Source organism: Cyanobium sp. LEGE 06113, assembly GCF_015207615.1.
In genome coordinates, this window is record NZ_JADEWM010000001.1 from 160,389 (window position 1) to 271,175 (window position 110,787).

At 70.6% G+C, this 110,787-nt stretch carries 97 protein-coding genes, 2 tRNA genes, 15 pseudogenes and 1 riboswitch (1 of these 115 cut by a window edge); of the genes and pseudogenes, 50 read left to right on the plus strand and 64 right to left on the minus strand.

The window, feature by feature from the left end:
• Window positions 1–44 precede the first annotated feature (44 nt).
• Window positions 45–608 carry a hypothetical protein gene (locus tag IQ220_RS00930; protein WP_370566296.1) on the minus strand — a complete coding sequence of 188 codons (564 nt, stop codon included), beginning with the start codon at window positions 606–608 and terminating at the stop codon, window positions 45–47.
• Window positions 609–676: 68 nt separating this feature from the next.
• On the opposite strand from IQ220_RS00930, the gene ispD reads away from it, so the two are divergent.
• Window positions 677–1,387 carry a 2-C-methyl-D-erythritol 4-phosphate cytidylyltransferase gene (ispD, locus tag IQ220_RS00935; protein ID WP_193912873.1) on the plus strand — a complete coding sequence of 237 codons (711 nt, stop codon included), beginning with the start codon at window positions 677–679 and terminating at the stop codon, window positions 1,385–1,387.
• Here ispD and IQ220_RS00940 read toward each other — a convergent pair.
• The 3 genes from IQ220_RS00940 to IQ220_RS00950 form a co-directional block, all read right to left on the minus strand.
• Complete coding sequence (locus IQ220_RS00940; protein ID WP_193912875.1) at window positions 1,384–1,926, minus strand: hypothetical protein; 543 nt, start codon at window positions 1,924–1,926, stop codon at window positions 1,384–1,386. The genes ispD and IQ220_RS00940 overlap by 4 nt on opposite strands.
• A 96-nt stretch (window positions 1,927–2,022) precedes the next feature.
• A complete protein-coding gene (locus IQ220_RS00945) occupies window positions 2,023–2,943 on the minus strand; it encodes an LD-carboxypeptidase (RefSeq protein WP_370566297.1) in 921 nt (306 codons plus the stop codon).
• Window positions 2,940–3,890 carry a 4-hydroxybenzoate polyprenyltransferase gene (locus IQ220_RS00950; RefSeq protein ID WP_193912879.1) on the minus strand — a complete coding sequence of 317 codons (951 nt, stop codon included), beginning with the start codon at window positions 3,888–3,890 and terminating at the stop codon, window positions 2,940–2,942. The genes IQ220_RS00945 and IQ220_RS00950 overlap by 4 nt, the downstream gene beginning before the upstream one ends.
• A gap of 108 nt (window positions 3,891–3,998) precedes the next feature.
• Between IQ220_RS00950 and IQ220_RS00955 the strand changes: the two genes are divergently transcribed.
• Window positions 3,999–5,612, plus strand: coding sequence for a Ppx/GppA phosphatase family protein (locus IQ220_RS00955; RefSeq protein WP_186697029.1), 1,614 nt, complete (start codon window positions 3,999–4,001; stop codon window positions 5,610–5,612).
• On the opposite strand, the gene IQ220_RS00960 is transcribed toward IQ220_RS00955, so the two are convergent.
• On the minus strand, window positions 5,593–6,399 hold the full coding sequence (locus tag IQ220_RS00960) for a helix-turn-helix domain-containing protein (protein ID WP_193912881.1): 807 nt from the start codon (window positions 6,397–6,399) through the stop codon (window positions 5,593–5,595). The two genes, IQ220_RS00955 and IQ220_RS00960, sit on opposite strands and share 20 nt — an antisense overlap.
• Window positions 6,400–6,582: 183 nt before the next feature.
• Window positions 6,583–6,654: transfer RNA gene (locus IQ220_RS00965), tRNA-Val, on the minus strand.
• A gap of 112 nt (window positions 6,655–6,766) precedes the next feature.
• Between IQ220_RS00965 and IQ220_RS00970 the strand changes: the two genes are divergently transcribed.
• Window positions 6,767–8,302, plus strand: coding sequence for an FAD-dependent oxidoreductase (locus IQ220_RS00970; protein ID WP_193912882.1), 1,536 nt, complete (start codon window positions 6,767–6,769; stop codon window positions 8,300–8,302).
• On the opposite strand, the gene cobM is transcribed toward IQ220_RS00970, so the two are convergent.
• The 4 genes and pseudogenes from cobM to petC form a co-directional block, all read right to left on the minus strand.
• The gene (gene cobM, locus IQ220_RS00975) at window positions 8,264–9,025 is read right to left on the minus strand and encodes a precorrin-4 C(11)-methyltransferase (protein WP_186697026.1); all 762 of its coding nucleotides are present in this window, start codon (window positions 9,023–9,025) and stop codon (window positions 8,264–8,266) included. The two genes, IQ220_RS00970 and cobM, sit on opposite strands and share 39 nt — an antisense overlap.
• Window positions 9,026–9,032: 7 nt before the next feature.
• Window positions 9,033–9,877: pseudogene (gene lgt, locus IQ220_RS00980) on the minus strand (prolipoprotein diacylglyceryl transferase); the annotation flags it as partial.
• Window positions 9,878–9,908: 31 nt separating this feature from the next.
• A complete protein-coding gene (gene petA / locus IQ220_RS00985) occupies window positions 9,909–10,844 on the minus strand; it encodes a cytochrome f (protein WP_186697024.1) in 936 nt (311 codons plus the stop codon).
• Window positions 10,845–10,881: 37 nt separating this feature from the next.
• Window positions 10,882–11,429, minus strand: a pseudogene (gene petC, locus IQ220_RS00990) (cytochrome b6-f complex iron-sulfur subunit).
• Between the two features lie 168 nt (window positions 11,430–11,597).
• Here petC and IQ220_RS00995 point away from each other — a divergent pair.
• On the plus strand, window positions 11,598–11,927 hold the full coding sequence (locus tag IQ220_RS00995) for a DUF3067 family protein (RefSeq protein ID WP_370561503.1): 330 nt from the start codon (window positions 11,598–11,600) through the stop codon (window positions 11,925–11,927).
• Window positions 11,928–11,929: 2 nt separating this feature from the next.
• On the opposite strand, the pseudogene tatC reads toward IQ220_RS00995, so the two are convergent.
• Both tatC and IQ220_RS01005 read right to left on the minus strand, forming a co-directional pair.
• Window positions 11,930–12,662: pseudogene (gene tatC, locus IQ220_RS01000) on the minus strand (twin-arginine translocase subunit TatC).
• Window positions 12,663–12,802: 140 nt separating this feature from the next.
• Complete coding sequence (locus IQ220_RS01005; protein WP_228008788.1) at window positions 12,803–14,482, minus strand: NFACT RNA binding domain-containing protein; 1,680 nt, start codon at window positions 14,480–14,482, stop codon at window positions 12,803–12,805.
• Between the two features lie 61 nt (window positions 14,483–14,543).
• Here IQ220_RS01005 and gmk point away from each other — a divergent pair, with 61 nt between their 5' ends.
• Window positions 14,544–15,167, plus strand: coding sequence for a guanylate kinase (gene gmk / locus IQ220_RS01010; RefSeq protein ID WP_193815444.1), 624 nt, complete (start codon window positions 14,544–14,546; stop codon window positions 15,165–15,167).
• A gap of 66 nt (window positions 15,168–15,233) precedes the next feature.
• Here gmk and IQ220_RS01015 read toward each other — a convergent pair whose 3' ends face one another.
• Window positions 15,234–15,350, minus strand: coding sequence for a Photosystem I reaction center subunit IX (locus IQ220_RS01015; protein ID WP_193815443.1), 117 nt, complete (start codon window positions 15,348–15,350; stop codon window positions 15,234–15,236).
• Between the two features lie 11 nt (window positions 15,351–15,361).
• Window positions 15,362–15,859, minus strand: coding sequence for a Photosystem I reaction center subunit III (locus tag IQ220_RS01020; protein WP_193815442.1), 498 nt, complete (start codon window positions 15,857–15,859; stop codon window positions 15,362–15,364).
• A gap of 108 nt (window positions 15,860–15,967) precedes the next feature.
• On the opposite strand from IQ220_RS01020, the gene tsaD reads away from it, so the two are divergent.
• Together tsaD and IQ220_RS01030 are read left to right on the plus strand one after the other, a co-directional pair.
• Window positions 15,968–17,023 carry a tRNA (adenosine(37)-N6)-threonylcarbamoyltransferase complex transferase subunit TsaD gene (gene tsaD / locus IQ220_RS01025; protein ID WP_186697017.1) on the plus strand — a complete coding sequence of 352 codons (1,056 nt, stop codon included), beginning with the start codon at window positions 15,968–15,970 and terminating at the stop codon, window positions 17,021–17,023.
• A gap of 165 nt (window positions 17,024–17,188) precedes the next feature.
• Complete coding sequence (locus IQ220_RS01030; RefSeq protein WP_186700653.1) at window positions 17,189–17,353, plus strand: high light inducible protein; 165 nt, start codon at window positions 17,189–17,191, stop codon at window positions 17,351–17,353.
• 33 nt (window positions 17,354–17,386) lie between these two features.
• Here IQ220_RS01030 and IQ220_RS15445 read toward each other — a convergent pair.
• A pseudogene (locus IQ220_RS15445) lies at window positions 17,387–17,726 on the minus strand (ATPase, T2SS/T4P/T4SS family); the annotation flags it as partial.
• Between the two features lie 57 nt (window positions 17,727–17,783).
• On the opposite strand from IQ220_RS15445, the gene wecB reads away from it, so the two are divergent.
• Window positions 17,784–18,902, plus strand: a complete 1,119-nt coding sequence (gene wecB, locus IQ220_RS01035) for a non-hydrolyzing UDP-N-acetylglucosamine 2-epimerase (protein WP_193912886.1) — start codon at window positions 17,784–17,786, stop codon at window positions 18,900–18,902.
• Between the two features lie 19 nt (window positions 18,903–18,921).
• Here the strand turns inward: wecB and IQ220_RS01040 are convergent, their stop codons facing one another.
• Window positions 18,922–19,983: an efflux RND transporter periplasmic adaptor subunit gene (locus IQ220_RS01040; RefSeq protein ID WP_370566298.1), complete on the minus strand. Its 1,062-nt coding sequence runs from the start codon at window positions 19,981–19,983 to the stop codon at window positions 18,922–18,924.
• A gap of 219 nt (window positions 19,984–20,202) precedes the next feature.
• Here IQ220_RS01040 and ychF point away from each other — a divergent pair, with 219 nt between their 5' ends.
• Together ychF and IQ220_RS01050 are read left to right on the plus strand one after the other, a co-directional pair.
• Window positions 20,203–21,294 carry a redox-regulated ATPase YchF gene (gene ychF / locus IQ220_RS01045; RefSeq protein WP_193912888.1) on the plus strand — a complete coding sequence of 364 codons (1,092 nt, stop codon included), beginning with the start codon at window positions 20,203–20,205 and terminating at the stop codon, window positions 21,292–21,294.
• Window positions 21,295–21,380: 86 nt separating this feature from the next.
• Window positions 21,381–21,602, plus strand: a complete 222-nt coding sequence (locus tag IQ220_RS01050; RefSeq protein ID WP_186700887.1) for a hypothetical protein — start codon at window positions 21,381–21,383, stop codon at window positions 21,600–21,602.
• On the opposite strand, the gene IQ220_RS01055 is transcribed toward IQ220_RS01050, so the two are convergent.
• Window positions 21,574–22,824, minus strand: a complete 1,251-nt coding sequence (locus IQ220_RS01055) for an MFS transporter (RefSeq protein ID WP_228008789.1) — start codon at window positions 22,822–22,824, stop codon at window positions 21,574–21,576. The genes IQ220_RS01050 and IQ220_RS01055 overlap by 29 nt on opposite strands.
• A 23-nt stretch (window positions 22,825–22,847) precedes the next feature.
• Between IQ220_RS01055 and IQ220_RS01060 the strand changes: the two genes are divergently transcribed.
• Window positions 22,848–24,449 (plus strand): alpha/beta fold hydrolase, encoded by a 1,602-nt coding sequence (locus IQ220_RS01060; protein WP_228008790.1) that lies wholly within the window; start codon window positions 22,848–22,850, stop codon window positions 24,447–24,449.
• Window positions 24,450–24,459: 10 nt separating this feature from the next.
• Here IQ220_RS01060 and IQ220_RS01065 read toward each other — a convergent pair whose 3' ends face one another.
• The 14 genes from IQ220_RS01065 to IQ220_RS01130 form a co-directional block, all read right to left on the minus strand.
• On the minus strand, window positions 24,460–25,491 hold the full coding sequence (locus IQ220_RS01065) for an ABC transporter permease (protein ID WP_186697014.1): 1,032 nt from the start codon (window positions 25,489–25,491) through the stop codon (window positions 24,460–24,462).
• Window positions 25,488–27,116 (minus strand): ABC transporter substrate-binding protein, encoded by a 1,629-nt coding sequence (locus IQ220_RS01070; protein ID WP_193912890.1) that lies wholly within the window; start codon window positions 27,114–27,116, stop codon window positions 25,488–25,490. Before IQ220_RS01070 ends, IQ220_RS01065 begins: the two co-directional genes overlap by 4 nt.
• 100 nt (window positions 27,117–27,216) lie before the next feature.
• Window positions 27,217–27,429: a hypothetical protein gene (locus IQ220_RS01075; RefSeq protein WP_186697012.1), complete on the minus strand. Its 213-nt coding sequence runs from the start codon at window positions 27,427–27,429 to the stop codon at window positions 27,217–27,219.
• A 282-nt stretch (window positions 27,430–27,711) separates the two neighbouring features.
• Entirely contained in the window at window positions 27,712–29,055 is a 1,344-nt protein-coding gene (locus IQ220_RS01080) for a homoserine dehydrogenase (protein WP_193912891.1), read from the minus strand.
• Window positions 29,056–29,104: 49 nt separating this feature from the next.
• Window positions 29,105–29,539, minus strand: coding sequence for a SufE family protein (locus IQ220_RS01085; RefSeq protein WP_193912893.1), 435 nt, complete (start codon window positions 29,537–29,539; stop codon window positions 29,105–29,107).
• 4 nt (window positions 29,540–29,543) lie between these two features.
• On the minus strand, window positions 29,544–30,080 hold the full coding sequence (locus tag IQ220_RS01090; RefSeq protein WP_193912895.1) for a hypothetical protein: 537 nt from the start codon (window positions 30,078–30,080) through the stop codon (window positions 29,544–29,546).
• A gap of 42 nt (window positions 30,081–30,122) precedes the next feature.
• Window positions 30,123–30,290, minus strand: a complete 168-nt coding sequence (locus IQ220_RS01095) for a hypothetical protein (protein ID WP_193912897.1) — start codon at window positions 30,288–30,290, stop codon at window positions 30,123–30,125.
• Window positions 30,291–30,373: 83 nt separating this feature from the next.
• Window positions 30,374–31,030, minus strand: coding sequence for a 5-formyltetrahydrofolate cyclo-ligase (locus IQ220_RS01100; protein WP_186697007.1), 657 nt, complete (start codon window positions 31,028–31,030; stop codon window positions 30,374–30,376).
• A 12-nt stretch (window positions 31,031–31,042) separates the two neighbouring features.
• Window positions 31,043–31,525 (minus strand): crossover junction endodeoxyribonuclease RuvC, encoded by a 483-nt coding sequence (ruvC, locus tag IQ220_RS01105; protein ID WP_186697006.1) that lies wholly within the window; start codon window positions 31,523–31,525, stop codon window positions 31,043–31,045.
• A 12-nt stretch (window positions 31,526–31,537) separates the two neighbouring features.
• The gene (bchI, locus tag IQ220_RS01110) at window positions 31,538–32,626 is read right to left on the minus strand and encodes a magnesium chelatase ATPase subunit I (RefSeq protein ID WP_186697005.1); all 1,089 of its coding nucleotides are present in this window, start codon (window positions 32,624–32,626) and stop codon (window positions 31,538–31,540) included.
• Window positions 32,623–34,068, minus strand: coding sequence for a DUF3370 domain-containing protein (locus IQ220_RS01115; protein ID WP_193912898.1), 1,446 nt, complete (start codon window positions 34,066–34,068; stop codon window positions 32,623–32,625). Before IQ220_RS01115 ends, bchI begins: the two co-directional genes overlap by 4 nt.
• A gap of 2 nt (window positions 34,069–34,070) precedes the next feature.
• Window positions 34,071–35,099: a serine hydrolase gene (locus IQ220_RS01120; RefSeq protein ID WP_370566313.1), complete on the minus strand. Its 1,029-nt coding sequence runs from the start codon at window positions 35,097–35,099 to the stop codon at window positions 34,071–34,073.
• A 104-nt stretch (window positions 35,100–35,203) separates the two neighbouring features.
• Window positions 35,204–35,995, minus strand: coding sequence for an RNA methyltransferase (locus IQ220_RS01125; RefSeq protein ID WP_370566300.1), 792 nt, complete (start codon window positions 35,993–35,995; stop codon window positions 35,204–35,206).
• Entirely contained in the window at window positions 35,992–36,369 is a 378-nt protein-coding gene (locus tag IQ220_RS01130) for a cytochrome c (RefSeq protein ID WP_193912900.1), read from the minus strand. Before IQ220_RS01130 ends, IQ220_RS01125 begins: the two co-directional genes overlap by 4 nt.
• Before the next feature lie 135 nt (window positions 36,370–36,504).
• On the opposite strand from IQ220_RS01130, the gene petG reads away from it, so the two are divergent.
• Entirely contained in the window at window positions 36,505–36,618 is a 114-nt protein-coding gene (gene petG, locus IQ220_RS01135) for a cytochrome b6-f complex subunit V (RefSeq protein WP_186700639.1), read from the plus strand.
• Window positions 36,619–36,696: 78 nt separating this feature from the next.
• Here petG and IQ220_RS01140 read toward each other — a convergent pair.
• From IQ220_RS01140 to IQ220_RS01170, 7 genes and pseudogenes are all read right to left on the minus strand, one after another.
• Window positions 36,697–37,233: pseudogene (locus IQ220_RS01140) on the minus strand (RsmD family RNA methyltransferase); the annotation flags it as partial.
• A pseudogene (gene hisH / locus IQ220_RS01145) lies at window positions 37,194–37,837 on the minus strand (imidazole glycerol phosphate synthase subunit HisH). The pseudogenes hisH and IQ220_RS01140, both read right to left, overlap by 40 nt.
• Entirely contained in the window at window positions 37,834–38,907 is a 1,074-nt protein-coding gene (locus IQ220_RS01150; protein WP_193912902.1) for an LOG family protein, read from the minus strand. Before IQ220_RS01150 ends, hisH begins: the two are co-directional and overlap by 4 nt.
• A gap of 55 nt (window positions 38,908–38,962) precedes the next feature.
• The gene (gene trxA / locus IQ220_RS01155) at window positions 38,963–39,286 is read right to left on the minus strand and encodes a thioredoxin (RefSeq protein WP_186697001.1); all 324 of its coding nucleotides are present in this window, start codon (window positions 39,284–39,286) and stop codon (window positions 38,963–38,965) included.
• A 165-nt stretch (window positions 39,287–39,451) separates the two neighbouring features.
• On the minus strand, window positions 39,452–40,615 hold the full coding sequence (locus IQ220_RS01160) for a GuaB3 family IMP dehydrogenase-related protein (RefSeq protein ID WP_193913155.1): 1,164 nt from the start codon (window positions 40,613–40,615) through the stop codon (window positions 39,452–39,454).
• A 68-nt stretch (window positions 40,616–40,683) separates the two neighbouring features.
• A complete protein-coding gene (locus IQ220_RS01165) occupies window positions 40,684–41,253 on the minus strand; it encodes a CAAD domain-containing protein (protein ID WP_193912904.1) in 570 nt (189 codons plus the stop codon).
• Between the two features lie 70 nt (window positions 41,254–41,323).
• Window positions 41,324–42,478 (minus strand): homocysteine biosynthesis protein, encoded by a 1,155-nt coding sequence (locus IQ220_RS01170; protein ID WP_193912906.1) that lies wholly within the window; start codon window positions 42,476–42,478, stop codon window positions 41,324–41,326.
• Window positions 42,479–42,584: 106 nt separating this feature from the next.
• Between IQ220_RS01170 and gyrA the strand changes: the two are divergent.
• Window positions 42,585–45,265, plus strand: a pseudogene (gyrA, locus tag IQ220_RS01175) (DNA gyrase subunit A).
• An 11-nt stretch (window positions 45,266–45,276) separates the two neighbouring features.
• A pseudogene (gene crtL / locus IQ220_RS01180) lies at window positions 45,277–46,613 on the plus strand (lycopene beta cyclase).
• Window positions 46,614–46,641: 28 nt separating this feature from the next.
• On the opposite strand, the gene IQ220_RS01185 reads toward crtL, so the two are convergent.
• The gene (locus IQ220_RS01185; RefSeq protein ID WP_193912908.1) at window positions 46,642–48,210 is read right to left on the minus strand and encodes a glycoside hydrolase family 57 protein; all 1,569 of its coding nucleotides are present in this window, start codon (window positions 48,208–48,210) and stop codon (window positions 46,642–46,644) included.
• Window positions 48,211–48,282: 72 nt separating this feature from the next.
• On the opposite strand from IQ220_RS01185, the gene IQ220_RS01190 reads away from it, so the two are divergent.
• The 3 genes from IQ220_RS01190 to IQ220_RS01200 all read left to right on the plus strand — a co-directional run bounded on the left by IQ220_RS01190 (window position 48,283) and on the right by IQ220_RS01200 (window position 51,463).
• Complete coding sequence (locus IQ220_RS01190) at window positions 48,283–48,900, plus strand: NYN domain-containing protein (protein ID WP_193912911.1); 618 nt, start codon at window positions 48,283–48,285, stop codon at window positions 48,898–48,900.
• Between the two features lie 67 nt (window positions 48,901–48,967).
• Window positions 48,968–50,611: a 2-isopropylmalate synthase gene (locus IQ220_RS01195; RefSeq protein ID WP_193912913.1), complete on the plus strand. Its 1,644-nt coding sequence runs from the start codon at window positions 48,968–48,970 to the stop codon at window positions 50,609–50,611.
• A gap of 3 nt (window positions 50,612–50,614) precedes the next feature.
• Entirely contained in the window at window positions 50,615–51,463 is an 849-nt protein-coding gene (locus tag IQ220_RS01200) for a carbohydrate ABC transporter permease (RefSeq protein ID WP_186696992.1), read from the plus strand.
• A gap of 18 nt (window positions 51,464–51,481) precedes the next feature.
• Here IQ220_RS01200 and IQ220_RS01205 read toward each other — a convergent pair whose 3' ends face one another.
• Complete coding sequence (locus IQ220_RS01205) at window positions 51,482–51,922, minus strand: hypothetical protein (protein ID WP_193912915.1); 441 nt, start codon at window positions 51,920–51,922, stop codon at window positions 51,482–51,484.
• 148 nt (window positions 51,923–52,070) lie between these two features.
• Between IQ220_RS01205 and galE the strand changes: the two genes are divergently transcribed.
• Window positions 52,071–53,096, plus strand: coding sequence for a UDP-glucose 4-epimerase GalE (gene galE / locus IQ220_RS01210; RefSeq protein WP_193912917.1), 1,026 nt, complete (start codon window positions 52,071–52,073; stop codon window positions 53,094–53,096).
• Between the two features lie 3 nt (window positions 53,097–53,099).
• Here the strand turns inward: galE and IQ220_RS01215 are convergent, their stop codons facing one another.
• Both IQ220_RS01215 and IQ220_RS01220 read right to left on the minus strand, forming a co-directional pair.
• Window positions 53,100–54,629 carry a peptide ligase PGM1-related protein gene (locus tag IQ220_RS01215; RefSeq protein ID WP_193912918.1) on the minus strand — a complete coding sequence of 510 codons (1,530 nt, stop codon included), beginning with the start codon at window positions 54,627–54,629 and terminating at the stop codon, window positions 53,100–53,102.
• A 12-nt stretch (window positions 54,630–54,641) separates the two neighbouring features.
• Window positions 54,642–56,722, minus strand: a pseudogene (locus IQ220_RS01220) (HDIG domain-containing metalloprotein).
• A gap of 70 nt (window positions 56,723–56,792) precedes the next feature.
• Here IQ220_RS01220 and folD point away from each other — a divergent pair.
• Window positions 56,793–57,674, plus strand: a complete 882-nt coding sequence (folD, locus tag IQ220_RS01225; protein ID WP_193912920.1) for a bifunctional methylenetetrahydrofolate dehydrogenase/methenyltetrahydrofolate cyclohydrolase FolD — start codon at window positions 56,793–56,795, stop codon at window positions 57,672–57,674.
• Between the two features lie 5 nt (window positions 57,675–57,679).
• Here the strand turns inward: folD and IQ220_RS01230 are convergent, their stop codons facing one another.
• Window positions 57,680–59,056, minus strand: coding sequence for a hypothetical protein (locus tag IQ220_RS01230; RefSeq protein ID WP_193912922.1), 1,377 nt, complete (start codon window positions 59,054–59,056; stop codon window positions 57,680–57,682).
• A 146-nt stretch (window positions 59,057–59,202) separates the two neighbouring features.
• Here IQ220_RS01230 and crtE point away from each other — a divergent pair, with 146 nt between their 5' ends.
• Genes crtE through IQ220_RS01245 form a run of 3 tightly spaced genes read left to right on the plus strand, consistent with a single transcriptional unit; the run spans window position 59,203 to window position 62,233 of the window.
• Window positions 59,203–60,159 carry a geranylgeranyl diphosphate synthase CrtE gene (gene crtE / locus IQ220_RS01235; RefSeq protein WP_193912924.1) on the plus strand — a complete coding sequence of 319 codons (957 nt, stop codon included), beginning with the start codon at window positions 59,203–59,205 and terminating at the stop codon, window positions 60,157–60,159.
• Entirely contained in the window at window positions 60,159–60,731 is a 573-nt protein-coding gene (locus tag IQ220_RS01240; RefSeq protein ID WP_370566301.1) for a divergent PAP2 family protein, read from the plus strand. Before crtE ends, IQ220_RS01240 begins: the two co-directional genes overlap by 1 nt.
• Window positions 60,728–62,233 (plus strand): ATP-dependent RecD-like DNA helicase, encoded by a 1,506-nt coding sequence (locus IQ220_RS01245; protein ID WP_228008793.1) that lies wholly within the window; start codon window positions 60,728–60,730, stop codon window positions 62,231–62,233. The genes IQ220_RS01240 and IQ220_RS01245 overlap by 4 nt, the downstream gene beginning before the upstream one ends.
• Here the strand turns inward: IQ220_RS01245 and IQ220_RS01250 are convergent.
• The 6 genes and pseudogenes from IQ220_RS01250 to IQ220_RS01275 form a co-directional block, all read right to left on the minus strand.
• On the minus strand, window positions 62,230–62,904 hold the full coding sequence (locus IQ220_RS01250; protein ID WP_228008794.1) for a GAP family protein: 675 nt from the start codon (window positions 62,902–62,904) through the stop codon (window positions 62,230–62,232). The two genes, IQ220_RS01245 and IQ220_RS01250, sit on opposite strands and share 4 nt — an antisense overlap.
• A gap of 20 nt (window positions 62,905–62,924) precedes the next feature.
• Window positions 62,925–63,173 carry an acylphosphatase gene (locus IQ220_RS01255; RefSeq protein WP_370566302.1) on the minus strand — a complete coding sequence of 83 codons (249 nt, stop codon included), beginning with the start codon at window positions 63,171–63,173 and terminating at the stop codon, window positions 62,925–62,927.
• 2 nt (window positions 63,174–63,175) lie between these two features.
• Window positions 63,176–64,645: a cobyrinate a,c-diamide synthase gene (locus IQ220_RS01260; protein ID WP_193912926.1), complete on the minus strand. Its 1,470-nt coding sequence runs from the start codon at window positions 64,643–64,645 to the stop codon at window positions 63,176–63,178.
• Between the two features lies 1 nt (window position 64,646).
• Complete coding sequence (locus IQ220_RS01265; RefSeq protein WP_186696927.1) at window positions 64,647–65,960, minus strand: glucose-6-phosphate dehydrogenase assembly protein OpcA; 1,314 nt, start codon at window positions 65,958–65,960, stop codon at window positions 64,647–64,649.
• Between the two features lie 69 nt (window positions 65,961–66,029).
• Window positions 66,030–67,552, minus strand: a pseudogene (gene zwf / locus IQ220_RS01270) (glucose-6-phosphate dehydrogenase).
• A gap of 121 nt (window positions 67,553–67,673) precedes the next feature.
• Window positions 67,674–68,849: an FAD-binding oxidoreductase gene (locus IQ220_RS01275; RefSeq protein WP_193912928.1), complete on the minus strand. Its 1,176-nt coding sequence runs from the start codon at window positions 68,847–68,849 to the stop codon at window positions 67,674–67,676.
• A gap of 174 nt (window positions 68,850–69,023) precedes the next feature.
• Here IQ220_RS01275 and IQ220_RS01280 point away from each other — a divergent pair, with 174 nt between their 5' ends.
• Window positions 69,024–69,584, plus strand: a complete 561-nt coding sequence (locus IQ220_RS01280) for an SRPBCC family protein (protein ID WP_193912930.1) — start codon at window positions 69,024–69,026, stop codon at window positions 69,582–69,584.
• Between the two features lie 250 nt (window positions 69,585–69,834).
• Here IQ220_RS01280 and IQ220_RS01285 read toward each other — a convergent pair.
• Both IQ220_RS01285 and IQ220_RS01290 read right to left on the minus strand, forming a co-directional pair.
• Window positions 69,835–69,907: transfer RNA gene (locus tag IQ220_RS01285), tRNA-Glu, on the minus strand.
• A 61-nt stretch (window positions 69,908–69,968) separates the two neighbouring features.
• Window positions 69,969–71,086, minus strand: a pseudogene (locus tag IQ220_RS01290) (histidine kinase).
• A 240-nt stretch (window positions 71,087–71,326) separates the two neighbouring features.
• Between IQ220_RS01290 and IQ220_RS01295 the strand changes: the two are divergent.
• From IQ220_RS01295 to pepN, 3 genes are all read left to right on the plus strand, one after another.
• Entirely contained in the window at window positions 71,327–71,869 is a 543-nt protein-coding gene (locus IQ220_RS01295) for a hypothetical protein (RefSeq protein ID WP_193912932.1), read from the plus strand.
• A gap of 65 nt (window positions 71,870–71,934) precedes the next feature.
• On the plus strand, window positions 71,935–72,393 hold the full coding sequence (locus IQ220_RS01300; protein ID WP_193912934.1) for a cAMP phosphodiesterase: 459 nt from the start codon (window positions 71,935–71,937) through the stop codon (window positions 72,391–72,393).
• Window positions 72,394–72,434: 41 nt separating this feature from the next.
• Window positions 72,435–75,131, plus strand: coding sequence for an aminopeptidase N (gene pepN / locus IQ220_RS01305; RefSeq protein ID WP_193912935.1), 2,697 nt, complete (start codon window positions 72,435–72,437; stop codon window positions 75,129–75,131).
• 35 nt (window positions 75,132–75,166) lie between these two features.
• Here the strand turns inward: pepN and IQ220_RS01310 are convergent, their stop codons facing one another.
• The 3 genes and pseudogenes from IQ220_RS01310 to IQ220_RS01320 form a co-directional block, all read right to left on the minus strand.
• Window positions 75,167–76,384, minus strand: a complete 1,218-nt coding sequence (locus IQ220_RS01310) for a family 10 glycosylhydrolase (RefSeq protein WP_193912937.1) — start codon at window positions 76,382–76,384, stop codon at window positions 75,167–75,169.
• A gap of 11 nt (window positions 76,385–76,395) precedes the next feature.
• A pseudogene (locus tag IQ220_RS01315) lies at window positions 76,396–77,402 on the minus strand (ribose-phosphate pyrophosphokinase).
• A gap of 353 nt (window positions 77,403–77,755) precedes the next feature.
• Window positions 77,756–77,959, minus strand: coding sequence for a hypothetical protein (locus IQ220_RS01320; protein ID WP_193912939.1), 204 nt, complete (start codon window positions 77,957–77,959; stop codon window positions 77,756–77,758).
• A 24-nt stretch (window positions 77,960–77,983) separates the two neighbouring features.
• On the opposite strand from IQ220_RS01320, the gene IQ220_RS01325 reads away from it, so the two are divergent.
• Window positions 77,984–78,163 (plus strand): hypothetical protein, encoded by a 180-nt coding sequence (locus IQ220_RS01325; RefSeq protein ID WP_193912941.1) that lies wholly within the window; start codon window positions 77,984–77,986, stop codon window positions 78,161–78,163.
• A gap of 4 nt (window positions 78,164–78,167) precedes the next feature.
• Here IQ220_RS01325 and IQ220_RS01330 read toward each other — a convergent pair whose 3' ends face one another.
• On the minus strand, window positions 78,168–79,220 hold the full coding sequence (locus IQ220_RS01330) for an LCP family protein (protein ID WP_193912943.1): 1,053 nt from the start codon (window positions 79,218–79,220) through the stop codon (window positions 78,168–78,170).
• Window positions 79,221–79,354: 134 nt separating this feature from the next.
• Here IQ220_RS01330 and IQ220_RS01335 point away from each other — a divergent pair.
• Both IQ220_RS01335 and malQ read left to right on the plus strand, forming a co-directional pair.
• A pseudogene (locus IQ220_RS01335) lies at window positions 79,355–80,541 on the plus strand (Coenzyme F420 hydrogenase/dehydrogenase, beta subunit C-terminal domain).
• A complete protein-coding gene (gene malQ, locus IQ220_RS01340) occupies window positions 80,538–82,073 on the plus strand; it encodes a 4-alpha-glucanotransferase (protein ID WP_186696917.1) in 1,536 nt (511 codons plus the stop codon). Before IQ220_RS01335 ends, malQ begins: the two are co-directional and overlap by 4 nt.
• Here malQ and IQ220_RS01345 read toward each other — a convergent pair.
• Together IQ220_RS01345 and IQ220_RS01350 are read right to left on the minus strand one after the other, a co-directional pair.
• Window positions 82,061–82,951: a helix-turn-helix transcriptional regulator gene (locus IQ220_RS01345; protein WP_193912945.1), complete on the minus strand. Its 891-nt coding sequence runs from the start codon at window positions 82,949–82,951 to the stop codon at window positions 82,061–82,063. The genes malQ and IQ220_RS01345 overlap by 13 nt on opposite strands.
• A 53-nt stretch (window positions 82,952–83,004) precedes the next feature.
• A pseudogene (locus IQ220_RS01350) lies at window positions 83,005–83,732 on the minus strand (pseudouridine synthase).
• A gap of 72 nt (window positions 83,733–83,804) precedes the next feature.
• On the opposite strand from IQ220_RS01350, the gene IQ220_RS01355 reads away from it, so the two are divergent.
• The 5 genes and pseudogenes from IQ220_RS01355 to IQ220_RS01375 all read left to right on the plus strand — a co-directional run bounded on the left by IQ220_RS01355 (window position 83,805) and on the right by IQ220_RS01375 (window position 89,574).
• Window positions 83,805–84,809 carry an RpoD/SigA family RNA polymerase sigma factor gene (locus IQ220_RS01355; protein WP_193814340.1) on the plus strand — a complete coding sequence of 335 codons (1,005 nt, stop codon included), beginning with the start codon at window positions 83,805–83,807 and terminating at the stop codon, window positions 84,807–84,809.
• A gap of 81 nt (window positions 84,810–84,890) precedes the next feature.
• The gene (locus IQ220_RS01360) at window positions 84,891–86,243 is read left to right on the plus strand and encodes an NDP-hexose 2,3-dehydratase family protein (protein ID WP_193912947.1); all 1,353 of its coding nucleotides are present in this window, start codon (window positions 84,891–84,893) and stop codon (window positions 86,241–86,243) included.
• On the plus strand, window positions 86,240–87,316 hold the full coding sequence (locus IQ220_RS01365; protein WP_193912949.1) for a glycosyltransferase family 2 protein: 1,077 nt from the start codon (window positions 86,240–86,242) through the stop codon (window positions 87,314–87,316). The genes IQ220_RS01360 and IQ220_RS01365 overlap by 4 nt, the downstream gene beginning before the upstream one ends.
• A gap of 13 nt (window positions 87,317–87,329) precedes the next feature.
• Window positions 87,330–88,517, plus strand: a complete 1,188-nt coding sequence (gene mutT, locus IQ220_RS01370; RefSeq protein WP_193912951.1) for an 8-oxo-dGTP diphosphatase MutT — start codon at window positions 87,330–87,332, stop codon at window positions 88,515–88,517.
• 47 nt (window positions 88,518–88,564) lie between these two features.
• Window positions 88,565–89,574: pseudogene (locus IQ220_RS01375) on the plus strand (carbohydrate kinase).
• A 25-nt stretch (window positions 89,575–89,599) separates the two neighbouring features.
• On the opposite strand, the gene tsaE reads toward IQ220_RS01375, so the two are convergent.
• Window positions 89,600–90,112 carry a tRNA (adenosine(37)-N6)-threonylcarbamoyltransferase complex ATPase subunit type 1 TsaE gene (gene tsaE / locus IQ220_RS01380; protein ID WP_370566303.1) on the minus strand — a complete coding sequence of 171 codons (513 nt, stop codon included), beginning with the start codon at window positions 90,110–90,112 and terminating at the stop codon, window positions 89,600–89,602.
• A gap of 123 nt (window positions 90,113–90,235) precedes the next feature.
• Here tsaE and ahcY point away from each other — a divergent pair, with 123 nt between their 5' ends.
• Window positions 90,236–91,663 (plus strand): adenosylhomocysteinase, encoded by a 1,428-nt coding sequence (ahcY, locus tag IQ220_RS01385; RefSeq protein WP_193912953.1) that lies wholly within the window; start codon window positions 90,236–90,238, stop codon window positions 91,661–91,663.
• A gap of 59 nt (window positions 91,664–91,722) precedes the next feature.
• Here ahcY and IQ220_RS01390 read toward each other — a convergent pair whose 3' ends face one another.
• Complete coding sequence (locus tag IQ220_RS01390; protein ID WP_193815533.1) at window positions 91,723–92,133, minus strand: single-stranded DNA-binding protein; 411 nt, start codon at window positions 92,131–92,133, stop codon at window positions 91,723–91,725.
• Window positions 92,134–92,271: 138 nt separating this feature from the next.
• Here IQ220_RS01390 and IQ220_RS01395 point away from each other — a divergent pair, with 138 nt between their 5' ends.
• From IQ220_RS01395 to IQ220_RS01425, 7 genes are all read left to right on the plus strand, one after another.
• Window positions 92,272–93,318 carry a rod shape-determining protein gene (locus IQ220_RS01395; protein ID WP_304523750.1) on the plus strand — a complete coding sequence of 349 codons (1,047 nt, stop codon included), beginning with the start codon at window positions 92,272–92,274 and terminating at the stop codon, window positions 93,316–93,318.
• 5 nt (window positions 93,319–93,323) lie between these two features.
• Window positions 93,324–94,064 carry a rod shape-determining protein MreC gene (gene mreC, locus IQ220_RS01400; protein WP_186698032.1) on the plus strand — a complete coding sequence of 247 codons (741 nt, stop codon included), beginning with the start codon at window positions 93,324–93,326 and terminating at the stop codon, window positions 94,062–94,064.
• Window positions 94,065–94,089: 25 nt separating this feature from the next.
• Window positions 94,090–94,620, plus strand: coding sequence for a rod shape-determining protein MreD (mreD, locus tag IQ220_RS01405; protein ID WP_186698033.1), 531 nt, complete (start codon window positions 94,090–94,092; stop codon window positions 94,618–94,620).
• Window positions 94,611–95,942 (plus strand): sugar ABC transporter substrate-binding protein, encoded by a 1,332-nt coding sequence (locus IQ220_RS01410; protein WP_193912956.1) that lies wholly within the window; start codon window positions 94,611–94,613, stop codon window positions 95,940–95,942. The genes mreD and IQ220_RS01410 overlap by 10 nt, the downstream gene beginning before the upstream one ends.
• A 148-nt stretch (window positions 95,943–96,090) precedes the next feature.
• A complete protein-coding gene (gene rpaB, locus IQ220_RS01415) occupies window positions 96,091–96,870 on the plus strand; it encodes a response regulator transcription factor RpaB (protein WP_228008795.1) in 780 nt (259 codons plus the stop codon).
• Between the two features lie 60 nt (window positions 96,871–96,930).
• Window positions 96,931–98,439 carry a lysine--tRNA ligase gene (gene lysS, locus IQ220_RS01420; protein ID WP_193912958.1) on the plus strand — a complete coding sequence of 503 codons (1,509 nt, stop codon included), beginning with the start codon at window positions 96,931–96,933 and terminating at the stop codon, window positions 98,437–98,439.
• A gap of 64 nt (window positions 98,440–98,503) precedes the next feature.
• Window positions 98,504–98,767: a hypothetical protein gene (locus tag IQ220_RS01425; protein ID WP_186698038.1), complete on the plus strand. Its 264-nt coding sequence runs from the start codon at window positions 98,504–98,506 to the stop codon at window positions 98,765–98,767.
• 27 nt (window positions 98,768–98,794) lie between these two features.
• On the opposite strand, the gene IQ220_RS01430 is transcribed toward IQ220_RS01425, so the two are convergent.
• From IQ220_RS01430 to egtB, 4 genes are all read right to left on the minus strand, one after another.
• Entirely contained in the window at window positions 98,795–99,277 is a 483-nt protein-coding gene (locus IQ220_RS01430; RefSeq protein WP_193912960.1) for a hercynine metabolism protein, read from the minus strand.
• Window positions 99,274–99,525, minus strand: coding sequence for a hercynine metabolism small protein (locus IQ220_RS01435; RefSeq protein WP_186698042.1), 252 nt, complete (start codon window positions 99,523–99,525; stop codon window positions 99,274–99,276). The genes IQ220_RS01430 and IQ220_RS01435 overlap by 4 nt, the downstream gene beginning before the upstream one ends.
• A gap of 2 nt (window positions 99,526–99,527) precedes the next feature.
• Complete coding sequence (gene egtD / locus IQ220_RS01440; RefSeq protein ID WP_193913177.1) at window positions 99,528–100,505, minus strand: L-histidine N(alpha)-methyltransferase; 978 nt, start codon at window positions 100,503–100,505, stop codon at window positions 99,528–99,530.
• Window positions 100,506–100,582: 77 nt separating this feature from the next.
• The gene (egtB, locus tag IQ220_RS01445; protein ID WP_193912962.1) at window positions 100,583–101,887 is read right to left on the minus strand and encodes an ergothioneine biosynthesis protein EgtB; all 1,305 of its coding nucleotides are present in this window, start codon (window positions 101,885–101,887) and stop codon (window positions 100,583–100,585) included.
• A gap of 67 nt (window positions 101,888–101,954) precedes the next feature.
• Here egtB and IQ220_RS01450 point away from each other — a divergent pair, with 67 nt between their 5' ends.
• Both IQ220_RS01450 and IQ220_RS01455 read left to right on the plus strand, forming a co-directional pair.
• Window positions 101,955–102,956 (plus strand): cysteine synthase A, encoded by a 1,002-nt coding sequence (locus tag IQ220_RS01450; protein ID WP_193912964.1) that lies wholly within the window; start codon window positions 101,955–101,957, stop codon window positions 102,954–102,956.
• Complete coding sequence (locus tag IQ220_RS01455; protein WP_193912966.1) at window positions 102,956–105,040, plus strand: serine/threonine protein kinase; 2,085 nt, start codon at window positions 102,956–102,958, stop codon at window positions 105,038–105,040. The genes IQ220_RS01450 and IQ220_RS01455 overlap by 1 nt, the downstream gene beginning before the upstream one ends.
• On the opposite strand, the gene smpB is transcribed toward IQ220_RS01455, so the two are convergent.
• A complete protein-coding gene (gene smpB, locus IQ220_RS01460; protein ID WP_193913186.1) occupies window positions 105,037–105,537 on the minus strand; it encodes an SsrA-binding protein SmpB in 501 nt (166 codons plus the stop codon). The genes IQ220_RS01455 and smpB overlap by 4 nt on opposite strands.
• A gap of 101 nt (window positions 105,538–105,638) precedes the next feature.
• Here smpB and ruvB point away from each other — a divergent pair, with 101 nt between their 5' ends.
• The 6 genes from ruvB to thiC all read left to right on the plus strand — a co-directional run.
• Complete coding sequence (gene ruvB, locus IQ220_RS01465) at window positions 105,639–106,730, plus strand: Holliday junction branch migration DNA helicase RuvB (RefSeq protein WP_193912968.1); 1,092 nt, start codon at window positions 105,639–105,641, stop codon at window positions 106,728–106,730.
• Complete coding sequence (locus tag IQ220_RS01470; RefSeq protein ID WP_193912970.1) at window positions 106,727–107,539, plus strand: tetratricopeptide repeat protein; 813 nt, start codon at window positions 106,727–106,729, stop codon at window positions 107,537–107,539. Before ruvB ends, IQ220_RS01470 begins: the two co-directional genes overlap by 4 nt.
• Window positions 107,540–107,566: 27 nt before the next feature.
• The gene (locus IQ220_RS01475; RefSeq protein WP_228008796.1) at window positions 107,567–108,850 is read left to right on the plus strand and encodes an amidohydrolase; all 1,284 of its coding nucleotides are present in this window, start codon (window positions 107,567–107,569) and stop codon (window positions 108,848–108,850) included.
• The gene (locus IQ220_RS01480; RefSeq protein ID WP_193814958.1) at window positions 108,847–109,098 is read left to right on the plus strand and encodes a DUF3188 domain-containing protein; all 252 of its coding nucleotides are present in this window, start codon (window positions 108,847–108,849) and stop codon (window positions 109,096–109,098) included. The genes IQ220_RS01475 and IQ220_RS01480 overlap by 4 nt, the downstream gene beginning before the upstream one ends.
• An 88-nt stretch (window positions 109,099–109,186) precedes the next feature.
• A complete protein-coding gene (locus IQ220_RS01485) occupies window positions 109,187–109,744 on the plus strand; it encodes a HEAT repeat domain-containing protein (RefSeq protein WP_193912971.1) in 558 nt (185 codons plus the stop codon).
• A gap of 42 nt (window positions 109,745–109,786) precedes the next feature.
• Window positions 109,787–109,904: riboswitch (TPP riboswitch) on the plus strand.
• Window positions 109,905–109,999: 95 nt separating this feature from the next.
• On the plus strand, window positions 110,000–110,787 hold the 5' portion of the coding sequence (gene thiC, locus IQ220_RS01490) for a phosphomethylpyrimidine synthase ThiC (RefSeq protein WP_193912973.1). It continues 601 nt past the right edge of the window; 788 of the gene's 1,389 nt are visible here — the first part of the coding sequence; it begins with the start codon at window positions 110,000–110,002; its stop codon lies off the right edge, out of view.

Below are 110,787 nucleotides of genomic sequence, written 5' to 3' on the forward strand. Positions count from 1 at the left end.
CTCTCCGGCGCTGGCGCTGCGCAGCCCGGGCAGCTGGGCGGCGATCAGGGCGGGCAGCTCCTGCCAGCATTCCGGTGGCCAGTCGCCAACGCCCCCCGCCGGGGCCTGCAGCAGCAGGGGCCCATCGCCGGCGGGCAGGGCGGCGGCGGCGGCCTGGAGATCGGCCGGGGGGATCGGCAGGCGGAAGCCTCGGCGTTCAGGCTCAGTCCCAGGGGGCGCAGCCAGGTTTCCCAGGCCTGGGAAGGCCAGCCCCCTGCAGGCTCCTGCACCAGCGCGGTGGCCGAGAAGCCCTGGCTGGCCACCCGGGTGGGGATGTGGCTCATGGACAGCATCAGGTCCATGGCCCGACTGGGAGCGCGGTTGATGCAGAGCTGGAAATCGGGCTCCCGCACCGAGCCCAGCAGATTGGCCCAGTCGGCGAGGGTGGCGTTGGCGAAGCTGAAGGGCAGGGCGCGGCTGACGCCGGGGTGCAGGCGCCAGAGACCAACCGCTTCAGCGGGGCAGACCACCTGCACCACCGCCTTGAGCTGGTCCGCCACCGCGGCCACGGCAGGGAAGGCCTGGAGCTGCCGGCTGCTGTCGCCGGGCAGCAGGAACAGGGCGCGCATCGAGGGGCAGTCACGGCGGACTGATTGTATGGAGCGGTTCCGGACGCGCCTGGCCGCGGGAGACGCCTGTGCATCTGTTGATCGCCGCCGCCGGCAGTGGCCGCCGCATGGGCGCCGCCGGCAACAAGCTGCTGCTGCAGGTGGCCGGGCGCCCTGCGTTGGCCTGGACCCTCGAGGCCGCCCTGGCCTGCGCGGCCATCCGCTGGATCGGCATCGTGGGCCAGGCGGTGGATGCCGAAGCGGTGGCGGCGATCATCGAGGCCGCCAGGCCGGATCGCCCGGTGCAGTGGATCCTGGGCGGCGACAGCCGCCAGGAGTCGGTGAGCCGCGGCCTGGAGGCCCTGCCTGCCGAGGCCACAGGCGTGCTGATCCACGATGGCGCCCGCTGCCTGGTGCAGCCGGAGTTGCTGGCGCGCTGCGCCGCGGCGGTGGCCGCCGGGCGGTCGGTGATTGCCGCCACCCCCGTCACCGACACGATCAAGCAGGTGGACGCCGCCGGGGCGATCCTGGCCACCCCCGATCGGGCCGGACTCTGGGCGGCTCAGACCCCCCAGGGGTTCCCGGTGGACCAGTTGCGCTCGGCCCATGCCCGCGCCCGGCGCGAAGGCTGGAGCGTCACCGATGACGCTGCCCTGTTCGAGCGGCTCGGCCTGCCGGTGCAGGTGTTGGAGGCTCCCGCCTCCAACATCAAGCTCACCACCCCCTTTGACCTCACGGTGGCGGCGGCGGTGCTGGCGGCCAGGGCCGGGACTGGCCGCGGTGAACCCAGCCGGCCCTAAACGCAGATCCTTGGGTTGCTGAGCGGGCATTTGGATCGTGCACCAGCTGAATTGGGCAAGGTGAAGCGTTTCAACCGGGGCAGGGTTTCCAGCACATCCATCTTGTCGACTTCAGACTGGGGAACACCGAGGTTCTCCATGTAGACGCCCATGAGGTTCTTGGCGCCTCGGATCGATAACAGCGGCGAGACATCAAAGACATCGGTTTGGGTTAAGACCAATTTGTGCTGCTTGTTCATGAGGAAGACTTCCATATCCTGGCAGCTGCCGGAAAACCCTTCATCAATGATGCTATCGATTATTGTTAAAACGGTGTACTGCTCTTCTTCGGTAATCCCTGGAACTTGATTAAGGCACCACTGCGAAAAGCTGTAGTGGTGTTTCGGGTCCTTGAGGTAGTTCGTGGTCACGGGCCGCCTCGGCTCTGAGCCCGCACGGTTGCCGTTCTGCAGCGGCTGAGCAGGGGCAGCAGGGGCCAGAGACGTGCAGAGCGCCAGTGCAGCAGCCCCAGTCCAGAACCAACGCAGGCGCACGGCCATCAGCTGCACAGGGAGAAAGGGCACTCTTCACCCTAAAGACGGCCCTGGTTTCGCTCCAGAGCAGCAAAGGCAGTGGTACTGCCGGGCGGTAATGCCTTACCCCACCAGCCTCAGCAACCCCGCCTCAGCGTCGAGTCGGGCCCGGGCGCCCAGGGGCAGGGCCCCATTGCCGGCCTCATGGCCCACCGGCAGACCGGCAAGCACCGGAACGCCCAGATCCCCCGTGCGCTCCCGCAGCACCTGCTCGAGGCTGAAGCGGGCCGGGTTGGCAACGCTGGGCCCATCGCCAGCGGGATCGTCGCAGCCGCTGAACTGGCCCAGGCCGATGCCCCCCAGCTGACCCAGGGCACCGCTCAGCCGCCAGTGGGTGAGCATGCGATCGATCCGGTAGGGAGCTTCGCCCACCTCTTCGAGCACCAGGATGGCGCCGCGCAGGTTGGGCAGGTGGGGAGTACCGAACAGGTGGGTGGCCACGGTGAGATTGGCCACCAGCAGGGGCCCCTCGGCCACACCGCCCCGCCAGGCGGTGCCCGCCAGGTCGGCCACCGGTTCACCGAACAGCAGGGCCCGCAGCCGCTCCTGGCTCCAGGCGGGTTCCGCCGCCAGGGTGGTGAGCAGCGGGCCGTGGATGGCGCCGCCGTGGCCCTGGGCCAGCTGGGCCCAGAGCAGGGAGGTGACATCGGAGAACCCCAGCAGCCAGCGTGGAGGAAGAGCAAGCGGTTGCTCCAGCAGCCGGGCCGCCCCCCAGCCCCCCCGCAGGCAGGCCAGCAGCTCGGCCCCCACCCCTTCAGCCCGCAGCAGATCATCGCGGCGCTCGGCGTCGCGGCCGGCCAGATAGCCCCAGCGCCGCTCATGCAGGGCGCGGCGCTCCACCTCCAAGCCCCAGCTCTCGAGCACGGCGATGCCGGCTTCCAGGCGCTCCAGGTGATCGCTGGCCGCCAGCGCGGAGCTGGCCGCCACCAGGGCCACCCGGGCTCCTGGACGCAGGGGAGGAGGTTGCCTGGGCGGGAGGGTCACGCCAGTCGCCCCAGCACCAGGGCCAGCCACCACAGCCCGCCCAGCCATACCTGCTGGCGGAAATGGCGCCCGAAGGCCCCCCGCGACTGACCCGGCCGTTGCAGCAGAACCCCGGCACGCACCATGCCGAGGCTCGCCCCTGCGGCCAGCCCCCAGCCGAGCAGGTTGAGGCCCTCCCCCGCGGCCGTCAGGGTTAAGGCGGCCGCGGCCAGGCAGAGGGATGCTGCCAGGTAGCAGAGGGTCACCACCTGCGGCGCCCGGCGCCCCAGGCTGAGGGCGCTGCTGCGCACCCCGATGGCCCGGTCGTCGTCTCGGTCGGCCATGGCATAAACCGTATCGAAGCCAAAGGTCCACAGCAGCGTGGCCAGCCAGACCAGGGCGAGCGGCCAGCCCCCGGCCAGGCTGCCCGTGGCGGCGGCCCAGGGGATCAGCACGGCGAAACCCCAGCAGAGGGCCAGCACCAGCTGGGGATAGCCGAACCAACGCTTGGCCGAGGGGTAGAGCAGCACCAGGGGAAGGGTGGCGAGAGCCAGCAGCAGGCAGAGGCCCCGGCTGCCGGCGGGCAGGCCCCACAGCACCACCCCCAGGGCCAGGCCCAGGCAGACCGTGAGCAGCGCCAGGGCCGTGCCCACGCCCACCCGGCCGCAGGCCAGCGGCCGCCGCCGGGTGCGTTCCACCTGGGGATCGATGCGGCGATCCCAGAGGTCGTTGGCGATGCAGCCGGCCCCACTCACGGCCAGGCCTCCCAGCGCCAGGGCCAGCAGCAGCGAGGCCGGCGGCGGGGTTGTCGGCAGCAACCACAGGCTCCAGCCCGCCGGAATCAGCAGGATCAGGCGGCCGCTCGGCTTGTCCCAGCGCAGCAGCTGCAGCCAGGCGCCCAGGTCGGCGCCGAACCCTGCGGGGCCTGCCGCCGCGTTGCTCTCCTTGCCCACCGCCGAGCCTGCCATGCGCCTCCCCTGACGATGCAACCGTGTTGAGAGAGGAACGCTAGGCGTCTGGGGCCAGGGGCCCCGGGGTCAGTGGCAAACTGGCTGCGCCCTGGCTGCCCCGGTTCGATGGCCCAGAGCCCTCCCTCCCAGCGCCCCGATCGACGCCGGGTCGCGGCCATCGACATCGGCACCAACTCGATCCATCTGCTGATCGCCGAGGTGGATGAGGAGCTGCGCAGCTTCTCGGTGCTACTGGCCGAAAAGGCCACCACCCGCCTGGGCGAGCGCGACCCCGACTCCGGTGATCTCAGCCCTGCCTCGATCGAGCGGGCCTTCCGCACCCTGCGTCACGACAAGGAGCTGGCCGAGAGCCACCAGGTGGAGCAGATCGTCACGGCGGCCACCAGCGCCGTGCGCGAAGCGCCCAATGGCCGCGACTTCGTGCAGGCCCTCTACGACCAGCTGGGCCTGTCGGTGGATCTGGTGAGCGGCCCGGAGGAGGCCCGTCTGATCTACCTGGGGGTGCTCTCGGGGATGGGCTTCGGCGAGCAGCCCCACATGATCCTCGACATCGGCGGTGGCTCCACCGAACTGGTGCTCGGTGACGGCCGCGACGCCCGGGTGCTCACCAGCACCCGCATCGGCGCTGTGCGGCTGCAGCGGGAGTTCTGCCAGCAGGAGCCCCTTCCCCTGGAGCGGCAGCGCTTCCTGAAGGCCTACATCCAGGGGGCGCTGGACCCGGCCGTGTCCGAATTGAAGCGGGCCCTGCAGCCTGGCGAGCAGCCCCGGCTGGTGGGCACCAGTGGCACGGCGATGGCCCTGGCCTCCCTGGCGGCAGCGGCAGAAGCCAAGCCACCTCTCAAGCTGCAGGGCTACCGGTTGCCCAAGCAGCGCATCGATGAGCTCGTTGAGGCCCTGGTGGCGATGACCCCGGAGCAGCGCCGTGAGCTCTCGGCCATCAACGAGCGCCGCGCCGAGATCATCGTGCCCGGCTCCCTGATCCTGCAGACCGCCATGGAGATGGTCGGTGCTCCCGAGCTGGTGGTGTGCGACCGGGCCCTGCGGGAGGGCTTGATCGTGGACTGGATGCTGCGCAACCAGATCCTGGGCGATCGCTTCAGCTTCCAGAGCACGATCCGCGAGCGCACCGTGCTGCACCTGGCCCAGAGCTATGGCATCGACCGGGAGCGGGCCGATCGGGTGGCGGGCCACGCCCTCAGCCTCTACGACCAGGGCAAGGGCCTGCTCCATCACGACAGCGGCGCTGGGCGTGAACTGCTCTGGGCCGCGGCCCAGCTGCACACCTGCGGCAAGAGCATCAACATCTCCGCCTATCACAAGCACACCTGGTATCTGATCCGCCACGGCGAACTGCTGGGCTTCTCCCAGGCGGAGCACCTGATGGTGGCGGCCATGGCCCGCTATCACCGCCGCAGCCTGCCGAAGAAACGCCATGAGTCGTGGCAGCTGATCGAGGAGCGCGATCAGCGCAGCATGGTGTTCTCCATGGCCCTGTTGCTGAGGCTGGCCGCTGCCCTCGATCGCCGGCCCGCGGCGGGCATCGCTGCCATCCGCGTGCATCCGGCCGCGGCTGGGGTGCTCGACCTGGAGCTGGTGCCCCATGCTCCCGAGCCTCGAGAGCCGGCGATCGATCTGAGCCTGGAGCGCTGGAGCCTGCGCTCCTGCAGTGAGGTGGTGGCGGAAGCCTGCGGGCTTGAACTCAGGGTGAGGGAGCCCTGAAGCGCTGCCAGCGCACCTGCTCGATCGTGCCCAGCAGGCGTCTGGGCTGGCCTGGGGGCACCACTTCCACCAGGTCCGGCCGGCCGGCCAGCACCTGCAGGTCCGCCTCAAGCGGGAAGGACTGCTCCCCCTCCAGAGTGCCGCGGAAGAGGGTGGTTCCGTCGGCGCTGCGCACTTCCAGCCAGCTCGGTTGCTCGGCCCGCAGCAGCAGTTGGCCGGAGCCGGCACCGCTGGCGCCTGAGGGTTCCAGCGCCTGTGCTGGGCCGCCGACAGCGCTTTCTGGGGCCGAGGCGGCAGCTGGTTGCGGCGTGCCGGCTGGGGCCAGGGCGGTGCTGCCGCTGCCGCCGTCAGGCGCCACCAGCCTCTGGTACCCGACCAGCCCAACGCCGCCGAGCGCGACCAGCAGCCCTGCGGCGGCCAGGGGCAGGGGCCATCGGGCTGCCTGGCTGGACCGGCTGGGGGCTGAAGTCATCGCCTGCGGTTGGGCTGGGGTGCTGGACGCTTCGGCCGGCTGCGGAGCGGGTTTTCGGCCCTGAAGGCTGACGCGCAGCGCCTGGATCTCAGGGTCGATCGACACGCCGAGGGTTGAGGCCACCCGCCTGGCCTGGGCGATCACGAACACCGGTTCGGGCAGGCTGTCGGAATCGGCATTCTCCAGGCTCTGTAGTTGCTCACGGCCCATGTGCAGGCGGTCGGCCAGATCTTCGAGGCTCAGCCCCTGGCTCAGCCTGGCCTGCTGCAGGCATGAGGCCAGCCGTTGCAGATCGGACATGGGGTCTGCGCTCATGTCAGCGAGGGATCCAGGTAGGGCGGCGGGCAGGGGCGCCGATTCACCCCGGAACCAGAATGGTGGAGATTCTGCAGGGAATGGCTGCCAACTGTCACCACTGGTGCCCCAGTGATGCACCGGTGGTGACGGCAGCCCACGGAGCCTTCCCGTCCTAAGCCCCCGCTTGGGGGCTCGCTGACATGGGCGATACTGGACTCGAACCAGTGACCCCTTCCGTGTGAAGGAAGTGCGCTACCGCTGTGCTAATCGCCCGTTGATTCGGCCCTGACCCTGCGGATCCGGTGCCGTCCTGGGAGCTTAAAACACCGCCGGAACCTGTCTCTGCCGGCATCGGCCAATCCTGTGCCTGCTGGCATCAGCCAAAATGGTGGGCCGTTCCGATGTGCCTGTGAGCAGCGCCCCTCAGTTCCCGCCCACTGCCGCAGGCCCGGCAGCTGAGCAGGCTCCCCGCTCCAGTGACGCCAGCGTGGACGTGCTGATCGTGGGCGGAGGAGTGTGCGGCACGGCCCTGCTGTTCGAGCTCGCCCGCTACACCGACCTGGGCCGGGTGGCCCTGGTGGAGCGCTACGACGCCCTGGCCAGCGTCAACTCCCGCGCCACCAACAACAGCCAGACGATCCACTGCGGCGACATCGAGACCAACTACACGCTGGAGAAGGCCCTGAAGGTGAAGCGCACCGCCGAGATGATCGTGCGCTACGCCGAGCTGCTCGATCCAGCCAGCCGGGAGCGCTGCGTGTTCCGCACACCCAAGATGGTGCTCGGGGTGGGGAGCGAGGAGTGCGCCCTGTTGCGGGAGCGCTTCCAGCGCTTCTCGCCCCATTTCCCGGCCATGGAGCTGCTGGATGCCGAAGCGATCGCGGCCTGGGAGCCCCGGGTCGCCCTGCTGAACGGCCAGCCGCGCCCTGAAGAGCTGGCGGCGATCGGCATTCGCGGCAGCTACACCGCTGTCGACTACGAGGCCCTCTCGGCCTCCTTCGTGGCCGAAGCTCGCGCTGCGGTAGCGGGCAGCGAACGCCAGCTGGAGCTCCAACTGGGTACCACCGTGGCGGCGATCACGCCCGAGGGGGAGGGCTTCCGGGTGCTGCTCACCCCCACCCCGGGCTGCTCTGCGGCGGCAGACCAGGCGGAACGGCAGCTGTGGGCCCGCCATGTGGTGGTGAACGCCGGGGCCCACAGCCTGCTGATGGCTCAGCAGATGGGCTACGGCCTGGAGTACTCCTGCCTGCCGGTGGCCGGCAGCTTTTACTTCACCCCAGATCTGCTCAACGGCAAGGTCTACACCGTTCAGAACGACAAACTTCCCTTCGCGGCCATCCACGGCGATCCGGATGTGCGGGCTCCGGGCAAGACCCGTTTCGGCCCCACGGCCCTGCCGCTGCCGCTGCTGGAGCGCTACCGCCTGGCCTCCTTCTGGGAGTTCCTCAAGGTGCTGCGCCTGGACTGGGCCGTGCTGGCGGTGGCCTGGCAGCTGCTGCGGGTGGGCGACATCCGCCGCTACATCCTCAGGAATCTGTTGTTCGAGGTGCCCTGGCTGCGGCGGCGCCTGTTCCTGGCCGATGCCCGCAAGATCGTGCCGGGCATGCAGCTCGAGGACCTGCGCTTTGCCGAGGGCTACGGCGGGGTGCGTCCCCAGCTGATCGACAAGCGCCAGCGCCGCCTGCTGCTCGGGGAGGCCAGCATCCCCGCCCGCCCCGGGCTGGTGTTCAACGTGACGCCCTCCCCCGGCGGCAGCTGCTGCCTGGGCAATGCCGCCCGCGACCTGGAGCAGATCGTGGCGCGGCTGGGCTGCGGCTTCGATCGGGCCAGGCTGGAGCGGGAGCTGCACGGCACGGCCGAGGCTTCAGGCCCCGCCGCAGCCTCAGGCTCCGCCGCGGAAGAGGTGGTGGTGGCTGGCTGAGTACAGCTTGGAGCGGGCCTCGGCACTGGCAGCCAGGGCCGGACTCACCACGTAGAGCGTGGTGCGGATCAGGCCCCGCTCCTCACTGGCCTGGGCCATGGCCGTGAGCGGCACCACCTGCAGCCACTGGTCCGGCCAGCTCACCCTGTAGCCGATCGCCACGGGGGTGTCCGGGGGGTAGTGCTGCAGCAGCTCCTGCTGCACCTCCTGAACGTGGCGGGCACTGAGGTAGAGGCAGAGGGAGGCCCCGAGGGCCGCCAGCCGGCCCAGGGATTCCTTCTCGGGAACGCCGGTGCGCCCGCCGGCGCGCCCGAGCACGATCGTCTGTACCAGGCCGGGAATGGTGAGCTCCTGCTGCAGGGCTGCGGCTGTGGCCTGATAGGCGCTGAGGCCGGGCACCACCTCCACGGCCAGCTCAGCATCGGCCAGGCGGCAGATCTGCTCGTGCAGGGCGCCATAGAGGCAGGGATCGCCATCGTGCAGGCGCACCACCTGCTTGCCTGCTGCGGCCCGCTCCTGCACCAGCGCCATCACCTGCTCCAGGGTGAGGGTGCTGGTGCGGATGCGTTCGCAGCCTTCGGGGGCCAGGGCCGCGATCTCGGGGCTCACCAGCGAGTCGGTCCACACCAGCACCTCGGCCTGCTCGATGGCCCGTAACGCCCTGAGGGTGAGCAGGTCCACGGCGCCGGGGCCGGCCCCCACGATCGAGACGCGTGGCGTCACTGCACCACCCGCTGGGGTCAGGCAGGCGGCGCTGGCGGCCGTAGAGCCACCAGAGGCCCAGGCCACCCAGCACGATCAGCAGCAGGCTCACCACCTGGGCCATGCGCAGACCGCCCTCGCAGAAGGGCGGTTGGGAGAACAGACAGAGCGGGTCGATGCGCAGGCCCTCGATCCACACCCTGCCGGCGCTGTAGGCCATCAGGTAGATGCAGCTGAGGCTGCGGCCGGCAGGGAGATGCGGCCCTTCTGGCCCTGGCGGAACAGCACCAGCAGCAGCACACACACGCCCACGTTCCAGAGCGATTCGTAGAGGAAGGTGGGATGGAAATCCACCTGATCCAGGAATTCCGTGGGCCGGTTGGCGAGGGGGATCTGCAGCTTCCAGGGCAGGTCGGTGGGCAGGCCGAAGGCCTCGGAATTGAAGAAGTTGCCCCAGCGACCGATCGCCTGGCCCAGGGCCACGGCCGGCATCAGCACGTCGAGCAGGGGCCAGAAGGGCTGGCGACGCCAGCGGCAATAGAGCACGGTGGTGAGGCCGCCGCCGATCAGGGCGCCGTGGATGGCGATGCCGCCCCGCCAGATCGCCAGGGCCTCAACCCAGTTGTCCTCGTACTGGCGCCATTCGAGCAGCACGTAATAGATCCTGGCGCCGATCACGGCTCCCAGCACCAGCAGGGGCAGCAGGTCGGCGATCAGGGTGGGCTCAATGCCGCGCAGCCGGCCCAGCCGGGTGGCCAGGGTGAGGCCCGCCAGCACCGCCAGGGCGATCAGCAGGCCGTACCAGCGCACGGAAAGGGGGCCCAGCTGGAACACCAGGGGCCCCGGGGAGGTGAACACAAGAAGCACGTTCAAGGGCCTGAGAGAGAGCTCGGGGCCGACCAGCTCAGACAATGCCTTCGGCGGCCTGCACTCGCTCCACCTGGCGCTTCTTCAGCACCAGGAAGATCTGGGCCACGGCAATGGCCGCGAAGAACGCCAGCAGGCCGTAGATCCGCACGGGATCCTGCAGCACCACCTCGGTGTCGATCTGGCCGAAGCCCCCCACGTTGGGGTCGTTGGTGAGCGGTGCGCCGGCCGCCACGGTCTCACCGACGGCGGCGGTCACGGTCGGACCGGCCGGGATGGTTTCGCTGATCACGGAGCCGTCTGCCGTGGTGATCTCCACCACGGTGGCGCCGCCATCGGCGGGAGTCACAGCGGAGACGGTACCGGCGGCCGTGGCGTTGAAGATCGTGTTGTTCGACTTCTCACCGGTGGGATACACCTGGCCGCGGCCACGGTTGCCACCCACGTGCAGCTGGTATTTGCCGAAGTGGATGCTGCTGTCCTGGGCCGGATCGGGGGAGAGCAGGGGGAAGACGATCTCCTGGTGCTGGTCGCCAGGCAGAGGACCCACGAGCAGGATGTTGGGCTGGTCGTCGGAGTACTGGGTGTAGTAGATGCCCGCCGTTTCCTCCTTGAGCTCCTCACTGAGGCGATCCTGGGGGGCCAGGGTGAAACCATCGGGCAGCATCACCACGGCGCCCACATTGAGGCCGGTGCCGCTGCCATCGCCGGAGAGCTGTTGCACCGAGGTGTCGTAGGGAATCTCCACCACGGCCTTGAACACCGTGTCCGGGAAGACGGCCTGGGGAAGTTCGATGCGGGTGGCCTTCTTGGCCAGGTGGCAGTTGGCGCAGACCAGCTTGCCCGTGGCTTCACGGGGGCTGTCGTAGTTCTGTTGAGCCCAGAAGGGGTAGGCCCAGCTGGGGGAAGCGGCACCGAGCAGCACGGTGACGCTGAGAAGGCAACCGAGCAGCAGGGAGAGGGAGCGGCGCATCAGGGGTGGGGCGACAGGGGCGAACGGGGAAAGCGGATCAGGCCCACCAGGGCTTGTCGCCGTTTCGGAAGTCGGTTTCGGTCCACTGGCTGAGGAACACGTTGTCGTCTTCGACGGACACATGGGCCAGGGCCAGGGAGAGGGGAGCCGGTCCTCGCACCACCATGCCGGTGGCGTCGTACTGGGAGCCGTGGCAGGGGCAGATGAACTTGTTCTGGCCGCCGTTCCAGGGCACCACGCAGCCAGGTGGGTGCAGATGGCATTGATGCCATAGCTGCCGATGGCGTCGTCGCCCTCCACGATCAGGTAGGTGGGATCGCCCTTGAGACCCTGCACCAGGCTGCGGTCCCCTTCCTTGTGGGAGCTGAGCCAGCCGCTGCCGGTGACGGGATTGCCGAGCTCGTCCTTGGCGGAGGTGCCCCCACCACCGCCGGCGGCCTTGGGCGGAATGAAGTAGTTGACCACCGGGTAGAGCGCTCCGAGGGCCACGCCCGTGAGGGAGCCGAAGGTCAGCAGGTTCATGAACTGCCGACGGCCCATGCCGGGCACATCACCGCTCGAAGCACTCGCTGGCATCTGGGTCATACAGGGCGGCCTGGAAGCCACAGCAACGTGGCGGCCACCCTAAGACCTGACTCCACCTGAGCCGGGCTGCCCATGGGCCCTGGCGGGGGCTCTGCAACAACCCGTTGCGGATTTCTGGCTCGGCCCGGATTCCCTGGTACTGGCATAGGGGCCTGAGCGTCTGTGGTTGTGGATCCTTCGTCTCCCCTCAGCGCCGAGGAGCTGCTCGGCCTGCTGCGCCGGCGCTGGCAGGCCAGCTACGACCTGCAGCTGGTGCAGCGCCGCGGCCGCCTCTATCTCCAGGTGATGTGGGCCTATCTGGAACAGCAGTCGTTCCCGCTCTCCGCCGAGGCCTACGCGGCCAAGCTGGAGGAGCTCACGGGGCTGCTGAATGGGCTGGGCGTGGCGGGCCAGGTGAGGGCCTGGCTGGAGACCACCTCCGATAAGCCCAGACTGGGTCGGGCCCTGGGCCTGGCCCTGGAGTTGCCGCCAGAGCGGGCCAGTGAGTTCTTTCTCTGAGCTCAGGCCTCCTCCGAGCCAAGGGGCTGGGCCCCGGCCGGCCAGGCCCGAAGCCGCTCGCTGAAGGCCACCAGGCCCACGCCCACCAGATACAGGGCGCTGATGGCGCCGGTGAGCAGCAGCATCGTGACCGGATCGGTGGAGGGGGTGAGCACCGCTCCAGCCAGGGCCGCCAGCAGCACCACCCAGCGCCAGCCCGAGAGCATGGCGCCGGAGCGCACCAGCCCAAGGGCGCCCAGCAGCAGCTGCAGCACCGGCAGCTGGAAGGCCAGGCCGGTGGCCACCATCAGCAGCAGCACGAAGTCGAGGTAGCGCTCGATCGACCAGCTCGGCTCCACCACATCGGCGCCATAGCTCACCAGAAAGCGCAGGGCGGCCGGCACCAGAGCCCACCAGGCAAAGGCCAGCCCGGCGGCGAACAGCACCGCCGAGCCCGCCACCGCCGGCGCCACCAGCCGCCGTTCCCGCCGGTTCAGACCCGGCAGCACGAAGGCCAGACCCTCGTAGACACGTAGGGGAGGGCCAGGGTGAGCCCGGCGTAGCCGCCACCTTCAGAGACACGAACAGAAACTCGCCCGGCGCCAGCTGCAGGAAGCGGATGCCCTCGGCCGGCATCTCCAGGAGCCGCACCAGCGGTTTGACGAACACCAGACACAGGGCCGCCCCCGCCAGCAGGGCCAGCAGGGCCCGCAGCACCCGGCGCCGCAGCTCCTCGATGTGGTCCACCAGGCTCATCTCCACTTCGCCTGGGAACTCCTCGCCAGCAAGGGCGCCGCCGGGGGTGGCGGGACGGGGTTCCCGCTCACCCCGACCGACCTCGATCCGGATCGGCGGCGGTGGCCCGGCACGGCCGGGATCCTGGGGGGAGGTGTCCGTCATGGTTGCCGTGCTGCCAGCAGGCTAAGAGCCCGCTCCGGTTCCCCCCAGAGCAGGCTGCCGCCGCGATGCCGCACCGTGCCGGGGGCGGCGCCCGGAATCCGCTGCAGCTCTGCCGTGGGCACCATCAGCACAGGCACGCGGCGGTTGCCCCGCCCGCGGCTGAAGTGGGCTGCCAGATCGGCCGCAGCCTGCAGATCGTCCTCCCCTGCCGCTGCCGCCGAACTGCGCAGCACCACGTGGCTGCCCGGTAGCTCCTGGGCATGGAACCAGAGGTCGCCGCGCCGGGCCTGGCGAAAGGCGATCCACTCGTTCTGGCGGTGGTTGCGGCCCACCTGGAGCGTGAGCCCCCCCGGGCTGATCAGCTCGAGGGGCTGGCCCTCCCGACCCTGGCCGCTGCCCCGCCGGGACTGCCGGGCTGGCCTGCCGCCGGGGTGGAGGTGTTCCTCCAGATCCCGGCCCAGGCCCTGGAGCGCCTCGAGATCCTCTGCCTGGTCGAGGTAGGTGAGGCTGGCCTCCAGCCAGGCCAGGCGCTGCCCGTGCCAGGCCAGCCGCTCCTGAATGGCCGCCACGGAGCGGCGTCGCCTGCGGGCCTGGCGGTAGAGCTTCTGGGCGGTGTCGATGCAGCTGCGGCTGGGCTGGAACTGGCTCAGCAGGGCATCGGCCTGCAGCTGCAGGGCGTCGCTCTCCGGTACGGCATCGAGCAGGGCCTGCTGGCTGCCGGCCTGCTGCTGCTCGCGCCGCAGCAGCCGCTCCAGCTGCTGCTGCAGCTGCCGGCGCTGCTGGCTCAGGCTCTGCTGGGCCAGGGCGCGGCCATAGAACGCAGCCAGGCCGCGGTTGATCGGCATCGCGGCGCTGGCTGGTGGCTGCGCATGGGGCTCGGCGCTCCAGCAGCGGTAGCCCTCGGCGTCGCCCTGCCAGCAGAAGCGCTCGGCCTCCACCGCCGCCAGCCAGAGCTGCCAGCGCTGCCAGAGCAGCTCCCACTGGTGACTCTGCAGCTCGGTCACAGGTTGCTGCAGCCACTGCGGCGGGGCGAGCTGGCGGGCCAGGGCCGGGCTGATGCCCTGGTAGGCGCTGCGCAGGGCCTGCTCCAGCGGCAGGGGCAGCAGGGCCACGCGCTGGCGCCAGCGCTCGAAGCTCTCGGCGCGGCTGGGCGGGGCCCCGTCCAGGGGCGGGGGTGGCTGGTAGGGATCACCGGTGCCGATCGGCCGCAGCCGCGACTGGGCTGTCTTCACCTGGCGCCCCAGAGCCACCACCTGGCGGCCGTCGCCATCGGGCTCCAGCAGCAGCAGGTTGCTGTGCCGGCCCATCAGCTCAGCCACCAGCCAGCGCTGCGGAGCCTCACCGGGGCGGCGGGCGAAGCCCAGCTCCAGCACCCGCTCCCAGCCGACCTGCTGAAGGCTCACCAGGGCCAGTCCACCGAGCCCGTGCTGCAGCTGCTGGGCCAGGGTGCTGCCCTCACCCTGGCGCGGCGGGGGGGCGATGGCGTGCACCCGGGCCGCCTCGGCCTGCCAGCTCAGCTCCAGCCACTGCATCCCCTGCAGGTGGCGCAGCCCCAGCTGGATGGTGCCCGGGCCGGCCTGCTGGGCTTTTTCCAGGCGGCTGGGCAGCAGCAGGCGCCGCCATTCGGCCAGCACCGCCTTGAGGCTGGTCACGTCCTGGGCCTGGAGGCTCGCCATGGCTGCGCTCCAGCCCTTCCGCGTGTGGCTTCTACTCTGCAGCCCTGCCTGCGCGCGTTCCATGGCCCGACTCACCGTGATCACCGGTCCGAGCGGGGTGGGCAAGGGCACGCTGGTGGCCGAGCTGTTGCGGCGCCATCCCGAACTCTGGCTGTCGGTGTCGGCCACCACCCGGCCCCCCAGGCCCGGCGAACAGGAGGGCAGCAGCTACTTCTTCCTCAGCCGCGAGCGCTTCGAGCAGCTGGTGCAGGAGGGGGGATTTCTGGAGTGGGCCGAGTTTGCCGGCAACCGCTACGGAACGCCGCGGCGGCCGGTGGAGGAGCATCTGGAGGCAGGCTGCTCCGTGCTCCTGGAGATTGAACTGGAGGGGGCCCGCCAGGTGCGGCAGACCTTCCAGGCTGGCTATCAGTTGTTCATCAAGCCCCCCTCCCTGGAGGAGCTGGAGCGCCGCATCCGTGGGCGGGGCACCGACAGCGAGGAGGCGATCCGCCGCCGGCTGCAGCGGGCCACGGTGGAACTGGCCGCTGAGGAGGAGTTCGATGGGGTGCTGGTCAACGGCGACCTTGAAGCGGCCGTGGCTGAGCTGGAGGCGGCCCTTGGCCTGGCCCCGGCTGATGCGGCGGTGGTGCTTGCACCCCAGGGGACAACACGCCAACGGCCCGGCACCCAACGAGCGCCGTCATGAAAAAACGGCCCCGGAGGGCCGTTAAAGGATCTGAAGGTCAGACCATGAGGGGCTGAAGGTTCGCTTTCAGAGCGGATGAAGGATCAGGTCGGGGAAGGCGCGAAAGATCTCAATGGTGAGGCCGGCCGTGAAGGTAAACCAGATCGCGGCCACGACAGGGGCGGTGGTGAGGAATTTTTTCATGGTTCCAGGAATCAGCGGGGGGAAACGGTCACTTTGGAATCGGCTTCAATCATCTTCCCGCCGGCGAACTCACTGAAGGCAGCGAGAGGCCAGACAGCGGCGGCGAGGGTGGATTTGAACGCCAGTGGCATGTCGATCTGGATCTCACGCATGGTGGCGTCCTTGCTGCCGCGGATCGCGATCAGATAGGAGCGGCCGGCCCAGCCGATCGTGCCGGCGATGTAGAGGAAGAGCAGGCCTGGGATGAGGAAATCACCGGCGTGGCTGAAGCGGCCATCCACGATCAGGCGGGGCAGGCCGTCATCGCCGCAGAGGGCCTGGCTGTACACGTTGAACCGGGACTTGGCCTGGTCGGTGCTGGCAGCCGAGGCCCGCTGCTGGAAGCGGGGGCTCTCGGCACAGGGGGTCAGGCCGGCCACCGATTCCGCGGCCGAAGCCACGGGGGCAAGGCCGATGAGCAGAAAGGCCGAGAGCAGAACCGCACACAGGCGGGGGAGAAGACGTCGCATGGAAAGCCTGGGTAGAAGCCGGGAAGAGTGCCCTGCGGAGCCCTGCATCGGCGTGGGGCCGCAGGGCAGGATGTCACTCGCGGACAGTAGGGGAGCTCCCCGGGCGCCATGCCAACGGTTCTGGCCCTCGAAACAAGTTGTGACGAGTCAGCGGCTGCGATTGTGCGCGATCGCACGGTGCTGGCCAGCGCCGTGGCCTCCCAGGTGGAGGAGCATGCCCGCTGGGGCGGCGTGGTGCCCGAAATTGCCTCGCGGCGCCATGTGGAGGCCCTCCCCGCCCTGATCGATCGGGTCTGCCGCCAGGCCGGCCTTGGCCCCGCCGCCATGGATGCCATCGCCGCCACCGCCACACCTGGGCTGCTGGGGGCCCTGCTGGTGGCCTCGCTCACCGGTCGTACCCTGGCCCGGCTCCATGGCCGGCCCTTCCTGGGCATCCATCACCTGGAGGGTCATCTCTGCTCGGTGCAGCTCGGCGATCCGCTGCCGCCAGGTCCCTACCTGGTGCTGCTGGTCAGCGGCGGGCACACGGAGCTGATCCAGGTGAGCGGCCCAGGGCTCTACCGGCGGCTGGGGCGCAGCCACGACGACGCGGCCGGCGAGGCCTTCGACAAGGTGGCCCGCCTGCTGGAGCTGGGCTATCCCGGTGGACCTGCCATTCAGGCCGTCTCGGGCGCGGGGGATCCCCATCGCTTCGCTCTGCCCAAGGGCAGGGTGTCGAGGCCTGAGGGCGGCTACCACCCCTACGACTTCAGCTTCAGCGGGCTCAAGACGGCGATGTTGCGGCTGGTGCGGTCGCTGCAGCAGAGCGGAGAGCCGCTGCCGCTGGCCGACCTGGCCGCCAGCTTCGAGCAGGTGGTGGCGGAGGTGCTGGTGGAGCGCAGTTGCCGCTGTGCCCGCGACCTGGGCCTCGGCACCCTGGTGCTGGTGGGCGGCGTGGCCGCCAACCGGCGGCTGCGGGCCCTGCTGCAGGAGCGGGCCAGCCGCGATGGCCTCCAGTGGCGGGTGGCTCCCCTGCCGTTCTGCACCGACAACGCCGCCATGATCGGGGTGGCGGCCTGTCAGCGCCTGGACCTGGGCCAGACCAGCTGCGCCAACCTCGGTGTGTCGGCCCGTTGGCCCCTCGAGCAGGCGGACAGGCTCTATGAAGCTGCGGCCTGTTTCTGAGCAGAGTGGAGCCTGGAGGCTGCGAGACAGGGCGTCAACACAACAGCCCTATTCTGAACAGCAACCGGTGGATTTCCAATGCCCCCCGCAGACGCTGAAATGGACAGCGAGCCAGGGGCCGTGGTGGGCACGGAAGTCGAGGCCGCCGTTCAGGACGGCCATGCGCTGAAGCCGAGCGAGCCCGACCATGAGCCGGTGAGCCCCACCGAGCTGAACGCCTGGCGGCGTGGCTTTACCCCCCAGGCCGAAATCTGGAACGGACGTCTGGCCATGCTCGGCCTGTCTGTGGGGCTGACGGTGCTGCTGCTGGCCAGGCTGGCCATGGGCTGAGCCGGAGTCAGGTTCTACCCCTGAAGGCCCCTCCTCCACCCTGCCGGCGTTCACCAGATCCAGCAGCGACTGGTTGATGGTCTGCATGCCGCCGAAGCGGCTACGCCTCATGATCTCCTCAATCGCATCGAGTTCGCCGCGCTGGATGTCATCCCTGCAGGCATCAGTGTTCAGCAGGATGTCCAGGTAGGCGGTGTGTTGCCCCTCCCTGGTCTTGATCAGGCTCTGGGATACCACAGCCAGCAGCGCTTGCGACTGCCGAACACCAACTGGCCCGTGTGGGAGGCCTCGATGGCGGTGGAGAGGGTCTCGCGGTCGCGGATCTCGCCGATCAGGTCACGTCGGGGTCTTCGTGCATCGAGGCCCGCAGGGCGGTTTGACTGGCCGCTGGAGGGCCCCTTCCTAGGATCCCGCCGTCCGCAGACCCGCCTTGACCAAGCCCCTCGTGAGCATCGTGCTGGGCACCAGGCCAGAGGCGATCAAGCTGGCCCCGGTGATCCTGGCGTTCCAGCAGGCCCACGACTTCCGCACCCGGGTGGTGCTCACCGGCCAGCACCGCGAAATGGTGAGTCAGGTGATGGAGCTGTTCGCCCTCACGGCCGACTGCGACCTGGCCCTGATGGCACCGCAGCAGACCCTCACCCACATCACCTGCGCCGCCCTCGAGGGTCTCCAACGGGAGTTCGCCGAGCACCCTCCCGATCTGGTGCTGGTTCAGGGCGACACCACCACCGCCTTCGCCTCGGCCCTGGCCGCTTTTTACGGCCAGATCCCCGTGGGGCACGTGGAGGCCGGCCTGCGCACCGACAACATCCTTGATCCCTTCCCGGAGGAGGCCAACCGGCGGCTGATTTCCCAGCTGGCCCAGCTCCACTTCGCCCCCACCGAGCAAGCGGCCGCCAACTGCCGGGCCTCGGGGGTGGTGGGCCGCATCTTCACCACGGGCAACACCGTGATCGATGCCCTGCTGCAGATGGCCGAGCGGGCCCCGGCCTATGGGCTCGACGGCCTCGACTGGCAAGGGCAGCGGGTGATCCTGGCCACGGTGCACCGGCGCGAAAACTGGGGTGAACGCCTGCGCGAGATCGGCCAGGGATTCCTGGCGCTGCTGGAACGCTTCCCCGACACGGCCCTGCTGCTGCCCCTGCACCGCAACCCCACGGTGCGGGAGCCGCTGCAGGAGCTGCTGGGTACTCACCCGCGGGCCTTCCTCACCGAACCGCTCGACTACGACGAGCTGGTGGCGGCGATGCGGGGCTGCACTCTGGTGCTCAGCGATTCCGGCGGGCTGCAGGAGGAGGCGCCCGCCCTGGGCAAGCCGGTGCTGGTGCTGCGCCGCACCACCGAACGGCCCGAGGCGATCCAGGCCGGCACCGCCAAGCTGATCGGTACCGCCAGCAGCGACATCCTGGCAGAGGCCTCAGCCCTGCTGAGCGATGCGGCGGCCTATGAGGCGATGGCCCGGGCCCACAACCCCTTCGGCGACGGGCAGGCCAGCGGCCGGATCGTGGCGGCGGCGCGGCAATTCCTGACCGGCCAGGACGCCTGAGCCCACGCGGGCCGCGCCCTCAGCGCTGCTTGTTCGACCAGGGGGGCAGGTCGATGAACACCCTGGTGCCGGCTTCCAGGCCGGAGAGAATCTGGGTGTCCTTGCCGCCGCTGATGCCCAGTTCCACCGGCTGGAACAGCGGCTGTCGATCCTTGTCCACCAGCAGCACGCCGGGCCGGCCGTCCTCGGTCACGATCGCCACGGTGGGCACGAGGGTCTCGGCCTGCACCTGGCCGGTCCTGAAGTCCACGTCGGCGGTCATGCCGATGCGCAGATCGGGCTGGGGCTCGAGGAAGCGCAGCACCACGTCGAAGGAGGTCACGTTGTTCAGCTTCACCGCCCGGGGGGTGATCCGCTTCACCACCACCTCGAAGCGGCGGTCCGGGAAGGCATCCACCCGCACGCTGGCCTGCTGGGCGAGCCGGATGCGGCCGATGTCGCTCTCGGGCACCTTGGCCACCACCTCGAGGCCCTGGGCCAGCTCCACGATCGAGGAGCTGGTGGCGCCTGCTGTGGCCGAGGCGGCGGTGGTGGGGGTCACGAAGGAGCCTGGATCGGCGAAGCGCTGGGTGATCACGCCGGCGAACGGGGCGCGCACGATCAGGTCGGCCTGCTCCACCTTGCGGGCCGCCAGGCGCTGACGGGCGGCTTCAGCGGCAGCCTCATCCACCAGGAAGGTGCTGCGCACGGTGTTGTAGTCGCTGAGGCTGATGGCGTTTTCCTCGAACAGCTTTTCGTTGCGCTCCAGTTCGCTGCGGCTGCGCATCAGCTGGGCCTGGGCCGACTGCAACTGGGCCCTGAGCTCATTGAGGCGGTCGGCGAGATCGCCGCTGTCCATGCGGGCCAGGGCCTGGCCGGCCTGCACCTGGTCGCCCTCCTCCACGAACAGTTCCTGGAGCACGCCCTGGCGCTTGGGACTCACGTTCACCCGCTTGACGGCCTCCAGCTCCCCGGAGGCGCTCACCACGCCGGGCAGGTCACCGGACTGGGCCAGCACGGTGTAGGGCTCAAGGTTGGCCGACGCCGCGTTGCGCTGGCGCTGCCATACCACCCCCGCCGCCAGCACGAGCACGATGGCCACGCCGGCCACAGCCCAGAGGCGCCGCCGTTGCCACCATCTGGATGCCGGGGCAGGGGCGCCTGAATCGCCGTTCTGAGCTGGTTCTGGAGCGTCGGTGGAGGGATTGGAGTCGGCCGGAGTCCTGGGCCGGCGGGGGGTAAGGATCGGAATCGGCCTGGCCAGCATCTGCCCCCAGTCTCGCGGCCGAGGGGGCCGGGCTGCGGCCCGTAGATTTCCCCCATGCTCAAAGCCGGAATCGTCGGGCTGCCCAACGTGGGCAAGTCCACCCTGTTCAACGCCCTGGTGGCCAACGCCCAGGCGGAGGCGGCCAACTATCCGTTCTGCACGATCGAGCCCAACAGCGGCGTGGTGTCAGTGCCTGACCCACGCCTCGATCAGCTGGCCCAGCTGAGCCGCAGCAAGGAGATCGTGCCCACGCGGGTGGAGTTCGTGGACATCGCCGGCCTGGTGGCGGGGGCCAGCCAGGGGGAGGGGCTCGGCAACAAGTTCCTGGCCAACATCCGCGAGGTGGACGCCATCGTGCACGTGGTGCGCTGCTTCGAGGACGACGACGTGATTCACGTGTCGGGCTCGGTGGGGCCGGAGCGGGATGCGGAGGTGATCAATCTCGAGCTGGGGCTGGCGGATCTCAGCCAGGTGGAGAAGCGCCGGGAACGGCTCAGGAAGCAGGTGCGCACCAGCAAGGAGGCCCAACAGGAAGATGCCGTGCTGGCGCGCATCCAGGCGGAGCTGGAGGCCGGAGGGGCCGCCCGCAACCTCGACCTGAGCGCTGAGGAGCTGGCCCTGGTCAAACCGCTCGGTCTGCTCAGTGCCAAGCCGATCATCTACGCCACCAATGTGAGCGAGAACGATCTCGCCGGCGGCAATGTCCATGGGGAGGCCGTGGTGGCCCTGGCCGCCCGGGAGCGCGCCGAAACCGTGCGCATCTCCGCCCAGGTGGAAGCCGAGCTGATCGAGCTGCCCCTGGAGGATCGCGCCGAATTCCTCGAGGGCCTCGGGGTGAGCGAGGGGGGCCTGCAGAGCCTGATCCGCGCCACTTACTCGCTGCTCGGCCTGCGCACCTACTTCACCAGCGGCGAGAAGGAGACCCGCGCCTGGACGATCACCGCCGGCATGACCGCCCCCCAGGCGGCCGGAGTGATTCACACCGATTTCGAGCGGGGGTTCATCCGCGCCCAGACCATCGGCTGCGGCCAGCTGCTGGAGGCCGGCTCCCTGGCGGAGGCCCGCACCCGGGGCTGGCTGCGCAGTGAGGGCAAGGACTATGTGGTGGTCGAGGGCGACGTGATGGAGTTCCTGTTCAATGTCTGAGCTGATGCACACCCCCAGGCAGCCTCCATGGCGGGGGGCCTAGGGCCTGGCATCGGTCAGAATCAAGACCCCCAACGGAGGACACCATGAGCCAGACATCAGGTCCGGGCGAGGCGGCCCCCGAGAAGGCCCAACCTGCCGGCCCTACTCCAGATCTCCCCGCCGACCACCCCCATAACTTCGACGCCCAGAAGGAGCTGCACCGCAAGATCCGCAACGATCCCGACTACGACGACTGGGAGTACGGCACCGAACCGCTGCCCCATGAGGCCTGGGCCCTCAGGCAGCCACCAGAGACCTCGGCCTGATCCTCTGCACCAGTAGCTGGCCCCCCAGACACAGGGCTGCCGCCGTGAACCACACCCCCACGCCGTGACCCTGGCGATCCAGGGCCAGACCCGCCAGCAGCGGAGCGGTGAGGGCGCTGAGGGCAAAGCACTGGGAGAACAGGGCCATGGCCAGGCCCCTGTGCTGGGGCGGGGTGATCTCCACCACGGCCTCGCTGGCCACCGGCAGAAAGGCGGCCTCGCCGAAGGCCAGCGGGATCTGGGCCAGCAGCACCAACACCAGGCCGGCCCCGCTGAGGGCTGAGGCCCCCAGCAGGGCCGTGCCCAGGGCAAAGGCCGCCAGGCTCAGCCCCAGCCCCACCCGCACGGGGCGCCGGGCCAGGGCCTGACCCACCGGCCACTGGATCAGCAGCAGCAGACCCAGCTTCAGGCCGATCAACAGGGCCCCCACGCTCTCGGGCAGCGCCTGGCGCTCCAGGCCGCCCCGCACCAGGTCCAGGGGCAGGGCGCTCTGCATCAGGGCGGGCAGGGCGGTGGCCAGCAGGGCCACGGCCAGCACCGGCAGCAGTGGCCGCCACCAGCCGCTGCCGAGTTCCAGGCCACTGCCCACGGCGCGCCGCTTCGGGTTGGGCAGCGGTCGCAGCACCAGCAGCAGCGCCATGGCCGCCAGGCAGACCATGTCCACCCCATAGATCCAGCGCAACTGGCCGGCTGCGGCCAGTCCAGCCCCCAGCAGTGCCCCGGTGGCGATGCCGGCGGCGTCGGCGCTCCGCACCAGGGCATAGCCACGGGCCGAGGGGATGGTGTGAGCCCCCTGCTGGCAGCTCAGGGGAACGGCCAGCTCAATCGCCGGCCAGTACAGGCCCATGGACACGCCCATCAGCAGCTGGCCCTGCAGGTAGGCCGGCAGGTCGAGGGCTCCCAGCAGGCGCACATCGGCCAGCAGGGCGGTGAGGGCCGCCAGCAGCACGGGGACTGAGCAGTTGAGGCCGCGATCCAGCAGCCAGCCGCTCAGAAAACGCCCCCCCGTGCCCGCCAGGGCTGCCAGGGCGACCCCCTGGGTGACGCTGGCGGCGCTGAAGGCCTGCTGGTGAAACACCATCGGTGTGAGATAGAGCACGCCACCGGCCCCGATCGATCCCACCAGCCGCACCCAGGCCACTTCGCGCAGCGGCGCGGGAAACTGGAACCACCAGCCCCGACGCCGCGGCGTCCCCTCCGTTGCCCCCTCGGCCTCTGCCATCACCTGCTCGTTGCCTGCCGCGGTTGCTGGCCAGTCTGCTGCTGCTCCCCCCCCTCCTGGTGCCTGCCCTCGCCCCCCAGCCGGTGCGCGCCTCCGGGGAGGTGGTGGTGGAACTGGATGGGCTGAGGCTGCCGATCGATCTCGATGAGCTGGCGGCCTGGACCCTGCAGCCGGATGGCCAGAGCGGCAGCCTCGGTCTCTGGCTCAATCTGCTCGATGCCGAGTCGAGACAGGGGCTGATCAGGCTGTTGCGGGCCCCTCTGCTGCGGGACCGTGGTTTCGGCCTCCAGCTGCTGAGCAGCTGGACCGGGGAGCCGATGCTGCGCGAGGTGGGGGGCCTGATCACCACCGCCGCCGGCGAGAACACCGGCGTGCTGCTGCTGGAGACCCTGCAGCAGCTGCTGGAGCGCCAGAGCACGATCACCACCCTCGACCTGCTGCAGGCCCTGCCTCCAGAGAGGCTGAATCTGCGCATCGATGGCCTGCTGGACCTGGCAGCTGACTGGCGTCGCCAGCTCCAGGGCCAGGAGCTGGCGATCCAGCGGCTGCGGCAGCTGCCGCTGCCCAGGCGCAGCTCCCGCAGCCTGCTGATCGGCCGCCAGCAGCTCGGGGCCCCCCAGCAGATTCAGCTCACCGTGGCCCACCGCTCCGAGCCCCTGCCGCTGGAGCTCTGGCCGGCTCGCCGGGCCAAGCGGGGCCCCTGGCTGCTGCTGATGCCCGGGCTGGGCGGCAACACCGAGCAGCTCAGCTGGCTGGCGGCGGCCCTGGCGGAGCGGGGCTGGCCGGTGCTGGTGATCGAACATCCCGGCAGCGACGAGCAGGCGGTGCAGGCTTCCCTGAGGGGGGAGGGCCCACCACCGGGAGCGGAGTCGCTGCCCGACCGGCTGGCGGATCTGCAGGCCGTGCTGACGGCACGCCGCGAGGGCAGCCTGCCGTCGTTCGGTCCCCAGCCCTCAGGGGAGGACGGCCTGGTGCTGATCGGCCACTCCCTCGGTGGCCTGGCGGCCCTGATGGCGGCGGGCCTGGTGCCCGAGCAGGGGCTGCGGCAGCGCTGTCAGCAGGCCCTCTCCTCCCTGCCGGTGACGAACCTCTCGCGCCTCCTGCAGTGCCAGCTCCCGGACATCACCGGCGATGGCGCCAGCAGTTCCTTTCCGGTGAGTGGTTCGTCGCTGCCGGACGCCATCCCCCTGCGTGGGGTGATCACCTTCAACGGCTTCGGCAGTCTGCTGTGGCCCAGCCGCGGCCTGGCCGATCTGGCCGTGCCGGTGCTGGTGGTGGGCGGCAGCCTCGATCTGGTCACCCCGCCCGTGACCGAGCAGTTGGGCCTGTTCAACGGAAGCAGCGATCCCCGCAGTCGCCTGGTGGTGGTGGATGGGGGGAGCCACTTCTCGCCGGTGCGGCTGGCGGCGCAGAACGAGCCGCTGTTCCGCCTCGGTGACCAGTTGGTGGGGGAGCAGCCCGAGCGGGTGCAGGAGCTGCTGCTGGCGCTCACGATCGAGTTCCTGGAAAGCACCCAGCACCCCTCCCTGCTCTCCCCCCAGCGGCGGGTGCACAACGGCATCACGGGCTACGTGCTCGATCCAGACCAGGCCGAGCGCTGGCGCCGTGCCATCCACAGCCCCTGAGCTCAGGGGCTCAGAAGCGGATGCGGGGATCCAGCAGGGCGACCAGCACGTCCACGGTGACCGTGACCAGCACCACCAGGGCCGCCACCACCACCACGATGCCCTGCACCAGGGGGTAGTCGCGCTGGCTGATCGCCTCCTGCAGCCGGTAGGCGATCCCGGGCCACGAATAGGTGACCTCGATCAGCAGGGCACCGCCGATCAGGGAGGCCACGGTGATGCCCGTGATCGTGAGCACCGGTAACAGGGCATTGGGCAGGGCATGGCGCAGGATCACCCGCGCCTCTCCCAGGCCCCGGCTGCGGGCTGCCTCCACATAGTCGCTGCCGAGGCTGCGGCGCAGGTTGAGGCGCAGGGCGTTGGCGAAGATGCCGCTCAGCAGCAGTGCCAGGGTGCCGGCCGGCAGGGTGAGGTGCCGCAGGGTGCCCTGCAGGGCCTGCCACTGGCCGCTGGCCAGGCCGCTGCGCAGGCTGTCGAGCAGATAGAAGCCGCTCCCCTCCGGCGGCAGCAGCGTGGGGGGAAAGCGGCCGCCCACCGGAAGCCAGCCCAGCCACACGGCAAACACCAGCTGCACCACCATGGCCGCCCAGAAGGGGGGCAGGGCATAGGTGCCGATGCCGTAGAGCCTGCCGGCCAGGTCGAGCTTGCCTTCGGGCCGGGCGATCCCGGAAAAGCCCACCGCCAGGCCCACCACGGCCGCCAGCAGCAGGGCCACGCTGCCCAGCTCCAGGCTGGCCGGCAGGGTCTGGCCGATCACGCCGCTCACGGGCTCCTGGTTGGTGAGGGAGTCGCCCAGATCGCCGCGCAGCAGATCGCCCAGAAAGTGGCCGTACTGGTGCAGCAGCGGCTGGTCGAGGCCGAGGCGGCTGCGCAGAGCGGCCCGGGCCGCCTCCGGGGCGCGGGTGCCCAGCAGGGCGTCGATCGGATCGCCGGGGGCCAGCCGCAGCAGCAGGAACACCAGGGTGGCGATCAGCCACAGCATCACCGGGGCCAGGGCCAGCCGGGCTCCCACGTACTGGACCAGGGCGCGGCGGCGGCTCATCGGGCTGCCCCCACGGGCCCAGCCCCCGCCGGCGCCAGGGCCTGGAGCAGCAGGCGCCCGGAACCGTCGAAGCGGGGCTGACTCACCCCAGGCTGGGCCCAGGCCTTGGGCGACACCAGCCAGAGGGGCACGTAGGGGTTGGCGGCGGCCGTGATCCGCTGAATCCGCTGCAGCACGGCATGGCGCTCCTCGCCCTGGCTGCTCTCACTGCGGCGCAGCAGGGGCTGCAGCCCTGGATGGGCCCAGAAGCTGCCGCTGGCGGCACTGGCGCCCTCGAGGCAGCGCTCCCCCTCCTCCTGGCTGCAGGCCAGCAGGGGGATCAGGTAGTTGTCGGCGTCGGGGAAGTCGCCCATCCAGTCGAGCAGGATCAGGGTGAAGGCCCCCTCGCCGAGTTGGCGGTAGGCCGTGGTGGATTCCATGCCGCTCACCTCCAGCCGCACACAATCGCCCAGATCCTCCTGCAGCTGGGCCTGCCAGGTAAGGGCGAACAGGCGGTCGCTGGGGATGTTGGAGCGGAAGGTGAGCGGCAGGGGCAGCTGCTTGCCCTGGCAGTAGCCCGCCTGGCGGTAGAGCTCCCGGGCGCGCTCGGGGTCGTAACTCACCCAGGCGGTGGGATCGGAGCCCGGCAGGCTGGGCGGCACCAGCTCCCGCAGGGGAGCGCGCAGGCCCAGGGTGACGCGCTCGCTGATGGTGGCCCGATCCAGGCTCAGGGCCAGGGCCTGCCTCAGCCTGGGGTCGTCGAAGGGGGGCTGGTCGCTGAGCAGAGTGAGGTAGCTGATCTCCAGTGCCGGCCCTCTGCTCTCCTGCAGCTCGCCGCGGCGGGCGCGGCTGCGCAGGGCGGCCTGCTGGTCGATCTCCAGGCTGGTGGAGAGCAGCACGTCCACTTCGCCACTGATCAGGGCACCGAACAGGGCGGTGGAGTTGCTGAGGGAGACCAGGTCAAGGCCGTCGTTGGCCGGCTGCTCACCCCAGTAGCCCTCGAAGGGCTCCAGCCGCTGCTGCTGCTTGCTGAAAAAGGTGAGCCGGTAGGGGCCGGTGCCCACGAAGCGTTCGTTGAGCAGGCTGTCGCCGTGCTGGCGGTAGGCGGTGGGGGAGAGCGGGGTGAGGGCCACGGCGCTGAGCAGTTCCGCCAGGGGAGCGAAGGGCTGGCGCAGCTCCAACTCCAGGGTGTGGGAGTCCAGAGCCCGCACATCGCTGACCCGGTCGCCGAGCAGGTAGCTGAGCTTGCCGATGGCCAGGAAGCGCTCAAGGCTGAACACCATGGCCGCGGCATCGAACGGGGTGCCGTCGTGGAAGCGCACACCGCGGCGTAGGGGAATGGTGGCGGTGCGACCATCGGCGCTCAGCTGCGGCGGCGCCAGGGCCAGCCTCGGCTCCAGCTCGCCCGTGTCACTGACGGCATAGAGCGGATCACCGAGGGCGCTCAGCAGCTGCATGGCGCCGAAGGTGAAGGCGCCGGCAGGGTCGACGGTGTCGACGCGGTTCCTGCTGGCCACCACAAGGCGATCGGGCGTGTCCTCGGGGCGGACTGTTGCCCCCGGTGCCCCGCCTTGCTGCGGCAGGCAGCCGGCCATGGCCACGGCCAGGCAGGCCTGCAGCAGCCCGCTGCAGAGCCGTTGGGGCATGGCACGGATCCTTCGGGCCGGCACCGTCAGGGCAGCGGCGGAGCGCTGGCTCCGCTGCAGAGCGTTGTGGTCACACGGATCGTCGACGGTCGGCGCTCATTCAAGAGCGGTGGGGCCTGGCAGGACGCACCTGTTGCAGGGAAATTTCAAACACTTCCGAACCGTGGCGGGCCAGGGGCCAGCGCCGCAGCCAGCAGCGGTCGTGGCGATCGTCCACGCCGATCACTTGGTAGAGCTGCTCATCGAAATCAAGCTGAACGCATTCCCCCTGATGGGGAATGGTGGCTGGCTTGAGGCAGGAGATGGCCGTCATAGGGGACGTGACGTCAGGATCTGGAACTGGAAACGCTGGGCCTGTGGGTTGGAACTGGGCCCATGCTCCGAAACGGGTCCAGGTTGAAATGTTTGTGGTGATACAAACGTCTGCTGGGGTGCGGAGACGCGGATCAAAGAGATGTCAGCCAACTGGGGCCAGCTGTGCCGTTCAGGGTCTCGTTGGATGCGGGCACTCTGGCGCCTCGACCCCACCCGACGCCAGGGGCAAGGCATTGGCGTGTCTGATTGACGTGATCAGCCGCCCTGTCCCAGCCGGGGGCTAAAGGGTGCGCAGGCAGGCGGCCACCTGGTGGACTTCGGCCAGGGCCTCGATGGCATCGAGGGCGTGGCGGAAGCGGGCCTCCAGCACTTCGTGGGTGATCACCACGATTTCGGCACTGCTTGCCTCGCCCGCAGCACCGGAACCCTCGCCGGCGTACTGGACGATCGACTGGATCGAGACGCCGGCCTGGCCGAAGCAGCTGCCGATCTGGCCGATCACCCCCGCCTGGTCGCTGGTGCGCAGCCGCACGTAGTTGCGGTGGGTGGTGAGGGCGCCATCCACGAGGGAGCACTGGCGCCAGTTACCCGCTGCCAGCAGGGGATCCAGTCCGCCGCCCTGGGTTCCCGAGCCGCCGCCGGTGGCCTGGCGGATGCCGGCGATGTTGAGGATGTCGGCCACCACGGCCGAGGCAGTGGGTCCGGCTCCGGCCCCTGGGCCGTAGAACATCACCTGGCCCACGGGGTCGCCCTCCACCAGGATGGCGTTGTTGACCCCGTTCACGCCCGCCAGGGGATGGCCCCGCGGCACCAGGGTGGGGTGCACGCGCACATCGAGCTGCAGCCCCGCAGCGGTGGTGTCGGCTGGCTTCGGCGGCTCACTCCCCACCCGTTGGGCCACGGCCAGCAGCTTCACCACGAAGCCGAGCCGGGCGGCGTAGTCCACGTCCCGGGCGTCGAGCTGGTGGATGCCCTCGGTGGGAATGGCCGGGCGGGGCACCGTGCCGCCGTAGGCCAGGCGCGTGAGGATGGCGATCTTGTCGGCGGCATCGCCACCTTCCACGTCAGCGGCGGGATCGGCCTCGGCGTAGCCGAGCCGCTGGGCATCGGCGAGCACCTCGCCGTAGGCGGCCCCCTCGGCCGCCATCCGGCTGAGGATGTAGTTGGTGGTGCCGTTGATGATCCCGCTCACCCGCTGGATGCGGTTGCCGCCCAGGGATTGCTTCAGCGGTTCGATGATCGGGATGCCGCCGCCCACGGCCGCCTCGATCAGCACATACACCCCCTTTTCGGCTGCCGCGGCGGCGATCTCATCTCCATGCCGGGCGATCACGGCCTTGTTGGCGGTGACCACCGCTTTGCCGGCGGCGATCGCCCGCAGGATCAGGCTGCGGGCCGGCTCCAGGCCGCCGATCACCTCCACCACGATGTCCACGGCTGGATCATCGACCACGGCCTCGGGGCAGGTGGTGAGCAGCCCTGGCGCCAGGTTGAGGGGCCTGGGCCGCTCCAGATCGCGCACGGCGATGCGGCGGAGCTGCAGGTCGGCCACCAGGGGGTGGCGGCCCTCAGGGGTGCTGAGGATGCTGGCCACACCGGCTCCCACCGTGCCCAGACCGAGCACCCGGCCTGGGGCCCTGCATCAGCTTTGAGGGATGTTGGGATCCTAGAAATCAGGCCCCCAGGGCTCCGGCCTGGGCCTGCATCAGCTTGAGGATGTTCAGAAAGCCATTGGCCCGCGAGGGCGTCAGGCTGGCCTGCAGTCCGGTGGCGGCGATGAAGCCCGGATCGATGGCGGCGGCCTGCTCGGGGGTGAGCCCCTCCATGGCCTGGATCAGCAGCGCCAGCAGCCCCTTGGTGATGGCTGCGTCGGAGTCGCCCTGCCAGTGCAGGCGGCCGTCCTGGAGCGTGCCCACCACGTACACCTGGGACACGCAGCCCTTCACCTTGAAGGCGTCGGTGCGGAAGGCCTCCGGCAGGGGCTCGAGCTTCTTGGCCAGCCAGAGCACGTACTCGTAGCGGCGCCTGGGGTCGGTGGTGCCGGCCAGGCGCGCCACGATCTGATCGAGGGCGGGGCTGCCCGTGGCCCCGGGGGTGGGCTCGGCCATTCAGTCAGCGGCGGCGACGCAGGGCCAGCATGGCGGCTGCGCCCCCACCGATGGCGCTCATGCCCAGCAGCCAGCCCGTGGAGGGCCGCAGCGCCAGCGGACGGATCGGGCGGCTTGGGGCGCTGGGTTCGAGGCCGGGCGGCGGTGTCTGGGATCCCGGCAGTTCCAGATAGTCGCGGTGGCCCGGGCCCCGGTCCACCTGAACCTCCCAGTCGGGGCTGGCCTGGCTGGGCAGGCTGAAGCGCAGGCGCCCCTCTCCATCGGTGCGGCCCACTTCGATGGGCTCGCCGCCGGGGGGCATCAGCCGAACGATGGCGTCGTCGGCGGGCTCCCCGGTGCCGAAGCGGCTCTCCAGCAGGAAGTCGTTGTTCAGGGCCTGGACCCGATCCAGGCTGCTCTCGATGGCGTGGGCCCTGGCCGGCGGAGCACTGCTGGCCGCCCCCAGAACCAGGGCCGTGGCGGCGGCGAGCGCGGGAGCCAGGCAGGACAGCGACGTGCTGGCTCGCCAGCGGGCGACACGAAGCTCAGAGGCAGCAGCCATGGGGTCCAGTGGCATGGGGGCTGAAGGCGTGGAACAACGAGGTCAGGAATCCTGCCAGCGACTGTCGCGGCTCTGGCCCGCCTGCACCATCCGCACCATCGAGCTCACCATCATCGAGAGGGCGTCGTGGGTATCACCCCGACCAGCCAGCTCGGAGGCGAGGACGCGATCGGCGGCACTCGGGGCTGTGGCGGGGGCAGACAGCTTCACAGACAAAGTCACAGAATTCGGTGTGGCCGCTGGCGAGATCTTCGCAAATCCCTCCGGCAGATGAGCTGCCTGCCGAGGCTTTGTCAAGGTTTGTCGTGACCGTCCAGATGCGGAGCAGCCGGCTCAGTCTTGCCCAGCCAGTGCAGGCCCCGCTCCGTCAGCCAGCCATCGAGGGGCACGTCCCAGGGATCCCTGGGGAGCTGGTCGCACAGGCAGCCGGAGGGCAGCACGGCCAGGGCCGGCACCCGCCGCCAGCACTCCTGGCCGCGCAGGCGGTCGTACCAGCCGCCGCCATAGCCCAGCCGCACGCCCTGCCTGTCGATGGCCAGGGCCGGCACCAGCAGCAACGCCAGGGCTTCGGGCTCCAGCCTGCCCGCCCGCTCCAGCGGTGCGGGGATGCCGCAGGCGTCAGCGGCCAGGGCCTCCCCCGGCTGCCAGGGGCGGTAGTCGAGGCGGCCGGCGGCGATGGCCGGCAGGGCCAGGTGCCGGCACCAGGTGGGGCTTGTGGTCAGCAGGGGACGCAGGTCCGGCTCCCCCGCCAGGGGCCAGTAGAGGCCCAGCCGGCCCCGCCTCGTTGCCAGGACAGGGGCTCCGCCATCCTGCGGCCAGGAGCCGGCCTGGGCCAGCAGGACCTCCAGGTGCTGCAGCAACCCTGCGCCGCAGCCGGCCAGCAGCTCTCGGCGGCGCACCCGGAAGCTCGCCCTCAGAGTCTCTTTGCCGGCGCCATGGGGCTGCTGCATCTGCCGGCCGTCTCAGCGCTGGAACCAGCCGGTGAGCGCCGCGGCCAGGGCATCGGCGGCATCATCCGGGCGGGGTGGAGTCTCCAGGCCGAGCTCCCGCATGACGGCCTCCAGCACCTCCGCTTTGTCGGCATGCCCATGGCCCGTGAGGGCCTGCTTGATCTGCATCGGCGGCAGCTCCACCACCGGCACCCGGAAACGGGCCAGGGTCATGATCACCACGCCCCGGGCCTGGACCACGGCGATCGTGGTGCTGGAGCGGTAAAAGAAGAACTTCTCCACCACGGCCAGATCGGGCCGCCAGGTGCGCAGCAACTGCCTCAGATCGCCGGCGATCTCCACCATCCGCTCGCCCTCGCTGCGCCCCGGGGCCGTGCGCACGATGCCGCAGTCCAGCAGCTGCTGCCTGGGCTGCCCTGCCGGCCCGGACTCCTCGACATCAATCACGCCGTAGCCCACCCTGGCCAGCCCGGGATCGATGCCGAGGATGCGCACAGCCGCGGCCGCCTAGGCCGCCAGGGCCAGTTCGAACTGACTGCGGTCGCTCGGTTCGGCCCGCTCGAACACCTTGCAGAACACCTTCACCACCCGATCGCCCGAGTCGATCTGTTCCAGGGGGTCCTTGCGCAGGCGGTGGCGCAGGCAGCAGGCCGCCACCCGGGCCACGTCATCGTCGTCCACTTCGGTGCGCCCCTCAAAGGCGGCCAGGGCCCTGGCCGCCCGGTTGGTCACGATGTCGCCGCGCAGGCCATCCACGTTGAGGTCGCCGCAGATGGCTGAGATGCGGATGCGCAGGTCATCGTCGATGCGCACCTGGGGGAGCCTCTGCTGAGCCTCCACCACCCTGGCCTGCAGGGCCTCCTGACGGGCCTGGACGGCGTCGTTGAAGCCATCGGGGTCCTGGTCGAAGGCGGTGCGCTGATCCACCACCTGCACCCGCAGCTCCGGATCCCGCACGGTGCGCACCTCCACGCTCATGCCGAAGCGATCCAGCAGCTGGGGCCGCAGCTCGCCCTCCTCGGGGTTGCCGGAGCCGATCAGCACAAAGCGGGCGGGGTGACGCACGCTCACCCCCTCGCGCTCCACCGTGTTCCAGCCCGAGGCCGCCGAATCGAGCAGCACGTCCACCAGGTGGTCGTCGAGCAGGTTCACCTCGTCGACGTAGAGCAGGCCGCGGTTGGCCTTGGCCAGCAGGCCGGGCTCGAAGGCCCGCACCCCCTCGCTGAGGGCCCGTTCGATGTCGATGGTGCCGCAGAGCCGGTCTTCGGTGGCCCCCAGGGGCAGATCCACCATCGGCACCTGGCGCTGCTCCACCGGCAGCTGCTCGCCGGCCTCGGCCCGCTGGCGCACCTCAGCGCTCTGGAGGTCGGGGTCCTCCGGAGAGCTGTTGTAGGGGTCGCCTTCCACCACGGGAATGCCGGGCAGCAGATCGGCCAGGGCCCGGATCGTGGTGCTCTTGCCCGTGCCCCGGTCGCCCATGATCATCACGCCGCCGATGCGCGGGTCGATCACATTCAGCAGCAGGGCCAGCTTCATCTCCTCCTGGCCCACGATGGCGGTGAAGGGGAAGACCCGGCGCTTGCGGGCTTGCGTCACGGTTGGCTGCTGGCTGGGGTCGGAGGGGATTGTTTCACAGGCAACAGGCTGAGCACCTGGGGCGGGGTGGCGTCGGCCGGGTAGATCAGGCGCACCCGCAGGTTGCGCTGGGCCCCAGGAGCCAGGCTCACCGTGCCCAGGGCCGGACCCTCCTCGCCGGCCCGCTGCACCAGGTGAAAACGACGGCGGCTGCTGGGGCGGCCCCCCGGGCCATCCAGCCCGCTCACTTCGATCGGTCCCCGGAACATCACCGCCCTGGAGGGGGTGACGTTGAAGCGCAGGCCCCCCTGGGCCTGGTCGCCCTTGATCGGCGATTCCAGGGCCAGCTGGAGTGTCACCTGGTCTGGGCTGGTGTTGCGCAGCGGCAGCGTGATGTCGTATTCCACGCCGTAGTTGCCGTGGGCGGCCCAGGCGGTGCCCGGGTAGAAGGCCTTGAGTTCGGCGGTCTGGATCTGGTCGGTGCCGAGGCGGCCCCGCTCCAGGGAGGCGATCGGCCAGGAGATCGGCGCAGAGGAGGTGCTCAGCCAGCGCTGGCCGGGATCGGTGATGGTGCCGCGCCAGGTGCTGCCGATCTGCACCCCGGCGACGCGGGAATAGATGATCCGGCCCTTTGCACCCCGGGGCGTGGGGGTGTGCTCTTTGGGGCTGAGGCCGCCATCGAGCAGCCTGGCCCAGGTGTCCGCCGGCGGCGGGGTGTCGTTGGGGCCGAAGGCGGCCAGGGTGGCCAGGCTCACCGGGCCGCTGCTCTGGAGCCGCAGCTGCAGGTTGCGGCCGTTGAGCAGGGGATCGAGGCCGCGCACGGGCAGGGGCAGCACCAGCAGGGTGCTGGGGCTGCCGGCGGGGAGGGTCCACTGGCGCGGAATCTCCGGGCTCACCGTGCGCGCCAGCAGCTCGGTGGCCACCCGGCTGCCAGGGCCTGCATAGGCCGGGCTGGTGGTTTCCGCCAGCAGCGGCGGCAGGGGCAGGAACGGCGCCCCCGCCATGGCCGGATCGAGCGACTGCGAGAGGGCGGTGGACCCCCCCAACAGGGTGAGCGTCACCGGCGCCGGCCCCCGGGGCTCGGCCACCACCGCCAGCCAGAGGGTGGAATCGAGGGCTTCCGGCTTGCCGGCATACACGTGGTGGCTGAACAGGTCGAAGCGGCCGCTGAGGGGCACATCCAGGTGGGCCTCCTGCACGGAGCGCTCGCTGCCCGCAAAGGTGGAGATGAGGATGCCGGGCCCCGTGATCAGTTCGGGGTTGTTGTCGTTCACCACCAGCACCGCATCGAGGCCGCCCGGCAGCGGCGCCACGGTCTGGGGCCGGAGCATGGGCCGGGGGGGCTCCGCCGCCGCAGGAGCGGCTGGGGCTGGGGCGGCTGGAGCTGGGGCCGGTGCTGCGGCCCCCAGGAGCAGGGCGCTGGCGCTGCTGACGGTGAGCAGGGAACGGATCAGAGAGGTCATCGTCATCGGCGGCCCACGAGGGTTTTGGCGGCCTCAGCGGCCATGGAGCGGATCAGATCGGCGGAGCGGGGGTCGTTGAACGGCCCCTTCACCATGAAGGCGGCCACGGCGCGCTGGCCGGTGGGCAGGTGGATCAGGGCGGCGTCGGAGTAGGCGATGCCGATGTCGCCGGTCTTGTTGTAGGCGGTCACGCCGAAGCTGAGCAGTTCGCTGTCGGGATCGGATGCGTCCTTGCCCAGGCCCTGGAGCAGGCCCAGGGGGATCAGAGTGTCGGTGCGGGAGGTGGCCATGATTTCGCGAAACAGATCCCGGGCCCGGGGGCTCAGTTTCTCGCCCGTGTCCACCAGGGCGATCGAGCGGGCCAGATCCCGGGCGCTGGTGGTGTTGGTGCCATCGAGATCCGGCAGCCAGTTGTTCACGACTGTGGCGGGCAGTCCGAGAGCCTGAAAGCGGGTGTTGAGGCTGGTCTTGCCCCCCAGCCGTTTGATCAGCAGGTTCGTGGCGCTGTTATCACTCACCCGGATCATCTCGGTGGCCGCCTCGAAGAATGGGAAGCGGGTGCCCACGGGCTTGCTCGCCATCCAGCCGGCACCGCCGCCCACCAGCTCCTTGGTGAGGGGCAGGGGCTCATTCCAGCGGATCTTGCCGCCATCCACGTCCTCCAGGCCCGCCAGCAAGATGGGTGTCTTGATCGAGCTGGCCGCCGGCAGGGGCTGATCCGCCGCCAGCTGGGCGAAGCGCCCATCGTCCAGCACCAGCAGAAAACCGCTGGCCTGCAGACCTTTCTGGGCCGCCGCCAGCTGGGCCCAGCTCTTGCTGAGGGCGGTGAGCTCCTGCTTCGGTTGGAAGCGTCCCGGCTTGAGCGCCTTCCCGGCTGGTGGTGCGCCCGCCGGGAGGGCGCCTGGCGTGGTGGCAGAGCCGCCAGGGGCTGAGCCCCCACTCGGGATCAAGACGGGCAGGGTGCCGTTGACCACGTAGGGGGCCAGCAGTTTCAGGCCCGTGCCGGCCAGAATTCCAAGACCCACTCCCATCACGGTGAGCCGCAGCAGCAGCCGGAGCGGTTGTCCCCACCCCGCGCGGGGGGCCTGGGGGGGTCGGCCAGCAGTCAACGCGGTTCGGAACGGGTGGCCCGACGCTAGGGGTCTGGCCCGCCCTTGCCAGCCGGGGGGATGGCGCCCTGTTGGCTGGCCCAGCGCAGCTGGCGCACCATCCCCCGCAGCAGCGCGGTGTCTTCACTGCTGGGGGTGGCGCGCTGCAGCAGGGCCCGCAGCTTGGCCATCCGCGCCCGGGCGGTGTGGGGGTAGAGGAAGCCCACGGCCAGGAGCAGAGCCTCCGCATCGCTGAGCAGATCCTCGAGCTCGCCGCGCCGGCAGGGCTCCCGGCTGGGCTGGCCTGCCGCCGGGGTTCCGCCGAGGCCCCGCCAGGCCTGCAGGGCGAGCGCCACCGCATGGGAGAGGTTGAGGGAGCGGTAGGGGGTGGCGGTGTCCAGTTGCAGCAGGCAGCCGGCCTGCAGCAGTTCATCGTTGCTGAGGCCCCGGTCTTCCCGGCCGAACACCAGCGCCACGAGCTTGTCCGCGGGCCCATCGGCCAGCCAGGTCAGGGCCGGAATGGCCCCCAGCAGCGGCAGGGGCTCCCCCTCGCCGCGACCGCTGGTGGCGACCACCCGGTGGCAGTCGGCCAGGGCTGCCGCCAGGTGGGGGAACACCCGGGCCCGCTCCAGATGGGCCACCCCGTGCACGGCCATGCGGCGGGCCTCCTCGCCGAGAGGATCGCAGCGAGGGGCCACCAGCCGCAGTTCCTGAACGTCGAAATTGGCGCAGAGGCGGGCCACGCTGCCCACGTTGAGGGGGCCGGCAGGCTCCACCAGCACCACCGCCAGCGGCGAGATCCCCTGCCGGGGAGGGCTCGCCTCGGGGGGCTGCGTCACACCAGCCCGTTCAGGTAGGCCAGCAGGTCGGCCATGGCCTGGGGTTCGGGCTGGAAGCGCGGCATCGGCGGCGTGCGGCCGCTCACCACCTGTTGGATCAGCTGGCGCTGGTTCTTGCGCTGGGACACGCCGTGCAGGTCGGGGCCCACCAGGCCCTGGGCGGCAATGCCGTGGCAGCCGCTGCAGTTGAGCCTGAACAGCTGGGCGCCGTGCTCCACCGACCCGCGCAGTTCCAGGGTCTGGCGGGTGTAGGGGTCGCGGCTGGAGGCCGGCAGCACCAGCAGAGCCACCACCACGCAGGCCGCCGCCGCCGCCAGCACGAGGGCCGCCACCAGGCCCCGGGGGATGGCGGGTTGGGCGATCTGGCCGGTCATCGAGGCGGGTGGGGGCTGCAGGACAGGAAAGCGGGTCTAGGGGAGTGGCGAGGCAGGATCAACGTTGCCATTGCCTTCCCCAACAATGGCGCTGCCCATGGGAAGATTGTGGACTGAGGCCTGTTGCGCGTCCCCATGATCGAACCCCTGCTCTGCGGCATCGTGCTCGGCCTGGTCCCCGTGACGCTGCTGGGTCTGTTCGTGGCCGCCTGGAACCAATACCGCCGCGGCAGCGCCCTCGACGCCTGACGGGCCCCAGGGCCTCAGGATGATCACGCTGGTGGAGCCGTAGCGCCGCTGCTGATCAAGGCTCCATGTCGGTGGCACGGCAGGTGCATCGTCGCTGGCGCATTCCAGCAGCAGCCTGCCGTGGCCGCTGAGCCACCCCCCTTTGGAGATGGCCTGCGCCAGGGCTGGGTACAGCCCGGCCCGGTAGGGCGGATCGGCGTAGATCAGGTCGAAGGGCTGGCCCTGGCAGCCCCGCTGCAGCCAGCGCACCACCTCGCAGCAGTGCACCTGCACCCGGCCCATGCCGGGCTCAGGCCCGCCCTCTACAACGGGCACACCGCCCAGCACCAGCTCCAGGTTGCGCCGGGCCAGGGAGGCCAGGCGGCGATCCTGCTCCACGGCCACCACCAGCCGGGCACCGCGCTGCAGGGCCTCGCAGGCCATGGCGCCGCTGCCGGTGCAGAGATCAAGCCAGCGGCAGCCGTCCAGCTCGGGGGCCAGGTGATTGAGCACGGCCTGCCGCACCCGCGACGGCGTGGGGCGGGCCTTGGCTCCAGGAGGGCTTTCGAGCTTGCGGCCGCCGCTGAGGCGCAGGCTCACGGTGTCCGCTCCACGCCACGGGCCTGCTCCAGCCACTCCAGCCAGCGCCGCAGCATCGCCTCGCCCGCCTCCGCCGACTTCTCGGGGTGGAACTGGCAGGCGGCGATCGCTCCCTGCCACACCGCCGCGCTCACCAGCTCCCCCGCCACGCTCACCCAGGCGGTGGTGCAGGCCGGGTCCAGGGGATCCGCGGCGTAGGAGTGCACGAAATAGACCCAGGCTTCAGGGGCTTCGGCGGGCAGGAGCGGACTGGCCCGGCCTGGCACCAGCGGCTCCCAGCCCATGTGGGGGATCGGATGGCCCGGCTTGCGGGGCAGGGCCCGCACCCGGCCGGGGATCAGCCCCAGGCCCCGGGAACGGCCCTCGTCACTGGTCTCGAACAGCAGCTGCAGGCCCAGGCAGATGCCCAGCAGGGGGAGTCCTGCGCCGCACCAGTGGCGGGTGGCGGCGGCGAGCCCGCTGCTCTCCAGCCGTTCCATGGCCGGATCAAAGGCCCCCACGCCCGGCAGCACCAGGCGTCACAGCCCTGCATCTGCTCGGCGGCCTGCACCGGCACCACGGCGGCCCCCAGGCGCTCGAAGCCCCGCTGCACCGAGTGCAGGTTGCCCATGCCGTAGTCGATCAGGCCGATGCGGGTCATGCCGGCTCCTGGCTCGGCAGCTCCACCGGGAGGTCTGAGGGAACGTCCATGGCGTTGAGGCTATCGATCAGCTGATACAGCCGCCCCATCCGCCGCCTGTCGAAATGAAAGCGCAGACAGGGCCGCAGAAAGCCGCGCTGATCGATGCTTTCGGCGGCCTGAATGCTGCCCTGGTCCACCAGGTCGTCGTAGCTGAGGTTCAGCTGGCGCAGCTGCTCCGCCGTGAGGGAGGCGTTGAGCAGCAGCTCCACCCGGTCCCGCTCCAGGGTGGCGGCGTGGAAGCGGCGGTAGAAGCGCTCGATCTGGGCCATGGCCGCCTCGGCGCTGTCCGTGAGAAACAGCAGGGAGGTGTCCTCCGGGGAGATCAGCCCCCGTTCCTGCATCGCGTTGAGGCTGTGCTCCTGCCAGCTGAGCCAGAAGGGGTCGTCCGGGGCGGCCAGCAGCACCAGCGGGATCGGAGGGGTGCGACCGGTCTGGATCAGCGTGAGCGACTCGAACAGCTCGTCGAGGGTGCCGAAGCCACCGGGCAGCACCACCAGGGCATCGCTCTCCCGCAGGAAGAACAACTTGCGGGTGAAGAAGTAACGGAAGTGCAGCAGCCGTCCGTCACAACTGCTCACGATCGGATTGGGATGCTGCTCGAAGGGCAGGTCCACATTGAGGCCGATGCTGCGCTCACAGCCCGCGCCCCGGTTGGCGGCCTCCATGATGCCGCTGCCGGCGCCGGTGATCACTTCAAACCCTGAGGCCACGGCGGCTTCGGCCAGCTGCTCAGCCAGCTGGTAACTGGGATCATCCAGCTCGGTCCGGGCAGAGCCGAACACCGACACCTTGCGCACATCCCGGCGAGGACGGAACACCGCCAGGGCTTCACTGATGTCAGCCAGGGTGCCTTCGACAATGCGCCAGGCCTCGGGCTCCTGCTCCTGCCGGCAGATGTCCAGAAGGGATACGAGGGCCCGGTCGATCAGGCGCCGCTGGGGATGGTTCCGGCTCACGGCCGCGATCGCATCCAGGGGGCTCAGGCCACCGGCCCTGGTGGCGGGCTGGATGGGCCCGGAACCGCTCATGGGTTGGAACTCAACACAGGGGCGAGGCCCCTGAGGGGCTCGAAGCGGGCCCGCTTCAGAGGTATTTGGAGATGGTGCCGGAGAGGGTGGTCTTGGGGACGGCCCCCACGACCGTGTCCACTTTCTGACCACCCTTGAACACCATCAGGGTTGGGATGCTGCGGATGCCGTACTGACTGGCGACGTTGGGGTTCTCGTCGGTGTTGAGCTTGAACACCTTGATCTGGCCCTCGAACTCCTTGGCGATTTCGTCCACGATCGGCGCCACCATCCGGCAGGGGCCACACCAGGGCGCCCAGAAATCCACCAGCACGGGCACGTCGCTCTTGAGCACGTCCTGTTCGAAGGAGGCGTCGGTAACGGCGGCTGCGCTGGACATCCTTGTGGTGATCGGGTTTCTGCAATCTAGCAAGGGCCGTCTGATCTCCCCTGACGAGGCCAGACAAGCGTTGCAGGGCGTTAAGGACAGAAGGCCCGGACGTGCCGGGCCGGAGGGTGTGAGGAGTGTGCGAGCTGTGAAGCCCCCACGGTTTCAAGATAGGACTTACTTGCCCATGCCCAGCTGCTGGGCCTTCTGGTACACCTTGCCCTCGGTGAGCAGGGACGGGGCCACCACCACCTCCACCTGCTGCATCTCCTTGAGGGTGCGGGCCCCCAGGGTGCCCATGGAGGTGCGGATGCAGCCCAGCAGGTTCTGGGTGCCGTCGTCGAGGCCCGCCGGACCCCGCAGGATCGTCTCGAGGCTGCCGGTGGTTCCCACCTGGATCCGGGTGCCCCGCGGCAGCACCGGGCTGGGGGTGGCCATGCCCCAGTGGAAGCCCCTGCCGGGGGCTTCGCTGGCCCGGGCGATGGGGGAGCCGATCATCACGGCGTCAGCCCCGCAGGCCAGGCACTTGCAGATGTCGCCGCCGGTGACGATGCCGCCGTCCGCCACCACCGGCACGATCCGGCCCGTCTCGGCGGCGTAGTCGTCGCGGGCGGCGGCACAGTCGGCCACGGCCGTGGCCTGGGGGATGCCGATGCCGAGCACACCGCGGCTGGTGCAGGCCGCACCCGGCCCGATCCCCACCATCACGCCGGCGGCGCCGGCCCGCATCAGCTTCAGGGCCACCTCATAGGTGACGCAGTTGCCGATCACCACCGGCACGCCGAAGTCGCGGCAGAGGGCCTCGAGATCGAGGGTCTGCTGGCCCTCAGGCCCCACGTGCTCGGTGCTCACCACCGTGGCCTGCACGAAGAACAGGTCGGCACCAGCTTCGGCGATCGCCTTGCCGAAGCGGATGGCGGCCACCGGGGTGGCGCTCACGGCGGCGATGCCGCCCTGGCCCTTGATCTCCTTGATCCGCCGGCGGATCAGGTCTTCCCGCACCGGCTGGCTGTAGAGCTCCTGCATCAGCCCAACGAACTCACTCTTGCCCACGGCCGTCATGCGGTCGAGCACGGGGTTGGGGTCGTCGTAGCGGCACTGCACCCCTTCGAGGTTCAGCACGCCCAGGGCCCCCTGGCGGGTCAGTTCCACGCACATGCCCACGTCCACCACGCCATCCATGGCACTGGCGATGATCGGGATGTCGCGCTTGATCCCCCCCAGAGTCCAGCTGCTGTCCGTCACCGAAGGGTCCACCGTGCGGCCGCCGGGCACCAGGGCGATCTCGTCGATGCCGTAGGCGCGACGGAGGGTTCGGGAGCGGCCCAGCTGGATGTCCACCGGAAACTGACGTATTGGGGTCAAGCTATCAAGTGGTCTGACGAGCTCAGCCGCCGCCAGGCAGGCCTTCAGCCGCCGCCGAGGAACGACTCCCAGCGCTGCCTGAGGCCGGCCACGAGCTCGCGGCGCTCGCTGCTGCGCAGCAGTTTGGGCAGGCCCTTGCGCAGCACCCAGATCACCCCCACCAGCTCCAGCAGGCCGGGCACGAGGGGCAGGCCGTTGAGTGCGCCGAGCAGGGAGGCGTAGATCCGCAGCACCAGCACAACCGCCACCACAGCCAGCAGGGCCGTGAGGGGTGTGCGGGACTGCTGCCAGATCCGCTGCAGCTCGCCGCTGGCCAGCCAGTCCTGCAGTTTGCCGCTGAGCAGGGCCCACTCGCCCCCCTCAGCGCCGTCGGCGTCCGCGCCCTCCAGCGGCGGCACGGTGATCGTGGCGGCGATGCTGGGATCGAGTGCGGGGCTGGGCTCCGGGGACACCCCAGGAGCTGCCGCGGTGACGCCCGCATCGGGGGGGATGGCCGCCGGCTCGGCAGGCGGGGGGCTCTCGGGTTGAGGCGGCTGCGGGATCGTCTCTGCCGAGCTGTCTGCGGCCCCGCTCTGCTCAGCCCCGCTCTGCCCAGTCTTGTTCTCCTCAGCCATGGCCCTCCGGCAACCGTGCGGTGATCGTGGTGGGGGGGAGCTTAAGCGTGGTTGCCGTGGTGGTCAGACATCAGGGATCGAGCGGCAGCTGGGCGGATCGGCTGCCCAGGGCCCGGCTGGGCAGACGCAACGGGAAACGGCCGGCCTGCAGGGCCTCCAGCAGCTGCTGGGCGATCTCCTCGGCCAGGCGGGGGCTGTGGGTCGGCGCACAGCGCACGGGGCGGTCTCGCAGCCGGAAGCTGCCCTGGGTCAGCTCGGCGTAGCTGACGCGCCCGAAGGCCGGCTTGACCCGCCTGGGCAAGGCCAGATCCAGCACCGTGGCCGCGAGCTCTGAGGCCCCGGCCGCAGCCTGGCGGGCGCCATTGAGGTGGAGCAGGGGCACCGGAGCTGCGATCGCCACCAGCAGGGCACCGCCATGGCCCTCGAAGTGAGCGGCCCGGAGCCAGCGGCGATCGAGGCCATGCAGATCCACCGCCACCGCCACGGCGGCTCCGGGGGTGGTGGCATGGCCGCTGGCCTGGCGCCGCGGGCTTGGCTGGTGGCCGCTGCCACTGCCCATCACCCAGCCGATGCTGCCGGCCACGAGCACAGGGGAGCCCGGCCCAAGCAAGCTCAGGGCGGGCATGGTGAGGCCGATGCTGCCGGCGCCACCGCAGCTGTACAGGCCTGTGGTGAAGGGGCCCAGCAGCGGGCCGAAGGGGCTGTGGCACACCCCGGGGGCGCTGCTCACCGCCACCACGCCGTTTTCGACGATGGCGCGGTGCAGCAGCAGACGTCCGGCACCGATGCGCTCCAGGTTGAGGTCGGTGTGGAGCTCCCGCCTGGGGTGCAGGGGTGTGGCCTCGCCACTGGCATCGAGGGGGAGGGTCTGCCCCGCCAGCAATCGATCCAGCACGGTGGCACCACTGAGCCGGTCGGGGTCCGCCAGGCCGCCGCCGATCGGTAGCACCAGTTCGCCGCTGCCGCCGCTGGCCAGGCCGCTGACGCCGCCCAACTGGACGCTGTGCAGCCGGATCGGCGGATCACTGGGGCCCAGGGAGAGGTGCAGGGACGCCTGGTCGGTGAACACCGCATCGGCGGCCACCACCACATCGGTGCTGGCAAAGGCCGCTTCGAGGCCCTCCTGCCGCACCAGGCGGCGGTAGGCGCTGGCACGGCGCACCCGCAGGTCGCCGCGCTGCTGCCGCTGCTGCAGCTGGGCTTCGCTTCGGATCGGTGGCTCCATGGTCGGTGGCCTCAGCGGCGGGGGTCGGTGGCCTCAGCGGCGGGCGGGGCCCCGGAACAGCGGGCACAGCTGTCGATAGGATGGGGGGTGTTGAAGGTTGCTCTGCATGGCGGATCCCACCGGACCGAACAACTCCGGTGACTCCGGCTCCAACGGTGATTCTCGGATCATCCAGACGGACCTTCGCAACGAGATGTCGCGCTCCTACCTGGAGTATGCGATGAGCGTGATTGTGGGCCGGGCCCTGCCCGATGCCCGCGATGGCCTCAAGCCCGTGCATCGCCGCATTCTCTATGCGATGTACGAACTGGGTCTCACCAGCGACCGCCCCTACCGCAAATGCGCCCGCGTGGTGGGTGAGGTGCTCGGTAAGTACCACCCCCACGGGGATACGGCCGTGTACGACGCCCTGGTGCGCATGGCCCAGGATTTCAACATGCGCATGCCGCTGGTGGATGGGCATGGCAATTTCGGTTCGGTGGATGGTGACCCACCGGCCGCCATGCGATACACCGAATCACGCCTGCAGGCCCTTACCACAGACGCTCTGCTGGAGGACATCGAAGCCGAGACGGTTGACTTTGCCGACAACTTCGATGGTTCCCAGCAGGAACCCACGGTGATGCCGGCGCGGATTCCCCAGCTGCTGCTGAATGGGTCCACGGGGATCGCCGTGGGCATGGCGACCAACATCCCGCCCCACAACCTCACTGAATTGATCGATGGCCTGCTGGCCTTGATCGAGGATCCTGCGCTCAGCGAGCAGGCCTTGATGGCCATCGTGCCGGGGCCGGACTTCCCCACCGGTGGCAGATCCTGGGCCGCCGCGGCATCCGCGAGACCTACACCACCGGGCGCGGTTCGGTGACCATGCGCGGTGTCGCCTCGGTGGAGACGCTGGAAGTCAAAGGACGTCCTGACCGGGATGCGGTGATCATCACCGAGTTGCCCTTCCAGACCAACAAGGCGTCGCTGATCGAGCGGATCGCCGAACTGGTCAACGACAAGAAGCTGGAGGGGATCTCGGACATCCGGGATGAGTCGGATCGCGATGGCATGCGCATCGTGATTGAGCTCAGACGCGATGCCTACCCCCAGGTTGTGCTCAACAATCTGTTCAAACTCACGCCACTACAGAATAATTTCAGTGCCTACATGCTGGCCCTGGTCAAGGGTGAACCAGTGGTGCTCACCCTGCACAAGATGTTGCAGGTTTTCCTCGATTTTCGAGTCGAAACGATTGAGCGGCGCACCAGATACCTGTTGCGCAAGGCAGAAGAACGCGACCATATCCTGCTCGGCCTGCTGATTGCTCTCGACAGCCTCGATGCGATCATCGCCCTGATCCGAGCGGCCGCCGACACGGCCTCGGCGCGTGCCGAATTGGTGCTTCAGTTTGGCCTCACGGAGATTCAGGCCGACGCGATTCTGCAGATGCAACTGCGCCGGCTCACGGCCCTGGAGGCCGACAAGATCCGGCTGGAGCACGAAGATCTGCTCGCCAAGATCACCGACTACAAAGACATCCTGGCCCGGCGCGAGCGGGTGTTCGGCATCATCACCTCGGAGCTGGGGGCGATCCGCAGCCGCTACCTCTCGCCGCGCCGCACCGAGATCCTCGATCTCGAAGGTGGCCTGGAAGACATCGACCTGATCGCCAACGAACGCTCGGTGGTGCTGCTGACCGAAACCGGCTACCTCAAGCGGATGCCGGTGAGTGAGTTCGAGGCCACCAGCCGGGGCACCCGCGGCAAGGCCGGCACCCGCACTCAGGGCGAGGAGGCCGTGAAGCTGTTCATCAGCTGCAACGACCACGACCATCTGCTGCTGTTCAGCAACCGCGGTGTGGTCTACGCGGTGCCCGCCTACCGGGTTCCCCTCTGCAGCCGGGCGGCCAAGGGCACGCCGATCGTGCAGATGCTGCCGATCCCGCGGGAGGAGCAGATCACCTCCCTGCAGGCCGTGAGTGCCTTTACCGAGGATGCCGTGCTGGTGATGCTCACCAGTGGCGGCTACATCAAGCGCACCCGCCTCTCCGCCTTTGCCAACATCCGCTCCAATGGCCTGATCGCCATCTCGCTGGAAGACGGCGATGACCTGCGCTGGGTGCGCCTGGCCCTGCCTGGCGACAGCGTGCTGATCGGCTCCCTCAAGGGCATGACGATCCACTTCCGTCTCAGCGACGAGGAGTTGCGCCCGCTGGGCCGCACGGCGCGCGGTGTGCGGGCCATGCAGCTGCGTGCCGGCGACCAGCTGGTGAGCATGGATGTGCTCTCGGCCGAACTGGCTGACCGGGTGGCCAACAGCAGCAGCGACGAGGAGCCGGCGGCCGATGACCTGCCGGTGGAGGTGGCTCCGAGTGAGGGGCCCTGGGTGCTGGTGGCCAGCGCCGGAGGCCTCGGCAAGCGGGTGCCTGTGGATCAGTTCCGGTTGCAGAAGCGGGCCGGCATGGGCCTGCGGGCGATCAAGTTCCGGGTGGATGGCGACGTGCTGGTGGGGCTCAAGGTGCTGGGAGCCGGCGAGGAGGTGCTGCTCGTGACCGAGCGAGGGGTGATCGTGCGCACCGAGGCCGATGCCATCCCTCAGCAGTCGCGGGCGGCCACCGGCGTGCGGCTGCAGCGGCTGGATCGGGGCGACCGCCTCGTGGAGATGGTGCTGGTGCCTCCCGCCCTGGAGGACGAGGAGGAGCTGGCAGAGCCCGGCACGGAGCAGGCCACCTCTGCTGACGCCGCTTCCGAGCTGGTGGACGCTGCTGAATCAGAGGGCGGCGACCAGGAGCTGACCTGATGCTGGGGGCCATGGCTCTACCGCTGGCGGCGGAGCCAGCCGAGGGCGCCCTCTGCGCTGAGGTGCTGGTGCTGGGGGCTGGACCGGCCGCCTGGCGATCGCTGCGGCGCTGGTCGAGCAGGGGGTGGCGGTGGCGCTGCTCTGCCCCGGCGATCCCCAGGCCGCCTGGCCCAACACCTATGGGGTCTGGGGCGATGAGGTGGATGCGCTCGGGCTGGGGCACCTGCTGGAGCACCGTTGGCAGCACACCGTGAGCTACTTCGGCCCCGGATCCCCCGATGCCGCCGACTCCGCCAACGCCCCCACGCCGCACAGGCGTGACTACGGGCTGTTCGACAAGCAGAAGCTCCAACACCACTGGCTGGAGCAGCTCCGCCGCGGCGGCGTGCCCTGGCATCGCGGTGAGGCGGTGGCCGTTGAGGTCGCGCAGAACCTTGAGCCGGGCCGTGCCGGCGCCCCCCCGGGGAGCTGCAGCGTGGTGACCCTGGCCAGCGGTGAGGTGCTGCGGGCGCGGCTGGTGGTGGATGCCAGCGGCCATGGCAGCGCCCTGATCGGTCGCCCCAGCGATGGACCGGTGGCCGGCCAGGCCGCCTATGGCGTGGTGGGGCGGTTCACGGCTCCCCCGGTGGAGCCCGGCCAGTTCGTGTTGATGGACTTCCGCTGTGACCATCTCCCCCTTGAGCAGCGCCAGCAGCCGCCCACGTTTCTCTACGCGATGGATCTGGGCGACGGCCGTCACTTCGTGGAAGAGACCTCCCTGGCCCTGGCGCCGCCGCTGTCGTTTGACACGTTGCGGCAGCGACTGCAGCTGCGCCTGGCCCATCGGGGCCTGGCCATCCGTGCCGTGGAGCACGAGGAGTTCTGCCTGTTTCCGATGAACCTGCCGCTGCCGGATCTGCAGCAGCCCCTGCTGGCCTTCGGCGGCGCGGCCGCCATGGTGCATCCGGCCAGTGGCTACCTGGTGGGGGCGTTGCTGCGCCGGGCTCCCGAGCTGGCTCAGGCCCTGGCCGGGGCTCTGGCCGATCCCGCCGCCTCCCCCGCCAGCCTGGCGGCCGCCGGCTGGCAGGCCCTCTGGTCCCAGCCCCTGCGCCGCAAGCATGCGCTGTATCAGTTCGGCCTGGAGAAACTGATGCGCTTCCCCGAGCAGCGGCTGCGCCAGTTCTTCGCCACCTTCTTCGCCCTGCCCAACGAGCAGTGGCATGGCTTTCTCACCAACACCCTGAGCGTGCCTGAGCTGGTGGCGGCCATGGTGCGTCTGTTTCTCACGGCGCCCCCGGGCGTGCGGCTGGGCCTGATGAACCTGCAGGGGCGGGAGCTCGCCCTGCTCGCCCGCCTGCTGCGCCCCTAACAGGTCCCCGGTCGTTCAGCTGGGCCCTTCAGCCTGGCGGGGCCAGCCAGTCGGCGGCATTCAGCTCCGGCAGCAGGGCGTCCTCGCGCTGCACCGCCTCCAGCCAGCCCGGTGGCAGCTCGGCGCCGCTCTCGATCGCATTGAGCAGCCGCCAGAAGCGGTCGAGGTGGCGTTCGATCCGCTCCTGCGCCAGCTCGGTGGTGGTGCCGGCCCGCAGGATGAAGCTCCAGTCGGAGCTCTGGGCGAGCAGCAGCTCCCGCCCCGCCTGGGTGAGCAGCTGGCGGTGCAGCTGGCTGCCCACCCCCTGGCCCACGCGCCGCACCATGGCCCGAGAAGCGCGCTGCCATTGCGGCACCACCCAGGCATTGGCGGGGTTGAGCCAGTAGTTGTGATAGCCGCCCTCCCCCCAGCTACTGGGGGAGGGGCGCACCACCTGCAGCGGCCGTGCCTGGGCCAGCACCTCCCGCAGGGTCACCAGCTGCACGCCCATGGCGGCGGCCTGGCGGAACAGGCCGGCCAGGAACTGGGGCCCCTCAAACCACCAGTGGCCGAACAGCTCCGCATCGAAGGGCGCCACCAACAGCGGGGTCTGCTGCATCGACCGCGCCAGATCCACCAGCTCCCGCCTGCGGCCCCGCAGGTAGTCGCGGGCATGCTCCTCCACCTGCTCCAGGGCGGCCGCGGGCTCGTAGGGCTGTTTCTGATCCAGGCGACTGCCCCGCTGGCTGACGCGGTGCAGCTTCAGGCCCAGGGGCCTGCGGCTGGTGATGCCCTCGCCCCGCAGCAGGTCCTCGTCCAGATCCCAGCCGAGGTCGCGGTGGAATTCCCGGTAGACGCTGTCGCCGGGGTAACCCTCGCGGGCGCTCCACACCGGCAAGGTGGCGTTGCCGTCGCGGCCGAAGAAGGCCACCCCCGCCGGACTGCAGATCGGGGCGAACACGCCGTAGCGCGGGCGGGGCAGGCCGTGCAGCAGGCCGTGGCCATCCAGCACCGAATAGCGCAGGCCCACGGCCGCCAGCTGCCGGTCGAGGTCCTCGTAGTAGGCGCACTCCGGCAGCCAGATGCCCAGAGGGGCCTCCCCCAGCTGGCGCCGGTGCTCGCGCACGGCATTGATCAGCTGGGCACGCACGGCCTCCGGCACCTGCCGCAGCAGGGGCAGGTAGCCGTGGGTGGCGCCGCAGGTGATCAGGTCGAGCACCCCCAGCTGTTGCAGCCGGCGGAAGCGGGCCACCAGATCGCCCCCGCAGGCCTGCCACTGCGCAGTCACACCCTGAAGCTGCTCAGCCAGAGCGGTGGCGGCGCCGCGCAAGTGCCGGGGCGCGTGCTCAAGCAGCCGCAGGCGCACAGCCAGCCAGCCGCTGAAGCGGGCATTGAGCTCGCCATCGGCCATCAGGCTGAGCAGGGTGGGGGAGAGCCCCAGGGTGAGCCGGGGGTGCTGGGCCGGATCGGCCGCACCGGCCTCGAGGCTGGCCAGCAGCGGCAGGTAGCACTCCTGCAGGGCCTCGAAATACCAGTCTTCCTCCAGGGAGCCCGGCTCGCTGGAGCGCACGTAGGGCAGATGCGCGTGCAGAACAAGGGCCAGTTCCCCAGTGGCCATGGCCTGACTGCGAGATTGGCACTGTAGATGCAGTCTCTGTTGCACCCCTCTCAGCGGTCCTAGGGTTTTTTGATGGAGAACCCGCTCGGCGCCCGGTTTGAACCGCGACTGCGGCAGCTGGTGCTGGCCGTGGACGGCCACAGCATGTTCTACGCCCAGCAGAAGCTGGGCTGGTTCTTTGATCCGCGCCGGCTGCTGGTGCATGCCGCGGCCCAAGCGGGTCTGGAGCTGGCGGGTGCCTTCTGGTATGCGGGGCTCAAGGACCCCTCCGACCAGCGCCCCTTCCGCGATGCCCTCACCAGCCTGGGGTTCACGGTGCGGACCCGGCCCCTGCGGGAGCTGACGCCCCCGGACTCCCCGCGCAGGCCTGCCGAACCCAGGTCGCTTGAGCCACGGCCTGCGGAGCCCAAGCAGTTCGTGCGCGCCAATCTCGACGTGGAGGTGGCCGTGGATCTGATGATGGTGGCGCCGCGCACCGATGAGGTGTGGCTGCTCAGCGGCAGCCGCGATCTCGACCGGCTGGTGGAGGTGCTGCGGGCCCAGGGGCTGCGCATCACCCTGATCAGCACCGAGGGCATGGTGGCGCGGGAACTGCGCAATGCCGCCGACGGGTTTGTGGATCTGTCCAGCCTGCGGCCCGTGCTGGAGAAGGCCGAATCACTGCAGCAGCCGGTGTTCCTGCGCAACTGAGGGGGCCGGCGCCCTGCCAGCCCATACAATGCATTAACTCATAGTCACTACGGATAGAGCCGCCGTTATGGCCCGCGACCCAGGCCGTGTCCTGATCTTCGACACCACGCTGCGCGATGGCGAGCAGTCTCCCGGTGCCAGCCTCAACCTGGAGGAGAAGCTGGCCATCGCCCAGCAGCTGGCCCGCCTCGGTGTGGACATCATCGAGGCCGGCTTCCCCTTCGCCAGCCCCGGCGACTTCAACGCGGTGCAGCGCATCGCCGAGAGCGTCGGCAGCGCCGAGGGGCCGGTGATCTGCGGCCTGGCCCGCGCCGCCGCCGGCGACATCAAGGCCTGCGCCGATGCGGTGGCCCCCGCCGCCCGCCGCCGCATCCACACCTTCATCGCCACCAGCGACATCCACCTCGAGCACAAGCTGCGCAAGAGCCGCGCTGACGTGCTGGCGATCACCGCCGAGATGGTGGACTATGCCCGCTCCCTGGTGGACGACGTGGAGTTCTCCTGCGAGGACGCTGGGCGCAGCGACCCCGCCTTCATGTATGAGGTGATCGAGGCCGCCATCGCCGCCGGCGCCACCACGATCAACATTCCCGACACGGTGGGCTACACCACTCCGGCCGAGTTCGGCGAGCTGATCGGCGGCATCAACGCCCACGTGCCCAACATCGACCAGGCCGTGATCTCCGTGCATGGCCACAACGACCTCGGCCTGGCGGTGGCCAACTTCCTCGAGGCCGTCAAGAACGGCGCCCGCCAGCTCGAGTGCACGATCAACGGCATCGGTGAGCGGGCGGGCAACGCCTCCCTGGAGGAGCTGGTGATGGCGCTGCATGTGCGCCGCGCCTACTTCAATCCCTTCCTGGGGCGCCCGGCCGAGAGCGGCGAGCCGCTCACGGCGGTGCGCACGGTGGAGATCACCAAGACCTCGCGGCTGGTGAGCAACCTCACCGGCATGGCGGTGCAGCCCAACAAGGCGATTGTGGGCGCCAATGCCTTTGCCCATGAGTCTGGAATCCACCAGGACGGCGTGCTCAAGAACCCGCTCACCTACGAGATCATCGACGCCCGCACCGTGGGCCTGGCGGACAACCGCCTCTCCCTGGGCAAGCTCAGCGGCCGCAGTGCCTTCCGCGCCCGCCTGGAGGAGCTGGGCTACGAGCTCGACCGGGATGATCTCGACGATGCCTTCGCCCGCTTCAAGGAGCTCGCCGATCGCAAGCGCGAGATCACCGACCGCGACCTCGAGGCGATCGTGAGCGAGCAGGTGCAGCAGTACGACGAGGGGCGCTTCAGCCTCAAGAGCGTGCAGGTGAGCTGTGGCACGGGCCTGCAGCCCACCGCCACTGTGACCCTGCTCACCGCCGACGGCGCCGAGATCAGCGAGGCCGCCATCGGCACCGGACCGGTGGACGCCGTGTGCCAGGCGCTCAACAATCTGGCCCGGGTGCCCAATGCCCTGGTGGAGTTCTCGGTGAAGAGCGTCACCGAGGGGATCGATGCCATGGGCGAGGTGACGATCCGGCTGCGGCATGACGGGGTGCTCTATTCCGGCCATGCCGCCGACACCGACATCGTGGTGGCCTCGGCCCAGGCCTTCGTGAATGCCCTCAACCGGCTGGTGTCGGGGAGCCAGAGCCAGCCGCTCCATCCCCAGAAGGCGCCCCTGCCCCAGCTCGGCGATCTGCCCCTGGCCGATCGGCCCAGGGTGTAGGCGATGGGCTCAACCTCTGCCGGCCAGGGCCGTTCGCTGCTCACCTCCGCCCTGCAGCTGGGATTGCTGCTGCTGGTGGCCCTGGCCATGCTGGTGCCGCTGCTGTGGCTGGTGAGCACCTCCCTGAAGGGTCCCGCCGAGAACATCTTCACCAGCCCGCCGGCCCTGCTGCCCGCCGAACCCAGTCTGGAGGCCTACGGGCGGCTGTTCGCCGACAACCCCATGCTCACCTATCTGCTGAACAGCACGGTGGTGAGTGCCCTGGCGGTGCTGGCCAACCTGCTGTTCTGTTCCCTGGCGGCCTACCCCCTGGCCCGCCTGCGCTTCGCGGGCCGGGGCCTGGTGCTGGCCCTGGTGGTGGCCACGATCCTGATCCCCTTCCAGGTGGTGATGATCCCCCTCTACCTGCTGATGGTGCAGATCGGCCTGCGCAACACCCTCTGGGCCCTGATCATTCCCCAGGCCGCCACCGCCTTCGGCATCTTCCTGCTGCGCCAGAGTTTCCTGGGCGTGCCGGTGGAACTGGAGGAGGCGGCCCGCAGTGATGGCTGCACGCCCGTCGGCGAATGGTGGAACGTGATGATCCCAGCCGCCCGGGCCGATCTGATCACCCTGGCGATGTTCGTGTTCATCGGCACCTGGAGCGACTTCCTCTGGCCCCTGGTGATCCTCGATGAGCCCAGCCTCTACACCCTGCCCCTGGGCCTGCAACAGCTGGCCAGCAGCTTCTCGCTCGACTGGCGCCTGGTGGCGGCGGGGGCGGTGGTGTCGATCCTGCCGGTGCTGGCCCTGTTCATCGGCCTGCAGCGCTACATCCTGCCCAGTGCCAGTGGCGATGCGGTGAAGGGCTGAGGCAGGCGAGCCTGGCGTTCAGGGCTGGGGCGTTTCCGGTGCCGCCGGTTCCGGGCTGGCCGGGGGGGTGACGGGCGGCGGCGGTGCCGTGGGTCTGGCGGTCGAGCTGGGGGCGGCTCTCTGTTTGATCCGGCCCAGTTCAGCCTTGAGGGCTGCGGCTTCAGCACTGAGCACCTCGATGCGGGAGGAGTTGCGCTCCACCACCTGCAGCCGCTCCACGGTGGAGCGCAGCTGCTCCTCCAGCCCGGTGGTGCGATCCAGGGCACGGCTGTTTTCCAGCCCCTGCAGGCGTTCCTGCAACTCAAGGATCTGCACGCCCTGCTGGCGCGTCTTCCCCACCATCACCAGGAACAGCACGGCCAGCAGCACCGTGCTGCCCGCCTGCAGCCAGTTCACCCAGTCGGGCAGCTGGGGCAGGGGCCGGATTTTGGAAGCCGAAGCACCCGGGAACGGGGCCATCGAGAACGTCTCCTGCTGAGGATGGACCGCGCCAGCAATCCTGCCGGATCGGCCGGGTGATTGCATCTTCTCAGGGGGAAGGCGGTCCGGACCAGCTGTTGATCGATGCCCCCTGGGTAGGTTGCGACCAACTGACCGTTCCGGGGCCATGACCATCCTCGTGACCGGCGGCGCCGGCTACATCGGCAGCCACACCGTGCGGGCCCTGCAGCGCTCCGGCCAGCCCGTGCTGGTGCTCGACAACCTGGTGTATGGCCACCGGGCCATCGCCGAGCAGGTGCTGCAGGTGCCCCTGGCGATGGGGCAGCTGGGTGATCGGTCCCTGCTCGATGCCCTGCTGCAGGGCTCCCATCCGCAGCTGCCGGCTGGGCCGGTGCGGGCCGTGCTCCACTTCGCCGCTTACGCCTACGTGGGCGAGAGCGTGGTGGATCCCGCCCGCTACTACCGCAACAACCTGGGCGACACCCTGGTGTTGCTGGAAGCGCTGCACGCCGAGGCCCAGCGCCGCGGCCAGCCGATCCCGCTGGTGTTCAGCTCCACCTGCGCCACCTACGGCATCCCCGCTGCCGATCAGATTCCAATCAACGAGCGCTGCCCCCAGGCGCCGATCAACCCCTACGGCCGCAGCAAGTGGATGGTGGAGCAGCTGCTGGCTGACTTCGGCGCCGCCTACGGCCAGCCCAGCGTGATCTTCCGCTACTTCAACGCCGCCGGTGCCGATCCCGCCGCCGACATCGGCGAAGACCACGACCCCGAAACCCACCTCATCCCCCTGGTGCTCGAGGCCCTGGCCGGCCGCCGCACGGGCCTTCAGGTGTTCGGCCGCGACTACCCCACCCCCGACGGCACCTGCATCCGCGATTACATCCACGTGGGCGACCTGGCCGCCGCCCATGTGCTCGGCCTGGAGCGGCTCCTCGCCCAGGGCGGCCAGCACACCTACAACCTCGGCACCGGCAGCGGCTATTCCGTGCAGCAGGTGATCAACGCCGCCTGCGAGCTCACCGGCTGCAACCTGCAGGTTGTGGACGCGCCCCGCCGCCCGGGGGATCCCGCCGAGCTGGTGGCCGATGCCTCCCTGGCGATGGCGGAGCTGGGCTGGACGCCGCAGCGCTCCGATCTGGCCACGATCCTTGCCGACGCCTGGGCCTGGCACCAGCGCCGCCGCGGCTGAGGCTCAGCCCCCCGGCACCCAGCCTCCATGGCGCTCAGCGGCGGCCTCCACCAGCCGCTGCTCGGTGGCCCGGTACACCGCTTCCGCCTCCGCCGCACTGCGGCCGATGCAGGTCATGCCGAGCTTGCCGTACTCCGAGAGGCAGCCCAGCAGGTGGAACACACTGCCGCGCAGCTGGGCCGGGTCGTAGTGCAGGCCCGCTTCCGCCACGATGTCGATCAGGTCGATCGGCAGCAGGCCGCGCAGCTGGGCTGCGCAGAAGTTATCGGTGGCCCGGTAGTGCAGCGCTGCGCCGGTGGGGGAGCGGTAGAGCCCGTCGGCGGGGTCGAGCCGGCCGCTGGTGATGGCGTGCAGGGCCATGTAGGGGTGGGTGGTGCCCCCCTGGCGCAGGTTGATCTCGATCGCCTGCAGCTCCCATCGTGCGCCGAAACGCCGGGCGATGAAGTCCACGGCATAGCGTTCCAGGGCCCCCTCGGCCGCCAGGGCCCGGCCGATGGCCAGCCCATGGGCCATCAGCTCGCGGCGGTAGTCCTCGCTGGCGGGGAAGCTGCAGCCCAGGTAGGTCTGGCCGCTCGGCCCCCCCAGCACCTGCTCATGGGTGGAGAGCACCTCCACGGCGCCGGGGCGTCCGTCCGCCCCCGGATGGATGATCCCCTGAACGCTTGGGGAGCGCAGGGCCTCTCCCCCCTGCAGCCAGACCTCCACCAGGGCGCCCTGGCGGGCCATCAGCTCCCGCCAGGCCGGCGCCGGCATCGGCAGCTGCTCCAGCGCCCGGCGCAGCAGCTGCCGCCGCTGTGGCGCTGAGTGCTCCTGAAGCTGCAGTGGGGCCAGCTCCAGCAGGGCGTTGCCCTCGCCGCTGAAGCCCTCGTTGAGCTTCACCACGCAGCGCTCCAGCTCGGGATGCTGCTCCCAGAGCTCGGCTGTGGCCTCCGCCAGGCTGGCCAGGTCGAACACCAGCTCGCTGCCGGCCGGGTGGGGCACACCGCAACGCCGAAACAGGGCACGGCTGCCGGCCTTGCTGCCCCACTGCAGCAGGTGGGGGGAGGTGCCCAGCAGCGGCACCTGCAGGCGCTCCGACAGCTCCCGTTCCAGCTCGCTCACCACGAAACAGCTGATGAAACTGCGGCCCGGCCGCAGCAGTTCGCCGATGCGGGCCAGCAGGGCGGGCCGCTCCAGCAGCTTGGCGGTGAGGGGGCGGCCCGAGGCGTCGTCGGTGTCGAACAGGTGCAGGCGGCGGCGGGCGTGGGAGGTGGGCACCCCCGGCAGCAGCTCCAGCACCGCATCCACCACCAGCTCGGCCAGGGGCTTGCTGCTGGCATACACCATGCGCACCCCCGGGTGGCGCAGCCCGATCAGGGCGAACAGCTGGCGCTCCTCGTAGTGGTGCGACCCGGTGACCAGGGCCATCTGGCTCTGGTCCATCGAGAGCGAGGGCACCAGCAGCACGTCCACCTCCGGGCCCATGCCGCCGGTGGTGTGGCCCCAGGAGGGCTGCAGCTGCCGCTGCAGCTCCACGAAGCTGAGTGCCGTCATCCTTCTTCCCCCTCAGGCACTGAAGGCCTTGCGGGCGGGAATCGGATAGGGGATGCGGCGGTGGCGCATGCGCTTCCACACCCGCACGAAGGCCCGGATCAGCAGCTCCAGCTCGGCGCGGCTGATGCCGCTGCCCGCCAGCTGGCCGTCCCGCTGCCGCGCTTCGAGGATGCGGCGCACCATGGCGCGTGCTTCGTGTTCATTGGTGCCGGGCGGCAGGGAGCGCAGGGCGGCTTCACAGCCGTCGGCGAGCATCAGGATCGCCGTTTCGCGGCTGCGGGGGGTGGGGCCGCGATAGCGGAAATCGGCCTCCCGCACCGAGGGGTCGCGTTCGCGGGCATGGTGCAGGAAGTAGCCCATCTTCAGCGTGCCCTGGTGCTCGGGGATGAAGTCAGCCAGGGGCCGCGGCAGCCGGTAGCGCCGGGCCAGCTTCAGGCCTTCATCCACATGGGCCTGCAGGATGGCGGCGCTGGCGTAGGGATCATCGAGGGTGTCGTGGGGGTTGGCTCCCTCCTCCTGGTTTTCGATGAACCACTGGGGGCCGTGCAGCTTGCCCACGTCGTGATATAGCGCCCCGGTGCGCACCAGGTCCACGTCGGCGCCGATGCTGCGGGCCCCCTCCTCGGCCAGGCCGGCGATCATCAGGGTGTGCTCGAAGGTGCCGGGCGCCTCGCAGGAGAGCCGGCGCAGCAGCGGGCGCTCCAGGTCGGCCAGTTCCAGCAGCCGGGTGCGGGTCATCAGCCCGAAGAAGGTCTCCACCAGGGGCGCCAGCAGCAGGCCCGCCATCAGCAGCCCCGCCAGCAGCAGAGCTTCACTGAGCAGGTCGAACTGCCCCGGCTGGCCCCGGCCCTGCAGCAGCAGCCACTGCAGCAGCACCGCCCCGCCCGGCAGCAGCACGGCCAGCTGCAGCAGCTCGGCCCGGCTGCGCTGGCGGCCGGCGGTCACAGCCGCCACCGCCGCCGTGGCCGCCGCCAGCAGCAGCCGCAGGCCCAGCAGACCGCTCATCGGCACCGGCCAGAGCAGGGTGGCCGCCGCCAACCAGGCCAGGCCGCTGGCGGTGCCGAGGCCCTGGGCGAGCAGCAGGGTGGGCGGCACCAGCAGCACCATCGGGCTGGCGCCCGGGCCGAGCCAGAGGTGCACCCCCTGCACCGCCAGCAGGGTGCCCAGGGCGAGCATCGCCTGGCGCGGCTCGAGGCTGGAGCGCCAGCGGCGCAGCAGCAGCACCATGCGCCGGTGACGGCGAGGCTCTCGAGGAAGTGGCTCAGCCACACCAGCGGCCTGGGCCGGCGGTTGACCAGGCCGAAATGGTCGAGCACGTCGAACACCTGGGCGTTGATCACCTCCCCCTGCCGCACCACCAGGTCGCCCTTGCTGACGCTGATCGTGGGGATGCCCTGCTGGCTGATCAACGCCTCGATGCGGCGTTGGCTGAGGGCTGGGTCGCTGCGCAGGTTGGTCTGGCCCTGCAGGCTCTGCACCACCAGCCGGGCGCCGAGGTTGCGCCCCAGCCCGGTGAGCTGATCCAGCTGCAAGGAGGCGGCCTCCAGCAGCTGGCCTTCGGAGACCCCCGGCGCCAGCCCCTGGCTGAGCATGCGCAGCTGGGCCCGGCTCACCTCTGCCTGCCAGGCGGTGAGCTGGGCCGGGCTGAGCCCCCGCAGCCAGAGGCGTTCCTGGTCGCTGAGCGGCAGGGCCTCCACCCGGTCCCGGGCGCGGGCCAGTTGGTCTTGCATCAGCTTGAGCTGTTCGCCCAGCTGGGCGCGCAGACGCAGGCTGGCCTCCTCATCCACCACCTGGACGGTGGTGCGGGGCAGCATCTGCTGGCGCCGCTCCTCCAGGGCGGTGCTGTCCACCACCTCGGCCGATTCGGGCGCCTGCACCGTGAACGGGGCGAGCATGCCTGGGCGCAGGCTCGGCTCCGCCAGCCACGACCAACTGCTCAGCACCGCCACCAGGGCACACACCATCAGCACCGCGAGACTGTCCTGACCCCGCCAGCAGGCGGGTGGCTGGCGCGGGCGTTCGGTGCGCAGCCACTGGCGCCACAGGCTGCGCACCCGGCCGGGGATCTGGATCGTCAACAGCCGGCCACGCATGCTTCGACGCTAGCGAGGGCCGCTCGGGCGCCAGCATTGCAAGCTGGGGATTGCGCAGCCCCCTCGATCCATGGCCACCCGTCTCGATGGGCGTGAGCTCGCCGCCGCGATCGAAACGAGGCTCGCCGCCACCATCGCCGCCCACCAGCCCCGTCTCGGACGTCCCCCCGGCCTGGCGGTGCTCAGGGTGGGCGATGACCCGGCCAGCGGCGTCTACGTGGCCAACAAGGAGAAGGCCTGCGGCCGGGTGGGCATCCGCAGCCTCGGGGCGCACCTGCCGGCGGCCACCGAAGCGGAGCAGATCCGGGCCAGGATCGAGGCCCTCAACGCCGATCCGGCCGTTGACGGCATCCTGTTGCAGCTGCCCCTGCCCGGCGGCCTCGACGCGGCGCCCCTGCTGATGGCCCTCGACCCCGCCAAGGATGCCGATGGTCTGCACACCCTCAACCTCGGTCGCCTGCTGAAGCGGGAGCCCGGCCCGCGCAGCTGCACCCCGGCCGGGGTGATGGCCCTGCTGGCCCGGGCCGGCGTGGAGCTGGCCGGGCGGCGGGCGGTGGTGGTGGGGCGCAGCATCCTGGTGGGCCAGCCCATGGCCCTGATGCTGCAGGCCGCCGATGCCACGGTCACCGTGGCCCACTCCCGCACCCGTGACCTGCCCAGCCTGACCCGCGAGGCCGAGGTGCTGGTGGTGGCGGCGGGTCGCCCCCGCATGCTCGGGGCCGAGCACGTGCGGCCCGGCGCGGTGGTGGTGGATGTGGGCATCCACCGCCGGCCTGAGGGCGGCCTCTGCGGCGATGTGATCGTTGAGGAGGTGGAGCCCCTGGCCGCCGCGATCACGCCGGTGCCGGGGGGAGTGGGCCCGATGACGGTGACCATGCTGCTGGTGAACACCGTGGTGGCCTGGTGCCGCCGCCATGGGCTCGAGCATGGGCTGGGTGATCTGGTGCCCTGAGCCGGTCAGCGCCGCCCACCCCGCACCCGCCCCAGCAGGCGCTTCCACAGGGAGCGCTTGCGCCTGGAGCCAGGTAAGGGTGGCTGAGCCTCGATGGAGTCGGCGCCGGCCGGCCCGAGCAGCTGGACCCCCTGGGCGGCGATGGCCGCCAGCTCCCCCTGCAGCCGGCTGCGCTCTTCGGCGCTCAGCTGGTCGGGGGTCACCCGGGCAAGCAGCTTACGGCTGTTGCGCAGGTTGATCAGCAGCCGCTGGGGGGTCTGACCCTGCCGGCACTGCATCCGCAGGGTGTCGAGCACGTCCTGCAGCTCCTTGGCCCTGGCGCTGCGGTCTTTTCCGTCCGCCGTCGCCGTCGCCAGCGCCCGCAGCTGGGCCTGCGGCGGAGCCACCGCCAGCAGCGGACTGCTGTTCTGCTCGTCCCCGCTGGACTCTCGCTCCATCCCCCACTCCTGGGCGAGCCGTGAGAGCGCTTCGGCGGGGAATAGCGGTACTGGTGGAGCCGTGAAAGGGAAGTGCTTGGCCATGCCCCCATCGAGCTCAGCGCGGCGGTCGATCAGCAGGAACCCCAGCGCCTGCCAGCAGGGGCGCAGCCGCTTTGGCAGCAGGGGCAGCTGGGCGCTCAGCCCCATGATCAACGGCTCCGCATCCTCCAGGCTGGAATAGCGGCGCGGCTGCCCCTGGAACTGCTCCAGAAAGGTCTCGGCCAGGGCCAGCTCGGCCAGCTCCTGCTCCAGCTGGGCGGGATCGGCCAGCCGGTAGGCCTCCTGGATCCATTCGTCGGCCAGGCCGAGGCGAGCATGCTGTTCCCGCAGCTTGAGGCGCCGCTCCAGCCAGCCGTAGGCCAGCTTGGTGTCCGGCGCCATCTGCAGGCTCGCCTCCAGAAACTCCAGGTCGGCCCGGCTGACGCCCGGGGGCAGGATCGCCACCAGCGGCGTGTGGAAGCGCTGGTAGCGCTGCGGATCCTCGGCCAGCAGACGGCGCATCGCCGCCAGCCGCCGGTTGCCATTGATCACCACCCCATTGTTGTCCACCAGCAGTGGCTCGGTCTGCACGGCGAGCCGCTGCAGCTCCTGCAGGATCGGTCCGCGGCTGTCGCCGGCCTTGGTCACCAGCAGCCCGTGCAGCAGGGTCTGGGTCTCCATGCTGTCCTCGCTGGCGTGCAGCCGCGCCAGGGCCCCCGGCTCGCCGCCCAGCTGCTCCTCCAGATCAGCCAGCAGCCGGCCGTTGTCCACCCGGTACACCAGCAGCTCCTGGGCCAGCGGCGCGGCCGGGATCGTGACGGCCCCGTCATGCAGGGTCACCCAGTGGTCGCGCACGGCCTGGGCGGCGGCACTGGCGATCCGTTGCCGGCGCGTGCTGACATCGAGGAGGCGGGGCAGATCCATGCAGAGTGGTCCATCGGGCAGCGTCCTCCAGTGTCCCGCAGCGGCACGGCAGGTCCCACCGGTCTTGCCATGTGTGTGGCCTGGACCCGCCAGGCCTGGGGAATGGGGCTTCACCTGAGAGAATCGCTCCCAGTCCCCATCTCCCCATGACCGCGGCGGTGAGCACGACCCCTGGCAGCCCCGCCGACGGCACCGGTGCAGGCCCCGAGGCGGGCAGCTTTGATTTCCCGGCCTATCTGGAGGCGACGCGACTGCAGGTGGAGACTGCCCTGGAGGCGTCCCTGGGGCCGGAGCGACCCGAATCGCTGCGGGAGGCGATGCGCTACTCGCTGCTGGCGGGGGGCAAGCGGCTGCGGCCGATCCTCTGCCTGGCGGCCTGTGAGCTGGCCGGTGGCGACAGCGCCCTGGCCATGCCCACGGCCCTCGCCCTGGAGATGATCCACACCATGTCGCTGATCCATGACGATCTGCCGGCCATGGATGACGACGACCTGCGCCGGGGGCGGCCCACCAACCACAAGGTGTACGGCGAGGCCAAGGCGATCCTGGCCGGCGACGCCCTGCTCACCCGGGCCTTCGAGATGGTCGCCCTGCGCAGTCCCCAGGTGCCGGCCGAGCAGCTGCTGCGGGTGGTGGGCGAGTTGAGCCTGGCTTCCGGTGCCCCGGGCCTGGTGGGCGGCCAGGTGGTGGATCTGGAGTGTGAGGGCAAGGACGTGGACCTCGACACCCTGGAGTACATCCACCTGCACAAGACCGGCGCCCTGCTGCGGGCCTGCGTGCTCAGCGGCGCCCTGATCGCCGGCGCTCCCGCAGCCCTGCTCGGGGCCCTCCGCACCTACGCCCGCGGCATCGGCCTCGCCTTCCAGATCATCGACGACATCCTCGATGTCACCGCCAGCAGCGACGTGCTCGGCAAGACCGCCGGCAAGGATCTCACCGCCGACAAGACCACCTATCCCAAGCTGCTGGGGCTCGAGGAGTCGCGCCAGCGGGCGGAAGCCCTGGTGGCCGCTGCCAAGGCCGCCCTGGAGCCCTTCGCCGCCGAGGGCAAGGCGGCCCCCCTGCTCGCCCTCGCCGACTACATCACCAGCCGCGACCGATGATGGAGATGCCTCTGGCGGCGCTCCACGATGCCCAGCCCCTGGCGGCCCTGCTCGCCAACAGCACCCTCTGGTGGGGGCTGGTGGCCTGCGGGCTGGCCCAGGCGTCCAAGCTGCTGATCGAGCTGGTGCTGCACCGGCGCTGGCGCCCGGCCGTGCTGTTCGAAACGGGCGGCATGCCCTCCAGCCATTCCGCCCTGCTCACGGGCACCACGGCGGCGCTGGGCTGGCAGCAGGGCTTTGCCGATCCGCTGTTCGCCCTGGCGGCCGCGCTCTGCTTCGTGGTGCTCTACGACGCCTCCGGGGTGCGGCGGGCCGCCGGGCTCACCGCCGGGCGGGTCAACCAGCTGCCCGAGGCGCTCTGGCCGCCTGAGCCCGGCAGCGCCGATGCCGATTCCTCAACACTGAGCCCAACCTCGAGCCGCAGACCGCTTAAGGAAAACCTCGGCCACACCCGCCTGGAGGTGCTGGTGGGCAGCCTGCTGGGCCCGGCGATCGCTCTGCCCGGGCTGGTGCTGCTGGGCTCGCCCCTGGAGCTGGCCCACGCCTGGGGTGTGTGGCTTGGGCTCGGTTGAGCCAGCCTCCCGCCCCGGCTGAGCCGCCGGTCCCTGGCACCGTGTTCACTGCGGGGCAACAGGCGGCCTGCACGGCCTTCGCCGCCTGGCTGGCCGAGCCGGCAGAGGGCCGGCCCTTTGTGCTCAGCGGCTACGCCGGCACCGGCAAAACCTTCCTCTCGATGGCGTTCCTGCAGCTGGTGGAGGCCCAGCAGCTCTGCTGGACCGTGGTGGCCCCCACCCACAAGGCGGTGGGCGTGCTGCGCCACCACCTGGGCCGGGCCGCCCTCCAGCCCACCTGGTACCCCTCCACCATCCACCGCCTGCTGCGCCTGCGCCTGAAGCGGCAGGGCGACCGGGAGCGCTGCGAGGAAACCGAGCAGACCGCCGCGGCCCTCGAGCACCTGGGCCTGGTGCTGGTGGATGAGGCCTCGATGGTGGACAGCACCCTGCTGGAGATCAGCCTGCGCTGCGCCCATCCCTTCGGCACCCGCCTGGTGTTCGTGGGCGATCCGGCCCAGTTGCCGCCGGTGGGGGAGCCCTGCAGCCCCGTGTTCAGCCTGGGGCGGGCCACTTCGGCGGAGCTCACCGAAGTGGTGCGCCATCAGGGGCCGGTGCTGCAGCTGGCCCAGGGCATCCGGGAGCAGCGGCTGCCCGCGCGCCAGCCCCCCGCCCTGCCGCCCGTGCGCACGGCGGTGGGGGAGGTGGCGCTGCTGCCCCGCCAGCAGTGGCTGGAGGCGGCCCAGGACGCCCTGCGCCGCAGCGCCGCCACCGACAACCCCGATCTGGCCCGCATCCTCTGTTACACGAATCGCTCCCTGGAGCAGCTGGTGCCGATCGCCCGCCGCGCCCTGCATGGCGCCATGGCCGACCAGCTGCCGGTGCTGCCCGGCGAGGTGCTGATCACCCGCAGCGCCGTGATGGCGCCAGCCTGCCGCGAGGGCGATGAGACCGCCGAGGAGCCCGACATGGTGCTCGGCTCCAACCGGGAGTTGCTGGTGCGCGACGTGACGCCGGAGCGCTGTGATCTGGGCGAGTTCGGTCTCAGTTCGGCCGATCTGGGCGGGGGCCTGGCGGTGCCCGTGGTGGACACCCTGATGGCGGCGGTGGACAGCGGCGACAGCCAGTTCAACCTGCGCCTGCTTCCCCCGCTCGGCACGGCCGGGCGCGCCGCCATCGAGCAGGTGCTGGCCACGTTGCGGCAGCAGGCCCGCAGCGCCGACAAGCAGGCGGGCCGCGCCCTGTGGCGGCGCTTCTTTCTGCTGCGGGATGCCTTCGCCGCACTCGGACCGGCCGCCGTGCTCACCGTGCACCGCAGCCAGGGCAGCACCTTCGCCGAGGTGTTCGTGGATGGCGACGTGTTCTGGCCTGGGGATCCGCTGCTGCGGCGCCAGCTGCTCTACGTGGCGGTGAGCCGCGCCAGCCAGCGGGTGGCTCTGGTGGCCGGCGGTGGCGGTGGTGGTGGTGGCGGTAGAGGTGGCGGGGATGCCCGGCTCTGGCAGCAGTGGCTCTCCAGCTCCTAAAGGCTGAGCTGCAGCCCCTCGATCCCCTGCCAGCCCAGGTAGAGCGCCAGGCCCAGGCTCACCAGCCCCACCAGAGCATCGCCCCTGGCCAGCAGCCAGGCCTTGCCTCCCCGCAGCAGCGGCAGCACCCGCTCGCTGCCCAGCAGCAGCAGGGCCAGCAGCGGCAGCAGCAGCAGCAGGCTGCTGGCGAGGCTGAACAGCAGCGTGCCCACCACCTCCTGGCCCGGCGCCAGGCCGGCCTCCAGCAGGCTGCCGGCGGTCTTGGCAAACAGGAACAGATCGTCCGGGCTGATGATCTGCAACCCGATGCTCAGGGCCAGCAGCAAGGGCAGGGGCAGGGCGCAGAAGCGCTCCAGCTTGTCGGCCCAGCCAGGCGGAGCGTTCTCTTCGCCGCGGTTGAGCAGCTCCTTGAGGCCCAGGGCCAGCAGGGCCCCGGCGGCCAGCAGGTCGAGGCCGGTGCGGTGGGCCGTGCCCTTCTCCATGGTGAGCAGCAGCCCATGGCCCACCGTGAGCAGGGCGGCCACCACCAGAGTGCTGGTGGCCCACCAGGCCAGCACGAAGCCCACGCCCCGCAGCCGGGGGCGTTCGCCGAGCAGCAGCAGCAGCAGCAAGCCGATGTGCAGAGGTGAAATGGCCAGGGCCAGCCCGAAGGCCGAGAGTTCCCCCAGCAAGTGCCCCGTGGTGAGGTTGGTCAGGACAGCACCTCAAACCAGTCGGTGCCGGTGAGGCCGATCGGCAGGGTCGTCACCCGCCCCACCCTGGCCAGGGACGGGCCCCGTTCACACCAGAGCCTCAGGGCCTGCAGCTGCTCAGCATTGCCCTCGGCCTCCAGCTCCACCCGGCCGTCGGAGCGGTTGCGCACCCAGCCCGCCAGGCCGAGGCTCTGGGCCTGGCGGCAGCAGGCCGCCCGATAGCCCACACCCTGCACCTTCCCTTCCACGCTCAGCCGCCAGCGCTCAAGGGCGATTCCCTGGGGCTGTGCGCCAGGGTGAATGAAGCGGCGCTGGTCGGCACCGGCACGGCGTTCGAGGCTGCGGCGGCGATCCGGGCGGGAATCGCCGGGCAGCCAGCCCAGTGGAGATGCAGCCAGCTGGCGTGCAGCGTTGCTGTTGACCATCCTTCGCTCCGGCTCGGACAACCCCAGCCTTCAAGCTGCCATAAAGCGCCGGAGTCGGCCACATCCTGGAGCTGCCAGCGATGGAACTCGTGGCCGCGCAGCCGTTCGCCGCGGCGCACCAGCAGTCCATCGGTGTGGGCCGTGGCCTCGCGGTAGCCGAGGCTGAGGCTGCCGCTGGGCGCCGAAAAGGGCAGCACTCCCGCCATCGCATGGGAGCGGCCCTGGGGATCCAGCAGGCTCCGGCCCAGCAGCAGCAGCCCACCGCACTCGGCGGCGATCGGGATCCCGGCCGCGGCGGCCTGGCGCAGCGAGGTGAGGCTGCGCCGGCTGGCCGCCAGGGCCTCCGCGTGCAGTTCCGGGTAGCCCCCCGGCAGCAGCACCGCCCGGCAGGCTGGCGGCAGCGGCTGATCGGCCAGGGGACTCCAGGGCAGGGGTTCGAGGCCCCAGGCGCGCAGCAGCTCCTCGGCCTCCGGGTAGCCGAAGTGAAAGGCGGCATCCCGGGCCACGGCGATCGGCAGCGGCTCTGGCGAGGAGGCGCCTGGCTGCTGCAGCCGAGAGCGGGCGGGCTCGGAGGCCACGAGGGTGGCGATCGGATCCACCGCCCTGGCCAGGGGCTGCACCGGAGCCAGCAGGGGCCAGAGCTGGTCGAGATCGAGATGGCGTTCCGCCAGGGCGGACCAGGCCCGCTCGCGTTCCGGCAGGTCCGGAATTTCATCGGGCGTCAGCAGCCCCAGATGGCGCGAGGGCCACTCCAGGGCCTCCTCGCTGGGCAGCACCCCCAGCAGCGGCACCTCGATCGCCTCCAGGGCCTCGGCCAGCAGCTGACGGTGCCGCGCACTGCCCACGCGGTTGAGCACCACGCCGGCGAGCCGCACCGGGGGCGGGCCGTGGTCGCGGAAGCCCCGCACCAGGGCCGCCAGGGAGCCGGCCTGGCGGGAGGCCTCCACCACCAGCACCACGGGCAGATCCAGCAGGGCCGCCACCGCCGCGGAGCTGCCCTCGCTGCTCGACCCCCGACCATCGAACAGGCCCATCACCCCCTCCACCAGGGCCAGGTCGGCCCGGCTGCCATGCCACTGGAAGCTGTCCTGCAGCCAGCGCTCACCGCAGAGCAGCGGGTCGAGGTTGCGGCAGGGCAGGCCGCTCACCCGGCTGAGCAACTGCGGATCGAGGTAGTCGGGCCCCACCTTGAAGGGCTGCAGCCGCAGGCCCCGGCTGCGGGCCAGGGCGGCCAGGCTCACACTCAGCAGGGTCTTGCCGCTGCCGCTGCTGGGCGCGGCGATCAGACAGGGCACCTCAGGCGGGCAGCAGCCGGGCGGCGATCGGCGCCGCTGCCGCCAGCAGCGGGTTGGTGGTGTCGTGGCCGCCCGAGAGCAGCCGGGCCAGCTCTTCCTCCTCGCTCTCATTGGGGAGCGGCACCACGTCTTCCTCGAGTTCCATCGAGGCCATGCCTCCGGCCTCCAGGCGCATGCAGCCCCCGGATTCGGAGCAGAGGATCACACACAGGGGCGGCCGCCCTTCCGGTGCACAGATCAGGCGCAGGCCCACCAGGGCGCCGGGATGGATCTTGGGGCTGCCCACCGGCACAGGCATCAGCCGGAACTGCACCGGCGAGCCATCCCTGCGGCGGAACTCGGCGCCGATCCCCTCTTCATGGGCGCCGCTGCCGCAGCCGTCCACGGGCACGGCGTAGGACTCCACCAGCTCCCAGCCGAGCCGGTCGGCCAGCCAGGCCGCCAACAGCAACCCCTTGAGCGGGTGGTCGCCCTCCACATCGATGTCCAGCTGCACCACGTGGTCGAGGGCATTGCGGCGCGAGGGCGGATCGAACACCATCGCCAGGGATTCACGCCAGGTGCGCAGCCGCAGCCAGTTGAGGTCGTTCACCGCCTGGCCGGCGGCGATCCGCTGCACCAGCAGGTCGATGCAGCGCCGGGGCCGGCCCAGGGAGCTGTCCACCACCAGGCGCCTGGTGGGCGGTGCCAGGGCCTCCAGCAGTTCGGGGGCCTCGTCGAGGCTGCTGTTCCACCACACCCAGCAGGGCAGGTCGTCGGCGATCAGGGGCAGCACCAGATCCAGCTGCTGCTTGAGCACCTCGCGGCCGCCGCGCAGCACCACCACATCGCCGCAGGCGGAGCCGCCGCCGCCCTCCTCCGGCAGGGGGCAGTAGGCGGCCACGAGGGTTTCCAGCGGCCTCGACTCCTCCAGGGTGGGAGCCAGGGTGATCAGGCGCCGCGGCATGTGGGCGCTGATCGCCCCGTCCACGAACTGGCCGCGCTGGTCTTCGGCGCTGGCGCTGCCGGCCTGCTGGCCCAGGCGCCAGGCCAGGCGCTGGTCCATCACGGCGGTGCTGAAGGGCAGGTCCAGATCGGGCACGGCGGCCTTGGCCGCCTCGATCAGGTTGGGGTCCAGCAGGCCGGTGAGCGGTCCAGGGATGCGGCCGGTGCGGATCAGGTGCTGCTGCAGCCAGGAGGGCTCGTACACCACCAGGCTGAAGGTGGGCGCTCCGCTGGCATGCTGCAGCCCCTCTCCCCAGAGGTGCTCCAGGTAGCTGGCCACATCGGCGGGCGGCAGGGCGGTGGGGACCTGAAGCGTGAGCTGGGGGGACATCAGCAGGTGGCGGTGGAGGCTGAAACGGGAGCTGTCACAGGCGAGGCGCAGCTGAGCGGGGGGTGGGGCTCAGGGGCGGCGCCACACCAGGTCGTCCTCGGCCAGCAGGTTGTCGGCGGCGGCCGGACCCCAGGTGCGGGCCTCGTAGGGCTGCACCGGCAGTTGCCAGGGCGCATCCTCGATCAATTTGATCAGCGGGGTGTAGAGCCTCCAGGCGGCTTCCACTTCGTCGCTGCGGGTGAACAGGGTGGGCTCCCCCAGCATGGCGTCGGCGAGCAGGCGCACGTAGCCCTCATCACTCGGCTCGCCGAAGGACTCGTCGTAGCTGAAGGCCATGTCCACCGGGCGGCTGCGCATGCCGGAGCCCGGAGACTTCACCTCGAACTTGATCTCGGCGCCCTCGTCGGGCTGGATCCTCAGGATCAGCTGGTTGGGGGTGGGGGCGCGCCGGCGGCATCGAACAGGTGCACCGGAGCCTTGCGGAAGGTGAGCACCACTTCGGAGAGCCGTTTGGGCAGGCGCTTGCCCGTGCGCAGGTAGAAGGGCACCCCCTGCCAGCGCCAGTTGTTGATGAACAGCTTCATGGCCACGTAGGTCTCGGTGGTGCTGTTCGGATCCACACCCTGCTCCTCGCGGTAGCCCTGAATCGGACTGCTGCGGCTGCCACCGGCGCTGTACTGGCCGCGCACGCAGCACTTCCAGGGCTCATCCTCATGGGCCAGGTGGGCGGCCTGCAGCACCTTGGCCTTCTCGTTGCGGATCGCCTCGGCGTCGAAGCGGCCGGGTGGCTCCATGGTGGTGAGCGCCAGCATCTGGGTGAGGTGGTTCTGCACCATGTCCCGCAGGGCGCCTGAGGTCTCGTAGTAGCCGGCCCGCTCTTCCACCCCCACGGTTTCAGCGGCCGTGATCTGCACGTTGGCGATGTAGTTGCGGTTCCAGATCGGCTCGAAGATGGTGTTGGCAAAGCGCAGCACCAGGATGTTCTGAACGGTCTCCTTGCCCAGGTAGTGGTCGATCCGGAAGATCTGTTTCTCCTTGGCGCAGCCCAGCACCACCCGGTTCAGCTCCTGGGCGCTGGGGTAGTCGGTGCCGAAGGGCTTCTCGATCACCACGCGGCTGCGCTCGCTGTCGCTGAGCAGGCCGGCGGCGGCCAGGGCGCGGGTGCCGCTGCCGTAGAAGGCGGGCGATACGGAGAGATAGAAGGTGCGGTTGCCCCGGGTGGCCCGCATCCGGTCGATCGCTTCGAGCCGCTCCCCCATGGTCACGATCGTGGCGGGGTTGGAGAGGTCGGCCGACTCATAGAACAGGCCGGCGGCGAAGTTCTCCCAGGCGACGGGGTCCTCGGCGATCACGTCGCTGAGGGAGCTGGCCATGCGTGAGCGAAACTCCTCGTCGCTCCAGGGGCGGCGGGCGCAGCCGAGCACGGCGAACTCACTGGGCAGGCGCCGCTGGCGGTGCAGCTCGAACAGGGCCGGGATCAGCTTGCGGTGGGTGAGATCACCGCTGGCCCCGAAGATCACGATGATCTGGGGGGCGATGACCCGCTCCTGGCGCAGGCCGACCCGCAGCGGATTGGTGAGAACGGCGGCCATGGAGCACCCAGTGATCCCTCTGGTTTAACGGCGCCAGCGGCAAAGCCCAGACCAGAGGTGCCTTTGTGATCCGCTCTGTGAGCGAACAAGAAAAAAGCCCGCCTGCTGGCGGGCACCTGGGTCAGTAGGTTTCCACGTGCCAGCGGTCGGCCTTCTTGAGCTGGGGCCTCAGCTCGCTCCAGTCGATGCCCTTGGCGGCGGCAGCGGTGGTCATGGCCTCGTCGATGCCCGGCTCCATGCCGCGCAGACCGCACATGTACACGTGGGTCTTGGGATCTTCGATCATGGTGAAGATCTCATCGGCATGCTCCAGCACCCGGTCCTGGATGTACATGCGGCCATCCCTGCTGTTCTTCTGCTCGCGGCTGATCGCCTTGGTGTAGCGGAAGTTGTCGGGGAACTGGCTGAGGTAGTGCTCGAAGTCGGCGTCGTAGAGCAGGTTGGGGGTGGTGGGCACGCCCATGAACAGCCAGGCCTTGCCGCGGAAATGCCAGCCGTTCTTCTCCCGCTCAGCCGGCTCGAACATGCGGCGCAGGTAGGCCCGCATCGGCGCGATGCCGGTGCCGGTGGCCAGCATGATCACGTTGGCCTCCTCATCCTCAGGCAGGAGCATCTCCTTGCCCACCGGACCGGTGATCCTCACCTTGGCCCCGGGGTCGATGTCACACAGGAAGGAGGAGCAGACGCCGTTGATGGTGGCGCCGTCCAGCTCGTACTGGAGCTGGCGCACGCACAGCGACACGGTATGGGCCTCCATGTTGTCGCCGTGGCGGGTGCTGGCGATCGAGTACAGGCGGAGCTTGTGGGGCTTGCCCTTGGCATCGGTGCCGTCGGGGATGATGCCGATGCTCTGGCCCTCCACGTAGTGGAGCTGGGGATCGCCGCCCGCCAGGTCGAAGGTGATGTGGTTCACCCGGCCGATGGCTCCTTCGGCCAGCAGGCTGTAGTTCTCGGTGACGGTGCCGACGAACGGATCCTTGGGCTTGTAGAGGTTGACCGGGACGGCGGCGTGGGACACGGCAGCTGGTTTCGAGGGGTTGGGGGCTGGGGCAGGGGCCGCTGCGGCGGCAGGAGCCGAGGCGGCGTCGCCTGGGGCGGCAGACAGCCCATCCGCCATCTCCACCGCCTTGATCCGTCCGCCCTGGCGGGCGATGGTCTGGAAGATGGTCTGGAGCTGGGCGAAGGGCACGGTGAAACGACGCTCGGCCTGGCGCTGGCGGCCGATGCCGAACGCCTCGACCACCACGCTCACCATGCGGCTGTCGGACTGGGAGGCACTGCCCGTTGAAACACGCATGATGGCTGGGCCCTGGCAAAAATCCGGCTGATCATAGGAAACACACCGGATCGTCGATCTCAGGAGATTGCGTTTAGGTTTGTGATGCAGCACACACCGACTCCATTGGCGCAGCGCCTGGCATCGCCTCTCGCCGCAACTCCCGTGGCTGCCGGACCCGAGGTGAGTGGTTCGATGTCTTCCGCCACCGGGTCCCCTGCCACCAGTTCCGCCGACACGGGCAGCTGTCGCCTCGACACCATCCAGCAGGAGATGGAGTATCTGGCCAACGGCACCCGCCGCCTGGCTGTGCAGCTGCGGTTGCCGCTCCATGCCGACTGCCTCTGGGCCGTGCTCACGGACTATCCCAACCTCAGCAGCTTCATCCCGAACCTGGCCAGCTCCCGCCAGCTCTGGCGCCGCGGTAACCGGGTCTGCCTGGAGCAGGTGGGCACCCAGCAGTTCTGTGGCCTGCGCTTCAGTGCCAAGGTGGAACTGGAACTGGTGGAACACCGTGAAGCCGGCGAGCTGCGCTTTGCGATGCGCCAGGGCGACTTCCGGCGCTTCGAGGGGGTCTGGCGGATCGGCCAGGAATCCGGGCGCAGCATCCCGGAAAGCAGCCTGCTCTACGAGCTGATCGTGCAGGGCCGGCCCGGCATGCCGCTGGGTTTGATCGAGCAGCGCCTGCGCAAGGACCTGGCCAGCAACCTGCGCGGCGTCCAGCTGGAGGCGATGCGCCGGGCCGCCATCAACTGAGTGTTCTGCTCAGAGCTGGGAGTAACGCATCAGCGGGAGTCACCCTCTGGTGTGATCAACCGGCCCCGTGATCCATCCGGTGTCTCCCGATCGGGTTGGAATCGATGCAGCCATACCTGAGCTGGACAGACTTGAAGCAGCCCAAAGCCAAACCAAGGGCTGTAGTTCTATGGGATGGGTGGAACCATCTCGGCTCAAACTCCGATCCCCAAGCCCACAACCTTCCATGCTGCCCAGCAGCATGAATCAATACCCCCAAGGGGATTCGAACCCCTGTCGCCTCCGTGAAAGGGAGGTGTCCTAGGCCTCTAGACGATGGGGGCGAGGCCACAGCAGAAGCAACGGCAGAACCGGTTTCTGAACCGCAGTGCTGATGGGAGGAAGCTACGGGCCAGGGTGACCCTTCGTCAAGGCAGGTTGGTCCTGCCCGCTCCAGACCGGCACGCTCACGTGGAAGCAGGCCCCCTCCCCCGGCTCCGACACCACCCAGATGCGGCCGCCGTGGACCTCGGCGATGCGGCGGCACACCGACAGGCCCACGCCATAGCCGGAGGTGGTGTCGGCGGTCTGGGGCAACCGCACCCGGTCGAGAAAGATCTGCTTCTGCTGGGCGGCGGGAATGCCAGGGCCGCTGTCTCCCACGCTCACCTCCAGCCACTGCTGGGTGCGGTGCAGCAGGGTCAGTCTCACCTCCCCCCCGAAGGGGAACTTGAAGGCGTTTTCCAGCAGGTTGAGCAGAACCTGGTGCAGCCGCCGCTCGTCGCCGTAGCGTCCGGCAGGTCGGCCGGGATGTCGGTGATCAGCCGCAGCGCCTTGCCCACCCAGAGCTTCTCGAGTTCGAGGATGGCCTCGGCGGCCAGCTTGCCGAGGCTCAGGCGCTTGGGGTTGAACAGGGCCTCCCAGCGGGTGGTGCCCACCTCCAGCAGATCCTTGGAGAGGGCCTCGATGTCATCGAGACGGCGGCGCACCACCTCCTGGTAGCGGCGCTCATCGATCTGGCCGAGCTGGTGGCTCTGCAGGGCCAGCTTGGCGGCGGTGAGGGGGGTGCGGAGTTCATGGGCGACCATTCGCAGCAGCCGTTCCTGGATGCCCAGGCGCTCGATCAGGGTTTCGTTCTCCTGGCGCATCACCAGCAGCTGGTCCTCCAGTTGCAGCTCCCGCCGCGAGCGGCTGGCCTCGAGATCGAGGCTGCCGCGGTTGATGCCGAGGTCGTTGACCACGGCCAGCTGCTGCCAGCGCGGTAGCCAGCTCTGCAGCCGCGGGCTGATCGGACTGCCGGCAAACACCTGGCGGGGCGCGGGGGAGAGCTTCACCAGGGCCGGGGTGGCGAGCAGCCGGTGCAGCTCCAGCAGTTGCGGCTGCCGGCGCGGATCAGCGATCTCCAGCTTCACCTCGAAGCCCAGATCGTCGCGTTTGAGCACCTGCAGCAGGGCCCGCAGATCGGCACTGGCCAGCTGCTGGCCGGTGGCCACAAGCAGCAGGTTCAGCACCTGGGGGCCCACCTGGGTCGCGCTCGCGCCTGTGGTCGTGCCCGCGCCCGTGGCCGTGCTCGTGGAGTCCTCGTTCACAGCTCCCACGTTATGGCGTCTGGGCGGTGGCGGCTCAGCGTGGCTAGGACAAGGGCAGGGCCTGCCGCGTGTTGGCACCTCCTGGGTTCAAGGTCCGTGCCCAGGATGCCCCTGTGCCCAGGACGCCACAGCCATCCCCCTTGCTGGAGAGCCTCCTCCGGAGCCACCGAACCCATGCCGAGCACCCCGCCGCCCCGCATCCAGCTGGACAGCAACCTGAAGCGTTGGTTTGCCCGCAATCTCGGACTCTGGAAGTCGCGCCGGGTGTATTTCTTCGCGGATGGCGAAACCCTGCTGGTGGAGATGATGCTGCGGGTGCAGGCCTTTGATTCGCCTCTGGATGGGGATGCGGCCTACCGCTTCACCTGGTGGCCGGAGAAGGAGTTCGATTTCTTTGAGCGCAAGCCCCAGTACCCCCGCACCGGCACCATGGAGGCCGTGCTCTGTGGCCACCAGCTGCAGCGCAGCAGCGGCTATCTGCAGGAGAGTGCGGCGGAGCAGAGTTCAGCCGCCAGCCTGATCCGGCAGGTGGATGAGCACGAGCTGATCTTCACGTCGCACTATGGCGATTGGACCATCCTCGAGCACATTCGCCTCGTGGACCAGGACCGCTACCGCTCACGCTCCATCTACTCCTGGCGTCATGGGGCCCTGGAGATCGCTGAAAACCACCATGAGCTGCACCTGGAGCCGGCCGGGGAGCTGCTGCAGAGCTGAGACGCCGCCGAAGATCTGAGGCCCCTGGCCGCAGCGGTGATGCAGCATGGGTTGATTCTCAGTGCGTGCTGCTTGTGGGTTGCCGATCGGGCCGCGCCGGGCTCCTGGCCCTGCCGCTGCTGGCGCTGCTGGCCGCGCCCCGTCCGCTTCAGGCCGCTGCGGCCACCGAGGCCGACATGCTGCTCTACACCCGCATCGCGGCGCTCAACGTCTGTGTGGCCCTGGTGGCAGAGGTGCCCTTCGACAAGGCCGTGGTGATTGCCGGTGAGACGATCGCCCGGGTGATCCGGGGCGAGCACGACAGTGCCATTGAGCAGCTGGGCAGTCAGCCCCTCAGCCTTGATGAGCTGCGCCGGGGCTCGATCAACTCGGCTGTGCTGGGGGCTGCTGAGGTCTGTCCCGACCAGTTGCCCGAGTCGGTGCGCCGTGATGTGGAGGCGGCCGTGCAGCGGGTCACCGGATCGGAGGCGATTCCGCCGCCGCCCCAGCCGGCGACCCTCCCTCCCGGCGACGCCGCCAACTGATCCCCAGCCAGCTCCTCCCTCTCCCCCCGTCTCCCGGTTCCATGGCCACGGTGCACCGCTGCGACTACCGCCCCGCCCCCTGCCTGCTGGACCGCACCGACCTGACGGTGCGGCTGTTCGACGACCACACCGAGGTGGAGGCCCGCCTGGCGCTGCGGCCCAACCCAGCCGCAGAGCCAGGGCCGCTGGAGCTGCGCGGCCTGGACCTGGAGCTGCTGGAGCTCCAGCTCGACGCCGAACCCCTGGAGGCGTCGGCCTATGGGCTTCTGGACGACGGCCTGGTGCTGCGGCAACCGCCCCAGCGCCCCTTCGTGCTGCGCAGCCTGGTGCGGATCCATCCCGAGCACAACACCACCCTGGAGGGGCTCTATGTGAGCAGTGGCCTGTTCACGACGCAGTGCGAGGCCGAGGGGTTCCGCCGCATCACCTATCACCCCGACCGCCCCGATCTGCTCAGCCGCTTCCAGGTGCGGATCGAGGCCGATCGGCTGGCCTGCCCGGTGCTGCTCTCCAATGGCAACTGCGTGGAGGGCGGCGCGCTGGCGGGCGAGCCCGGGCGCCATTACGCCATCTGGGACGACCCCTTCCCCAAGCCCTCCTACCTGTTTGCCCTGGTGGCGGGCCAGCTGGAGGAGGTGCGCGAGTGCTTCACCACCGCCAGTGGCCGCACGGTGCAACTGCGGCTGCATGTGGAGGCGGGCGACAGCCCCTTCACGGCCCATGCCATGGCCTCCCTGAAGCGGGCGATGGCCTGGGATGAGCAGCGCTATGGGCTCGAGTACGACCTCGATGAGTTCAACATCGTGGCGGTGCGTCACTTCAACATGGGCGCTATGGAGAACAAGAGCCTCAATATCTTCAACTCCAAGCTGGTGCTGGCGGATCAGGAAACGGCCACGGATGCTGAGCTTGAGCGAATCGAAAGTGTGGTGGCCCATGAATATTTCCATAACTGGACGGGCAATCGCATCACCTGCCGCGACTGGTTCCAGCTCTCCCTGAAGGAGGGCCTCACGGTGTTCCGGGACCAGAGTTTCAGCGCTGATCTGCACGGCGCGGCCCTCAACCGCATCGAAAACGTGTCGATGCTGCGCAACACCCAGTTTCGAGAAGATGCCGGCCCCACGGCCCATCCGGTGCAGCCCGATGCCTACCAGGCCATCGATAACTTCTACACCACCACCATCTATGAGAAGGGCGCGGAGGTGATCCGGGCGCTCCACACCCTGCTGGGTGAGGAGACGTTCCTGCAGGGAATGGCGCTCTACGTGAGCCGCCACGACGGCTCCGCCGCCACCTGTGACGACTTCGTGCAGGCCATGCAGGATGCCGCCGAAGCCGCCTGGGCCGCGGGTACCCCGGAGGCGGCCCGCTTTGATGTGGATCAGTTCCGGCGTTGGTATCACCAGGCGGGCACGCCGGTGCTGCAGATCCACCGCCACTGGGACGGCGAGCGGGGCGAGCTGGAGCTGGTGATCCGGCAGCACACTCCTCCCACCCCTGGCCAGCCCGACAAGCAGCCCCTGGTGATTCCCCTGGCCCTGGGCCTGATCGATCAGGCCGGGGAGCCCCTGACCGTGCGGCTGCAAGGGGAAGACGAGGCCACGGCGGCTGCGGCCCAGCGGCCCCTCAGCTGGGGGCAGGGCACCCGCCTGCTGGTGGTGGAGGCCGAGCAGCAGCGGCTGCGTCTGGTGGGCCTGCCGCGCCAGGCCCACCCCCCCGCCCTGTCGCTGCTGCGTCAGTTCTCGGCGCCGCTGAAGCTGGAGATCGGCCGCCCCAGCAGCGAGCTCGTGCACCTGCTGGCCCACGACAGCGAGGCCTTCGCCCGCTGGGATGCCGGCCAGGGGCTGCTGCGCCAGGCCGTGCTCGCCCGGGCCGCTGGCCAACCCGATGGCGGTCTGGAGGATGCCCTGATCACGGCCTTTGCCCGCATCCTGCACGACCCGCGGCTCTCGGAGGCCAGCCGCGCCATGCTGCTGGCCCAGCCGGGGCTGGCGGAGCTCGAGGACGGCCCAGGCGTGCCCGATCCGCCTGCCCTGTTTGCGGCCCTGGAGGCCCTGAGGAGCCTGTTCGGGGCGGCCCTGGCGGCGCCCCTGCAGGCGGCCCTGGAGCGTTGCACCCCGCAATGGAGTCTGGACTGGCCGGACGGCAGTGGTGCCCGGATGCTCACCGGCACGATCTGGAGCTGGCGCGCCGCGGCCGGGGATCCCGCGGTGATCGCCGCGGCCCGGGCGGCCGTGGATGGCCCCTCGATGACTCTGGCGCGGGCCGGCCTGCGGGCCCTGCAGGCCCGGGAGATTCCCGAGCGGCAGGAGGCGGTCGACGCCTTCTACCAGCGCTGGCAGTCCAGGCCCGTGATCCTGGATGCCTGGTTTGCCCTGGAGGCCTCGGCCCCCTTCGCCGATGGTCTGGAGCGGGTGCAACGGCTGCTGCAGCACCCTCGCTTCGATCCGGCAGCCCCCAACTCCGTGCGGGCGGTGCTCGGTGGCCTGGCCGGCAACCCGCCCGTGTTCCATGCCGCCGATGGCAGCGGCTACCGCTTCATGGCCAGCCAGATCGCGGCCCTCGACCGCCGCAACCCGATCACCGCCTCGCGCCTGGCCAAGGTGTTCAGCCGCTGGCAGAGCTATGGCCCCGGCCGTGGCGGCCAGATGCGCCAGGCCCTCGAGAGCCTGGCGGCGTCAGAGCTGTCCACCAACAGCCGCGAGGTGGTGGAGCAGTGCCTGGGAGCTGCCTGAGCTGGCTGAGCCGCTTCTGGCTCCTGCCGCACTGATCAGCGGCCCCTGCGGTTCACCTCCTCGTGCAGCTTGCGGAAAGCCGCCTTGCGGGAGGCGCCGCCCTCCGGGCCGGCGTGGACGCCCCAGAGCCCTTCCCAATAGAAATAGATCACGCCATGGCCCCGGGCGGTGGCCAGTTTCACCTTCTCCCGCAGGGTGGTCATGTTGGGGGTGCGGCCGCCGAAGCCCGCCAGGATGCCGATCTCCACAGGCATGCCCCACTCCTTGGCCTTCACCAGGGCCGGTTGGTCGAGATCCTTGGCGAAGCCCCGCACCGAGTAGGCGTAGTTCTGCACGATCAGGTCGTCCACCAGCTCGCCCACCGACCACAGCTCCCAGTCCTGCAGCCAGCGGTTGTAGGCGAAGCGGAACGGACCGGGCGAGAGGCTGATCACCCGCTCAGGCGGTTGACCCAGCCGGCCGCGGCCCGAGCTGGCATCCAGCTCATTCAATTGCTGCCGCAGCTCCCGCAGCAGGCTGGTGAGCTGCTGGCGGCGCCACTTCATCCAGAATCGGTCGGTGTGGTTGGCGGGCGGCTCCACCCCCTTCTCGGCCCGGTAGAGCTGGCGGGTGTAGGGGTCGTAGCCGAGTTCCACCGGCCAGGCGAAGTGGTCGTCGAGCTGGATGCCATCCACGTCACAGCGCTGCACGATCTCGGTGATCAGGCCGAGAAAGCGCTGGCGCACTCCCGGGTGGGCCGGGTTCAGCCACACCATGGTGGTGCCGTGCATCTCCACGCCCGTGCTGCCGTTGCGGCGCTGCAGCACCCATTCCGGCCGCTCCCGCACGATGGCGGCATTGGCCGGCTCCATCAGGCCGTACTCGAACCAGGGGATCACCTCCATGCCGCGCCGCCGGGCGCTGCGGGTGAGCCGGCAGATCGGATCGAGGTTGGGGTTGGCCTTGGCCAGAGCCGGTTCCATCGGCGCGTGGCGCGAGCGGTGGAACGTGGTGCCCCGGCTCCAGACGTTCGGGTAAAGGGTGGTGAAGCCACTCCTGGCCAGATCGTCCACGGCCCGATCGATGCGTGCGCCGTCGTAGTAGAGGGTGCTGGGGCTGTTGGTGAGCCACACGCCGATACGGCGAGGCTGGGGCGTGGCGCTGCGGGCCGCCGCTCCGATCGGCAGGCCCACCACCGCGGCGAGGAGCACGTTGAGGCTCACCGGCAGCAGGGCCTTGAGCCGGCTGCCCCGCTTCAGGGGCGGCGGGGCCACGGCAGGAGTGGTCAGCGGAACATCGAGCTCACGGAGCTTTCTTCGTGGATGCGCCAAATCGCCTCGCCCAGCATGTTGGCTACCGATAGCACCCGGAGCTGGGGGAAGTGGCGCTCCTCGGCCAGGGGGATGCTGTTGGTCACCACCACCTCCTCAAACAGGCCAGGCTCGGAGAGCCGCTCCACCGCCGGGGGGGAGAAGACGGCGTGGGTGGCGCAGCAGAACACCCGGGCAGCCCCGTTGCGGCGCAGCAGCCGGGCGCCCTGGGCGATCGTGCCGCCGGTGTCGATCATGTCGTCGATCAGCACGGCGGTCTTGCCGGCCACATCGCCGATCACGGTGAGACTCTCCGCCACGTTGTGGGCGGCGCGGCGCTTGTCGATGATCGCCAGGGGGGCGTCGTCCATCTGCTTGGCGAAGGCCCGGGCCCGGGCCACGCCGCCCACGTCCGGCGACACCACCACCATCTCGTCGAGATGGCGGGTGCGCAGGTAGTCCACCAGCACCGGCGAGCCGTAGATGTGGTCGCAGGGGATGTCGAAGTAGCCCTGGATCTGGGAGGAGTGCAGATCCATGGCCAGCACCCGGTCCACGCCGCTCTTGGTGAGCAGGTTGGCCACCAGCTTGGCGGTGATCGATTCGCGGCCGGCTGTCTTGCGGTCGGCGCGGGCGTAGCGTAGTAGGGGATCACGGCGGTGACCTGCCGGGCCGAGGCCCGTTTGCAGGCATCCACCATGATCAGCAGCTCCATCAGGTGGTCGTTCACCGGGGCGCAGGTGGGCTGCACCAGGAACACGTCGCAGCCGCGGATCGACTCCTGGATCTGGATGTAGGTCTCGCCGTCGGCGAAGCGCTTGATCACCCGCGGACCGTCCGGCACGCCGAGATAGGCGCCGATCTCCCGGGCCAGGTCGTGGTTGGAGGTGCCACTGAACAGGCGCAGCCGCCTGGTGTCGTGGGCGGCTTCGGTGCCGGTGCGCTCCTGTGCCAGCCGATCGGCGGTGATGAAACTGGTCACGGCGGGCGCAGACGCGTCGGCTCAAGTCTGATGGTAGAAGCGAGCCGGTCCCCACAACTGCAAACAACCATGACGCTTTCCGAGGCGCTCCACTCCGGGGAGCGGGGTTCAGCTCTGGGCTTGCCGCCCCTGCCGCCCCGACTGGTGCTGGTGGCGGCCGGCCCGCCCGAGTCGGTGTGCGCCCTGCTGCAGCAGGCGGCTCCAGCCCTGGCGAGGGTGCTGGGGGCTGGCCTGGGCACGGGTTTGGGGGCGAGTCTGGGCACGAGCGCCGCACCGGGCCTGGTTGAGGGGCCCGGCTGTGGGGAGCCCGCCGGGGAACTGGCCGCCCTGCTGGCCGGCGAGCCCCCGTTCGATCACTCGCTAATGGATCCGTCGCCAATGAACCAGTCGGCATCTGATCGGTCGGCGCCAGGGCCCGTGCTGGTGCCGCTGCGGCTCGATCCGGGGTTCAGCCTGGAGAACGGCAGTTGCTGGGCCGAGGCCCTGGGGGCCTGGCGCCAGCCCACGGTGGCGGTGCTGGGCGCCGAGCAGCTGCGCAGTGGGCTGCCGGCGGCCATCCGCCCCCTGCTGCGCCAGCAGCGGTGCCCCTGGCCGGCCTGGTGCAGTGGGGCCTGCCCTGGGAGCCGGAGCGCCGTCGCCGCGAGGCCTTGCCCTGGCTCGGGGCCCTGGACAGCACCGCTGCCGCCGCCGCTGCCGATTCCCATGACCTGGGGCGCCATCTGGCCCTGGCCCTTCGCCTGGCCTGCACCAAGCTGGGCTAGGCGTTCAGGAGCCGGCGGCGGTCGCCGCCGGTGGGGGCCAGAGGTCACTGGGCGCCGACTTGGCGACCTGCCGCAGGTCTGATCCGCCGGCCGCTGCCTTGTTGCCGTCCTTGGCCGCATCCTTGGGGGGAGGGGCCAGGGGCACGGTGGCAAAGCTCACGCTCTGGCCCGGCTTCAGGGTGGCGGCCATCAGGCTGAGCACCTCGGCGGGGGTGAGGTTGCTCTCCACCTGACCCCTGAGGCTCTGGACCAGGGCCGGGATGTCCTGGCTGCGGCCGGGGGTGTTGAGCTCCCTGAGCAGGCTGCGCATCACCGCTTCCTGGTTGGCGCTGCGGCTCTCGATCGGCCGGCTGGGGTCGCGGTAGCGCACCAGCTGCTCCACCTTGGCGCCCTTGAGCCGCTGGACGCCGCTCTGGAGGTCGATCTTGAGTCCCTGGCGCTTGTCCTCGTAGACCATGGTGCTGCCGGGATTCACCTCCAGGGCGCCGAGGCCATCCACGAGGCTGCGCAGGGCGCCGCGGCTCAGCACCAGATAGCGATCCGGTTCGGTGCTGGCGAGCCCCACCAGGTTGCGGGCGGCGTCGGCCGTGAGCGCGACACCGCCCTGGCGGTAGAGGCTGCCGAGCGACTTGAGCCCGCTGCTGCCGGGCAGCTGCACCGCCAGGGCGGTGGGCAGGTTGAGCACCTGCAGGGGGCCGCCGGGGTTGACGCGCAGCAGCAGCAGGGCGTCGGCATTGGCGGCTCCGGCGGGGGCGGCCTTGTTGTTGGGGTCCTGCAGTTGATCGGCGTCCACCCCGATCACCAGCACCGTGACGGCGCGGCTGGGCGGCTTGGCCAGATCGGCGAGCGCGTCAGGCGCCTCGGAGCCGCCGCTCGGGTCTGACTCGGGCCAGAGCACCCCCAGCAGGGCGAGGCCAACCGCGGCGCCCACACCCACAAGGGCGAAGCGCAGCAGCACGACCGGTCGCAGCCAGGCGAAAAGCTTGATGCCTCCCAGGGGGGAGCTGCGCCGCTGGGCGGGGGATGGGGCCGGTTGGGACCTGGGGCTGGGGGGCATCGGGATCGCTGGGCGCCCGCTCATCACTGGTCGTCCACTCTGACTCACCCTCTGCAGGGCCCCACCCGATAGGTTGAGCACCAGCGAGAGGCCCTGCCTTGCCGGCCCGTTCCCCATCCCCGTCTGGCGGCTCCCTGGCTCCCCATGAACGGGCCCGTCCCCTTGCCAAGGGCAGTGTGTATCCCGCCAAGGAGCTCTGCAGCCAGTGCGGGCTCTGCGACAGCCGCTGGGTGGCCTATGTGCGGCAGAGCTGCGCCTTCCTCACCCAGCGCTTCGAGGCCATGGAGGCCGCCGCCCACGGGCGCAGCCGGGATCTCGACAACGAGGACGAGCTCTACTTCGGCGTGCATCAGCGGATGCTGAGCGCCCGCCTGCGCCAGCCCCTGGAGGGGGCCCAGTGGACCGGCATCGTCAGCCGCATCGGCGTGCGCGCCCTGGAGACCGGGCTGGTGGACGCCGTGCTCTGCGTGGGCCAGAGCGAGACGGATCGCTTCACCCCTGTGCCGCGCCTGGCCCGTACGCCCGAGGAGGTGCTCAGCGCCCGGGTGAACAAGCCCACCCTCTCGCCCAACCTGGAGGTGCTCGAGCAGCTGCCCGGCAGTGGCATCCGCCGGCTGCTGGCCATCGGCGTGGGCTGCCAGATCCAGGCGTTGCGTGCCGTGCAGCCCACCCTTCCCCTCGATGAGCTCTACGTGCTGGGTCTGCCCTGCGTCGACAACGTGTCCCGCGAGGGCCTGCAGACCTTCCTGGAGAGCACCGTGAGCTCCCCCGACACGGTGGTGCACTACGAGTTCATGCAGGATTTCCGCATCCACTTCCGCCACAGCGACGGCCGCACCGAAACCGTGCCCTTCTTCGGGCTCGACACGCCCAAGCTCAAGGATGTGTTCGCCCCCAGCTGCCTGAGCTGCTTCGACTACACCAATGCCGGCGCGACCTGGTGGTGGGCTACATGGGGGCCAGTTTCGGGCGGCAGTGGATCACCGTGCGCAACCCCCTGGGCCAGCGGCTGCTTGACCTGGTGGAGCCGGAGCTCGAGGTGGCCCCCGTGACCAGCCGCGGCGATCGCCGCGCCGCCGTGCAGCAGGGCATCGAGGCCTACGACAAGGCCGTGAAGCTGCCGCGCTGGCTCGCTGATGTGATCGGGGGGTTCGTGCAGCGCTTCGGTCCGAAGGGCCTGGAGTATGGCCGCTTCTCGATCGATTCCCATTTCACCCGCAACGCGCTCTGGGTGCGACGCCATCATCCTGAGAAGGCCGAGGCCCACATCCCGGCCTTCGCCAAGAAGATCGTGAGTCGCTACCGGTTGCCCTCAGCGTGAGTCAGGTTCTCTCCGCCGCCCGGCGTCGCTGTGGTGTGTTGCTCCACCCCACGGCCCTGCCCGGGCCCGGCCCCTGCGGAAGCTTCGGCGCCGAGGCCCACCACTGGATCGAACTCCTGGCCGAACATCACATCGGTCTGTGGCAGCTGTTGCCTCTGGCCCCCACCGACGGCACGGGCTCGCCCTACAGCTCCCCCAGCGGCTCGGCCCTGAACCCCTGGCTGCTGGATGGGGACCAGCTGGTGCAGGAGGGCCTGCTCACGGAGGCCGATCGCCAGGCGCTGCCCGGCAACGCCAGCACCGAGCGCCTCGATCTGGAGGTGATGCCCCAGCGCTGCGCCGCCCTGGCCGCCGCCCTGGCGCGCCGCTGGCCCCAGCAGGACGAGGCCGCCCAGCAGGCGTTCGCGAGCTGGCGCCACAGCCAGCGCCACTGGCTGGAGGATCACTGCCGCTTCATCGTGCTGCGGCAACAGCAGGGCGGCCGCCCCTGGTGGGAGTGGCCCGAGCCGCTGGCCCGGCGTCAGCCCCAGGCCCTGCGCCAGCTGGATCGTGATGGTGCCGGCGCGCTCCTGGAGCAGGCGCTGCTGCAGTGGCAGCTGCAACGCCAGTGGCAGGCCCTGCGCCGGCGCGCCCACAGCTGCGACCTCGACCTGGTGGGCGACCTGCCCTTCTATGTGGCCCATGACAGCAGCGACGTCTGGTGTCGCCCCTGGCTGTTTTCCCTGGGGAGCGGGGGTGGCCTGGAGCAGCAGAGCGGCGTGCCGCCCGACTACTTCTCCGCCACGGGCCAGCTGTGGGGCACGCCGGTGTACCGCTGGCCCCGGCATCTGATCAGTGGTTTCAGCTGGTGGATGGCGCGGCTGGATCGTCAGTTCGAGCTCTTCGACCGCCTGCGCCTCGATCACTTCCGGGCCCTGCAGGCCTTCTGGAGCGTGCCCGGCGGCGATCCCACCGCCGAGAACGGGTGCTGGCGCTGGTCGCCGGGCAGCCTGCTGTTGCGGCTGCTGTGGTTGCGCTGCTGGATCAAGGGCCAGTTGCGCGATGGTCATCTGCCCCTGATCGCCGAAGACCTGGGCGTGATCACCCCGCCGGTGGAGGCCCTCAGGGATCGCTTCTCCCTGCCCGGCATGAAGATCCTGCAGTTCGCCTTCAACGGCGATGGCGACAATCCCTACCTGCCCGCCAACATCCAAGGCCCAGACTGGGTGGTGTACACCGGCACCCACGACAATCCCACCACCACCGGCTGGTGGCAGGACCTCGACCACGACTCGCGTCAGCGCGTGGAGCATGCCCTGGGCGCGGCGGTGACCGCCCCGGCCTGGCAACTGCTGGAAGCCGCCCTGGCCAGCCCGGCCGATCTGGCCGTGGCGCCCCTGCAGGACCTGCTCGAACTTGACGATCACGCCCGCTTCAACACCCCAGGCACCACCTCCGGCAACTGGACCTGGCGGCTGAACCAGCCGGTGGCCAGCCTCGCCGGACCGCTGAAGGGCCTGGGCGAGATGGCCCACCGCTATCAGCGCGCCTGAGGCTGGAACCGGCCCGGCTCGCCCGGGCTGGCGCGGAGCGATTGACCGAGCCACTGCACAGCTCCAGGCGAGGTGGGCGCTGGCGTGATCCGCAGGGTCCAGGGGGCGCTGAGGCTGAATTCGAGCCGGCCGCTGGCGGCCTTCAGCTCAGTGCTGCCGCCGCCCGCGGTCTCGAGGTTGAGGCTGGCCGGCGCGGCCAGGGTCACCACCAGGGCCCCCCGTGGGCTGATGGCCTGTTGCGGTGGGGCGGCTGCTTGGCTCTGGCGCCGCCAGAGGGCCAGGGCCTGCCCCGCCCCGGCCTGTTGCAGCGGCCGCAGGCTGGGAACAATGGCGAGCAGGGCCTGGTCACTGCCCTGCTTGCCGCCCTGCTCCTGCATCGGCAGCGGCGGAATGGGGCTCACGGCCAGGAGCCCCTCCTGGGCGAGTTGGCGTTGCTGCAGGTTGAGGCCATACACGAGCCCGAGGGTGAGCACGCCGTAGAGCAGGGTGCCCTGCCAGGTGGTGAAGACATCGATCGAGCCAGGCGTGAAGCGCTGCAGTAGCCCGCGTGGCTGCTCCTGCGGCGGCAGCCGGTCGGCCGAGGTCGGCAGCACCCCCTCCAGGCTGCCTGGCTGCAGCTCGAGATGCCGCTCGATCAGGGGCAGCATCGTGCGCAGATAGGCGGCCTCGGGCAGGCGATCGCGCCAGCCGCGCTCCAGGGCCTCCAGCACCGGTGTGCTGATGCGGGTGTCCAGGGCCAGCTGGCGCAGGCTGAGCTGGCGTTCCTCGCGCCGCTGCCGCAGGGCACGCCCTGCCGCCACCAGCGGATCCTCCCTGGCCGGAGCACTGGCGGGGGACGCACGCCGACGCCGCCAGCGCCACAGCCACCGGAAGGGCATGGGCCGTGCCGCTGGAGGCGTGGTGGCAGGGGGCCGGGGCGCTGATGGCGGGCTCAGGACTCGGGGGCGACCAGGGCGTCCCATTCTCGGCGATCAAGGGCTCGCCAGCTTCCCTCCGGCAACGGGCCCAGCCGCAGCGCACCGATGCCGATGCGCTGCAGGTCCAGCACCGGGTGCCCCAGCAGCTGGGCGGTGCGCCGGATCTGGCGGTTGCGTCCCTCGCCCATCTCCAGTTCCAGGCCGGTGCTCCTGGCGCTGTGCTGCAGCACCCGCACGCCCACCGGCTGGCTGGCCTGGCCATCGAGCGGCACGCCCCCGGCCCAGCGCGCCAGGGTGGCCCCACTGGGTCGGCCCGCCACCTGCACCCGATAGAGCTTGCGGTGGCCATGGCGCGGATGGCTGAGCCGCAGGGTGAGGGCGCCCTGGTTGGTGAGCAGCAGGGCCCCCCGCTGTCGGCATCGAGACGGCCGATCGGGTGCAGGCCCCGGCCCCGCCGCAGCTCTGGCGGCAGCAGCTCGAGCACGGTGGGGCGGCCGCGGGGGTCGCTGCAGCTGCACAGCACGCCCACCGGTTTGTTGAGCAGCAGCAGCAGTGGCTCGGCCGCGGGGGCGAGGGGTTCGCCATCCACCGCGATCCGATCGCTGCCGGGATCGGCGCTGTCACCGATCCGGGCGGTGGCTCCATTCACCTGGACCCGGCCGGCGCGCAGCAGGTCTTCGGCCCGGCGGCGGGAGCAGAGTCCAGCCGCCGCGATCAGTTTCTGCAAGCGCTCTCGGGCCATGGACCCATGCTGCAGGAGGCCGGGAAAAGGATGGTAGGTTTACGAAACAGAACTGTTTCGCAATTCTCCGTCATGCCTTCCCTGCCCGTGGCCGCTGCCGATGGGTCTGCTCTGCCTGGTGGCGCCGACCTGGTGCGCAGCTACCTGCGGGACATCGGCCGGGTGCCGTTGCTGAGCCATGAGCAGGAGATCACCCTGGGCCGCCAGGTGCAGGAGCTGATGGCCCTGGAGGAGATCGAACAGGAGCTGACGATGCGTGCCGGGGGTACGGCGCCGGAGCGGCCGGAGCTGGCGGCGGCGGCGGGCCTGAGCCTGCCGGTGCTGAAGAAGCGTCTGCAGGCGGGCCGCCGTGCCAAGGAGCGGATGGTGGCGGCGAACCTGCGGCTGGTGGTGAGCGTGGCGAAGAAATACACCAAGCGGAACATGGAGCTGCTGGACCTGATCCAGGAGGGCACGATCGGCCTGGTGCGGGGCGTGGAGAAGTTCGACCCGACGCGGGGCTACAAGTTCAGTACGTATGCGTACTGGTGGATCCGGCAGGGGATCACGCGGGCGATCGCGGAGAAGAGCCGCACGATCCGGCTGCCGATCCACATCACCGAAACGCTGAACAAACTGAAGAAGGGTCAGCGGGAACTGAGCCAGGAGCTGGGCCGCACGCCCACGGTGAGCGAGCTGGCGGTGTTTGTGGAGCTGCCGGAGGAGGAGGTGAAGGACCTGCTGTGCCGGGCGCGGCAGCCGGTGAGCCTGGAGACGAAGGTGGGTGACGGCGAGGACACGGAACTGCTCGACCTGCTGGCCGGTGATGGGGAGCTGCCGGAGGAGCGGGTGGACGGAGAGTGCCTGAAGGGGGACCTGCGGGCACTGCTGGAGCAGCTGCCTGAACTGCAGGGCCGGGTGCTGAAGATGCGCTACGGCATCGATCCCGCGTCGGCCGAGATGGCTGAGCCGATGAGCCTCACCGGGATCGGTCGCGTGCTGGGCATCAGCCGCGACCGCGTGCGCAACCTCGAGCGCGATGGTCTGGCCGGCCTGCGCCGTCTGGGCAGCGCCGTGGAGGCCTATGTGGCCAGCTGAGCTCGGCTGCTGCTGAGCTCGTCAGCTGCAGGGTTAGCGTCGCCCCGAAGCCCTGCGGCCCCCCGGTCCCCGTCGCTGCCCATGCCGCCTGAGTCGCTGCTGTCCTGGTTGGACCATCGCCGCCGGCTCTGCGACATGGATGTGGAGGAGATCCCCTGGCGGCAGTCGCGGGAGTGGCACTACAGCGGTGGCGCCCTGCAGCACCACTCGGGTGGCTTCTTCAGCATCGTGGGGGTCCAGGCCGAAACCGGCTCCGGCGTCACCCTGCGCCAGCCCCTGATCAACCAGCCTGAGATCGGCATCCTCGGCTTTCTGCTGCAGCGCCGCGGCGGCGTGCCCCATCTGCTGATCCAGGCCAAGCCGGAACCGGGCAACATCGGCCTCTGTCAGGCCGCTCCCTCGGTGCAGGCCACCCGCAGCAACTACCAGCGCCTGCACCACGGCAAGGCCACCCCCTTTCTCGACTTCTTCACCGGCCATGCGGCCGCCCTGGTGCATGCCGACAGCCTGCAATCCGAGCAGGGCACCCGCTTCCTGGGCAAGTACAACCGCAACATGACGGTGGAAGTGCCACCGGAGCTGCCCCTCGACACGCCCGAGGGGTATCACTGGGCCCCGGTACCCGAGGTGTGTGCCCTGCTGGGCACCGACTTCCAGATCAACACCGATGCCCGCTCGGTGCTGGCCAGCTCCGACTGGTCGCTGCTGGCCGGCGGCTCGGTGCCCTTCGGCCGCTGGCACGGTCAGGGGGGGATCGGTGAGAGCCTGCTGGGCTCCCACGCGGCGCCGGCCGGCCAGGCCCACAGCAGCGAGCTGACCATCCTGGCGGCGCTGGAGCAGCTGCGCCAGGCCTACCCCTTCCAGGTGCGCACCGTGTCGCTGGATCGGGAGCTGGACTGGCTGGAGGGCCGCCAGCCGCGCCTGCTGGGGCCAGCGGGCAGCTTCGATGTGCGCCAGGTGGCCGTGCGCTCCAGCGAACGCGAGGTGCAGAGCTGGGATCAGCCGATCGTGGCTCAGGAGCGCCAGGGCACGGCGGTGCTGCTGGGGCGCCACGTCAACGGAGTGCTGCACCTGCTGTTCCGCTGCCGCGCTGAGATCGGCTTCCGCGAGGGTTTTCAGTACGGCCCGGCCCTGCAGGATGCCGGCGGAGCCCCCTCGCCGGTGCCGGAACTCGATGCTGAGGAGCTCGTGCTGCGGGAGCTCCTGGGGCGGGCCACCCCCTTGCTCAGCAGCCTCCATTCCGATGAGGGAGGGCGCTTCTACCGCTCCGTCGCCCGCTACAGCATCGCCCTGATGGCGGAGGACGATGCGCTGCCCAGCTCGCCATCACTGCGCTGGATGACCCTCGGCCAGATCGAGCGGCTGCTCAAGCGCCAGGGCGTGTTCTCCAATGAGGCGCGCAGCCTGATCTCGATGCTGCTGGCTTACCTGTGAGCGCCGTGCTGCCCCCGGCCGCTCGCGTCAGTTTCGTGATCGCCACCTACAAACGGGTGGATGCCCTGCGCAGCACCCTGCGGGCGCTGCAGCTGCAGACCTGTGCCGACTGGGAGGCCGTGGTGGTGGGCGACTGCTGCGCGCCTGACACGGGCGCCATGCTCGCTGAGCTGGCTGATGCCCGCCTGCGCTACTACAACCTGAGCGAGCGCTTCGGGGAGCAGTCGGGTCCCAATTCCTTCGGGCTGGCCCTGGCCAGGGCGCCGGTGGTGTGTTTCCTCAACCACGACGACCTGCTGCTGCCGGATCACCTGGAACTGGGCCTGCAGCGGCTTGAGCAGAGCGGCGCCGACCTGCTGCTGGCGCCGGCCCTGAAGCTGGCCACCTGTCACGAAGCGCCCGATGGTTCGATTCGGCCGGTGTTCATGAAGCGCCTCACGATCGGCCCCGAGCTCAGGGATCTGCGCCTGCTGCTCCGCCCCGAAGACCTCTACTACGACCCCAGCAGTTTCTGGCTGGTGCGCACGGCCTACGCCCGCCGCGTCGGCCCCTGGATCCATTCCAGCCGCCTCTGGCGCACCTCCCTGCGCGACTGGCTGCTGCGTGCCTGGCGCCTGGGCGGCCGTTTCGTCTTCACGCCAGACCTCGCCGGCATCCGGGTGGTGAGCCACAACCACCGCGGCAGCCGCCATCGCTACAACGCCCTCACCCCGGAGCACCAGCGGCTGATCCGCCTGTTCGAATCGCTCAGTCCCGAGCAGCTGCGCCAGCGGCTTCCGCGCAAGCTGCGCCAGACCGCCGCCCAGCTCGGCCGTCCCATCGGCCGGCGTGAGCGGCCTGCCGCCCTGACCCCGGGCCTGCGGCTGCAGGCGCTGCTCTATCGCCTGCTGGGCTTCGACTGGCAGGTGCTGCGCTGGCGTCGCCAGGGCGTGGAGCCCGGTGCCTACCACTCCCGGCTGCTGCGTCAGCGCACCGGAGAAACCCTGGCGCTGGTGCCGGATCTGGCCAGGCTGCTGGCCGATCCTGAGCGCTACCGGGAGGCGTCTGTTCCCAGTTCCCAGCAGGCGCGGTAGGGGGAAGCAGGGAATGGGGGCTGGCAGCTCGGCGGTGGCGTGGAGCCTGGAGGCGGCCACGGAGCGGCTCAGCGGCCAGGCGCCGCTGCTGCGCAGCCGGCTGCTGGCCTGGTGGCGCCTGGAGGGACGCCATGACCTCCCCTGGAAGCTCCATGCCGATGGCCGCCCGCCCCAGCCCGGCGAGACCCTCGATCCCTGGAGGATCTGGGTGGCCGAGATCATGCTGCAGCAGACCCAGCTGCAGGTGGCGCTCCCCTACTGGCAGCGCTGGATGGCGGCCTTCCCCAGCCTGGAGGCCCTGGCGGGCGCCGAGCAGCATCAGGTGCTGCTGCTCTGGCAGGGCCTCGGCTACTACGCCCGGGCGCGACGGTTGCACCAGGGCGCCAAGCTGCTGTTGAAACAAGCCCCCCAGGACCCCTGGCCGCGGCAGCTCGAGGGTTGGCTGGCGCTGCCGGGGGTGGGCCCCAGCACCGCCGGCAGCATCCTCTCCTCGGCCTACGACCTGCCCCACCCGATCCTGGACGGCAACGTGCGGCGGCTGCTGGCGCGGCTGCTGGCCTCTCCCCAGCCCCCGGCCCGCCAGCAGGCGGCGTACTGGCAGCTGAGCCACACCCTCCTGGATCGCCGCCATCCCCGCGCCTTCAACCAGGCCCTGATGGACCTGGGCGCCAGCGTCTGCACCCCCCGCCAACCGCGCTGCGGGGTCTGCCCCTGGCAGGGCCACTGCGCTGCCTACGCTGCCGGCGATCCCGCCCGCTTCCCCGTGAAGGATGCCGCCAAGACCGTGCCCTTCCAGGTGATCGGGGTGGGGGTGGTGCTCGACGCCGACGGCCGGGTGCTGATCGATCAGCGCCTGCCGGAGGGACTGCTGGGGGGGCTGTGGGAGTTTCCCGGCGGCAAGCAGGAGCCGGGCGAGGCGATTGCGGCCACCATCGCCCGCGAACTGCGCGAGGAACTGGCCATCGAGGTGCAGGTGGGTGAGGAGCTGATCCGCCTCGAGCACGCCTACAGCCACAAGCGGCTGCGCTTCGTGGTGCACCTCTGCCGCTGGAGCAGTGGCGAGCCCCAGCCCCTGGCCAGCCAGCAGCTGCGCTGGGTGCGGCCGGAGCAGCTGGCGGACTTTCCCTTCCCGGCGGCGAATGCCCGCATCATTGCCGCCCTGCAGGAGCGGCTTGCCCGGGGGCTGGTGGAGCCCGGCTGACGCCGGCTCGGCCCTGGGCCAGCCTGGGGGGAGCTGGCCCCGCCCCCATGGCTGCCTCACCACCGCTGGTGCTCTGCCTCGGCGAGGCGCTGGTGGATCGCCTGGGCCCCCTGGGCGGCGATCACGCCAGCGCCCCTGCCGGCGACTGCGACGACCGCCTCGGTGGCGCCCCCGCCAACGTGGCCTGCGCCCTGGCCCGCCTGGGCAGCCGGGCGGCCTTCCTGGGCCGGCTGGGCCGGGACCCGGCTGGCGAGGCCCTGGCGGCGCTGTTCCGGGCCCGGGGCGTGGACACCAGCGGCCTGCAGTGGGATGCCGAGCGGCCCACCCGCATCGTGCTGGTGCGCCGTGACCTGGCCGGCGAGCGCCAGTTCGGTGGCTTCGCGGGCAACCGTGGCGATGGCTTCGCCGACGAGGCCCTGCAGGCCGGCACCCTGCCGCAGCAGGCCAGCTGGTTGCTGGTGGGCACCCTGCCCCTGGCCGGCGGCGCCGCGGTGGCCCTGGAGCGCGCCGTGGAGCAGGCCGGAATCGCCGGCGTGGCCCTGGCTGTGGATGTCAACTGGCGACCCACCTTCTGGGATGACACGGCGCCGCCGGATGCGGCTCCCAGGCCGGAGCAGGCCGCTGCCATGCTCGCCCTGCTGCAGCGGGCCGCCCTGCTCAAGTGCGCCGCCGAAGAGGCGCAGTGGCTGTTCGGCAGTGCCGATCCAGAGCAGGTTCGGGCGGCCCTGCCCCAACAGCCGGCCGTGGTGGTCACCGATGGGGCGGCGCCGCTGCGCTGGTGCCTGGGACGATCCAGTGGCGTCATGGCCCCCTACCGGGTGCCGGTGCTCGACAGCACCGGGGCCGGGGATGCGTTCACGGCCGGGCTGCTGCATGGCCTGGTGGCCAGGCCTGATCTGCTGGGTGGCCAGGACGGGCTGGCGGTGGAGCAGCTGATGCGCTTCGCCAGCGGCTGCGGCGCCTGGTGTGCCAGGGGGCCGGCGCCATCGATCCCCAGCCCACTGCCGCTCAGGTGGAGGCCTTTCTGGCGGCTCGGCAGAGCGGGCCTGCGCACTGATCGGCAGAGCCGGGCTCAGGTCGGGCTAGCGAGCCTTGGCCGGGCGCCAGAGCAGGGCCTGGCGCCCGGCCTCGGGGTCGGCGCCATCCAGCAGCTGCAGCTCCAGCCACCAGGCCTCGCTGGGGGGCAGGCTCAGCCGCTCGGGCCATTCCACGGCCAGCACGGCGCCCAGCTCAAGCGCACTTTCCTCTTCCTGGGCCAGCAGCTCATCCGCCGCGCCCGCCTGCTCCAGCCGGTACAGATCGAGGTGCACCAGCGGCCGCGCCGCTGCATCGGCTCCCCGCGGCAGGTAGTGCTGGGCCAGGGCGAAGGTGGGGCTGGTGATCGGTTCGTCGATGCCCAGGGCCGCGGCCAGGCCCTGCACCAGGCAGGTCTTGCCGCTGCCGAGGTCGCCCTGCAACAGCAGCATCGGCGCCTGGGCCGCCAGCCCCCCCGGGCCCGTGGGCCTCAGCCACAGCGCCAGCGCCGCCCCCAGGGCCCGGGTGGCGCAGGCATCGGCGAGCTGCTGGCGGCGCCAGGGCGGGCTGGAGGGGCTCACGCGGATCCGGAAGCTGTCTGTAGATTGCCGCTCAAGCGAGCCCGAAGCCTCGGCGTCTCTGCAGATATTTCCCCATCCATGCCCTCCCAGCCGGGAGTGAGCTGTTCTTCAGGAGTCCCAACCATGGTGGCCACCCCCACTGCGCCCACGCTGCAGACCACATCGTCGTATGTGATCGCCGACATCGACCTCGCTGACTTCGGTCGCAAGGAGATCGCCATTGCCGAAACGGAGATGCCGGGCCTGATGGCCCTGCGCCGCAGCTTCGGTGCCCAGCAGCCCCTCAAGGGCGCCCGCATCGCCGGGTCGCTGCACATGACGATCCAGACGGCCGTTCTGATCGACACCCTCACGGCCCTCGGCGCCGAGGTGCGCTGGGCCAGCTGCAACATCTTCTCCACCCAGGACCACGCCGCCGCCGCGATCGCCGCCAGCGGCGTGCCTGTGTTCGCCTACAAGGGCGAAAGCCTCGATGAGTACTGGGCCTTCACCCACCGCATCCTCGAGTGGGGCGATGGCGGCACGCCCAACATGATCCTCGACGACGGTGGCGATGCCACCGGTCTGGTGATTCTCGGCACCAAGGCCGAGCAGGATCCCTCCGTTCTCGATCACCCCTCCAACGAAGAGGAAACCGCTCTCTTCAACAGCATCCGCCAGAAGCTCGCCACCCAGCCGGGCTTCTACTCCCGCATCCATGCCGCCATCCAGGGCGTCACCGAGGAAACCACCACGGGTGTGGCGCGGCTGTACCAGCTTCAGAAGGCCGCTGAACTCCCCTTCCCGGCGATCAACGTCAACGATTCGGTCACCAAGAGCAAGTTCGACAACCTCTACGGCTGCCGCGAATCCCTGGTGGATTCGATCAAGCGCGCCACCGACGTGATGGTGGCCGGCAAGGTGGCCCTGGTGATGGGCTACGGCGATGTGGGCAAGGGCTCGGCCCAGTCGCTCAGAGGCCTCGGTGCCACGGTGATGATTGCCGAGATCGACCCCATCTGCGCCCTGCAGGCGGCCATGGAGGGCTACCGCGTGGTGCGCCTCGACGACGTGGTGGCCGACGTGGACATCTTCGTGACCGCCACCGGCAACTTCCAGGTGATCCGCCACGAGCACCTGATCCGCATGAAGGATCAGGCGATCGTCTGCAACATCGGCCACTTCGACAACGAGATCGATGTGGCGTCCCTGAAGCAGTACAGCTGGGACAACATCAAGCCCCAGGTGGATCACATCCTGCTGCCCAGCGGCAACCGGATCATCCTGCTGGCTGAGGGCCGGCTCGTGAACCTGGGCTGCGCCACCGGTCACCCCAGCTTCGTGATGAGCAACTCCTTCACCAACCAGGTGCTGGCCCAGATCGAGCTGTTCACCAAGGGGGACCACTACGGCAAGGAAGTGTACGTGCTGCCCAAGCACCTCGATGAGATGGTGGCCCGCCTGCACCTCGAGAAGATAGGCGCCCGGCTCACCGAGCTCAGCGCCGAGCAGGCCGCCTACATCAACGTGCCGGTGGAAGGGCCCTACAAGCTCGAGCACTACCGCTACTGAGCTGCTTCGTCGGTCTGGCGCCCCGGTCGGGCCCCCTCCGTGGGGGCACTGGGGTGCGTTCAGAACGGCACTTCCTCCTCACTGGGTTCGCCACCGCCGTAGCCGCCCCCACCGCCGAAGCTGCCGCCACCTGCGCCCATGGCGCCCTCGGCGTCGCGGCGGGAGCCCAGCAGCTCGAGGCGATCCACCCGGATCACCGGTTTGGTGCGCTCCTCACCGCTGGTGCGGTCGGTCCAGCGGTCGAGCTTGAAGCTGCCGATGATCCCCAGCAGGGAGCCCTTGCGCACATAGTCGGCGGCCACCTGGGCCTGCTTGCCCCAGATCTCGAGGTTGAACCAGTCCGGTTCGTCGTCGCGGCTGCGCCGGTTCACCGCCAGGGTGAGGTTGGCCACCACGCTGCCGGACTCGAAGTAGCGCACTTCGGGATCGCGGCCGGCACGGCCGACGAGAGTGATGGAATTGACGCCCATAGCGGGTCTCCTTGGTCGATTGGATCAATGATGCGGCACCCCTTGAGGCGCCCTCAGCGGTTCAGTTCCACCCTGGGGGCCGGCTGTAACGCTCCCCGATGGTCCCCGTATGATGCGGGGCTGCCTCAACAGATGTCCGTGTTCTTTCGTCGTTTCCAGTTCTCCCGCGACATCGGCATCGATCTGGGCACGGCCAACACCTTGATGTATGTGTCGGGCAAGGGCATTGTGCTGCAGGAGCCCTCAGTGGTGGCCCTGGATCTCGAGCGCGGTGTGCCCCTGGCGGTGGGCGATGAGGCCAAGCTGATGCTGGGCCGCACCCCCGGCAACATCCGGGCCATCCGGCCGCTGCGCGACGGCGTGATCGCCGATTTCGACGCCGCCGAACAGATGATCAAGACCTTCATCCAGAAGGGCAACGAGGGCCGCGGCATCGTGGCGCCGCGGCTGGTGATCGGCATCCCCAGCGGCGTCACCGGCGTGGAGCGCCGCGCCGTGCGCGAAGCGGGGTTGGCGGGGGCCCGCGAGGTGCACCTGATCGATGAGCCCGTGGCCGCCGCCATCGGCGCCGGTCTGCCGGTGACCGAGCCCGTGGGCACCATGATCGTGGACATCGGCGGCGGCACCACCGAGGTGGCGGTGCTCAGCCTCGGCGGCACGGTGCTGAGTGAATCGGTGCGCGTGGCGGGCGATGAACTCAGTGATTCGATCGGCGTGTACCTCAAGAAGGTGCACAACCTGGTGGTGGGTGAGCGCACCGCCGAGGACATCAAGATCCGGATCGGCTCGGCCTTCCCCGACGACGAGCACGACGAGACCTCCATGGACGTGCGCGGCCTGCACCTGCTCTCCGGCCTGCCCCGCACCATCAATGTGCGGGCCGGCGACATCCGCGAGGCCATGGCCGAGCCCCTCAACGTGATCGTGGAGGCCGTGAAGCGCACCCTGGAGCGCACGCCACCGGAACTGGCGGCCGACATCGTTGATCGCGGCATCATGCTGGCCGGCGGCGGCGCCATGGTGCGCGGCATCAGCGACCTGATCAGCCACGAGACGGGCATCCTCACCCACATCGCCGAAGACCCGCTCCTCTGTGTGGTGATGGGCTGCGGCATGGTCCTGGAGGACTACAAGCGCCTGGAGCGCGTGCTGGACACTCCTGACTTCGTGCGCATGGCGGCCTGAGCTCCATGCCGTCGGACCGCCAGCCGCGACTGCCGCCGCTGCGCCGGCTTAGGGCCTTCTGGCCCTGGGGGCTGCTGCTGCTGGCCCTGGTGGGGGTCCGTCTCAGCAAGGGAGCTGGGCTGAGCGATGCCTATGCCCTGCTCAGCCGTCCGTTCTGGCCGGGCAGTGCCCAGGGGGAATGGATCAGGTCGGCCCAGCAGCTCGACCAGCAGACCCGCCTCTCGATGCTGGAGGCGGACAACCTGCGGCTGCGGGAGCTGCTGGATCTGCAGCAGGCCGGCGGCAAGGCGATTCCTGCCCCGGTGATCTCCCGCACCGCCGGTGGCTGGTGGCGCCAGCTGGTGCTCGGGCGGGGCTCCCTACAGGGGGTGGCGCCGGGCCAGGCGGTGGTGGCCCCGGGCGGTCTGGTGGGGCGGGTGGTCAGCGTGACACCCAGCACGGCCACGGTGGCCCTGCTCACCGATTCCAGCAGCCGGGTGGGGGTGTGGGTGGCCCGGGTCCGGCGCCATGGGCTGCTGGTGGGCCTCGGCACCCCCAGGCCCGTGCTGCGCTTCATCGATCGGGATCTCACGGTGCGGCCCGGTGATGTGATCGTGACCTCCCCGGCCAGCACCCTTGTGCCCCCCAACCTCACCGTGGGAGTGGTGCAGACGGTGGATGAGGACGCGGTGCCGGCCCCGGAGGCCGTGGTGCAGCTCAGCGCCCCCCTGGACGCGGTGGACTGGGTGCAGGTGAGGCCGCAGTGAGCGGCGCCCGGGCGGAGGCCGGCCGATGAGCGGCCTGGCTCGCCAGCGCTGGTGCGCCGCCACGCTGCTGCTGGTGCCCCTGCTCAGCCTGGGGTCTCCGGCCCTGTTGCAGCTGGCGGGCGTGGGTCCCAGCTGGGCGGTGCTCTGGCTGCTGCCCTGGTCCCTGGTGGATGGGCCCTGGTCGGGGATGCTGGCGGGGCTGATGCTGGGCCTGATGCTCGATGCCCTGCAGCTCGGCCCTGTGAGCCAGATTCCGGCGCTGCTGTTGCTGGGCTGGTGGTGGGGTCGGCTGGGACGCCGCCATCCCCGGCTGGAGCGCAGCTTCAACCTCGGCCTGCTGGCCCTGCTCGGCACGGCCCTGCTCGGCCTCAGCGTGATGCTGCAGCAGCACCTGGCGGGCCAGCTCGGCGCGGCTCCCCTGCACGTGCTCATGGCCCAGACCCTGCTCACCGCCCTGCTGGCGCCCATGCTGTGCTCCCTGCAGCTGCTGCTCTGGCGCCTGCAGGTTCCTGGACTGCGCAGTGACGTGATGGGAGGCGGAACCCGATGGCCTTGAGGCGGCGAGAGCTGTTGCGACTGCTGGCGATGGCCGGCGCTTCGGCCGGGCTCAGCGGAGCCCTGGGGGCCTGCGGCGGCCGCGGCGGCGGTGGAGTCGGCCCCGATGGCCGGCGCGAGCTGAACGTGTGGACCCTGGATCTGGCCCCGCGCTTCAACGACTACCTGGCGGCTGTGATCGCGGCCTGGGAGGCCCAGAATCCCGGCATCCGGGTGCGCTGGACCGATGTGCCCTGGGGCTCGGTGGAGCGCAAGCTGCTGGCTGCCGTGTTCGCCCGCACCGCTCCGGATCTGGTGAACCTCAACCCCCCCTTCGCGGCCAACCTGGCCAGCAAGGGGGGCCTGCTCGACCTGGAGCCCGTGCTGCCGGCGGGGGCCGAGCAGCGCTACCTGCCACGGATCTGGCAGGCGGGCCGGCAGGACGGCAGCCAGTTCGCCATTCCCTGGTATCTCACGGCCCGGATCACGATGGCCAACCGGGAGCTGCTGCAGCAGGCTGGCTACCCGGCGCCACCGAGCCGCTGGGATCAGGTGCCCGCCTATGCCGAGGCGGTGCGGCGCCGCACGGGCCGCTATGCCCTGTTCACCACCGTGGTGCCCGACGACTCGGCCGAGCTGCTCGAGTCGATGGTGCAGATGGGTGTGCGGCTGCTCGATGACCGCCGCCGGGCCGCCTTCGACAGCCCCGCCGGCAGACGGGCCTTTGCGTTCTGGAGTGATCTCTACCGCCGGGGTCTGCTGCCCCGCGAGGTGGTGAGCCAGGGCTACCGCCGCGCCATCGAGCTCTACCAGTCGGGCGATCTCGCCCAGGTGTCCACCGGGCCGGATTTCCTGCGCAACCTCCAGACCAACGCCCCCGGCATCGCCGCACGCACCAGCCCCTTCGCGCCCCTCACCGGCGCCGATGGCGCCGCCAACGTGGCCGTGATGAATCTGGTGGTGCCGAAGCAGAGCGCCATGGCGGCGGCGGCGGTGAGTTTCGGCCTGTTTCTCACCAACGCCGACAACCAATACCGCTTTGCCGAGGAGGCCCGGGTGCTGCCCTCAGCCGTCGCGGCCCTGGAACGGCTGCAGGCCAGCCTGCGCCAGCAGGAGAGTGGCGCCCCCGCCGAACAGCAGCTGGTGGAGAACGCCCGCCTGCTCTCGGCCACCACCCTGGAGCGGGCCCAGGTGCTGGTGCCGGCGATCCCGGGCATCAAACGACTGCAGACCATCGTCTACACCCAGCTCCAGCGCGCCATGCTGGGCCAGAGCGACAGCGACACCGCCCTGGCGGCGGCGCGGCAGGAGTGGGACCGCTACGCGGCGTCCCGCTGGCCCTGAGCCCTGTAGCAGCAGCGCCCCCTTCTGTCTGTTTCTGCAGAAATGCTTAAGCCTGGGCAGAACGGAACTGCCGGAGCCGATCTGGGGGATGACCTTTCGCCTCTCTCAGGGGTATGGTTGCGATTCTTCATCCCCAGGCGCTGCGCCCATGCCCTCCGCGGACATGTCGATCACGCCAGCGGAGCCCAAGGCCACGCTGCTCGTAGTCGACGACGAGGCGGCCGTGCGGCGGGTGCTGCTGATGCGTCTCCAGCTGGCGGGCTACCGCGTTCTCTGTGCTGAGGACGGCGAAGAGGCCCTCACGCTTTTCCACCAGGAGCAGCCCGATCTGGTGGTGCTCGATGTGATGCTGCCCAAGCTCGACGGCTTCGCCGTCTGCCGGCGGCTGCGGGCCGAGTCGTGCGTGCCGATCATCTTTCTCTCGGCCCTCGATGCCATCGCCGAGCGGGTGTCCGGCCTCGACCTGGGGGCCGACGACTACCTGCCCAAGCCCTTCAGCCCCAAGGAACTCGAGGCGCGCATCGCCACGATCCTGCGGCGGGTGGGCCGGGGCTCGGCCGCCAGTGAGCCCAGGGAGCTGCCCAGCGGCAGCGGCGTGCTGCGGCTCGGAGACCTGGTGGTGGACACCAACCGCCGCCAGGTGACCCGCGAAGGCGACCGCATCGCCCTCACCTACACGGAGTTCAGCCTGCTGGAGCTGCTCTTCCGCGAACCCGGCCGGGTGGTGCCCCGGGCCGAGATCCTCGAGCAGCTGTGGGGCTATCCGCCCCGCCGCGCCGCGGACCTGCGGGTGGTGGATGTCTACGTGGCCCGCCTGCGGGGCAAGCTGGAGCCCGATCCCCGCAACCCGGAGCTCATCCTCACGGTGCGGGGCACCGGCTACGCCTCCCAGCGCCTTGGCGACGTGGGCCTCAGCGCCGCGGGCTGAGCCCAGCCGCAGCTGGGCTCCACTCCTGCAGGATGGCTGCCAGCTGAGATCTTCATCCCCTTGTCGGAGCTGCGCAAGACCCGCCTGGAGAAGGCCCACACCCTGGCTGAGCTCGGCAAGGGGCCCTATGCGCTGCGTTTTGCCCCCACCCACCGCACGGCCGACCTGCAGGCCACCTACGCCGACCTGGCCAATGGCGCCGAGGATGGGACCCCGGTGTGTGTGGCCGGGCGGGTGATGACCCGCCGGGTGATGGGCAAGCTCGCCTTCTTCACCCTGGCCGATGAGAGCGGCCCGATTCAGCTGTTCATCGAGAAGGCCACCCTGGCGGCCAGCGATCCCGAGGCCTTCCAGCAGCTCACCTCCCTGGTGGATGCCGGCGACCTGATCGGCGTGGAGGGCAGCCTGCGCCGCACCGACCGCGGCGAGCTGTCAGTGAAGGTGACCGGCTGGACCATGCTCTGCAAGGCCCTGCAGCCCCTGCCTGACAAGTGGCATGGCCTGGCGGACGTGGAGAAGCGCTACCGCCAGCGCTACCTCGATCTGATCGTCTCCCCCCACACCCGTGAGACCTTCCGGCGCCGGGCCAGGGCGATCGGCGCCCTGCGCCGCTGGCTCGACGAGCGCGGTTTCTTCGAGATCGAGACCCCGGTGCTGCAGAGCCAGCCCGGCGGCGCCGATGCCCGCCCCTTCGAGACCCACCACAACACCCTCGACCTGCCGCTCACCCTGCGCATCGCCACGGAGCTGCACCTGAAGCGCCTGGTGGTGGGCGGCTTCGAGCGGGTCTATGAGCTGGGCCGCATCTTCCGCAACGAGGGGGTGAGCACCCGCCACAACCCGGAGTTCACCTCGGTGGAGGTGTACCAGGCCTATGCCGACTACACCGACATGATGGAGCTCACCGAGGCGTTGATCGCCCATGTGTGCCAGGAGGTGTGCGGCGGCACCGTGATCCCCTACCAGGGCAGCACGATCGACCTCACCCCCCCCTGGCGGCGGGCCACCATGCATGAGCTCGTGCAGCAGGCCACCGGGCTCGACTTCAGCCTGTTCAGCGGTCGGGAGGAGGCCGCCGCCGCCATGGCCGCCCAGGGCCTCGAGGTGCCGGCCCTGGCCGATTCAGTGGGCCGCCTCCTGGTGGAGGCCTTCGAGCAGCGGGTGGAGGAGAGCCTGATCCAGCCCACCTTCGTGCTGGACTACCCGGTGGAGAACTCTCCCCTGGCCCGGGCCCACCGCAGCAAGCCGGGCCTGGTGGAGCGCTTTGAGCTGTTCATCGTGGGCCGGGAAACCGCCAATGCCTTCAGTGAGCTGATCGACCCGGTGGATCAGCGGCAGCGGCTGGAGGCGCAGCAGCTGCGCAAGGCCGCCGGCGACCTGGAGGCCCAGGGCGTGGACGAGGACTTTCTCCAGGCCCTGGAGGTGGGCATGCCCCCCACCGGCGGGCTCGGCATCGGCATCGACCGTCTGGTGATGCTGCTCACCGACAGCGCCTCGATCCGCGATGTGATCGCCTTTCCGCTGCTACGACCCGAGTTGCAGCGCAGCCGAGACAGCGAGGATGCCTGAGCGGCGAGGCGCAATGAGATAATTGGAACGGTAGGCAATCTTCCCCAATGGGGGCAGCGATTCCATGAGTGGCGAGCGCGTCGGTTTTCGCTTCCAGCACGCAGATGCGGTGGTGAAGCGCAACCCCCAGGGCCGCTCGCGTCGCGGCTGGGTGATGGAGCCGGTCGAACAGACGACCAGCCGGGGCACCAAGATGCCCGCCTACCGGATCCGCTGGCGGGACAGCGAACGCCCCGAGATCGTGCTGCAGCACATGCTGATCGCCGATCCGGATCCCACCCCGCCACCCGAGGGCGTCAGCCTGGTGCCCCCCGCCCCAAAGGCTTGAGCCGGTAACCAGGCCTAGGCGGGTCGCTCAGCCCTGGCGGCGACGCAGGCGCTCCAGGTCCTGCTCCGCTTCGAAGGCGGCCCAGTCCTGCTCCAGGTCGGCGCCGCCGGCGGCCCGGCGGGCCTGGCTCTGGCGGGCGGCCAGCTCAGCGATTCCCTGCTCGATCTCCGCGAAGCGGCTGCCCAGGGCGGCGAGTTCCTCCCAGTGGCGCCGACCCTGCAGCATCAGCGCCTCCACCCGCGCCTCAGCCCGCTGCGCCAGCGCGTCGGCGCCGGCGGAGCGGGCCTTGAGGATGCGGGCCTGCCAGGAGCGGATCTCCTCGGCCAGCTGCAGCAGCCCCCGGCGCTGGCGTTCCGCCTGGCTCTGGAGGGCCCGGCGCTGGGCCAGCAGGTCGCGGCGCTGGTCGCGGTCGTTCTGATCCCGCAGCAGCGCTTCCTGTTCGGGGTTGGCGGCCAGAAAGGTCTCCAGCTGGCTCTCCAGCCGGGCCTCCAGATCCTCCAGCCAGCTCATAGCGGCGGCTGAACCGGGGTGGGCTCACCGGCGGGGGTGGTGAGCAGCGGCGCCTCGATCTCCTGCTGCAGGGGTGTGATCGCGGCCTCCCGGGAGCAGAGCAGCAACTGGGTGAGGCGGGCCACGGCCCCTTCCCCCAGGCTGGCGTCGCCGATCCTGTCAAAGGCCCGGCGGTAGAGCTCCTCCAGCTCGCCCACCAGCTCTTCGCGCACCTGGCGCATCGCCGCCCGCTGTTCTTCCCGGCTCATGGTCAGCTCTCCCGCTGCACTGGCGCAGTCCACGCCGAGTCTGCTCCCTGGGGGCCGCCCCGGCCCGCCGCCGCCGGCACCAGCAGGTGCAGCGACAGGTCGCCGGCGGGGTCGCTCCAGCGCCGCACGGCCCGCCAGCCCGCCGCTGCCGCCAGGGCGGTGAAGGCCTCGGGGCTGTACTTGACGCTGTATTCGGTGATCAGCTCCTCGCCCGCCCCGAACCGCCAGCGGCGGCCAGCCAGCTGCACCTCCTGCTCCTGCTGGCTCACCAGGGCCATGGCGATGCGGCTGTGGTCGGCTTCCCAGCGGGCCCGGTAGGCGAAGGCGCCGGGATCGAACGTGCCGCCCAGATCGCGGTTGAGGCGCACCAGCAGGTTGCGGCCGAAGGCGGCCGAGGCCCCGGCCGCATCGTTGTAGGCCGCCTCCAGCCGGGCCCTGTCCTTGGGTTGGTCGATGCCGATCAGCAGGCAGCTGCCGGGGCCCAGCAGCCGGCTTAACTGCTCCAGCAGCCGCCGGGCCTGGTCGGGGCTGAAGTTGCCCAGGGAGCTGCCCGGGTAGAAGCCCAGCAGGCGCTGGCCCTGCAACAGGGGGTGCTCGGGCAGCTGGGCCAGCAGGCTGTAGTCACAGCAGATGCCGAGCACGGGCACGGCCGGGTGCTGGGCCTGCAGAGCCTCGCAGGCGCCGGCCAGGTGGCTGGCGCTGATGTCCATCGGCACGTAGGCCGGCGGTCGCAGCGCCTTCAGCAGCGGCGCCACCTTGCGGGCATTGCCGGCGCCGAATTCCACCAGCACGCCCTCGCCCAGGGCGGCGGCGAGCTCCGCGGCCCGGCTCTCCAGCAGGGCCGTTTCCACCCGGGTGAGGCTGTATTCGGGCTGGGCGCAGATCGCCTCGAACAGCCGGGAGCCCTCGGCGTCGTAGAGGAGCCAGGCGGGCAGCTGGCGCGGCTGCTGGGCCATCCCCTCACTCACCAGGCGCACCATGTCGGCGGGTTCGGGGTGCAGGTCGATCAGTTCGGTGCGGCTGGCGGTGCGGCTGGCGGGGGCGGTTGGCGGTGCGGTCACGCGGCTGAGGGGCTGAAGGGGCTGGGGTGATCGGGCGGGCTGGCCAGGTCGGGGCGGGCTTCGGGGCGGTCCTGGGCCAGCCGCAGGCCGGAGGCCATCCAGCGACAGCCCGGCGGGAAGAAATTGCGGTAGGTGGGTCGAGCATGGCCCGGCGGCGTGAGGTAGGAGCTGCCGCGCAGCACCATCTGGGAGCTCATGAATTTGCCGTTGTATTCGCCCACGGCTCCCGGGGCGGCGTGGAAGCCCGGATAGGGGCGGTAGGGGCTGGCGGTCCACTGCCAGAGCAGGCCATGGGCCTGGGGCAGGTGCCCGGCCAGGGCTTCCCATTCGGCCTCCGTGGGCAGGCGGGCCCCGGCCCAGCGGGCAAAGGCGTCGGCCTCGAACCAGCTCAGGTGCCGCACGGGCGCCTCGGGGTGCAGCGGCTGCGGGCCCGCCAGGGTGAAGGCATAGGGCTCGGCCGTGCCGTCGCGCCAGTAGAGAGGGGCCTGCCAGCCCTCGGCCCTGGCCAGGGCCCAGCCCTCGCTCATCCACAGCTCCGCTCGGCTGTAGCCCCCATCGGCGATGAAGGCCGCGTAGGCGCCGTTGGTCACCAGCCGCTCGGCGAGGGCGAAGGGCTCAAGCCACTGGCGATGCCTGGGCGCCTCGTTGTCGAAGTGGAAACCGGCGCCGTCGTGGCCGATCTCCAGCAGCCCGCCGGGATGCTCCAGCCAGCCGGATGGCGCCGGGCCGGCATCGCCGCCCGGGAGCCAGCCGGCGCGGAAGCGCTCCTCGGGTACGGCGGCGTAGCTGGGTTCGAGCGGGTTGCGGCTGAAGCCGTCCAGGAGGTCCATCAGCAGCAGTTCCTGGTGCTGCTGCTCGTGCTGCAGGCCCAGTTCCAGCAGTGCGTGGCTGCTGGATGACGGGTCCGGGCCTGGCTCCTGCTCCAGGGGCCCGAGCTGCTCCAGCAGCCTCTCCAGGGCCTGATCCACCTGCCGCCGCCAGGCCAGCACGGCCTCGATCGGCGGGCGGCTCAGCAGTCCCCGCTCGGGCCGCGGATGGCGCTCGCCGATCGTGTCGTAATAGCTGTTGAACAGGAAGCCCCAGGCCTCGGGCGCCGCCGTGAAGCCCAGTTCCGCCCCTGCCGCCTGCTGGGGCCGGAGCACGAAGGTCTCGAAGAACCAGGTGGTGTGGCCCAGGTGCCACTTGGGCGGGCTGGCGTCGGCCATGCCCTGCAGGCAGAGGTCTTCCGGCTGCAGCGGTGCGATCAGATCCAGGCTGTGCTGACGCACCTCACGGAGCCTGGCCGGCAGGCCTGTGGTCATGGGAGTGCCGGGTGCAGGCCCGACCTTAGGGAGGTTGCCTACGATCCCGCCACGCGGCGATCACGGCATGGGGCAGATCACTCAGGGCTTTGTCGGGGCGGTGGGCCACACCCCCCTGATCCGCCTGCGTGCCCTGAGTGAGCTCACGGGCTGCGAGATTCTGGGCAAGGCGGAGTTCATGAATCCCGGCGGCTCGGTCAAGGACAGAGCCGCCCTGGGCATCCTGCTGGAGGCTGAGCAGGAGGGTCTGCTGCGGCCAGGGGGCACCGTGGTGGAGGGCACGGCGGGCAACACCGGCATCGGCCTCACCCACCTCTGCAATGCCCGCGGCTACCGCGCCCTGATCGTGATTCCCGACACCCAGTCGGCCGAGAAGATCGGCCTGCTGCGCAGCCTCGGGGCCGAGGTGCGCACCGTGCCCGCCGTGCCCTATCGCGACCCCAACAACTACGTGAAGCTCTCGGGCCGCATTGCCGCCGAAACCCCCGGGGCGGTGTGGGCCAATCAGTTCGACAACCTGGCCAACCGCCGCGCCCACTACAGCTCCACCGGCCCCGAGATCTGGGAGCAGACCGAAGGCCGCGTGGATGCCTGGGTGGCGGCCACCGGCACGGGCGGCACCTACGCCGGCGTGGCCCTGTACCTGAAGGAACGCAAGCCCGCCGTGCGCTGTGTGCTCGCCGATCCGGAGGGCAGCGCCCTCTACAGCTGGGCCAGCAGCGGCGAGCTGCGCAGCGAGGGCAGCTCGATCACCGAGGGGATCGGCAACAGCCGCATCACCGCCAATCTGGAGGGTGCACCGGTGGATGACGCCGTGCGCATCGTCGACCAGGCCGCCCTGGACACCATCTATGGCCTGCTCTGGCAGGAGGGCCTGTTCCTGGGGGGGTCGGTGGGCATCAATGTGGCCGCGGCCGTGGAGACGGCCCGCCGCCTCGGCCCAGGCCACACGATCGTCACCGTGCTGTGTGACAGCGGCGACCGCTACCGCTCCCGGCTCTATGACCGGGAGTGGCTCGCCACCAAGGGGTTGCGGCAACCTGAGCGGGCCCTGGCCGCCGCCGGCTGATGCCTCCTGACTCCGCTCCTTCCGCGCAGCCGGGTGTGCTGATCGGCGATCGCTACAGGCTGGATCAATGCCTCAGCCAGGGAGCCCAGGGCAGCCTCTGGCGCGCCCGCGACCAGCTGGCCGGCGATGGCCTGGTGGCTCTGCGGCGGCTGGAGCCCAGCATCGACCAGGCCGCCGCCCTGGCCCGCTGGGGCCGGCTGCAGGGGGTGCTCCACCCCCAGGTGCCGCGGCTGGGCAGCCCGGTGCAGGACGGCGACGCCCTCTGGCTGGTGCGGGAGTGGCAGGGGGGGCGCACCTACCAGCAGCTGATCGAGGTGCGGGCCGAGCGGCAGATGGTGTTCGGTGCCGGCGAGGTGCTGCTGCTGGTGCGCCAGCTGCTGCCCGTGCTGGCGGTGTTGCATGGCCAGGAGCTGGTGCACGGCGATCTCTGTCCGGCCAACCTGCTGCGCCGCGACAGCGACGGCCTGCCCGTGCTGCTCGACTACGGGCTGGTGGCCGGCGGCGTGGTGGTGACTCCCGGCTATGCGCCGCCGGAGCTGGCCCACAGCTCCAGGCCCGAGGCCTGGATGGACCTGCATGCCCTCGGCGTGACGGCTCTGGTGCTGCTGAGTGGCGATGCGCCGGCCACCCTGCTGGATCCGGTCACGGCCCAGTGGCGCATGCCCGCGGCCCTGAGCACCGAGCCGGACCTGCAGAACACTCTGCAACGCCTGCTGCAGCGCCAACCGGATCAGCGCTTCGCGTCGGCCAGCCAGGCGCTCACGGCCTTTCAGGCCCTGGCCATGCCTGAGTCCACCGGCCCGGTGGCCAGGGCCGACCGCACCGTGGTGCTGGTGCCGCCGCCGGTGCGGCAGCCGGCCAGCCCCGCCGCTGCCGCCGCTGCCGCTGCCGCCTCTGCGGCCCCTGCCGCTCCGCCGGATCTGCCGCCCCTGCGCTCCCCCGTGCCCGCCACCCCTGTCCGCAACCGGGGTGAGGCCAGGGATGAGGCCGCCGAGGGTGGCCTCTGGCCAGTGGTGATGGCCCTGGTGCTCTCCGCCGTGATCGGCACGGCGCTCGGTTGGTGGTGGCTCAGCCGCGGCCGCCAGGCGGCGCCCACGGTCCCGGATGCGGGCCTGCAGCTGCCCAGCGGCAGCCTTCCGCCTGGAGAGGTGGATCAGCGCCAGCAGTTGCTCAACCGGCTGCGCGCCCTGCAGGTGGATCGCAGCTGGTTTTTGAAGTTGGTGGATGCCAGCCTGCTGGCCCAGTTCCCGGAGCGGGGTGGACGCCCGCCCAGCGACTCCCTGGAAGACGCGCCCCTGCGCAAGGTGTGGAACGACCTGGCCGAGGAGTGGCTGGCCCGGGTGGAGCAACTGCCCCTGGGAATCCGTCGCCGTCTCGGCGGCTACAGCAACGCCGACTGGGAACGGCGCCAGCAGAGCCTGGCCAGCCAGGGGATCAGCCCCCAGGTGCTGCGTCAGCTGGTGTCGGGCAATGCCCAGAACCTGCTGCGGGGCCGGCAGGACTCGGGAATCCCACCGGAGCCGTTCCGCCAGCTCTGGTTTGCCGCCGCTGAGCAGATCCTCGGCAGCATGCAGATCGAAGCGATCGAAGCCCGGCCCCTGCAGACCCAGACCATCTCGGCCTCGGTGGAGGCCGGTGGAGCGCGGCTGTTCCCGGTGCGGCTCACCCCGGGCCAGCGCCTGGTGCTCGGGGTGAACGGCTCGCCCCTGATGGCGATGAGCGTGTTCGGCGCCGACGGCACGCTGCTGGAGCCCAAGGGCCCGCTGCGGGTGGTGAGCCTGCCTGCCCAGAAGGCCTCCCCGGTTCAGCTGCTGGTGACCAATGAGGGAGTCGCTCCGGCCCTGATCACCCTGTCGCTGCGGGCCGACCTGCCCGTGCCCAGCGCCCCTCCGGAGCCCACCACTCCCCAGACCCCTGAAGCAGCACCGGAGCCTGGCGGGACAGCGGACCCGCCGCCGCGCTCGGCCCCTCCAGCCGCCCGACCGGAGGCCCCCCCGGACGGCGGGCCGCCGCTGCTCCGGGAGCCCCCCCCTCCCGTCGGGACCCCCAACGGCGACGACGAGCCGAACCAGCCGGGCGCCTAGAGCCGGGCGATGGCGGAGCGGGTGTCCTTGGCCTCCTGCTTGCGCCGCTCCTCCTGCCGTTTGTCGTGCAGCTTGCGGCCCTTGCCCAGGCCCAGGGACACCTTGATCCAGGAGCCGTGCAGGTGCAGGTTGAGTGGGATCAGGGTGAGGCCCTTCTGCTCCAGGGCCACGCGCAGGCGCTCGATCTCGCGGCGGTGGGCCAGCAGGCGGCGCACCCGCAGCGGCTCGTGGTTGAAGTAGGCGCCGGCATGGCTGTGGGGGGAGATGTGCACGTTGTGCAGCTGCAGCTCGCCGTTGCGGATCAGGCAGAAGCCGTCGCGCAGGTTCGCCTGCCCCGCCCGCACCGATTTCACCTCCGTGCCGAGCAGCTCGATGCCGCATTCGAGGTCGTCGAGGATCTCGTACTGGTGCCGGGCGAAGCGGTTGTCGGCCAGCAGGCGCCGAGCCGCATCCCGCTGGGCCCTGGCGGCCAGCTTCTTGGTGCCGCCCTTGGCCATGGTTTCGCTCTCGCTGCGCGCCTGCTCCACTGCCGACCCTAGGTGCCCTGCAGGGCACCCCAGGCGGCACAGCGGCTGGGCGGGGCCGGTACCCTCCAGCCATGGCGATCGTCTCCTCCGGATCCCAGGGCCAGGATCGCCGCCGCAGCGGCGCCGGCTCCGGGCAGCGGCTGGTGGATCCCCAGGCTGATGCCGAGACTGCCCCCCGGCCCGAGGCTGCGCCTGAGGCTCCCCAGGCCCGCGAGGACTCGCTGCGGCCGCGTCGCCTGGCCGACTACATCGGCCAGGGCGAACTCAAGCAGGTGCTCGGCATCGCCATCGAGGCCACCCAGGCCCGCGCCGAGGCCCTCGATCACGTGCTGCTCTACGGCCCCCCGGGCCTGGGCAAGACCACCATGGCCCTGGTGCTGGCCGAGGAGCTGGGGGTGCGCTGCCGCATCACCAGCGCGCCGGCCCTGGAGCGCCCCCGCGACATCGTGGGCCTGCTGGTGAACCTGCAGCCCCGCGAGCTGCTGTTCATCGATGAGATCCACCGGCTCAGCCGGGTTGCCGAGGAGCTGCTCTATCCGGCCATGGAGGACTTCCGCCTCGATCTCACCGTGGGCAAGGGCACCACCGCCCGCACCCGCAGCCTGCCGCTGCCGCCCTTCACCCTGGTGGGGGCCACCACCAGGGCGGGCTCGCTGAGTTCGCCGCTGCGGGATCGCTTTGGCCTGATCCAGCGGCTGGAGTTCTACGGCCTGCAGGACCTGCAGGCGATCGTGCAGCGGGCGGCCGGGCTGCTGCGCCTGCAGCTCGAGTCCGAGGCGGCCCTGGAGGTGGCCCGCCGCTGCCGGGGCACGCCGCGGATCGCCAACCGGCTGCTGCGCCGGGTGCGGGATGTGGCGGCCGTCAACGGTGAGCCCTTGATCACGGCGGCCCTGGTGGACCAGGCCCTCAGCCTGCACCGCGTCGACGGCCGCGGCCTCGATGCCCACGACCGTCGCCTGCTGCGGCTGATGCTGGAGGCCTACGGGGGCGGCCCGGTGGGGCTCGACACCCTGGCCGCCGGCCTCGGCGAGGACCCCGCCACCCTCGAGGCGGTGGTGGAGCCCTACCTGCTGCAGCAGGGCCTGCTGCAACGCACCCCCCGGGGGCGCTTGCTCACACCGGCCGGCCGCGCCCATCTCGACGCCCAGGGCGCCATCGCATGAGCTGGCGAGCCCTCGCTACCCGCCTGTCGAGGCTTCTGCTGGCCACCGGGTTGGTGCTGCTGGTCTGGCTGGGGAGTGCAGGGGCCGCAGGTGCCGAGCCGGATCCCGCCGCCCACGAGCGGCTGTTCGAGCAGGCCCTGCTGGCCAGCCGCCAGGGGCGCTTCGGCGAGGCCCTGCCCCTCTGGGATGAGGTGCTGGAGCTGGCGCCCGGCGACGCCGCCGCCTGGAGCAACCGCGGCAATGTGCGCCTGGCCCTGGGCGATGCCGAGGCGGCGATTGCCGACCAGAGCCGCGCCGCAGAGCTCGATCCGGCCAGCCCCGACCCCCACCTCAACCGCGGCACCGCTGAGGAGTCGCTGGGGCGCTGGCAGGCCGCCGCAGACGATTACCACTGGATCCTGGAGCGTGATCCAGCCGATGCCTCGGCCCTCTACAACCTCGGCAACGTGCTCGGCTCCCAGGGCGACTGGCCGGCGGCCCGGGCCAGCTTCGAGGCGGCGTCGCTGGCCCGGCCGGGCTTTGCGATGGCCCGCTCCAGTGCCGCCCTGGCCGCGTTCCAGCTGGGGGATCGCGCCGAGGCTGAACAGGCGCTGCGCGCGCTGATCCGCCGCTATCCCCTGTTCGCTGACGCCCGCGCCGGCCTCACGGCCCTGCTCTGGCAACAGGGCCACCGCGGCGAGGCCGAGAGCAACTGGGCGGCCGCTTCCGGCCTCGATCCCCGCTACCGCCAGGAAGAATGGTTACGGCAGACGCGGCGCTGGCCGCCCGCTCCGGTGGAGGCTCTCCAGCAGTTCCTGGCCCTCTCCTGAGCCGCACCCCCCTGAGCTGATCCCCTGATGCCCACCAGCCCCACTCCTCTTGCGGCGACCTCTGGCCAGGCCGGCGGCTCCGGTGCCGGCTTCAGCTGGCAGTGCCTGGGCCTGGAGGCGGAGCTGCAGGCCGTGCTGCCGGAGCTGATCCAGCTGCGCCGCCACCTGCATCGCCACCCCGAACTCAGTGGCCACGAGCAGCAGACGGCGGCTCTGGTGGCCGGGGAGCTGCGCCGCTGGGGCTGGCAGGTGCGCGAGGGGGTGGGCCGCACCGGCGTGCTGGCCGAGCTGGGGCCGGCTGGCTCCGGGCCGGGTGGCGATCCCGTCGAGCCCCTCGTGGTGGCCCTGCGGGTGGACATGGATGCCCTGCCGGTGGAGGAACGCACCGGGCTCGACTACGCCTCCACCACGCAGGGCCTGATGCACGCCTGCGCCCATGACCTCCATACCAGCGTGGGCCTGGGGGTGGCCCGCCTGCTCAGCGCAGTGGCCCAGCGGCAGCCCCAGCTGCTGCGCCACCGGGTGCGGCTGTTGTTCCAGCCCGCTGAGGAAACGGCCCAGGGGGCCGCCTGGATGAAGGCCGATGGGGCGATGGAGAACGTGGCGGCCCTGTTCGGTCTGCATGCTTTTCCGAGCATTCCGGTGGGCACGATCGGGGTGCGCAGCGGCAGCCTCACGGCGGCGGCGGGCGAACTGGAGGTGGAGGTGCTGGGGGAGGGTGGCCACGGCGCCCGGCCCCACCAGAGCACCGATGCCATCTGGATCGCGGCCAGGGTGGTGAGCGGGCTGCAGGAGGCGATCTCGCGGCGGCTCGATGCCCTGCATCCGGTTGTGGTGAGCTTTGGTCGGATCGAGGGGGGCAAGGCCTTCAACGTGATCGCCGACCACGTGCGCCTGCTCGGCACGGTGCGCTGCCTCGACAACGACGTGCACGCCCAGCTGCCTGCCTGGATCGAGGAGACGGTCCACGCCCTGTGCCGCGGCCATGGCGGCGAGGCCCGGGTGCGCTACCGCTGCATCTCGCCGCCCGTGCAGAACGATGCGGCCCTCACCCAGCTGGTGGCGGAGGCCGGCTGTGAGGTGCTGGGCAGCCAGCAGGTGCAGTGGCTGGATCAGCCTTCTCTGGGGGCGGAGGACTTCGCCGAGCTGCTCGACGGCATCCGCGGCACGATGTTCCGCCTCGGGGTGGCGGGACCCGACGGCTGCGCCCCCCTGCACAGCAACACCTTCGCCCCCGATGAGGGCGCTCTAGCGGTGGGCGTGCGGGTGCTCACCCTGAGCCTGCTGCGCTGGATGGAGCGGCCCCGATGAGTCCCCCCGCTGCCACGCGTCAGCGCCCGTTGCTCTACACCATGCTGGCCCTCTCCGCGCCGCTGCTGCTGGTGGTGGCCCTGGGAGTGCTGGCCCAGCGCCGCGGCCCCGACCGCTGGCAGGCGGTGCCGGCGCTGGTGATCGGCGCGGCCCTGCTCGGCACCAGCCTCCACAGCCGCCGCAGGCGGCGCCGCTCGTTGCTGGCGGCCCTGCGCCAGGGCCGGCCATCCGCCAGGCTGGAACCATGAGCGAAGCTCCGACCCCCGCCCCCAGAACCAGCCCGCCGACCTGCCGGCGCTCGAAGAGGCCATCCTCTCCGGTGATCCCTCCCGTTCCATGCCTGCCCTGGTGGGGCTGCGGGAGGTGCCGGATGAGCAGGCGGTGCCGCTGCTGCTGCGGGGGCTGGAGCAGTCGGCCTTCATCGTGCGCTCCCTGAGCTGCGCCGGCCTGGGCGTGAAGCAGACCGAGGCCGGCTGGGAGGCCCTGGTGCAGGCCGTGCACCACGACGAGGACGCCAACGTGCGCGCCGAGGCGGCCAATGCCCTGGTGAGCTACGGGCTGGAGCGGGCCTGGCCCGTGGTGCTCGAGGCCTTCCGGGCCGACACCCAGTGGCTGCTGCGCTGCAGCGTGCTCTCGGCCGTGGCGGAGCACCCCGAGGCGCGGGCGGCGGATCTGCTCGAACTGGCGGAACTGGCCCTGGCCGATGCCGACGACACCGTGCGGGTGGGGGGCACCGAGATCCTCGGCCGCCTGGTCCAGCAGCGCTCGGCCCCGGCTGATGCCGGCGTGGTCGAGCGGGCCAGAACCCTGCTCAGCGGCCTGCAGCAGGACGGCGACCACCGGGTGGTGGCGGCGGCGCTGAACGGACTGCAGGGCAAGGCAGCCGAGGGCTGACGGCCGCGGCAAGGCGCCCCAGGGACAACCTTGCTAGCTTTCTGATGTCACTAGGGGTGCCCCGCACACGCCACTTCCGGCGGGTGTTGCCAGGGCTGAGATCACACCCTCCGAACCTGATCCGGGTCATGCCGGCGCAGGGAAGTGTGCCGAATCCAACCGTGGTCCGCCTGGTCCCGGGAGTGTTCGGATCCGGAGTTGTGCCTTCCCATCCCCTGGCCGCCGGTCCGTTTGCACCCCCTTCCCGAGCCGATCATGCGCAGCGCCTGGATTGAGAAGCGTCGTGGCGACGCCAACGTGTCGCAGATGCACTACGCCCGCCAGGGCGTGGTGACCGAGGAGATGGCCTATGTGGCGCAGCGGGAGAACCTGCCCGCATCGCTGGTGATGGAGGAGGTGGCCCGGGGCCGCCTGATCATCCCCGCCAACATCAACCACCCCAACCTGGAGCCGATGGCGATCGGCATCGCCAGCCGCTGCAAGGTGAACGCCAACATCGGCGCCTCCCCCAACGCCTCCGACCTCAATGAAGAGGTGGCCAAGCTGCAGCTGGCCGTGAAGTACGGCGCCGACACGGTGATGGACCTCTCCACCGGCGGTGTCAACCTCGATGAAGTGCGCACGGCGATCATCAACGCCTCCACCGTGCCGATCGGCACCGTGCCTGTGTATCAGGCGCTGGAGAGTGTGCACGGCTCGATCGAGAAGCTCGATGCCGACGACTTCCTGCACATCATCGAGAAGCACTGCCAGCAGGGCGTTGATTACCAGACGATCCACGCCGGTCTGCTGATCGAGCACCTGCCCCTGGTGAAGGGTCGCCTCACCGGCATCGTGAGCCGCGGCGGCGGCATCCTGGCCCAGTGGATGCTCTATCACCACAAGCAGAACCCGCTATTCACCCGCTTCGATGACATCATCGAGATCTTCAAGCGCTACGACTGCAGCTTCTCGCTGGGTGATTCGCTGCGTCCCGGCTGTCAGCACGACGCCTCCGATGCCGCCCAGCTGGCTGAACTGAAGACGCTGGGTCAGCTCACCCG

What these genes read in the sequence shown, in the direction of transcription:
- IQ220_RS01075 (WP_186697012.1), bottom strand. Translation starts at nt 27,429, where the DNA reads ATGACGGCCATCTCCTGCCTCAAGCCAGCCACCATTCCCCATCAGGGG.
- IQ220_RS01190 (WP_193912911.1), top strand. Translation starts at nt 48,283, where the DNA reads ATGGAGAACCCGCTCGGCGCCCGGTTTGAACCGCGACTGCGGCAGCTG.
- IQ220_RS01485 (WP_193912971.1), top strand. Translation starts at nt 109,187, where the DNA reads ATGCCTGCCCTGGTGGGGCTGCGGGAGGTGCCGGATGAGCAGGCGGTG.
- IQ220_RS01195 (WP_193912913.1), top strand. Translation starts at nt 48,968, where the DNA reads ATGGCCCGCGACCCAGGCCGTGTCCTGATCTTCGACACCACGCTGCGC.
- trxA (WP_186697001.1), bottom strand. Translation starts at nt 39,286, where the DNA reads ATGTCCAGCGCAGCCGCCGTTACCGACGCCTCCTTCGAACAGGACGTG.
- IQ220_RS01115 (WP_193912898.1), bottom strand. Translation starts at nt 34,068, where the DNA reads ATGACCTCTCTGATCCGTTCCCTGCTCACCGTCAGCAGCGCCAGCGCC.
- galE (WP_193912917.1), top strand. Translation starts at nt 52,071, where the DNA reads ATGACCATCCTCGTGACCGGCGGCGCCGGCTACATCGGCAGCCACACC.
- IQ220_RS01425 (WP_186698038.1), top strand. Translation starts at nt 98,504, where the DNA reads ATGAGTGGCGAGCGCGTCGGTTTTCGCTTCCAGCACGCAGATGCGGTG.
- IQ220_RS01280 (WP_193912930.1), top strand. Translation starts at nt 69,024, where the DNA reads ATGTCTTCCGCCACCGGGTCCCCTGCCACCAGTTCCGCCGACACGGGC.
- IQ220_RS01230 (WP_193912922.1), bottom strand. Translation starts at nt 59,056, where the DNA reads ATGGATCTGCCCCGCCTCCTCGATGTCAGCACGCGCCGGCAACGGATC.
- IQ220_RS01020 (WP_193815442.1), bottom strand. Translation starts at nt 15,859, where the DNA reads ATGCGACGTCTTCTCCCCCGCCTGTGTGCGGTTCTGCTCTCGGCCTTT.
- IQ220_RS01205 (WP_193912915.1), bottom strand. Translation starts at nt 51,922, where the DNA reads ATGGCCCCGTTCCCGGGTGCTTCGGCTTCCAAAATCCGGCCCCTGCCC.
- IQ220_RS01170 (WP_193912906.1), bottom strand. Translation starts at nt 42,478, where the DNA reads ATGGAGCCACCGATCCGAAGCGAAGCCCAGCTGCAGCAGCGGCAGCAG.
- IQ220_RS00950 (WP_193912879.1), bottom strand. Translation starts at nt 3,890, where the DNA reads ATGGCAGGCTCGGCGGTGGGCAAGGAGAGCAACGCGGCGGCAGGCCCC.
- IQ220_RS01215 (WP_193912918.1), bottom strand. Translation starts at nt 54,629, where the DNA reads ATGACGGCACTCAGCTTCGTGGAGCTGCAGCGGCAGCTGCAGCCCTCC.
- mreD (WP_186698033.1), top strand. Translation starts at nt 94,090, where the DNA reads ATGAGCGGCCTGGCTCGCCAGCGCTGGTGCGCCGCCACGCTGCTGCTG.
- crtE (WP_193912924.1), top strand. Translation starts at nt 59,203, where the DNA reads ATGACCGCGGCGGTGAGCACGACCCCTGGCAGCCCCGCCGACGGCACC.
- IQ220_RS01320 (WP_193912939.1), bottom strand. Translation starts at nt 77,959, where the DNA reads ATGGCCGCCGGCAGCCCACTGCGCAGCTGCTCGGCGCCCAGCACCGCC.
- IQ220_RS01455 (WP_193912966.1), top strand. Translation starts at nt 102,956, where the DNA reads ATGCCTCCTGACTCCGCTCCTTCCGCGCAGCCGGGTGTGCTGATCGGC.
- smpB (WP_193913186.1), bottom strand. Translation starts at nt 105,537, where the DNA reads ATGGCCAAGGGCGGCACCAAGAAGCTGGCCGCCAGGGCCCAGCGGGAT.
- mreC (WP_186698032.1), top strand. Translation starts at nt 93,324, where the DNA reads ATGCCGTCGGACCGCCAGCCGCGACTGCCGCCGCTGCGCCGGCTTAGG.
- IQ220_RS01475 (WP_228008796.1), top strand. Translation starts at nt 107,567, where the DNA reads ATGCCCACCAGCCCCACTCCTCTTGCGGCGACCTCTGGCCAGGCCGGC.
- IQ220_RS01130 (WP_193912900.1), bottom strand. Translation starts at nt 36,369, where the DNA reads ATGACCGGCCAGATCGCCCAACCCGCCATCCCCCGGGGCCTGGTGGCG.
- pepN (WP_193912935.1), top strand. Translation starts at nt 72,435, where the DNA reads ATGGCCACGGTGCACCGCTGCGACTACCGCCCCGCCCCCTGCCTGCTG.
- IQ220_RS00970 (WP_193912882.1), top strand. Translation starts at nt 6,767, where the DNA reads ATGGTGGGCCGTTCCGATGTGCCTGTGAGCAGCGCCCCTCAGTTCCCG.
- egtB (WP_193912962.1), bottom strand. Translation starts at nt 101,887, where the DNA reads ATGACCACAGGCCTGCCGGCCAGGCTCCGTGAGGTGCGTCAGCACAGC.
- IQ220_RS01090 (WP_193912895.1), bottom strand. Translation starts at nt 30,080, where the DNA reads ATGGCTGCTGCCTCTGAGCTTCGTGTCGCCCGCTGGCGAGCCAGCACG.
- rpaB (WP_228008795.1), top strand. Translation starts at nt 96,091, where the DNA reads ATGCCCTCCGCGGACATGTCGATCACGCCAGCGGAGCCCAAGGCCACG.
- IQ220_RS01295 (WP_193912932.1), top strand. Translation starts at nt 71,327, where the DNA reads ATGCCGAGCACCCCGCCGCCCCGCATCCAGCTGGACAGCAACCTGAAG.
- IQ220_RS01435 (WP_186698042.1), bottom strand. Translation starts at nt 99,525, where the DNA reads ATGAGCCGGGAAGAACAGCGGGCGGCGATGCGCCAGGTGCGCGAAGAG.
- IQ220_RS01265 (WP_186696927.1), bottom strand. Translation starts at nt 65,960, where the DNA reads ATGTCCCCCCAGCTCACGCTTCAGGTCCCCACCGCCCTGCCGCCCGCC.
- IQ220_RS01480 (WP_193814958.1), top strand. Translation starts at nt 108,847, where the DNA reads ATGAGTCCCCCCGCTGCCACGCGTCAGCGCCCGTTGCTCTACACCATG.
- ychF (WP_193912888.1), top strand. Translation starts at nt 20,203, where the DNA reads ATGCTCAAAGCCGGAATCGTCGGGCTGCCCAACGTGGGCAAGTCCACC.
- IQ220_RS01085 (WP_193912893.1), bottom strand. Translation starts at nt 29,539, where the DNA reads ATGGCCGAGCCCACCCCCGGGGCCACGGGCAGCCCCGCCCTCGATCAG.
- IQ220_RS01345 (WP_193912945.1), bottom strand. Translation starts at nt 82,951, where the DNA reads ATGCCCTTCCGGTGGCTGTGGCGCTGGCGGCGTCGGCGTGCGTCCCCC.
- IQ220_RS01390 (WP_193815533.1), bottom strand. Translation starts at nt 92,133, where the DNA reads ATGGGCGTCAATTCCATCACTCTCGTCGGCCGTGCCGGCCGCGATCCC.
- IQ220_RS01050 (WP_186700887.1), top strand. Translation starts at nt 21,381, where the DNA reads ATGAGCCAGACATCAGGTCCGGGCGAGGCGGCCCCCGAGAAGGCCCAA.
- IQ220_RS00960 (WP_193912881.1), bottom strand. Translation starts at nt 6,399, where the DNA reads ATGAGCGCAGACCCCATGTCCGATCTGCAACGGCTGGCCTCATGCCTG.
- IQ220_RS01330 (WP_193912943.1), bottom strand. Translation starts at nt 79,220, where the DNA reads ATGCCCCCCAGCCCCAGGTCCCAACCGGCCCCATCCCCCGCCCAGCGG.
- IQ220_RS00955 (WP_186697029.1), top strand. Translation starts at nt 3,999, where the DNA reads ATGGCCCAGAGCCCTCCCTCCCAGCGCCCCGATCGACGCCGGGTCGCG.
- IQ220_RS01470 (WP_193912970.1), top strand. Translation starts at nt 106,727, where the DNA reads ATGAGCTGGCGAGCCCTCGCTACCCGCCTGTCGAGGCTTCTGCTGGCC.
- folD (WP_193912920.1), top strand. Translation starts at nt 56,793, where the DNA reads ATGGCCACCCGTCTCGATGGGCGTGAGCTCGCCGCCGCGATCGAAACG.
- IQ220_RS01100 (WP_186697007.1), bottom strand. Translation starts at nt 31,030, where the DNA reads ATGCAGCAGCCCCATGGCGCCGGCAAAGAGACTCTGAGGGCGAGCTTC.
- IQ220_RS01185 (WP_193912908.1), bottom strand. Translation starts at nt 48,210, where the DNA reads ATGGCCACTGGGGAACTGGCCCTTGTTCTGCACGCGCATCTGCCCTAC.
- IQ220_RS01165 (WP_193912904.1), bottom strand. Translation starts at nt 41,253, where the DNA reads ATGGCTGAGGAGAACAAGACTGGGCAGAGCGGGGCTGAGCAGAGCGGG.
- IQ220_RS01240 (WP_370566301.1), top strand. Translation starts at nt 60,159, where the DNA reads ATGGAGATGCCTCTGGCGGCGCTCCACGATGCCCAGCCCCTGGCGGCC.
- IQ220_RS01200 (WP_186696992.1), top strand. Translation starts at nt 50,615, where the DNA reads ATGGGCTCAACCTCTGCCGGCCAGGGCCGTTCGCTGCTCACCTCCGCC.
- IQ220_RS01070 (WP_193912890.1), bottom strand. Translation starts at nt 27,116, where the DNA reads ATGCCCCAACGGCTCTGCAGCGGGCTGCTGCAGGCCTGCCTGGCCGTG.
- IQ220_RS01355 (WP_193814340.1), top strand. Translation starts at nt 83,805, where the DNA reads ATGCCTTCCCTGCCCGTGGCCGCTGCCGATGGGTCTGCTCTGCCTGGT.
- ruvB (WP_193912968.1), top strand. Translation starts at nt 105,639, where the DNA reads ATGGCGATCGTCTCCTCCGGATCCCAGGGCCAGGATCGCCGCCGCAGC.
- IQ220_RS01120 (WP_370566313.1), bottom strand. Translation starts at nt 35,099, where the DNA reads ATGGGAGTGGGTCTTGGAATTCTGGCCGGCACGGGCCTGAAACTGCTG.
- IQ220_RS00930 (WP_370566296.1), bottom strand. Translation starts at nt 608, where the DNA reads ATGCGCGCCCTGTTCCTGCTGCCCGGCGACAGCAGCCGGCAGCTCCAG.
- tsaD (WP_186697017.1), top strand. Translation starts at nt 15,968, where the DNA reads ATGCCAACGGTTCTGGCCCTCGAAACAAGTTGTGACGAGTCAGCGGCT.
- IQ220_RS01450 (WP_193912964.1), top strand. Translation starts at nt 101,955, where the DNA reads ATGGGGCAGATCACTCAGGGCTTTGTCGGGGCGGTGGGCCACACCCCC.
- IQ220_RS01055 (WP_228008789.1), bottom strand. Translation starts at nt 22,824, where the DNA reads ATGGCAGAGGCCGAGGGGGCAACGGAGGGGACGCCGCGGCGTCGGGGC.
- IQ220_RS01430 (WP_193912960.1), bottom strand. Translation starts at nt 99,277, where the DNA reads ATGAGCTGGCTGGAGGATCTGGAGGCCCGGCTGGAGAGCCAGCTGGAG.
- petA (WP_186697024.1), bottom strand. Translation starts at nt 10,844, where the DNA reads ATGCGCCGCTCCCTCTCCCTGCTGCTCGGTTGCCTTCTCAGCGTCACC.
- ahcY (WP_193912953.1), top strand. Translation starts at nt 90,236, where the DNA reads ATGGTGGCCACCCCCACTGCGCCCACGCTGCAGACCACATCGTCGTAT.
- IQ220_RS01360 (WP_193912947.1), top strand. Translation starts at nt 84,891, where the DNA reads ATGCCGCCTGAGTCGCTGCTGTCCTGGTTGGACCATCGCCGCCGGCTC.
- IQ220_RS01005 (WP_228008788.1), bottom strand. Translation starts at nt 14,482, where the DNA reads ATGGCGAGCCTCCAGGCCCAGGACGTGACCAGCCTCAAGGCGGTGCTG.
- IQ220_RS01065 (WP_186697014.1), bottom strand. Translation starts at nt 25,491, where the DNA reads ATGAGCCGCCGCCGCGCCCTGGTCCAGTACGTGGGAGCCCGGCTGGCC.
- IQ220_RS00940 (WP_193912875.1), bottom strand. Translation starts at nt 1,926, where the DNA reads ATGGCCGTGCGCCTGCGTTGGTTCTGGACTGGGGCTGCTGCACTGGCG.
- mutT (WP_193912951.1), top strand. Translation starts at nt 87,330, where the DNA reads ATGGGGGCTGGCAGCTCGGCGGTGGCGTGGAGCCTGGAGGCGGCCACG.
- gmk (WP_193815444.1), top strand. Translation starts at nt 14,544, where the DNA reads ATGGCCCGACTCACCGTGATCACCGGTCCGAGCGGGGTGGGCAAGGGC.
- IQ220_RS01150 (WP_193912902.1), bottom strand. Translation starts at nt 38,907, where the DNA reads ATGAGCGGTTCCGGGCCCATCCAGCCCGCCACCAGGGCCGGTGGCCTG.
- IQ220_RS01015 (WP_193815443.1), bottom strand. Translation starts at nt 15,350, where the DNA reads ATGAAAAAATTCCTCACCACCGCCCCTGTCGTGGCCGCGATCTGGTTT.
- petG (WP_186700639.1), top strand. Translation starts at nt 36,505, where the DNA reads ATGATCGAACCCCTGCTCTGCGGCATCGTGCTCGGCCTGGTCCCCGTG.
- IQ220_RS01410 (WP_193912956.1), top strand. Translation starts at nt 94,611, where the DNA reads ATGGCCTTGAGGCGGCGAGAGCTGTTGCGACTGCTGGCGATGGCCGGC.
- IQ220_RS01275 (WP_193912928.1), bottom strand. Translation starts at nt 68,849, where the DNA reads ATGCGTGTTTCAACGGGCAGTGCCTCCCAGTCCGACAGCCGCATGGTG.
- egtD (WP_193913177.1), bottom strand. Translation starts at nt 100,505, where the DNA reads ATGGTGCGCCTGGTGAGTGAGGGGATGGCCCAGCAGCCGCGCCAGCTG.